The sequence below is a fragment of the Novosphingobium sp. genome, from assembly GCF_965228995.1.
GTDB lineage: Bacteria > Pseudomonadota > Alphaproteobacteria > Sphingomonadales > Sphingomonadaceae > Novosphingobium.
The window spans coordinates 3,367,925-3,479,714 of the sequence record NZ_OZ245852.1 but is presented as its reverse complement, the minus strand read 5'-3'; the positions used below and the strand labels follow the sequence as shown (position 1 = coordinate 3,479,714).

The following is a 111,790-nucleotide window of genomic DNA, read 5'->3' as shown; positions in this document are numbered from 1 at the left end:
GTGGAGCGGATTGAGCGCCCAGAGGATCTCCGGCGCCTGCAGGATCCCGGTCACCCCCAGCACGGCGATGGTGAGGAAATAGATCACCATGACCGGCCCGAACAGCTTGCCCACTGCGGCCGTCCCGCGCGACTGGATCGCGAAGAGGCCGAACAGGATCGCAATCGAGATCGGCAACACGAATTGCTCGAAGCCGGGGTGGACGACTGTCAGCCCCTCGACCGCCGAAAGCACGGAAACCGCCGGCGTGATGATCGCATCGCCGAAGAACAGCGCTGTCGCGGTCAGCCCGAGCATGACCATCACGTACGTCCAGCGCGTATCGGACATGCAGCGGCTCACCAGCGCGAGCAGGGCGAGGCTGCCGCCTTCGCCCTTGTTGTCCGCGCGCAGGATCATGAACACGTACTTCACCGTCACGATCAGGATCATCGTCCAGAACACGAGGCTGAGCACGCCGAAGATGTGCGTCTGGTCCACCTTCAGCGGATGGTGACCGATGAAGCTTTCCTTCAGCGAATAGAGCGGCGAGGTGCCGATATCGCCGAACACGACGCCGATCGCGCCGATGGAGAGGGCTGCGATGCCTTCTGAATGCGGGCCCTCGGAATGTGGGCCCTCGGACTGGTGATCATGGCAAGCATCGCTGCTCCCGGCGGATGGCTCCACCTCCGGCTGCGGGCTGGTTGCGGGCGTCGCGGCGGCTGCCGCATCGACGTCGCTGGATTCGGGGCTGGATTCGGGGCTCTCACCCTGAGTCGCGTTGCTGTCCATCGCCGCGCCGCTACTCCTCCCGGTTTGCACTTGCGAGAACTATTTTCCGGGCACCGGCCACGCCGCGCCTATGGCTTGGGAGGCGCGGCCGCAGCCTGGTCCGCCGGAGAGGCGGCCGGGGCGACCAACTGGTCGGCCGGGACGATCACGATGGACGGTGCCATGCGTGCTCCCGCCGGATCGCGCACCGGCCGGGCGGCCGCGCGCTCGGTAATCGCCTCCGCATCCAGATCGCCAAGAATCGGCGTCATCACTGGTATATCGCCGCTGTGCCGAACCCTGCCGAGATGGCGATCCGCATCATAGCGCGCGCCATCGGGCATCAGCCAGCTTTGCTCAAGTGCGCCCGCCGCAGCCAGCACGCGCGCCTTCGCGATATAGGCATTGGCAACCGCCGTGTTCGAATTGCTCCGTGCCACGAGCAGTTCGCGCGCGAGGTCCAGCACGTCGAGCGTGGTGATAAGGCCCGCGCGCTGCTGCAGGACCGCGCCTTCATAGGCCTTGCGCGCCGAATCCTCGGCATCCCGGTAGCTCGCGATGCCGGCCTGCTGCGCCTGCCAGTCGTTCCACGATGCAGCGAGGCTCGCCCGGCTCTCACGCAGTGAGGAATCGAGGAGGCGCCAGTCCGCATCGTTTGCCGCCGCCGCCTCGCTGAGCCGCGCGCGGCGCAGACCGCTTTCGAAGATTGGCCCGGAGATGATGAACTGCCCGCGCACATCTCGCTGCCGCAGATCATCGTTGTAGGCGCTCTGCGAGCCGTAAGTGGCGCTACCCTGGAAATCGATGCGCGGCAGAAGATCGGCCTTGGCGGCGGCGAGGCTCGAGCGCGAAACCTTCTCGCGCGCTTGCGCCGCGAGGATCACCGGGCTGTGCGTTTCGGCGAAAGCGTAGGCTTCCTCAAGCTGGCGCACCGGCAGCTGGAGCGGGTTGGGCGGGACGAGCTCGCCCGCCGGCATGCCGACCATGCGCAGGAAGCTCGCTTCGCTCGAGGCGGCATCGCGCTGCGCCGCGTAGACCTGCGCCTGCCCGAGCGCGACCCGGGTGGAGATCTGCTGGACGTCTGTCGCGGTCACTTCGCGCACCGCGAGCCGCGCTTTGTTGTCTTTCAGCTGGCGCTCCAGCGCGGCAAGGTTGTCCTTGGCGATGATCACCGCCGCCCGGTCGCGCAGCACGCCGATATAGGCTGTGATCGCATCGAGCAGCGCTTGCTGTTCGGTCGAGCGCAAGACCTGCCGCTGAAAGTCCAGCTGGGCGCGCGAGTTGCGCTCCTGCGAAGCATTGCGGCCGAAGGTGAACAGCGGCTGGGTGAGGATGGCGGAGGCCGTCGTGCTCCAGCCGGACAAGGCGATCGCGGGACCAAGCCGCTGCTGGAACCTGTCATACTGCCATTGCGCGGCGAGGCTGTAGTCGAGCTTGGGACCATAATTGGCCCGCGCCTGCACCACGCGGTAGTCGTAGCTCTTCACCGTTGCCCGCTGGGCCAGCAGCGCCGGCGAAGTCCAGTAGGCAAGCCGCAGCGCCTCGGTCAGCGAGGTAACCGGCGCCCCGCTGGCCGCGCGTTCGGCGACGTCGGCAGGGGTTTCCGCCGGCAGTTCGGGGCGAACCGCAATGCGATCGGCCTCGGGCACGGTGCTGTCTGTGGTATCGTCCGCCGCATCGCCTCTGATATCGCCACGATCGCGGCCGCTGTCAGGATCATCGGCGCCATAGCTGCCCCCCGGCGCGCCGGTATCGGGCGGCCCCTGCATGGGGGGCGTGGGCGCGGGCATGTTCTGCGCAAAGGCAGGGGCAATCACGGCGCAGGCCGCACAGGCAGCCAGCAGCGCGCTTCGCAAGGGAAGGGGAGCGATCACCGTCTTGCCGCTCAGTTGTCGCGGAAGGCGCGCATGAACTGGTCCATGAACGGCTTCGTGACGTAGGAGAGCATCGAACGGTTGCCCGTTTCGATATAGACTTCTGCCGGCATGCCGCTGCGCAGTGCAAGGCCTTCCTTCTTCACTGCGGCCTGATCGACTTCAATCCGCACCATGTAATAGGCCTGCCGGGATTCGGGGTTTTCGGTGCGGTCGGTCGCCACATATGTGACTTTGCCGAGGATCTCGGGCGTGGTCGGCCGGTTGAACGATGTGAAGCGGACTCGCGCGGTCTGGCCCTTCAGCGTCTGGTCGATGTCATTCGGGCTGATCATCGCTTCCACCACGAAGGTATCGCGATCGGGCACGATTTCCATGATCGGTTCAGCCGGACGCACCACATCGCCGATCGCGGCAAAGGCGATCTTCTCGATCACCCCGGTATAAGGCGCGCGGATCTCGCTGCGGTCCTGCTGGTCAGACGCGGCCACGCTGCGCAGTTGCTGCTGGTTGAGCGCGGTATTGACCTGCGCGAGATCCGTGCCGGCCTGCACGCGCCGCGTCTGGCCAAGCTGGATCGATTGCTCCTGCGCTTCGGTGATCTTGGCGCGCGCCTGCGCGATCTGGGCCTGAAGCGAGCCGACATTGCCGTCGAGATCGACCGCGGTGCGTTCCAGCTGGTTCAGGCGGTTGATCGTGACGAGCTGCTTGTCCCACAAATCCTTCACGCCTTGCCGCTCGGGCTCGATGAGCTTGCGCTGCTGCTTGAGCGCGGCGATCTGCGATTCCAGCCCGCGGATTTCCTCATTATATTGTTGGACGCGCGCGGCGAGCTGTGCGCGCAGGCCCGCTTCCTCGGTCTGGCGGATCGCGAAGAGGCGGGATTCGTCCGCCATCGCCTTGGCCGCGCTGGGGCTCTTCGAATTGGTGAGTTCGGGCGGGAACAGCAACTTGCCCGAACCGAGCCGTTCCGCTTCGAGCCGCGCCTTCTGCGCCAGCAGCTGTTCGACCGTGAGGTTGGAATAGATCGCATCGGCGCCCGTCACCCGGTCGTCGAGCCGCATGAGCAGTTGCCCCTGCGTCACGTGCTCACCGTTATGCACATAGATCGCCTTGATCACGCCGCCGGTGGGGTGAGCAATGCGCTTTACGCGCGATTCGACGCCGACCGCGCCGCTGCCGATCACCGCGCCGCCCATCGGGATCAGCGCGGCGAGCAGGAACAGCACGATGAGCAGCGCGCCGACCGTCATCAGCAAGCGCCGCAGCAGTACTGGCGCCTGCGCCTTGTCGGCCCCCTCCTCGCCGAACACCGGCAAAAGCTGGCGTGCGGGATCGGGAATGGTGGCGGGCATGTTCATGCGGTGGCCTCCTTCGCCGGGCTGCTGCCCTGGGCAGAACCTTGGGCCGAGCCCGGCGGTGAGCCCTGCGGTACCTGGCTGGGGGCGTTCTGGGCCTGCATGCGCTGCATCACGTCATCGCGCGGGCCGAAATCGGTCATCCGCCCGGCATTGATCACGGCAAGGTGCGTCGCGGGGCCGAGCGTGGCGGGGCGGTGGGTGATCATGATCACGATCCCGCCGCGTGCGCGCATGCCGGCGATGGCATTGGCCAGCGCCGCATCACCGGCCGCATCAAGGTTGGAATTGGCCTCGTCGAGCACGAGGAGGAACGGATCGCCATACAGCGCGCGGGCAAGGCCAACTCGCTGGCGCTGGCCGGCGGACAATTCCACTGCCCCAGCCGAGACCAGCGTTTCATACCCATCGGGGAGCGCAAGGATGACTTCGTGCATGCCCGCAGCCCTGGCTGCCGCCATAATGCCCTCGGACGTCGCTTCAGGATCGAAGCGCGCGATGTTCTGGCCGATCGTACCGTCAACGAGGTCGACCGTCTGCGGGACGTAGCCGAAATAGCTGCCCAGTGTTTCCGGATCCCATTGGTCGAGCGTTGCTCCGTCGAGCCGGACTTCGCCGCGGTTGGGCTTCCAGATGCCAAGGATCGCGCGCACCAGCGTGGTCTTGCCTGCAGCGCTGGGGCCGATCACTGCCAACACCTGCCCCGGCGCCAACGTGAAGGAGATACCCGACAGCGTAAAGCGCTGCGTACCTGGCGGTGCCACCCAGATATCGCGCACCGAAAGCTCGGCCGAGGGCCGATCAAGCGTGACGCCGCGAGTGGCGGGCTTGCGGAACGTGGTGACCGCCTGCGCGATCCTGCCCCAACCGGTGCGGGCCGCGATGAGGCCTTTCCAGTTGGCAATCGCCTGATCGACCGGCGCAAGAGCGCGGCCCGAAAGCACCGAGGACGCGAGAATCACGCCGCCGCTGGCCTTGCCATCAATCACCAGCAGTGCGCCGACTGTGAGGATCAGCGATTGCAGCAGCATGCGGAACGCTTTGCTAGCCCCGCCAAGCCGCGAGACGGTGCGCGAGAGGTAGGACTGCGCTTCGATAAAGCCGGTTTCCCAGCTTGCCGTGCGGGCCACGAGCCGCTCCTGCATGCCCATGGCGAGCGCGCTTTCGGCAAAGCGGATTTCCGAAAGCGCGGCGGCGGAGCGACGTCCGGTGATGGTCGAAAGCTCCCGCGATCCGGCTTGCGTGCGGCGGTTCGAGATGATCGCAATGCCGGCCATGCTGATCACGCCGGCCAGCGCCGTCACGCCCAGCCACCAGTGCAGGGCGAACAAGACAATCATGAACGTGATCACCCACGGAAGGTCGATCAGCGCGACCGGGCCCTGGCCAGCTAGAAAAGTGTGAATGGAATCAAGGTCTCGCGTGAACTGCAGGCCGTCGCCTTTGTCAGCGCCAGCGCGCAAAGGGCGCGTAACGGTGGCGTAGTGGACAGCTTCGAACAAGTCGTCGTGAACGCCATTGGCAATACCAAGCAGTGCTTCGTTCCGAATTGCCTCGAACACCGATTGGAACGCGTAGACCAGCAGCAGCATGCCGAACAGACCGACCAGCGTCGGCACACTGCGGCTCGGCAAAACCGAGTCATAAACCAGCAGCATGTAGGCAGAACCGGCAAATACCAGCACATTGAGCATGACGCTGGCAATTGCGACCAGAATCAGGCCGCTGCGATAGCGCGCCGCGAAAAGCCGCATGAATTGACGGTCTACGTTCATACTTCCCCTGTCACCCGGCGGCTAACCCATCGGAACCCCACCAGCAAGCGCACTTGCATCCTCATTGGCACCGGACTCGACCAATGCATTACTGCCGTGCGGTCTGGCAAAGGCCGATTGTAACGTAGTTGTCCCTCATCCGGTTCGGAAAATCGCAGTTTTTGACGCCGGATCATAGGTCCGTGACTGCCCGCAGAACATTGTTCAAGCTGACAAGAAACGCCATTAACCCATTGTTAGTAATAGCAAATGGTTAAGCTTTGCAGACAGGCTGCGCCAGCGCTCAGCCCTCGACAGATGGATGAAGGCGGCGGCGCGGAGCTAGCCTGAGCGCGTCGGAAATCTCGATGATCACCGCGACAGCGTGCGCTTCTTCCCCCGTCAGCCCCGCAAAATCGGGGAGGAAGGCCCGCGCTGCCTGAATGAGATTGCCCGGGCTTCGCTCCAGTTCGGAGCGGTACTCGGCAAGCGTGGCGCAACCGTCGATAGCCGCCCAGTCGATTCCGCCCGGCCCCGGCCGCTGGTGAAATGCCCAGAGCGCCTGCACCGCGCGCTCGGCCGCCGTGCGTGCCTGCTCGCCCGCGCCATCGGGCGAGGCGCGCAATTTGAGGTTCTGGCGATAGCGGCGCTGCCGCTCGGCGTTGGAGAGGGCCATACCGGCGGTTTGGCCGCGCACAGCATGCCGCGCAATCCGCAAGACTTGTTACGTAACACTGCCTATCGGGCGGCATTTCATTTTTGCGAAGAATGGATTGACCTTGGTCAATTCGCTGGCGCTCCGGCACCGCTAGATACGAGGATAGCGAGGTTTTCCAACCATCCAGTGAGAGATGCGGCCATGTCATCTTCGTCTGAAACAGGTTCCGATCCGCGAGCCCTGCGCCGCTCCATTCCGGGAACTGCCCTGTTCGACGGCGAACTGGCGGAACGCGGCTTTGCCCTCAACGCGATGTGCTATTCCTTCAACGATGCCGGGAACCGTTCGGCCTTCGTGGCGGGCGAGGACGACTATTGCCGCAAGTATGGCCTGACGCCGGAGCAGCGCGCCGCAGTTGCTGCGCGCGATGTGCCAGCAATGCTCGCGGCCGGCGGCAATGTTTACTACCTCGCCAAGCTTGCCGGCATCTTCGGGCTCAATGTGCAGGATCTCGGCGCACTGCAGACCGGGCGCAGCGTGGCCGAATTCAAGGCGATGCTCGTTGCGGCGCGCGCCGGGGTCGATCCCGCGCTCGGCGGGCTGCATCTCGGCCCACGGGCCCGTCAGGCGGAGACAGCATGATGGCACAAGTTGTCGGAGGATATTTCACCAGCCACGTTCCGGCCATCGGCGGGGCGATCCAGCGCGGAGATCAGGAGGCCGAATACTGGAAGCCCTTTTTCGACGGGCTTCCGCCAGTGCGCCAGTGGCTCGCCGATGTCGCCCCTGATGTCGCAGTCGTGTTTTACAACGACCACGGGCTCAATTTCTTCCTCGATGCCATGCCCACGTTCGCGGTCGGCGCGGCCGCGCGGTACGATAATGCCGACGAGGGCTGGGGCCTGCCGGTCTACAAGAGCTTCACGGGGCACCCGAACCTCTCGTGGCACCTGATCGAGGCGCTGGTCGAGGCCGAATTCGACATCACGACCTGCCAGAAAATGATGGTCGATCACGCGCTCTCGATCCCCTTCGAGCTGGCTTGGCCCGATGCCGGGGCGTGGCCGGTCAAGCTTGTGCCCATCGCGATCAATACCGTGCAGTTTCCGCTGCCATCACCACGCCGATGCTTCGCACTCGGGCGCGCAGTCGGGCAGGCGCTGCGCAGCTGGAAAGGCGATGAACGCATCCTGGTGATGGGCACCGGCGGCCTTTCGCACCAGCTCGAAGGCGCGCGCGCCGGGTTCATGAACCCGGAGTACGACCGGTTCTGCCTCGATCATCTGGCGGAGAACCCCGCTGCGCTGACCGTGCATTCTGCGGAGGAAGTGGCCGAGCTGGCCGGCACGCAAGGGGTGGAAATCCTCAACTGGATCGCCGCGCGCGGCGCGTTGGGCGATGCACCGCAGGCTCTGGTCATGCGCAACTATCACGTGCCGATCAGCAACACCGCTGCCGCTACCGTGGTGCTCGAGCCGGCCTGAAAATCGGCCAGGCGGTCAGCGCGGCGGGCCTATTCGCCGGGATCGTTGACCGCGAGCAGGGCGAGTTCGGTGCGGTTCTCGATCCCCAGCTTCTGGTACATGGCGTGGAGGTAGACCTTCACCGTGCCTTCGCCGATGCCCAGTTCGCTGCCGATATCGCGGTTGCGCATGCCGCGCGCGACGAGCCGCGCGATCCGCCGCTCGCGCTGGTTGAGCCGTTCGAGCGGGCCGCCGGTATCGGCGCTGAGCGAAAGATCGAGCGCGCGCTGGAGCAGCGCGGAATCAATGGCCTTCCCGCCTGCGTGGACTTTCTCGAGCACTTCGACGAGGCCGCCCTCGGCGCCGTCCTTGTAGACGATGCCCTCAACCCCGGCGCGCATCACTGCGAGCAGCTGGCGATCATTGATCCCCGCCGTCAGCAGCACCACTGCGCGCTTGTCCCCCCGCGAACGCAGGGCTTCCAGCGCCTGGACGCCGTTCATGCCCGGCATGTTGATATCGAGCAGGACGATCGCGGGATCATGCGTGGCGATCGCCGCCAGCGTCTCCTCGCCGCTGGCGGTAGCGGCAACCACCTGAAACGGGCTTCCCCGCAGCACGGCTTCGACGCCAGCGCGAATGAACCCGTGATCATCGGCAACAAGAATCGGAATCATCAGGCAATCCTATTGGGCAGGGCTATATCGAGCGTGGCACCGGGATGGTTATGCCAGATTGAAAGGGTTCCGCCCAGTGCCTCTACCCGTTCACTGATAGAGCGCGGGCGGGGCAGCGCGCAGTCGGCCGGGAAGCCTTCGCCGTCATCGGTGATGCGCAGCTGCAGGCCTGGCCCGCCGGTGCCGATCGAGACCATCACTTCGCGGCACGCGCCGTGACGGGCGGCGTTGGCCACGGCCTCGCGCAGCACCTGGCGCAGTTCGTGGGCAAGGCTGATCGAGACCGGCATGGGCCGCACCTGCGCGTCGAGCTTGACCGCGATTTGCCAGTGCTGGCTCATTTCGCCGAGCAGTGTCTCGAGTTCCTCCACGAGGTCGGTGCGGCGATCGCCTTCCTCACCTCGCCGCAAGCGCTGGATCATCGCGCGCAGCTCGCCCTGCTCGCGCCGAAGCGCGGTCTTGAGATCGTTGATCTCCGGAGTGGGATCATGGCCGTCCCGCACCCAGCGCGAGAGCGCCTCGAGCCGGAACAGGGTGCCGGCAAGGAACTGCGCGACGCTGTCATGCAGATCGCGCGCGAGCGCATCGCGCAGCGCCGCAGCGGATGCGGCCTGGGCGAGTTCGGCCAGATCCTCTCGGTCGAGTTCGGTGCTGAGATGGCGCCCGATCATCTCGACCAACGAAAGATCGTCCACGCACATATCGGGAATACCCCAGATCAGCAGCTGTCCGGGGCCGGCCGCCGTATCGAAAGTCACGATCATCGCTTCATCGACCCCGCACCGCGCGGCAAGCGGCGCGTTGACGGGGCCGGGGAGGGCGAGCGGGTAGGAACTGGGGCGGCTGATGATGCGGCGCCCGCGCACGCGGTCGATCAGGGCGGCGCGGTCGGGCTCGCCGAAGCTGCCTTCCAGAACTTCAGGCCCGAGCCGGTCGACGATCACTGCATAGCCCGAATCGCGCAGCAGCTCCGTCCACGGCTCCTCGCCGTGCGGCACGGCGATGGCCGCTCCGCGCGCCTGGAGCGCGACCCGGGCAAAGGTGAGGGTATCGACGAGAATGGCATTGCGCCGCTCGCCCGGCGTTCCCGGAGTACGCGGCATCGGCGCCGAGCGCGGACCGCGCTGTTCGCCGCTCAGCCACACCATCATCATCGACAGCACGCCGAGGTACATCAGCCGCCGCCCGTAGCGGTAGAGATCGATTGGCAGGTCGGACAAGAACAGGCCGCTGCCGATCACCAGGTTCAGCGCCACCAGCGCCAACGATGTCCACGCAACTGCGAACCAGCCCCAGCGCAAAGTGGCGCTGATCAGGAGAAACGCGGTGAGCGACATGAACGGACTGTTGAAATCTGCTTTGCCAGCTTCGGAGAAATAGACCGCCAGAACAAACGCCAGCGTGTCGATCCCGTGGACCCACGGGGCGAGGCGGAATTCCCACCACCAGCTACGCCAGGCGATCACGATCATCACCCCGGCGCCGGCAAGGTAGGCCGAAAGCAGGAGGTAGATCGTGACGCCCTCTTTCCGCGGAGCCGAGGGATCAATCAGGAGCGCAAGGAGAAAGACAAGTGCCATCGCGGCCCGGCTGGTCGCCAGAACCTTTCCGGTTCGCCGTGCGAACAACCGCGACCTCATTACGTCCTTTCTCCGCGGTTAATAAGAGTTTTAACCGATGTTAGGGGAAACTATGATTTTTCGGACCCTGCCGCAATGTCGGGTCAGCCTTTATGCCATGGATATCTGATTCAGTGATCGAGTTGATCTTGCGGCCAAGAGATTATTCCTTCACTTTTACCACCTTAATGGCGCTTTCGGGATCGCAATAAAAAACATGAGCAAGCCGGACCATATTGTCGTGTCGCCGCTCCCCCGGGGTGCGGAGGACCCGGACCAACCCCCGCCTGACCAAAGCCGGGCGCAAAGCGATGCGGTGAATTTTACCCCGCAACGCCCTTCGCCGGCCAGCCAGGCCACCCTGCTTTCCCTCACCGAAAAGCAGCGCGCGGTGCTGGACCTCCTGATCGAGCACAAGACCTCAAAGGAAATATCGCGCATTCTTGGCATTTCCCACCACACCGTCGACCAACGGATAATGCTGGCCCGCGCCAAACTGGGTGTTGCGACGCGGAGCGAGGTCGCCCAAGCATACCGCCGTCTCATCTCAGATATAGCCACAGCTGCATCCATATACGAACAATCCGTATATCGTTTTTCCGACGTCGCGCAGCCGCTTGATGCCTCGCATGAACGGGTTCGGGAAAACGCGACGGTCTGGAACCAAAGCCCGCCGAGCCGCCATGAAGCACTGCCAAAGGTTGTGTCTCAGAGGGGCGAGGTAGTGGCCGAGCCCTACCACCGTGTCCTCCCGGAGATGTTCGACGGGCCTTACGGCACGTATATCCGGCTCGGAACCATTGCGGTTTTCGCCATGTTCCTGATCCTGATCGTGATGGGTGGTCTCGCGATGTTTGCGCAGCTTTCGCAGATCATCGCGCACTGAGCTTGCACGAACCTCTCCGCACACTTGGATTGATCGGATCCCCGGGGGGCTCCAAGCAAGGAGAGACAGTGATGACTGCGTCTGCAACCAAGACCACGTCCGAGATGCCGCTTGCGGTGGCTCAACTGCGGATTGCCCGCGATCTGCATCAGGCCGAGGCCGCACTTGACGAAGCACTCGTGCGCCAGGCGCAGCTTCTCACGACCATGGTTGGCGCCCGCCGCGATACCGGCGTTGCGCCCTTTCTCGGGCAGGAGGCCCTGATGCGTCTCGTCAAGAGCCAGCAGGCCATGCTCGATGCCGGCGGCGAACTCGCCCGTGTCCATGGCCGTCTCAGCATGATCGCGGCTGAAACCTGCGGCGGCAACGACAAGTGCCCGCCAGCAGCGCTGCTCGAAAGTGCCCAACTCGTCGATGCTGCGGTCGTTGCCCGGGTGGCGTAATGCCCGCCCGGCTGGCTCTCCCTGGATCCTGATGTGCGATGGACTGGCTCTGGATTCTCCGTTTGGCGCTGGTCGCCACTGTGTTGTTCGCGGCCCGCAAGGGCGATGAACCCGAACAACTGGTGGCGGCGGTGCTCCTCTCCACATTCGTTCTGGATGTGGGTAATCACATGCTGTTCGGCGATCCGGCCTGGTACATGGTCAACCCGGGACACCTGGTAATCGATGTCTGGGCCTTCCTTACCCTCCTCTGGGTGGCGCTCTATGCCAATCGCGGCTGGCCGCTGTGGGTTTCTGCCTCACAGGTCCTCGTTGTGCTCGGTCATATCGCCAAGCTCTGGGAAGTGGACATGGTCCGCCGAGCCTATTGGACAATGACGCAAATGCCTTTTCTCTTCCAGATTGTCGTGCTGGCAATCGGCACCGGGGCGCATGTCGCGCGCCAGCGCCGCATCGGCCGCTATCATTCGTGGCGCATTGCATGATGGTGCGTACTGTCCGCCGCCATGAGCGGGGCCGCCGCCGCGCCGCCTTGCGCCGTGCCACCCCTGCCGCCCTCGTCGATGCCGCCGCGGCCAAGGAGGAGTTTGGCGCAGGCCAGCGCCCGGCCGTGCGCGACATCACGAATTCGCTCGCTCCTGCCCTGCAGGAGGCTTCGGCGCGGATTACGCCCGAAGCTCTGCTCGCCTTTGCCCGCGAGACTTACGCGATCCGCCGCCGCCGTGATCGGCACTTGCCGGGTGACCTGTTCGGAGAGCCGACCTGGGACATCCTGCTCGATCTCTATGTCGCGACGCGCGAGAACCGGTCCGTGCCCACCACCAGCGCCTGTATCGGGGCCAACGTCCCGCCGACCACGGCGCTGCGCTGGCTGCGCATCCTTGAGGCACGTGAATTGGTCGAACGAGAGGAAGATGACCGCGACGGACGCCGCACGTTCGTGCGTCTCTCGGCGCGGGGTCTTGCCGCCATGGACGATTACCTCCATGTCGCGCTCGCTACAGTCGAGCACGGCGTCGGATCGATCATGCGCCGGTCCGCGCCGGTTGCAGAGGCAGCCGAATAGCCCCCGGCTCCGGCCCGCCGGCGGCTTGATGCTTGACCGGCGGGCGGATCCGGCATAAGGGCGCCTCGTCCCGAATGGCTATCGGCCAATCGGTTCAACAGAGCTGAACATTGCCGGTGCGCGGCAAGTGGGGCCTCGAAGGCAGTTTTGCTGCCATTCGCGGGTCCCTCTTGTGTTTTGGTCCAGCCTCCCGAATCGGGAGCGATGGTCCACTCCTTGCCGCTAGCCGTCAAAGTAACCCGGTGGCGACTTGCCCCGGGTGGAGTGTTTTCGGCTCATGCAGCGCTCCGGTGCAAGGTCATTCGGCCTTGCCCGCCGCTGGATGAGATTTCCCGCAAACCTTCACCTGGTTCCTGCCGCGCCCGCAACCAAGGTGAAGAGTCCTTCATGCCCACTATCAACCAGCTGGTCCGCAAGGGCCGCGAACCGCAGAAGACCAAGTCCAAGGTCCCTGCGATGGAGCAGAATCCGCAGAAGCGCGGCGTCTGCACCCGCGTCTACACGACGACCCCGAAGAAGCCGAACTCGGCGCTGCGCAAGGTGGCCAAGATCCGCCTGACCAACAGCCGCGAAGTGATTTCGTACATCCCGGGCGAAGGCCACAACCTGCAGGAGCACTCGGTTGTGCTCATCCGCGGCGGCCGTGTGCGCGACCTTCCGGGCGTGCGCTACCACGTGCTGCGCGGCGTTCTCGATACCCAGGGTGTCAAGGACCGCAAGCAGTCGCGTTCGAAGTACGGCGCCAAGCGTCCGAAGTAAGTTTCATCTGGGATCGGAGCTGCAAGGCGGGCCCGGCCGGGCCCGCCGCGCTTCGAAGGAGTACGAAATATGTCTCGTCGTCGTCGTCCGGAAAAGCGGGAGATCCTGCCGGATCCGAAGTTCAACGATCAGATCCTGTCGAAGTTCATGAACAACCTCATGCTCGATGGGAAAAAGTCGGTCGCGGAAAGCATCGTTTACGGTGCCATGGAAACCATGCAGACCCGCGCAAAGGCGGATCCGCTGCAGCTGTTCCATGATGCGCTCAACAACGTGAAGCCGCAGATCGAAGTCCGCAGCCGCCGCGTCGGTGGTGCGACCTATCAGGTCCCCGTCGAAGTGCGTGCCGAGCGTGCACAGGCTCTCGCGATCCGCTGGCTGATCACCGCTGCGCGCAACCGCAGCGAGACCACCATGTCGGCGCGCCTTTCGGCCGAGCTGCTTGATGCGGCCAACAACCGCGGCAACGCGGTCAAGAAGCGTGAAGACACCCACCGCATGGCCGACGCCAACCGCGCCTTCAGCCACTATCGCTGGTAATCCGGCGCTGGTAATCTGGCACTGGTAATCTGGCGCTAATAACCCGGCACTAGTAAGGCGCACTGCCCAAGAGGGCCGCCGATTGGTCACAAACTGATCAGGCGGCCGTCTTGAAACGGTCACGCTAAAAGCACTATGGGGCGGGCCGCAACCTTACGGCCCATCCCGAACCCAAGGAACCTCCCATGGCCCGCAGCCATCCGCTCGAGCGCTATCGCAACTTCGGTATCATGGCGCACATCGACGCCGGCAAGACCACGACGACCGAGCGTATCCTCTATTACACCGGCAAGTCCTACAAGATCGGCGAAGTCCACGACGGCGCCGCAACGATGGACTGGATGGAGCAGGAGCAGGAGCGCGGCATCACGATCACGTCGGCCGCGACGACCTGCTTCTGGAACGACCACCGCCTGAACATCATCGACACACCCGGCCACGTCGACTTCACGATTGAAGTCGAGCGTTCGCTGCGCGTGCTCGACGGCGCGGTTGCCGCGTTCGACGGCGTTGCCGGCGTTGAGCCGCAGTCGGAAACCGTGTGGCGCCAGGCTGACAAGTATGGTGTGCCGCGCATGTGCTTCATCAACAAGCTCGACCGCACCGGCGCGAACTTCAAGTACTGCGTGCAGACGATCATCGATCGCCTCGGCGCGAAGCCGGCTGTGCTGTATCTCCCGATCGGTGCGGAAAGCGATTTCCGGGGCTTGGTCGACCTCGTCGAGCAGCGCGCGATCATCTGGAAGGACGAGAGCCTCGGCGCCGAGTTCTCCTACGAGGAAATCCCGGCTGACCTTGCTGACGAGGCTGCCGAGTACCGCAACACGCTGATCGAACTCGCTGTCGAGCAGGACGACGACGCAATGGAAGCCTACCTCGATGGCAACGAGCCCGACGTGGCGACTCTCAAGGCGCTGATCCGCAAGGGCACGCTCAACCAGTCTTTCGTGCCCGTGCTGTGCGGCTCGGCGTTCAAGAACAAGGGCGTGCAGCCCCTGCTCGACGCGGTTGTCGACTACCTGCCGAGCCCGCTCGACATCGAAGACGTGCAGGGCATCAACCCTGACACCGACGAGCCCGACAGCCGTGCCACTGCAGACGACGCTCCGTTCTCGGCGCTTGCGTTCAAGATCATGAACGATCCCTTCGTCGGTTCGCTGACCTTCACCCGCATCTATTCGGGCACGCTGACCAAGGGCAGCTACCTGAATTCGGTGAAGAACAAGAAGGAGAAGGTCGGCCGCATGCTGCTGATGCACTCCAACAACCGCGAAGACATCGATGTGGCCTATGCGGGTGACATCGTCGCGCTGGCCGGTCTCAAGGAGACCACCACCGGTGATACGCTGTGCTCGGAACGGCAGCCGATCATTCTCGAACGGATGGAATTCCCAGAGCCGGTGATCGAGCTTTCGGTGGAGCCAAAGACCAAGGCCGACCAGGAGAAGATGGGCATCGCGCTCAATCGTCTCTCGGCCGAAGATCCCAGCTTCCGCGTCTCGACCGATCACGAATCCGGCCAGACCATCATCAAGGGCATGGGCGAACTCCACCTCGAGATCCTGGTCGACCGCATGAAGCGCGAGTTCAAGGTCGAAGCCAACGTCGGTGCGCCGCAGGTGGCTTACCGTGAATACCTCGGCAAGCCGGTGGACATCGACTACACCCACAAGAAGCAGTCGGGCGGCACTGGCCAGTTCGGCCGCGTCAAGGTGAAGGTCACGCCGGGCGAGCGCGGTTCGGGCTTTGTCTTCAAGGACGAGATCAAGGGCGGTAACATTCCGAAGGAATATATCCCCGCGATTGAGAAGGGCTTCCGCGAAACCGCTTTGACCGGCTCGCTGATCGGCTTCCCGATCATCGACTTCGAAGTTCTGCTCTACGACGGCGCCTACCACGACGTCGACTCGTCGGCACTGGCTTTCGAAATCTGTGCCCGTGCTGCGATGCGCGAAGTGGCCCAGAAGTCGGGGATCAAGCTGCTCGAACCGATCATGAAGGTCGAGGTGATCACGCCTGAGGAATACCTCGGTGACGTGATCGGCGACATCAATTCGCGGCGTGGTCAGATTCAGGGCACCGACAGCCGGGGCAATGCCCAGGCGGTTGTCGCCATGGTTCCGCTCGCGAACATGTTCGGCTACGTGAACCAGCTTCGCTCGTTCACGCAGGGCCGTGCGAACTACTCGATGTTCTTCGATCACTACGACGAGGTTCCGGCGAACGTCGCGACCGAGATCAAGGCGAAGATGGCGTAAGCCCTTTTCCCGGCAATTCGCCACTCGGGCGAATTCCGGGTGATGGCAGGCTTGCATAAGCAAGCGGATCAATCTAGGGGCGGCGCCTGATTCAGCGGGCGCCGTCTCGAACCCGCAGTATCTGCAATTTTTTAGAGAAGAAGGTTTGAGCAATGGCCAAGGCTAAGTTTGAGCGGACCAAGCCGCACTGCAACATCGGCACCATCGGTCACGTCGACCATGGCAAGACCACCCTGACGGCGGCGATCACGAAGGTCCTCGCCGAAACCGGCGGCGCGACGTTCACCGACTACGCGAACATCGACAAGGCTCCGGAAGAGCGCGAGCGCGGCATCACCATCTCGACCGCACACGTCGAGTACGAGACCGCCAACCGCCACTACGCGCACGTCGATTGCCCGGGTCACGCTGACTACGTGAAGAACATGATCACCGGTGCCGCCCAGATGGACGGCGCGATCCTGGTCGTGAACTCGGCTGACGGCCCGATGCCGCAGACCCGCGAGCACATCCTGCTTGCGCGTCAGGTCGGCGTTCCCGCTCTGGTCGTGTACATGAACAAGGTCGACCAGGTTGACGACGAGGAAATCCTCGAGCTCGTCGAACTGGAAATGCGCGAGCTGCTGAGCTCGTACGGCTTCGAAGGCGATGACATCCCGTTCGTCAAGGGTTCGGCTCTCGCCGCGCTCGAAGGCCGCGACGATGCGATCGGCCGCGATTCGATCAACGCCCTGATGGCTGCCGTTGACTCGTGGATCCCGCAGCCCCCGCGTCCGACCGACAAGCCGTTCCTGATGCCGGTGGAAGACGTGTTCTCGATCTCGGGTCGCGGCACCGTCGTGACCGGCCGTGTCGAGACCGGCATCGTCAAGGTTGGTGAGGAAGTCGAGATCGTCGGCCTCAAGAACACCCAGAAGACCGTCGTCACCGGCGTCGAGATGTTCCGCAAGCTGCTCGATCAGGGCGAAGCTGGCGACAACATCGGCGCGCTGGTTCGCGGCGTGAAGCGTGAAGACGTCGAGCGCGGCCAGGTGCTGTGCAAGCCCGGTTCGGTCACGCCGCACACCGAGTTCACGGCTGAGGTCTACGTGCTGTCGAAGGATGAAGGTGGCCGTCACACGCCGTTCTTCGCCAACTACCGCCCGCAGTTCTACTTCCGCACCACCGACGTGACCGGCGAAGTTATCCTCCCCGAGGGTACCGAGATGGTCATGCCCGGCGACAACCTGTCGCTGTCGGTCAAGCTGATCGCGCCGATCGCGATGGATCCGGGTCTGCGCTTCGCAATTCGCGAAGGTGGCCGTACCGTCGGTTCGGGGGTTGTCAGCACGATCACGAAGTAATATAGGCCGCGCTCCGGCGGGGGATTCGCTCCCCCGCCGGCCGGTTTTTACGGATCAGCGGCCCGCTTTCTCCTCGCTTCATCAGCTGGGGCAGGGTGAGAGGGCGGAGCGGCTGGTCTTTTTGTTTTAGCTCTTTCGCATCGGTAAACGGACATGGACGCCCAGAATATCCGCATTCGCCTCAAAGCCTTCGATCACCGCGTGCTCGATCAGGCCACTGGCGAGATCGCTGACACCGCTCGCCGCACCGGCGCGCTGATCCGGGGCCCCATTCCGTTGCCGACGCGCATCGAGAAGTTCTGCGTCAACCGCGGTCCGCACGTCGACAAGAAGTCGCGCGAGCAGTTCGAGGTTCGCACCTACAAGCGGCTGCTCGATATCGTGCAGCCCAACGCCGCTACCGTGGACGCGCTCATGAAGCTCGACCTCGCTGCTGGCGTCAACGTCGAGATCAAGCTGGCTTAAGCCAGCTGACCCTGCCCCCGCGAAAGCGGGGGTCGCGTAAGAATTCGGTCCCGCTTCGGCGGGGCACCAGAGTTTAAGAGGCGACTGAGCCTCTCGGACAATGGGATACCTCCGGCGCCGGCCCAAATGGGCCACAGTCGGGCAAGCGTCCCCCGTTCGCTCCTGCCGCACCGGCGGGGGCACTCAGCCCGGACGGGGCGCGTTTCACATACGGGCTGAACACGCCTCGCGGGGATGGTCCTCGCAAGGCCTCTGTAAGGAGTATGGTCATGCGCACCGGCGTGATCGTTAAAAAGCTCGGGATGACCCGAGTGTTCCAGGACGACGGACGGCACGTGCCGGTTACCGTTCTGGCGCTTGAAAATTGCCAGGTGGTCTCGGTCCGCACCGAAGAGCGCGACGGTTACGTCGCTGTTCAGCTCGGTGCTGGTCAGGCCAAGCAGAAGAACGTCGCCAAGCCGCAGCGCGAGCACTTCGCCAAGGCTGAAGTCGAACTGAAGATGGAAGTCGCCGAGTTCCGCGTCGCTGACGACGCGCTGCTCGAAGTCGGCTCGACCATCGCTGCCTCGCACTTTGTGCCCGGCCAGTATGTCGACATCACCGGTCACACGCAGGGCAAGGGCTTCGCCGGCGCCATGAAGCGTTGGGGCTTCGGCGGTATGCGCGCCACCCACGGTGTGTCGATCTCGCACCGTGCCCACGGTTCGACGGGTAACCGCCAGGATCCGGGCCGCGTTTTCAAGAACAAGAAGATGGCCGGCCACATGGGCGACCGTCAGCGCACCCAGCAGAACCTCGAAGTCGTCCGCACGGATGATGAGCGCGGCCTGATCTTCGTCAAGGGCTCGGTGCCCGGCTCGAAGAACGGCTGGCTGCTCATGCGCGACGCGGTCAAGATCGACCGCCACGCCGAGGCTCCCTATCCGGCCGGCCTCAAGCAGGCTGCCAACAGCAACGACACCACGGCGGCTGCCGATACGCCTGCGGAAGACACCGCTGCGGTCGAGACCGCCGTCGATGGTCAGGAGGGCTAAGTCGTGAAGGTTCAGGTCCTCAATCTCGATGGCACCGCAGCCGGCGAAGCCGAGCTCTCGGATGCCGTGTTCGGTGTGGCGCCCCGCGCCGACATCCTCCACCGCATCGTCACCTGGCAGCTCGAAAAGCGCCGTGGCACCGCCCGCGGAGCGCGTGAGCGTTCGGACGTGGCGCGCACCGGCAAGAAGCTCGGCAACCAGAAGGGTGGCGGCGGGGCTCGTCACGGCGATCGCGCGGCTCCGATCTTCATCGGCGGCGGCAAGGCTCACGGTCCGCGTGTCCGTGACTTCAATCCTTCGCTCAACAAGAAGATCCGCGCGCTCGGTCTGAAGATGGCGCTCTCGACCAAGGCTCAGTCCGAAGGTCGCGGTCTCGTCGTGGTCGACACGCTCGACACCGATGGCAAGACCGCCACGCTGGCCGCGACGCTCGCCAAGGCGGGCTTCGGCAAGAAGGTCCTCGTGATCGACGGCGAAGCGGTGAACGACAACTTCGCCCGCGCCGCGCGCAACATCATCGGGATCAACGTGCTCCCGGCGGTCGGCGCGAACGTCTACGACATCCTGAAGCATGATACGCTGGTGCTGACGCGCGCAGCGGTCGAAAAGCTGGAGGCGCGTTTCGCCCTCCCGGGAGGGGCTGAATAATGGCTAAGGACGCAATCGACACGCGTCACTACGACGTGATTGTGGCTCCCCACATCACCGAGAAGTCGACGCTGCTCAGCGAGCACAACGCCGTTGTGTTCAAGGTCGCCGACAAGGCCACCAAGCCGCAGATCAAGGCGGCCGTGGAAGCCCTGTTCGGCGTCAAGGTCACCAAGGTGAACACCTTGAACCAGGACGGCAAGACCAAGCGCTGGAAGGGCAAGCCCTACAAGCGTTCGGACTTCAAGAAGGCTGTCGTCACGCTGGCTGCTGGCCAGTCGATCGACGTCACCAGCGGTATCTGAGGCGCATAGACCATGGCACTCAAGAACTATAACCCGACCAGCCCCGCCCGGCGCGGCCTGATCCTCGTCGACAAGTCGTCGCTGTGGAAGGGCAAGCCCGTCAAGGCGCTGACCGAGGGCAAGAGCAAGACCGGCGGCCGCAACAACAAGGGCCACGTGACCAGCCGCGGTATCGCGGGCGGCCACAAGCAGCGCTACCGGTTCATCGATTTCAAGCGCCGCAAGTGGGACATGCCCGCGACCGTCGAGCGCCTGGAGTACGATCCCAACCGCACCGCGTTCATCGCTCTCGTCAAGTACGAGGACGGCGAGCAGACCTACATCATCGCGCCGCAGCGTCTCGCCGTTGGTGACACCATCGTCGCCGGTGAGAAGACCGACGTGAAGCCGGGCAACGCGATGTTGCTCAGCCAGATGCCGGTCGGCACGATCATCCACAACGTGGAGATGAAGCCGGGCAAGGGCGGTCAGATCGCCCGTTCGGCAGGCACCTATGTCCAGCTCGTCGGTCGTGACCGCGGCATGGTCATCGTTCGTCTGAACTCGGGCGAGCAGCGCTACCTGCGCGGCGATTGCATGGGCACGGTTGGCGCGGTCTCGAACCCCGACAACTCGAACCAGAACCTTGCCAAGGCCGGTCGCGGCCGCTGGCTCGGCCGTCGTCCGCTCACCCGCGGTGTCGCCAAGAACCCGGTCGATCACCCGCACGGTGGTGGTGAAGGCCGCACCTCGGGTGGCCGTCATCCGGTCACGCCGTGGGGCAAGCCGACCAAGGGCGCCCGTACCCGTCACAACAAGCAGACGGACAAGATGATCATCCGTTCGCGTCACGCGAAGAAGAAGAGGTAACACCCCATGGCACGTTCCGTCTGGAAGGGACCCTTCGTCGACCTGCACCTCCTGAAGAAGGCCGAAGTGGCCCAGGACGTCGGTTCGCGTGCAGGTCCGATCAAGACCTGGTCGCGGCGTTCGACCATTTTGCCGCAGTTCGTTGGCCTGACGTTCAACGTCTACAACGGGCACAAGTTCATCCCCGTCTCCGTCAACGAGGAGATGGTCGGCCACAAGCTCGGCGAGTTCGCGCCCACGCGCACGTTCCCGGGCCACGCCGCTGACAAGAAGGGCAAGCGCTGATGGGCAAGCCTAAATCCCCGCGCCGCGTTGCTGATAACGAAGCGCTTTCGGTGGGCACGCAGATCCGCGGCTCGGCCCAGAAGCTCAACCTCGTTGCCGGCCTCATTCGCGGCAAGCGCGCCGAAGACGCCATGAACATCCTCGCCTTCTCCAAGAAGGCGATGGCGGTTGATGCGCGCAAGGTGCTCGCCTCGGCGATCGCCAATGCCGAGAACAACCACAACCTCGATGTCGACGCACTCGTCGTCGCCGAGGCTTCGGTCGGCAAGTCGATCACGATGAAGCGCTTCCACACCCGTGGTCGCGGCAAGTCCACCCGCATTCTCAAGCCCATCTCGCGTCTGCGGATCGTGGTGCGTGAGGCTGCGGCCAACGGTGAGGAGGCCTGATCATGGGTCACAAGTCGAACCCCATCGGTCTGCGCCTGCAGATCAACCGCACCTGGGACAGCCGCTGGTACGCGGAAGGCCGCAACTACCAGAACCTGCTTCGTGAAGACCTTGCCATGCGCAAGTTCATCATGGAGCACCTGCCGCAGGCCGCCATCTCGAAGGTGGTGATCGAGCGTCCGGCCAAGCTGTGCCGCGTTTCGATCTATGCTGCCCGTCCGGGTGTCATCATCGGCAAGAAGGGTGCGGATATTGAAAAGCTGCGCAGCCAGCTTGCCAAGATGACCGCGAGCGATGTGAAGCTCAACATCGTCGAGATCCGCAAGCCGGAAATCGATTCCAAGCTCGTTGCCCAGGGCATTGCCGACCAGCTCGTTCGCCGCGTGGCTTTCCGCCGCGCGATGAAGCGCGCGGTGCAGTCGGCGCTCCGTCTCGGAGCCGAAGGCATCAAGATCACCTGCGGTGGCCGTCTTGGCGGTGCTGAAATCGCCCGCGTCGAGTGGTACCGCGAAGGCCGCGTGCCGCTCCACACGCTGCGCGCGAACATCGATTATGCCGAAGCTGTGGCGCACACCGCCTACGGCGTGATCGGCATCAAGACCTGGATCTTCAAGGGCGAAATCCTTGGTCACGATCCCATGGCGCAGGACCGGCTGATGATGGAGGCTCAAACCTCCGGCGTCCGTCCGGCTCGCTAAGGTAGAGTAAGCACCATGTTGCAACCTAAAAAGACCAAGTTCCGCAAGGCCTTCAAGGGCCGGATCAAGGGCGACGCCAAGGGTGGCACGGACCTCAACTTCGGTTCGTACGGCCTCAAGGCGCTCGAGCCCGAGCGCATCACGGCGCGCCAGATCGAAGCGGCTCGCCGTGCGATCACCCGCCACATCAAGCGCCAGGGTCGTCTTTGGATCCGCGTGTTCCCGGATGTGCCGGTGACCAAGAAGCCCGCCGAAGTCCGTCAGGGCAAGGGCAAGGGCGCGATTGAATACTGGGCAGCCCGGATCAAGCCCGGCCGCATCCTGTTCGAGCTCGACGGCGTTGCCGGCCCTCTCGCGGCCGAAGCCTTCAGCCGCGCTGCGATGAAGCTGCCGATCAAGACCAAGGTCGTTGCCCGCCTCGGCGACACCTCGCATCTCGGAGGCGAATGATGGCCAATTTTGAAGACATGCGCGTCAAGTCCGACGATCAGCTTCAGGCTGACCTCGTCGAGCTGAAGCGCGAGCAGTTCAACCTGCGTTTCCAGGCGGCAACCAACCAGCTCGAACGGCCTGCCCGCATCCGCGAAGTCCGTCGCGACATCGCCCGCATCAAGACGCTGCAGACCGAGCGCAGCTCGGCCGCCCCAGTAAATTCTGGCAAGGCGTAAGGAACCAACTATGCCCAAGCGTATCCTGATCGGGACGATCGTCTCCGACAAGACCGACAAGACCGTGGTGGTCAAGGTCGAGCGCAAGGTGAAGCACCCGCTCTACGGGAAGATCATCCGCCGCTCGAAGAAGTACCACGCCCATGACGAGACCAACTCGTTCAAGGCTGGCGAGACCGTGCGCATCGAAGAGACTGCGCCGATTTCGAAGCTGAAGACGTGGAAGGTCGTTGACCGCGTGCAGGCCGGCAAGGCTGCTGCGATCGAAGCCGACGTCTAAGGCATCATTTTTTGGAACTGCCGGACTGGTTCCGGCAAGCCAGTGAGAAGGAACCGGATCAATGATCCAGATGCAGTCCAATCTCGAAGTCGCTGACAACAGCGGCGCGAAGCGCGTCCAGTGCATCAAGGTGCTGGGCGGGTCGAAGCGTCGTTTTGCCAGCGTCGGCGACGTGATCGTCGTGTCGATCAAGGAAGCTCAGCCGCGTGCCCGCGTCAAGAAGGGCGACGTGCACCGTGCGGTGATCGTGCGTACCCGCAAGGACGTGCGCCGCGCCGATGGCAGCGTGATCCGCTTCGACACCAATGCCGCCGTGCTCGTCGGCAAGAACGAAGAGCCCATCGGCACGCGTATCTTTGGCCCCGTGGTGCGTGAACTGCGCGCCCGCGGCTTCATGAAGATCATCAGCCTTGCGCCGGAGGTGCTGTGATGGGTGCCGCTAAGATCAAGAAGGGCGATTCTGTTGTCGTCCGTTCGGGCAAGGACAAGGGCCGCACCGGCACGGTGCTGCAAGTCATGCCCAAGGAAGACAAGGTTGTGGTCGCCGGCGTGAACATCGCTGCGCGTCACCGCAAGCCCACCCAGGAAAACCCGCAGGGCGGCATCGACCGCCGCGAGGCTCCGATGCACATCTCGAAGGTGGGCATTGCCGGCGCTGACGGCAAGCCGACCCGCGTGCGCTTCGAAACGAAGGACGGCAAGAAGGTCCGCGTGGCCGTCAAGTCCGGGGAGACGATCGATGGCTGATAAATACGTGCCCCGCATGAAGGCGAAGTATCACGCCGAAGTGGTCGCCGCGATGCAGGCCAAGTTTGGCTATGGCAACCCGATGGAGGTCCCCTCGATCACCAAGATCACGCTCAACATGGGTGTGGGCGAGGCGAGCCAGGACAAGAAGAAGGTCACCACCGCAGCTGCCGAGATGGAACTCATCGCGGGCCAGAAGCCGGTGATCACCAAGGCGAAGAAGTCGATCGCGCAGTTCAAGCTGCGTGAGGGCATGCCGATCGGTTGCAAGGTTACCCTGCGCCGCGAACGCATGTACGAATTCCTCGACCGTCTCATCACCATCGCGATGCCCCGCATCCGCGACTTCCGGGGCCTCAACCCCAAGTCGTTCGACGGCCGCGGCAACTACGCGATGGGTCTTAAGGAGCAGATCATCTTCCCGGAGATCAGCTACGACCAGATCGAGAAGGTGCGCGGGATGGATATCATCGTCACCACCACCGCCAAGACCGACGAGGAAGCGCGCGAGCTGCTCCGTCTCTTCGGTTTCCCGTTCCCGCGCGAAGCTGCTGAAGAGCAGCAGGCCGCCTGAGGATGTCCCGGCTCGAGCCAACTGGCTCGCCAAGGTTTTGAAGAAGAGAGCTTAAGTCCATGGCGAAACTGAGTTCCATCAACAAGAATGAGCGTCGCAAGAAGCTCGTTCAGAAGTACGCGGCGAAGTATGCTGCGCTGAAGGCCGTTGCTGGCGACGAGAAGCTCGACGAGACCGAGCGCCTTATCGCTCGCCTCAAGATGGCCGAGCTGCCGCGCAACGCGAACCCGACCCGCGTTCGCAACCGCTGCAACACCACCGGTCGTCCGCGCGGCTACTACCGCAAGTTCGGCCTCTGCCGCATCGAACTGCGCGATCTCGCCAACAAGGGGATGATCCCCGGCGTGACCAAGTCGAGCTGGTAAGGATCACGAAATGGCATTGACCGATCCCCTGGGTGATATGCTCACCCGCATCCGCAACGGCCAGCAGGCGAAGAAGGACTCGGTCCTTTCGCCCGCTTCCAAGCTGCGTCTCCACGTGCTCGAGGTTCTCCAGCGCGAGGGCTACATCCGCGGTTTCACGGAGGACGCCACCGGCGCCCACCCGCAGCTGCGCATCGAGCTGAAGTATTTCGAGGGCCAGCCGGCGATCAAGCACGTGGCCCGCGTCTCGAAGCCGGGCCGCCGCGTCTACTCGGGTTCCAAGGAACTCCCGGTTGTGCGCAACGGCCTTGGCATCACCATCGTCTCGACGCCGAAGGGCGTGCTTTCGGATGCCGAAGCGCGCGCTGCGAACGTCGGCGGCGAAGTGCTGGCGGAGGTGTTCTGATGAGCCGCATCGGCAAGAAGCCGGTGACGATCCCCAGCGGCGTCACCGCGGATATCGCGAACGGCGTGATCACCGTGAAGGGCCCCAAGGGCACTCTCACTCTGAGCATGCGTGAAGAGATCAGCTACACGGTCGATGGCAATGCGATCATCGTGAAGCCGGCAAACGACACCAAGGCCGCTCGGGCGTTCTGGGGCATGCAGCGCACGCTCGTGGACAACCTCGTGACCGGCGTGACCGAGGGCTATACCAAGACCCTCAACATCACCGGCGTCGGTTACCGCGCAACGGCTCAGGGCACCAACCTGAAGCTGCAGCTCGGCTACAGCCACGATGTCGATTTCGCGGTGCCGGAAGGTATCGAGATCAAGACCCCTGACAACACCACGGTGCTGATCTCGGGTATCGACAAACAGAAGGTTGGCCAGGTGGCCGCCGAGATCCGCCGCTGGCGCAAGCCCGAACCCTACAAGGGCAAGGGTATCAAGTACGCCGGCGAGTTCATCTTCCGCAAGGAAGGGAAGAAGAAGTAATGGCCAAGCTCTCGCTCTTCGATCGCCGCCGTCAGCGCGTCCGTACCGCGCTCAAGGCTCGTTCCGGTGGCCGTCCGCGGCTGTCGGTGCACCGCTCCGGCCGTCACATCTACGCGCAGATCATCGACGATGCCGCGGGCAAGACGCTCGCTGCCGCCTCCAGCCTCATCAAGGGCCAGAAGGCGCTCGGTGCCACGGTTGATGCCGCCGCGCAGGTGGGCAAGGACATTGCCGAACGCGCCAAGGCTGCCGGCATCACCACCGTCATGTTCGATCGCGGCGGCTTCCTGTTCCACGGCCGCGTCAAGGCGCTGGCCGACGCTGCCCGCGAAAACGGGCTGGAGTTCTAAGATGGCTGATGAAACCAACCTGGATGTGGCACCTGTCGCCGACGTCGCTGCCGAAGCCCCCCGTGAGGGTCGTGGTGGTCGCGGCGATCGTGGCCCCGGCCGTGGCCGTGGCGGCAATGACCGCGGCGGTGAGCGTGGTGGCCGTGGCCGCCGCGATGACCGTGGTGGTCGTGGCAACCGTGACGAGGATGGCGGCGAGGAGCTCATCGAGAAGCTTGTCCACATCAACCGCGTGTCCAAGACCGTGAAGGGCGGCAAGCGCTTCGGTTTCGCCGCGCTCGTCGTGGTGGGCGATGGCAAGGGCCGTGTCGGCTTCGGCCATGGCAAGGCTCGCGAAGTGCCAGAAGCGATCACCAAGGCGACCGCTTCGGCCAAGAAGACCATGGTCCGCATTCCGCTCAAGGAAGGCCGCACCCTGCACCACGACGGCAAGGGCCGTTTTGGCGCCGGCAAGGTCAACCTCCGCTCGGCGCCCGCCGGTACCGGCATCATCGCTGGTGGTCCGATGCGCGCCGTGTTCGAGAGCCTTGGCGTTGCCGACGTGGTGACCAAGTCGGTCGGTACCTCGAACCCCTACAACATGATCCGCGCGACGTTCGACGCGCTCACCGATCAGACCAGCCCCAAGTCGGTTGCGCAGCGTCGTGGCAAGAAGATTGCCGACCTGCTCGGTCGTGGCGGTGCTGCTCCGGTTGAGGCCGAGGCGGAAGCCGCGGCCATCGTGGAGTAATCAGACATGGCAAAGATCAAGATCAAGCAGATCGGTTCGCCGATCCGTCGCCCGGAAAGCCAGAAGCAGATCCTCATCGGTCTGGGCCTGGGCAAGATGAACCGCGTGGTTGAGGTGGAAGACACCGCCGAAGTCCGCGGCGCGCTTGCCAAGCTCCCGCACATGGTGGCCGTGATCGGCTGACATTCGATCCTGTCCGATATGGATGGGTCATAATCGTGAAACGAGGCCCCGGCAGAGATGCCGGGGCCTTTTTCGTTGCCGTGTTGCAACAGTAATTAATCATACCATAAGGTAATTACAAATCTGCCAATATGGACCTTTTGTCCATATCGTTCGTAGTAATCCTGTCGCCTTCAACTGCTCTGAGCGGCTATGTGCGGAGGTAGACGATTCCCCCAGCGCGCCATCCCGGTGGCGGCCTGGCGGGGCCTTTCTCCGCGCCGGATCAATCGATCCCCTATCGGAGAACATGAAATGCGCTTTCACCCAATTCTTCTTGCGGCTGCCAGCCCGATCGCGATCGGCATGACCGCGGTTTGCTCGCCGGCCCTGGCTCAGTCGACTGGTTCGGTCGATTTCGAAAAGGAGATCGTGGTGACCGGCACGCGCGGGGTCCAGCAAGTGGCCGGCGTGTCCGCGCCCGATACGCCCAAGGCGAAGGCCGTTCTGACGCAGGAGACCATCCAGCGCCAGAATCCGGGCCAGACGATCCTGGATACGATCAACCTCATTCCGGGCGTCAGCTTCCAGAACAATGATGCCTATGGTTCGGCCGGCGGTACGCTGAGCATCCGCGGATTCGACGCGAGCCGCATCAGCCTCACGTTCGACGGCGTCCCGCTCAACGATTCGGGCAACTACGCGATCTATTCGAACCAGCAGCTCGATCCGGAGATCATCTCGGAGGTCAACGTCAACCTCGGCACCACCGATGTTGACAGCCCTACCGCGTCGGCCGTCGGCGGCACGATCAACTACCGCAGCAAGACCCCCGATCATGAAGCCGGCCTGCTCTTTTCGGGCTCGGTGGGTGATTTCAATTTCCGCCGCGGCTTCGCCAAGATCGAGACCGGTGATCTCACCAAGAGCGGAACCCGCGCGTGGTTCTCTGCCAGCACCGCCCGGAACGACAATCCGTTCAACAACTACGGCAAGGTCAACAAGCAGCAGTACAACGCGAAGGTCTACCAGCCACTCGCCGGCGACGATTTCATCTCGATCGCCGCGCACTACAACCAGAACCGCAACAACTTCTTCGGCTCGCTCCCGCTGCGCAACGATCCCAGCCGCACCGTCGGTTCGGGTTCGGGCAACCGGTTCCCGGGCAATTCCGATGAGCGTGGCTATACGGTCAACGTTCCCTGCACGGTCGCCCTCGGGGTTACGGGCGTGGCGGACACGACGAATTCCTGCGGCACCGAGTTCGATCGTCGCTACAACCCGTCGAACACCGGCAACGTGCGCATTTCCTCGCGCTTCACGCTGGCTGATCACCTCGTGCTGACGGTTGATCCGAGCTACCAGTGGGTCAAGGCCAACGGCGGCGGCACGGTCACCGGCAATGAAGGCACCAAGACCATCGGCACCACCGCCTACACCGGCTTCATCGGCGGCAAGTACTACTTCGGCACCGATCTCAACGGCGATGGTGACAAGCTCGACGCGGTCAGCTTGCTCGCGCCCAGCCACACCCAGACGCGGCGCTTCGGCCTCATCGCCAGCCTCAAGTGGGATATCAATCCCGAGAACAGCGTGCGTATCGCCTACACTTATGACGGCGCGCGCCACCGCCAGACCGGCGAAGTGGGCACTCTGGAGTTCGATGGCGAGCCGACCGACGTGTTCCCCATCAACAAGCCGCTGATCGCATCGAACGACGTTCCCGTCGAAAAGCGCGACCGTCTTTCCTACGCGATCCTCCACCAGGTTGCGGGCGAATATCGCGGCGAGTTCTTCGGCGGCAACCTCGTGATCAATGCCGGCCTGCGCGCTCCGTTCTTCAAGCGCAACCTGACGAACTACTGCTTCGCAACCTCGGCCAGCGGCAACGTCGATTGCTTCGGTCAGGACGCCACGCTCAATGCGGCCTATGCTGCCGCCAATCCCTATTCCTACAACAGCACCACCAACAAGATCACCGGCTTTGCGCAGCCGCAGCAGCGGATCTTCAATTTCAACAAGGTGCTGCCCAACGTGGGCTTCGTCTACCGCGTCGGCGGCGGGTTCAGCCTCTTCGCCAACTACGCCAAGGGCCTCTCGGTTCCGGGCACCGACAGCCTCTACAACGCTTTCGTTTTCCCGCTCGGCACCGCGCAGGCGCAGCCCAAGCCTGAAACCACGGACAACTTCGATGGCGGCGTCCGCTATCGCACCGGCAAGGTGCAGGGCGAAATTTCAGGCTTCTACAACCAGTTCCACGATCGTCTGGCGAGCGCCTACGATCCCGAACTCGATACCACCGTCTACCGCAACCTCGGCAACGTGCGGAAGTACGGCTTCGACGGCTACGTCTCCTACCAGCCGATCCCCGCGATCAGCCTCTATGCCTTCGCCAGCGCGCTCAAGTCGGAAATCCAGAACGATGTGCAGGTCAACGCGACCACTTTCGCGGCGACCACTGGCAAGCGCGAATCCGGCATCCCGACCTATTCCTACGGCGGTTCGGTGCGCGGTTCGGTCGGGCCGTTCGATCTTGGCGTGACGGCCAAGCGCACCGGCCCGCGCTACTACAACGACGAGAATCTCCCCGTCGTTTCGGGCACGACCGAAGTCTACCCCGCGCAGATCCCTGCCTACACGCTCGTCAATCTCGATGCGCGGGTCAACCTCAAGGGCATCGGCCGCGGCAGCTACATCCAGCTCAACGTCTACAACCTGTTCGACGAGTTCTACGTCGGCGGCATTGGTGGCACGCTGCTGCATACCGCCACCTACTTCGCCCAGATCGGCGCCCCGCGCACGGTCAGCGGCACGCTTGTGCTCGGGTTCTGAGCAGGAAGCACGTTGATCAGTACCGGCCCGGACCTGAGCGCCACGCTCAGTCCGGATCGTTTACCCGGTAGCGCAAGGTCGCTTCGGAATTGCCAGGCACGTTGGTCGTCCAGGTCGGGCGGCCGAACTTGCGGGTAAGCTGCGAGGAAGGCCGCTCCAGCTTCTCCCCGTCGCTGAGACGGAGGCTGCCCTCGAATGTGACCGGCCAGGGATTGGCATTGCTGACTTTCGCCTCATAGTCGGTCCAGTTCTTGCCGGAACCGGTTTCCCTCACCGCGACATGGACTTGGGGGGAGAGGCCCAGCGTCACTTCGACATCCTCGTCCACCGCATAGTCGCGCATGCCGCCCTGGCCGACCAGCAGCAGGTCCGCGCCATTCGGCTCGAACACCGCGACCGGCCCGCCCGGCAGCGCGACACCCAGGCCCTCCTCCCTGCGGTTGCGCGCGCGCAGCTTGATCGCAGCGTTGGTATCGAGATCCGGTGTGAGATCGGCAGTGTGCCAGGTCTTGAATTTCACGCCCTTGAGCTCGTGCATCGCCACTTGCTTCTGCGCATTGGCGGCGACCGTGGTCGGGATCGGCACGCGGTAGAGCTTGAGATCGCCAAGCCCTTCCTCGGTAACTTTGACCGGCGCAGCCTGCGGCGTATCTGCCCGCCGCTTCGCCGTCACGAGGATGTCCGCCGCCTCCATCATCATGGCCGGTGCCGGTACTGCTATAGGTGGCGGCGGCACCACCATCGGCGCGGGCACTTGCGGGCGCAGGTAGCAATGGAGCACCAGCTCGCCGTCCTGCGCTTCGCGGTCCTCGCGCGCATCTTCGCGGTCCAGTTTGCCGCCGACCACCGCTGTACTGGCATCGACAAAGCTGGTGGGGTCACTGCTCGCCAGCGTTACCCATGCTATCATGTCTGCCTTGCCGGTCGCCGGGTTCAACTGCACGACATAGTTTGTCTGCCAGTCAAAGCCCCAGGCAAGGTACGAAAGGTGGATCGTCGCACGCTGCGGCGCCGCGCTTTCGGTGCGCACGGAAAGCGTCGGCCGCGCGCTCAGCCTCTCGGGCATCTCGGTATAGATGAGCGCATCGGAAATCCCGCGCCCGCAATCGGCTATCTCGAAGCCCGCCTTCGTCTGCAAGATTGCAGCGCCGTCGGGGGCGGAGCGGATCACCGCGCGCTCTTCGGTTACCGCGGCCTTGCCGTCCTTGCCGCGCTGGCGGCGCAGGATCACCGGGCGGCCAAAGGCGCGGGCATAGAGATTGCGCGCCGAAAGCAGATCGGCATCGAGGTTCTTTTCGCGCACGCCCGAAGGCAGGCCGGTCACCAGCGCGGATTCGGGCAGGATGCCGCCTGCCACGCCTTCGAAGCGGATCGTCGCGGCGCCTGCCGGAATCTCGACATTGCGTGTCTCGGTGATCAGAGCATAGCCTTCGAGCCAGCCCAAGTTCATCGCAGTATCGGCATCACGTTCGGGCGCGCGGTAGATGGTGACGCCCACCGTATCCGGTCCGGCAGAGAGCACGGTTGGCTCCCCCGCCGCCGCCGCAACGGGCGCGGCAAGCGCCATGGCCAGAGCCGCCAGAGGAAGCGCGCGCCGCACTGATGCTGCGCTCAATACCGCGTGTCGAACTGGACGGTGAGGGTCGTCTCGCCGTTCGCCGGCACGTCGAGCGTCCACGCCCGCTCATCGAGTGTGCGCTGGGTCCCCTTGACCGTTTCCGAAGGCACCCGCGTGTCGCTCCACCAGTTGTCGAGCCCGGCCTGCACCAGCTCCACTTTCACCGGGGAGGGCCGCGCATTGGTGACCTTGTAGGCCATCGTCGTGCGCCAGTAGACCTTTTGCCGTTCCACCGTCACGTCATCGGTCTTGCCGTTCACGGTCACGCGCCAGCGCCCCGTCCTCTCCCATTCGTCCGCGGTGATCTTTTCGCGGTTCTGCACCGTGGGCTGCACTTTCACGTCGAACGCCTCGCCCGTCTTGAGCGAGAGCGTCGATCCCATCGGTGTATGGTCGATCGATTTCTCGCCGATGAACTGGGGAGCCCCGCGCGCATCGCGCATGTAGACGCGCACCGTTCCTGCCGGCAGCGCATCGCCCACGCCGCTGCCTTTCGCGGTCGAAAGCTTGAGCACCGTCGCAAAGCTCTGGGCCTCGGCCGATGCACCCAGCCAGTCGTTGCGGAAGTAGTACCCCTTGCTCGCGGGAGCGCCCGCCACATCGAGGAAGCTCACCTGCTTCTGCTGCGCATTGGCCACTGTCGTGCGCCCGGCGAGGGGATAGACATAAAAGTCGCCCAGCCGTTCGCGGTTGGCGCTCTGCGTGCCGGGCACGAAGTCGATCTGGCGCTGGATCGGCCGACGTCCGCCGCCGTACTGGTTGTTGTCCTGCCCCGGCTGCCCCGCCACCAGCAACACGCGGGCATCCGGAAAGCTGGTGCCGGTGCTGTTCGTCAGCGTGATCCAGCCCTGCAGATCCATTTTCCCCTGCGCTTCGTCGAACAGCGCGACGTAGTCGGCCTTCCAGCCGAAGCCGGAGGAGAGATAGTTCAGCGTCACCGGGCGCGGCCCTGCGCTGGCCGCATTGAGCGTGATCGAAAGCGTGGGCCGGGCGCGCAGGCTTGGCGGCAGGCCGGAAAACAGGATCCGCGCGCCATAGCTCTCGAGCACCTCGATCCGGTCTCCGATCCGCACGATCGTCCCGCCGTTGTTAGCCAGCACGGTCGCCTGCTCGCGCGTCTCCGCGCCAGTGGCCGGATTGGTGCGCACGATCGTCACCGTCTGCCCGACGGCCTTGTCGAGCAGCTTCTCGGGCGAGAGGAGATCATAATCGAAGTTCTGCTCGACAATCCCGGCGTCCCCGCTGCTCAGCGTTACCGTTTCCGGCCTAATCATCGCCGAGACATCGGGAAATTCCTGCCGGTTCGTCCCCCTCTGCAGCGTGATCTGCCGCTTGTCCTGCACCAGCGCGAGATCGTTGTTGTAGATGGTGAGCGAAACGTCGCCCTGCGCGGAGCCGGTTGGGGCCATGCTTTGCGCGGCGAGCGGGGCAGGGGCCAACGCGGCAAGGCCAAGCCACACGGTGCGGGCGCGCTTCATCCTTGCCATATCGATCCTCTCGCTTTGCCGGGCCTGTCGGACAGCCCCGGCTCGAACTCTACGGAAGCAAGGCCCCCCAGGGAAGCGCATGCGCACGCCACTGTGCGCACAACCTTCGTGATCGCGCCTTGCCGTTCCCTGAACCGGTGGATGTTCCACCAAAGCGGAGGCAGTTCACTCGCCCGGTCGCTGACCTGCGGTTGACTCCTTCCTCGCCGCTCTGTCGAATGGCCGAGCCAAAAAGGGGGACGGGCAATGGATCGCAGACGCGCACTCATCTGGACAGGAGCATCGCTGCTGGCGGCGAGCACGTCGGTGCGGGCTCTGGCCGAAGTCCCCGCAGGCTCATCGCCGGTGGAGCCGACAAAGCCTGTGGGCACGCTCACCGAGCCTGAAATCGACAGCCTGGCGGAGGCTTTCCGCGCCCGGTTCGATGTCCCGGGCCTGGCCGTCACCGTTGTTCGCCCTGGCATGCCGGCCTTCGCCAAGGGCTATGGCCAGCGCAGGCTCGACCGGGCGGGCGCGGTGGACGAACACACGCTGTTTGCCGTCGCCTCCAATTCCAAGGCCTTTACTACCGCGCTGCTGGCCATGCTGGTCGATGCGGGTAAACTGCAATGGGATGCGCCAGTACAGCGCTATCTGCCGGAATTCGAGCTGCATGATCCGGTCGTCACACGCATGTTCACGGTGCGCGATCTGCTCATCCACAACAGCGGATTGCCGCTCGGGGCAGGCGACCTCATGTTCTTCCCCATGTCGAGCCACACGCTCGGCGATATCCTGCACGGGCTGCGCTATCTGAAGCCATCGACCGGCTTTCGCACCACCTTTGCCTACGACAACCTGCTCTATCTCGTGGCAGGGATGATCGTGACGCGGTTGACCGGGCTCAGTTGGGCGGACGCGGTAACCACGCGCATTCTGAAGCCGCTGGGCATGGCGGAAAGTGTGGCGGCGATCTCACGCGTGCAGGGCGAGAATGTGGCCGGTCGCCACGCGCGGCTAGGGCCGCCGGTGCGCGGAATGGGTCCGATGAAGACGGTCGCCGCCGACGAGCAGGACAAGATCGGCGCGGCGGGCGGGCTCAATACCAGCGCGCACGATGCGGCCAAGTGGCTGGCGGTGCAGCTCGCCAAGGGAAAGCTGCCCGATGGTTCGCGCTTGTGGAGCGAGGCGCAGGCCGACGAGATGTGGAAGCCGCGCACAATCGTTTCCAGCGGCAAGGGCCCCGACCCGGAGGCGCCGACCCGGCCAGTCATCAGCGCCTATGCGCTGGGCTGGGGCGTTGGCCAGTATCACGATCAGCGGCTGCTCTCGCACATGGGTGGCCTCCAGGGGCAGATCACCCAGCATGCCTTGCTGCCGGAACTGGGCTGCGGCCTTGCGGTCTACAGCAATGTCGAGGACAACTATGCTTCGGTGGGTTTGCGCAATGCACTGCTCGACAGGTTGATCGGCGCACCTGCAGCCGACTGGTTGGCCTTGGCCAGCAAACGGCGGGAGACCACCGAGCAAGATGCACTAAAGGACTGGAAGGGCGGCGGGCCGATCAAGCCCGAAGGCGCGCCCAGCCTGCCGCTGTCCGCCTATGCCGGGCGCTACCGCGATCCGTGGTATGGCGATATCGTGGTGCGCGAGGCGGGCGGCGCGCTCGCCATCGATTTCGTGCCGACGCCCGAATTCAAGGGGGCGCTCGAGGTCTGGGGGAAAGATGCCTTCCGCACGCGCTTTGCAAACACCGAGACCGAAGATGCAGTGGTCCATTTCGCTGTCGCAGCTGGCCGCGTCACCACGGTGACGATGAAGGCGCTCTCGCCGCTCGCCGATTTCAGCTTCGACTTTCACGATCTCAATTTCGTCCCCGTGCAAGGTGGCACGGGGGCCACAAAGCAGCGCCGCAAGCGCATTGCCCCGGCGGCCGCAGCGCGCAGGGGGTGACATTGCCGCCTGCTTCGCCTAAGGGCCGCGCTCCCATCAGCGCGACTCAAAGCGAAAGCGAGTGCTCCACATGACCAAGCTTAACGAACTCTCCGACAATTATGGCGCCCGCAAGGGCCGCATGCGCGTGGGCCGCGGCATCGGCTCGGGCAAGGGCAAGACCGCCGGTCGCGGCCAGAAGGGCGCCAAGGCGCGCTCGGGCGTGTCGGTCAACGGGTTCGAAGGCGGCCAGATGCCGCTTCACATGCGCATCCCGAAGCGCGGCTTCAACAACATCTTCGCCAAGGACTACGCCGAAGTGAATCTCGGCATGATCCAAAAGGCGATCGATGCAGGCAAGCTCAGCGCCGATGGCGTGATCGACCATGCCGCGCTCAAGGCCGCCGGTCTTGCACGCGGCGGCAAGGATGGCGTGCGCCTCCTCGCCAAGGGTGAGCTCACCACCAAGGCCAGCTTCCACGTCGAAGGCGTCAGCAAGGGCGCCCGCGCTGCGGTCGAAGCGCTTGGCGGCGCGGTGACCCTGCCCGAGGCAGCCCCCAGCGAGCACGAGAAGAAGACGGTTCGCCGCGAAGCCAACAAGGTGGCGAAGGCCGCCAAGTAAGGCATTCAGCGCATGCGGGGGCCGGGGGAACCTGGCCCCCGTTTGCGTTTCGGCGGTCCCGCGCCGATAAATCGCTGAACGGGGGTTCGACATTGCCGAACCCTCCCTATATGGGCTAGCCACATAGGCACTGCGACATCGCTCGCAGTCAGCCCAGCAGCAAGGCTTGAAACCCGAACATGGCATCCCGCGCCGATAACATCGCCAGCACGCTCAATCTGGCCAATTTCTCGAAGGCGACCGAACTCAAGTCGCGCATCTGGTTCACGGTGGGCGCGCTTGTCGTGTTCCGCTTCATGAGCTTCGTGCCGCTGCCGGGCGTCAATCCGATGATCCTGGCCGAGCTTTACAAGCGCACGCAGGGCGGCATCCTTGATGTGTTCAACGCCTTCTCGGGCGGCTCGCTCCAGCGCATGAGCCTGATCGCACTCGGCGTGATGCCCTACATCACCGCCTCGATCGTGGTGCAGCTGGGCTCCTCGCTTCATCCCGCGCTCGCCGCGCTGAAGAAGGAAGGCGAAAGCGGGCGCAAGAAGCTCAACCAGTATACTCGCTATGGCGCCGTGTTCCTCACCGCGATCCAGGGCTGGTTCCTCGCCGTAGGGCTTGAGGCGTTCAGCGCTTCGAGCGGCCTGCAGGCGGTGGTCGATCCCGGCTACGTGTTCCGCATCGGCGCGGTGATCAGCCTTATCGGCGGCACCATGTTCCTGCTGTGGCTGGGCGAACAGATCACCAGCCGCGGCATCGGCAACGGCACCTCGCTGATCATCATGGCCGGCATTGTCGCCCAGATGCCAACCTTCTTCGGCAACATGTTCGAGCAAGGCCGCACCGGCGCGCTCAGCCCGTTCCTGATCGCTGCGGTCATGGCGCTGCTGGTGGTTGTCGTGATCGGTATCTGCTTCTTCGAGCGTGCCACGCGCCGCCTGCTGATCCAGTATCCCAAACGCGTTACCCAGCGCGGGATGATGGCAGCAGACCGCAGCCACCTGCCGCTCAAGCTCAACACCGCAGGCGTGATCCCGCCGATCTTTGCCAGCTCGCTGCTGCTGCTGCCGCTGACGATCACGCAGTTCGCCGGCCGCTCGGTTTCGCCCGATAGCACGATGGGCCACATCATCGTCGGGCTGAACCAGTACCTCGGCCATGGCAAGCCCGTGTACATGGTGCTCTATGCGCTCGGGATCCTGTTCTTCAGCTTCTTCTACACCGCGATCGTGTTCAATCCGGAAGAGACGGCGGACAACCTCAAGCGCAATGGCGGGTTCATCCCCGGCATCCGTCCGGGCAAGAACACCGAGAAGTATCTCGATTATGTGCTGACCCGCATCACCGTGCTGGGCGCTGCCTACATCACCATTGTCTGTGTTGTGCCCGAGGCGATCATGGCCGAAACCGGCATGGGCTCGCTGTTCTTCGGCGGCACCAGCCTGCTCATCGTGGTCAACGTGACGGTGGATACCATCACCCAGATCCAGTCGCATCTGCTGGCGCACCAGTATGGCGACCTCATCAAGAAGGCCAAGCTGAAAGGCCGTATGCGCTGAGCCGGTCACCCGGGGGTCGGGTGGCGAGGCTGGAAACCGGCGAACGGTAAAGAGGGGATTGCAGGCGTGAATATCATCCTGTTGGGGCCGCCGGGCGCGGGCAAGGGAACCCAGGCGCAGCGGCTCGTCGAGCGGCACGGCATGAAGCAGCTCTCGACCGGCGACATGCTGCGCGCCGCAGTCAAGGCGGGCACACCTGTCGGCCTCAAGGCCAAGGCTGTGATGGAAGCGGGCGAGCTGGTCTCGGACGAGATCGTCTCCGCTCTTATCGGCGATGAGCTCGATGCCATGCCCGCGGGGCAGGGCGCCATTTTCGATGGCTATCCGCGCACCGCGCCGCAGGCCGAATCGCTCGATGCCATCCTCGCCTCGCGCGGCCGCGCGCTCGATCACGTGATCGAGCTCGAAGTCGACGAGGACGCCTTGGTCGAGCGGATCACTGGCCGCTACACCTGCGCCAATTGCGGCAAGGGCTATCACGACACGTTCGAGAAGCCAGCCGTCGAAGGCACCTGCGACAAGTGCGGCTGCCACGAATTCAAGCGCCGTCCGGACGACAACGAGGAAACCGTGCGCACGCGCATGGCCGAGTACCGCGCGAAGACCGCGCCCATCCTCCCCATCTACGAAGCACGCGGCATTGTCAGCCGCGTCGACGGAATGGCGGATATGGACGCCGTGACAGGTGCTATCGAGGCCATTCTCGTATAAACACCTACGCCGGGGCACCTATCCGGGTGCAGAGGCGGGGGTTCTGATCATGCGAGACAACGGGCGTTGGCTATGGGGCGCGGGCCTCATCTTGGCACCGCTTGCCCTCGCTGTCCCGGTTGCGCATGCCGAGGTCATCACTCGCAGCGAGACGGGCTTCGTGGTGCGCCTTGCCAGCGAAGTGACCGCGCCGCCGGCCGAGGCGTGGAAAACCATCCTCACGCCCGCGCAGTGGTGGCAGAGCCAACACACTTTTTCCGGCGACGCCGCCAACCTCAGCCTCGATCCCCAGGTCGGCGGCTGCTTCTGCGAAGTCCTGCCGCGTCCCGATGGCGCGCCTGCCTCGCAAAAGCCCGGCGGCGTGCAGCACATGCGCGTCGTCTATATCGAGCCGCCGCGCGCAATGCGCCTCGTCGGCGCGCTCGGGCCGCTGCAGAGCGAAGCGCTTGCCGCGACGATGACGATCACGGTCAAGCCTACCGAGAAGGGATCGCGGATCCTGTTCGAATATGTCGTCGGCGGCTTCATGCGCTACAAGGTGGACGAGATCGCGCCGGCGGTGGACCGCATGCTGACAGCGCAGCTCGCCAGCCTTTCCAGCAAGCTCGGCCCGGTTGCCGAACCCGCTGCCGCGCCGCCCGCCCCAAAGACTGCCGCTGCGCCGGAAGGCGATGCAGCGGCCGCCGAAGGGCAAGCGAAGCCGGTCGTCCCGCTCAAGGGTGCCGAGAGCTTCAGCCTTCCGCCTGCTGGCGGCAAGCCCGGGCAGAAGGCTGCAGCAAAGCCAGAGACTAAGACCGAACCCAAGCCGGACAAGCCCGTCAAGGCTGCTGCTGCACCCACCCCCCCGGCCGCGAAGGCCTCCGGCAAGGTTGCCGCCAAGCCTGCGTCCGCCGCGCCCGCAAAGGCACCGGCCAAAGCGCCCGCAAAACCGGGAGCCAAGCCTGCTGCCAAGCCATCGCCCAAGGCGCCTGATCCCGAATCCGACGCCCACCGCGATGCCAATGCGGCGTTCGATGCAGCACTCGGCGCCGCCCCCGCGCCCTGATCGCCGCGATCGCCCGGCCTGTGCGCAGGCGCACTGACGTCCGTAACAAAACCGGGTAGAACCCCGAACAGGACAAGCGCGACTCGCCGGGCACGACCTGGCGGGCGAACTGTCCTGATGCGGGTCGCACGCTAAGTCCCGAAGCCGAACAACGGCTTTGCTCTAGGGGGAGAATGCTGTGGCCGTTTCCGATCACGTCGACCTGCCGACCTTCATGGAAGGTGTCAAAAAGCGCAATCCGTATCAGCCTGAATTCGTTCAGGCGGTGCAGGAGGTTGCCGAAGACATCTTCGATTTCATGGCAGACAAGGAGCAGTATCACTCGCAACAGATCCTGCGCCGCATTGCCGAGCCTGACCGCGTCGTGTCCTTCCGCGTCTGCTGGGAAGACGATGCCGGCAACATCCGCGTCCAGCGCGGCTGGCGCGTCCAGAACAACAATGCGATCGGCCCCTACAAGGGCGGCATCCGTTTCCATCCCAGCGTCACCGAAAGCGTGCTCAAGTTCCTCGCCTTCGAGCAGACCTTCAAGAATGCGCTCACGGGCCTGCCCATGGGCGGCGGCAAGGGTGGTTCCAACTTCAATCCCAAGGGCAAAAGCGTGCGCGAGATCATGCGCTTCTGCCAGTCGTTCATGACCGAACTTTACCGCCACATCGGCGCCGACGTCGATGTTCCGGCGGGCGATATCGGCGTGGGCGGGCGCGAGATCGGCTACATGTTCGGCCAGTACAAGCGCATCACCAACCAGTTCACCGGCGTGCTCACCGGCAAGGGCCTCGAATGGGGCGGTTCGCTGATCCGCACCGAGGCGACGGGCTACGGCGCGGTCTACTTCCTCGTCAACATGCTGGCGACGAAGGGCGAGGATCTCGTCGGCAAGACTGCTGTCATCTCGGGCTCGGGCAATGTTGCCACACACGCGGCGGAGAAGATCGTCCAACTGGGCGGCAAGGTCCTCACCCTCTCGGATTCGGGGGGCTACATCCACGATCCGGACGGCATCGACCAGGCCAAGATCAACTGGGTGAAGGACCTCAAGAACGTCCGCCGCGGCCGCATTGAGGAATACGTGACCGCGTTCCCCAAGGCGAGCTTCGTCAAGGGCAAGACCCCGTGGGGCGTTCCCTGCGATGTCGCGCTGCCGTGCGCCACGCAGAACGAACTGCTGGGCGAGGATGCCAGGCTGCTCGTCACCAACGGCTGCAAGGCCGTGGCGGAAGGCGCCAACATGCCCACCGATCTTGATGGCGTGCACATCTTCAAGGCCGCGAAGATCCTCTACGCGCCGGGCAAGGCGAGCAACGCTGGCGGCGTCGCGGTTTCGGGCCTCGAAATGAGCCAGAACTCCGAACGCCGCTCGTGGAAGGAGGAGGAACTCCAGCAGATGCTCAAGGACATCATGCTCGGCATCCACCAGTCCTGCCTCGAATATGGCGATCAGGGCGGCGGCTATACCGATTACGTCAAGGGCGCGAACATCGCCGGCTTCAAGAAAGTGGCCGATGCGATGCTGGCCTTCGGGGTGGTGTGATCCGAACGGGGGAGGGGAACGCTGCCCGCGCTCTCCTCCTCACCCATTACGCCTTCGCCAGGTTACGCTGCCGCACCAGCAGCGCAAAGCTTGCTGATCCCGCCATTGCCGGGATCAGCAGTGCCACGCCCATGTGATAGCTCCCCGTCCTGTCGGCGAGCACGCCCCACAGGATCGGGCCGAAAAACGCACCACCTTGCGAGATCGTGTTGGCCATCGCGAGGCCCCCGGCGCGGTCGGCGGCGGGGATGAGGCGGCTGACCATGGCCAGCGGCAGCATCCCTGCGACCTGCGCGGCAGCGATGAACACGAGAAAGCCCGCGATCGAGCTCTCGCTGGTTCCCCCCAGCCAAAGCAGCATGAGGCCCACCGCAGCCAGCACGACCAGTCCCACATAGGCCATCAGCGTTCGGCCCACCGTCTGCCCCGCCACCGAGCCGACGAGCAGCAGCCCCAGCGCGATGGCGACGCCGCCGACCGAAACGATCCGCCCCACGCCGGCCACATCGAGCCCTGTATCGTGCGCCAGCAGCCTGGGTGCGGAAAACATGATCGCGTTGATCGCGATGAAGTTGCAGGCATTGGCCATTCCCAGCAGCAGCACATAGGGATTGGTGAGCGCGCGCAGCAGATTGTGCGAAACCTCGCCCATCACGGCAGCTTCCCTGGCCAGCGCGCCCTTCAGCCAGGCGCGTTCCGCGTCGCTCAGCCAGCGCGCGGTTTCGGGCCGATCGGGCAGGGCGAGCACCAGCACGAGCGCCAGCACCAAAGAGGGCAGCCCTTCCATGATCAGCAGCCACTGCCATCCCTGCAACCCCCAATGCCCGTCCATCGCCAGCAGCGGCGCGGCGAGCGAGCCCATCACGACGAACGACAGTGGCAGCGCGATATAAAACCGGCTGATCGCCCAGGCGCGGTGCTCGCCGGGAAACCAGCTTGAAAGGTAGAGGATCACGCCCGGGTAAAAGCCTGCTTCCGCCACGCCCAGGGCAAAGCGCATCGCGTAGAACTGCATGGGGCTATGCACGAAGGCGGTGAGGATCGAGATTACGCCCCAGGTCAACATGATCCGCGCCAGCCAGACTCGCGCCCCGAACCGCGCCAGGAGCAGGTTGGACGGCACCTCGAGCAGCGAATAGCCGACGAAGAACGCCGAAGCGCCGATGCCGTAGATCGTTTCGCTGAAACCAAGGTCGGCGTTCATCGTTGCGGCGGCAAAGCTGATGTTTGACCGGTCAACCAGCGCGACGAAATAGCTCAGCAGAATCAGCGGCAGCGTGCGCAAGGCAATCTTGCGGATCAGCGCCCGCTCGTTCAACCCAGCCGTCATTCGCAATTGCCCCCATTCGCCCGCCGGTCACGCTAGCAGGGCAGAGCCAAACGACAAGCGCACCGGCCAGAGGGAATGGTCCAATCTGGCGGACTCCTTTGACCTTGAGGCGCCGATACGGTATGATCCTCAAATCAACATCCGCGGCCGTGCCCCTCAGGCGCGAGGGCCACGCTTTCGTGCGTCTTAATGGTTGACGGTTAATTCGAATCGTCCTAAGCGCGCCATTCACTCGATACGACAAGGGTAATAGCGTCGGTTGGGAATCCTTATTTTTCAGGGTTCCTTCTGGCGAAGCTGCTTTCGTGCAACCGAGTGAACCGCGATGAGATGGGGTCTGGCCCGGCGCTTTCAGCGCTGCCGTCATCACCCTGTGGAGCATGGAGAAACAAGTGGCTCGTATTGCCGGGGTCAATATCCCCACCAACAAGCGCGTGATCATTGCGCTGACCTACATTCACGGAATTGGTGCGCACAAGGCCAAGCTGATCGCCGACAAGCTCGGCATTGATCACGCTCGCCGCGTGCAGGATCTGTCGGACGCCGAAGTGCTCCAGATCCGTGAAGCGATCGACGCGGATCACACCGTGGAAGGCGATCTTCGCCGCGAAACCGCGATGAACATCAAGCGCCTGATGGACCTGGCCTGCTACCGCGGCCTGCGTCACCGCAAGGGTCTGCCCGTTCGCGGTCAGCGCACCCACACCAACGCCCGCACCCGCAAGGGCAAGGCCAAGGCGATCGCCGGCAAGAAGAAGTAAGGCGGCTTCCTAAGCCCCGACTTCGCAGCAACTTATTTCGACAGGATTTCAGAAAATGGCTCGCGAACCTCAGCGTATCAAGCGGCGGGAGCGCAAGAACATCACCAGTGGTGTCGCGCACGTCAATGCCAGCTTCAACAACACCATGATCACCATCACCGACGCGCAGGGCAACGCCATCTCGTGGTCGTCCGCGGGCATGATGGGCTTCAAGGGCAGCCGTAAGTCGACGCCTTATGCCGCGCAGGTCGCGGCTGACGACGCGGGCAAGAAGGCCGCCGAGCACGGCGTCCGCACCCTCGAAGTCGAAGTGAAGGGTCCCGGTTCGGGCCGCGAAAGCGCGCTGCGCGCGCTTCAGGCGGTTGGCTTCACGATCACCGCGATCCGCGACGTGACGCCGATCCCGCACAACGGCGTTCGCCCATCGAAGCGTCGCCGCGTCTGATCCTGCCTCTGGCGGGGACAAGCGCGGGGCGCGTCCTGCGTTTCACGCCCGCCCACTATTCTGACCGGTGGCGGCTTCATGGCCGATCGCCTGTCTCCTCCGATAACCCTAGGGGAATTCCATGACTGTCAACATCAAGAACTGGCAGGAACTGAAGAAGCCCAACTCCCTCGAGATCAAGCCTGGCAACGACCCGAAGCGCCGTGCGACTTTCGTCGCCGAGCCGCTTGAGCGTGGCTTCGGTCTCACCCTCGGCAACGCACTGCGCCGCGTGCTGTTGTCCTCGCTGCAGGGCGCGGCCGTCACCTCGATCAAGATCGAGAACGTGCTGCATGAATTCTCCTCGCTCGCCGGCGTGCGTGAGGACGTGACCGACATCGTGCTCAACGTGAAGCAGATCGCGCTGCGCATGCAGGGCGAAGGCCCGAAGCGCCTGCAGCTCTCGGCCACCGGCCCGGGCGAAGTCAAGGCGGGCGACATCGCGGTGAGCGGTGACATCGAGGTCATGAACAAGGACCTCGTGATCTGCAACCTCGACGAAGGCGCGACCTTCAACATGGAACTGACCGCCGACACCGGCAAGGGCTACGTCCCCGCCGTGTCGAACCGTCCTGTCGATGCGCCGATCGGGCTGATCCCGGTCGATTCGCTCTACTCGCCGGTCCGTCAGGTCTCGTACAAGATCGACAACGCCCGCATCGGCCAGGAGCTTGACTACGACAAGCTCAACCTGATGGTCGAGACCGATGGCACCGTCACGCCGGAAGACGCGGTCGCTTATGCCGCGCGCATCCTGCAGGACCAGCTCTCGCTCTTCGTGCACTTCGACGACCAGCTGCCCACCGGCCACGTGCCGGCGATGGGTGGCGGCATGGCCGTCCACACGCCCGAGGAAAGCGACGCGAACCAGCTCAACCGCTACCTGCTCAAGAAGGTGGACGAACTGGAGCTGTCGGTCCGCTCGGCCAACTGCCTCAAGAACGACAACATCATCTACATCGGCGATCTCGTGCAGAAGACCGAAGCGGAGATGCTGCGCACGCCGAACTTCGGCCGCAAGTCGCTCAACGAAATCAAGGAAGTGCTCTCCTCGATGGGTCTGCGCCTCGGCATGGACATCCCCGGCTGGCCGCCGGAGAATATCGAAGAGATGGCCAAGAAGCTCGAGCAGGAACTGCTCGGCTGAACCGGATAGGGGGCGCTTCTGCAAAGAAGCGCCCCAACGGGTTCTTGGCGGCAACCCCAACAGCCGCCTGGTACGGGCTACCTGATACGGGCCCCTAACGAACGGAGAAGACCGATGCGTCACAAGCTGGGCCAGCGCAAGCTGGGTCGTACATCCTCGCACCGCCGCGCGCTGATGCGCAACATGGCGGCTGCGCTCATCAAGCACGAGCAGATCACCACCACGCTGCCCAAGGCACGTGAGCTGCGCCCCTACATCGAAAAGCTGATCACGCTGGGCAAGCATGGTGGCCTTTCGAACCGCCGCCTTGCGCACGCCCGCCTGCTGGACGACGCGCAGCTTGCCAAGCTCTTCACCACGCTGGCCGAGCGCTATGCCGGTCGCGCCGGTGGCTACACCCGCATCATCAAGGCCGGTTACCGCGCCTCGGACGCTGCTCCGATGGCCGTGATCGAGCTGGTCGACCGTGACACCGGCGCAAAGGGCCTCGATTCCGGCCCGGTGCTGACCGCGGACGAAGACGAATACGAAGCGGCCTGAGGCTGCCGGATCCCGCAAGGGACTAACTGGGGCGGTGCCGCAAGGCGCCGCCCTTTTCATTTGGGCGTTCCACACGCTCGTTCGTCATCCGCGCGAAGGCGGGAATCCTGAGCCGCACCGCACAACGCCAACCGGCTCGGCAGAACGCCCCTAAATCCCTGCCAATCCCTTGCGCTCCGCTAAGCGCAATTTCGCTCTCGCCCACGCCCCCCGGTGGTGCTAACCTGTTCCCAGAAAAGCATGAAAATCGCGGGAAGGATCAAAAGGGCGGTTCTGGTTCTGGCACTCCTGTTGCCGGCGCCGGGGGCCATAGCCCGTGAGGAGGCCGAGGCGCTGGCTGCGCCGGTTCGCGGCCCCTCCACCTATACCGGCAGCGATGGCGTGCAGCCCTCCGCCACCGAGCGCAGCCCGGAGCGCGCCTGGGACAAGGCCGGCATCACCGCTTTCTCGGCTCCGCGCTATCCGCCGACGCGCCGCGATTCGCTGATCGAGCACCAGTTCGGCGAGGATCTTGCCGATCCCTATCGCTGGCTAGAGGCAGATGTGCGCTCGAGCCCCGAAGTGGCGGCCTGGGTCGCGCAGCAGAACGCCGCGAGTTCGGCCTATCTCGCCCAGCTTCCGGGCCGTGACGCGCTGCGCGAGAAGATCCGCAGCCTTTTCGCCTACGAACGCTTCAGCCTGCCGCGCAAGGCGGGCACTCGCTATTTCTACACGCGCAACAGCGGTCTCCAGAACCAGGCCGTGCTGCAAGTGCGCGAAGGCCTCGATGGCGAGGGCCGCGTGCTCGTCGATCCCAACACGTGGGACAAGGCGGCCGGTGGAGGCCTGCGCACGCTCGACGCCTGGGTTCCCTCGCCGGATGGCCATCTGCTCGCGCTCACCCAGCAGCGCGATGGCAGCGATTGGCGCACGGTCCGCGTTGTCGATGTGAACACGGGCAAGCTGCTCGAGGACCGGCTCGAATGGGCGAACGACACCGGGATCGGCTGGGTCGGCGATGCCGGCTTCCTCTACGCGCGCTATCCAGAGCCGCCAGCGGGTGAGACTTACAGCGCGCCGGTGTTCGACAAGGCGATCTGGTTTCACCGCGTCGGCACGCCGCAAAGCGCCGATGTGCGGGTCTTCGCCACGCCCGCGCATCGCGATTGGAACCACCGCGTCTCGGTTTCGTCCGATGGCCGCTGGGCGGTGGTCATTTCCTCCGCCAGCACGCTCCCGCGCCGCACGGTGCAGGTCATCCCGCTCCCGCGCGGCAAATTCGCCAATGCGGCGCAAGACTGGACCGCGCTTGCCGTCGCGCCCGAGATGACTGATGACTGGAAGTTCGTCGAAGGCGTCGGCGATCACTTGTGGTTCATCACCAATGCCGGTGCGCCGCACTACCGCCTCGTCCGTGTCGATCTCGATCGGAGCGGGAAGGGCGGCTTCACGGTGAACACCGTGATCGGCGAGGCGGCCGATACGCTCGATGCCGGGCGCATCGTCGGCGATCGGATGATCCTGTCCTATCTCCAGCAAGGCGCGAGCTATGCGGTCGTCACCGATCTCAAAGGGCGTCCGAAGCGGGCGATCACGGTGGGCGCAATCGGCGCGGCGAGCGGCTTCGGCGGCCGTCCCGGCGATCCGGAGACGTTCTACCAGTTCTCCAGCTTCAACCAGCCGCCCGCGATCTTCCGGCTCGATACGCGTACCGGCACCGCCACGCCGTTCGCCGTCCCGCAACTGCCGTTCGATCCGGCCGACTACATCGTCGAGCAGCGCAGCTTCCCCTCGAAGGACGGGACGAAAGTGCCGATGTACGTCGTGCGCAAGCGCAGCCTTGCCGCTTCGGGCCGTGCTGCGCCAACGCTGCTCTATGGCTACGGCGGCTTCGACGTGGCGCTCACTCCCGGCTATTCGGCGGTGCGCATGGCCTGGCTCGAGGCCGGCGGTGTCTTTGCGCTGGCCAATATCCGGGGCGGCGGCGAGTTTGGCCGCGCGTGGTACGATGCCGGCCGCCTTGCCAACAAGCAGAACAGCTTCGACGATTTTATCGCGGCAGGCGAATACCTCATCAACCAGGGCATCGCGGCAAAGGGCGGACTGGCCATTCAGGGCGGCTCCAACGGCGGCATGCTCGTCGCTGCGGTCATCAACCAGCGCCCCGATCTCTTCGCAGCCGCCAATCCTGATGTCGGCGTGATGGACATGCTGCGGTTTGACCGGTTTACGTCCGGCCGCTTCTGGGTCGATGACTACGGCAGCCCCTCGCGCGAGGCGGACTGGCGGGTGCTGCGTGCCTATTCGCCCTATCACAACATCCGCGCCCGCGCCGATTACCCCGCGATCCTTGTCACCACCGCCGATACCGATGATCGCGTCGTGCCCGCGCACAGCTTCAAGTACGTTGCCGCGCTGCAGGCAGCCGATCTCGGCGCCCGCCCGCATCTGCTGCGGGTCGAGGCGCAGGCCGGCCACGGCTCCGGCAAGCCGGTCGACAAGGTCATCGCCAGCGGAGCGGACGTACTCGCCTTCCTTGCCAAATGGACGGGCCTGCCGATCGAATAGATCGCTGTTTTCGCACGGCGCGCCCTTGCAGCCGCTCGCCGGGGCCACTATCCCTCGCAAGTGAAGCAGCCTGCCGCCAAGGCCGGTATGAGCCATAGGAAAGACCTGACATGACTACGTTCGAGGACCGCGAACGCGCCGAAGAGGCCAAGTTTGCCCATGATGAGGAAACCCTTTTCCGCATCCAGGCTCGCCGCAACAAGCTTCTCGGCCACTGGGCAGCAGTCCGCATGGGCCTCGATGCTGCCGAGACGGAGGCTTATGCCCGCTCGGTCGTCCAGGCCGAGTTCGAGGAAGCGGGCGATGAGGATGTCGTGCGCAAGCTGCTCGGCGACCTGACCCTCGCCAAAGTCGATGTGGACGAGGCCGAGATCCGCGCCGCGCTCGCCGAACATGCGATCGAGGCACGCCGCCAGATCACGGGCGAAGCCTGATGCCGATGCCCGCAGCCGAGATCGAAGCGCTGATCCGCGCCGCGATTCCCGATGCAGACGTCACGATCACCGATCTTGCCGGCGATGGCGATCACTATGCCGCCCATGTTGTAGCACCCTCGTTTGCCGGTCTCAGCCGCGTAGCACGGCACAAGGCCGTCTATGGTGCGCTGGGTGAGCGCATGGGCGGTGTGCTCCACGCCTTGCAAGTGACCACCGGCGTCCCCACCTGAACGTCAAGCCAGTTCGCGCTGCTACCTGCCACGAAAGACCCGGAAGAGCCCATGTCTACCAACGAACGCATCGCTGAAATCGTCGGCACCAACGACGTCGTCCTGTTCATGAAGGGCACCCCGCTGTTTCCGCAGTGCGGATTCTCGAGCAAGGCGATCGCCATCCTCGATCACCTCGGCGTGGAATATGCCTCGGTCGATGTGCTGCAGGACATGGAAATCCGCCAGGGCATCAAGTCCTTCTCCGATTGGCCGACGATCCCGCAGCTCTACGTGAAGGGCGAATTCGTCGGTGGTTCGGACATCATGATGGAAATGTATCAGGCGGGTGAGCTTCACCAGCTCATGGTTGACGCAAAGGTCGTTCAGGCCTGATTCGCCTCGCCTGATCCCTTCTTCCTGACGCAAACAAAAACGCGGCTCCGCCACAAGCGGGGCCGCGTTTTGCGTTTCAGGAGCCGGATGAGGAGAGGGGGGCCGTCCGGCCCCGCGCGCGGGTGGGGGGTGGAGCCGCGCGCGGGGCTTGTCAGGCGGTGGGGCCTGGAGAGGCGGAACCGGGAGACCGGGGGGAACGGTTCCGCCTCTGGGAAGACATTCTCAGGACAACAGGTACTATGCAGGGGGCGTGCCAAACACGAAAATGTCCCAAAAAATCGATGATCCTGCCGCAAGGGCACCGTATCGCAGGCAGAGGGATGTAAAGTCTGCCGACAGGGGCCTGTCACTTTGGAGAAGAAGCCCGGCAAAGGCAGGCCGTAGCGCTTGGCAAGTACCGTTACCCTGTAGCATGGTCTGCCAATGGACGAACTCGACGATATGGGCGAACACGCGGACGCTGCCCCCGCTACCCCGGCCGCCACGCTTGTGGTGTTCCGTCACGCACCCGCCACCGGGCCGGCCAGCGGCCCGCCAGAGATCTTGATGGTCGAACGTTCGGGCAGCCTTGCCTTCGCGGGCGGGGCCACGGTGTTCCCCGGCGGCAAGGTCGATCCCGCCGATCACGAACTCGCCGAAGCGTTCATGGCCCGCAGCGGCCTCGCGCTCGATCCCGCTGATGCCGCCGGGCGGATCACTGCCGTGCGCGAAACGCTGGAGGAAACCGGGCTTGCGGTCGGTCTCGTCGGCGCAGTCGATGCGGAACGTGCTGCCGCCGCCCGCCGCCTGCTGCTCGATACCGGGCGGCTTGCCGATGTGCTCGAAGCCTTCGACTGGGAGCTTGATTTCGATGCACTCGTGCCGTTCGCCCGGTGGTGGCCACGGCACCGCAACATGCGCGTGTTCGATACCCGGTTCTATCTCGCGAACCTCGGCACCGGCGCGGTGGAAGTCACTGCCGATACGACCGAGAATCGCCACTTGTTCTGGGCCAGCGCTGCCGAAGCGCTGCGCCTTGCCGATGAGAAGTCGATCAAGATCATCTTCCCCACCCGCCGAAATCTCGAACGACTGGCGCAGTTCAGCCATTTCGATGCCGCGCGGGAACACGCGCTGGCCACGCCGATCGTCACCGTCACCCCGCGGATCGAACTGCGCGATGGCGAGCGCTGGCTCGTGATTCCCTCCGATGCGGGCTACCCGGTCGATGGCGAACTGCTCTCGCAGGCAGACCGCGCCTAGACTGCTCCGAGATGGAGGCGATTGTGCAGTGCGGCAAATTTTTCGTTGCGGTGCATATACTTAAGTAAAACTACATAGATTCGCACAAGCCTCGCTTCACCCCGCGCCGCTAGTCTGGCGCGCGGAGGTACTTCATGCCCGCTGCCCAGCCGCGCCCCGAAAGCGCCGTTTCCGCCACCCCGGCGGTGCCGCCCGGCGCCGCACCGGGAGCCCGTCCTGCGCCCGCGTCCGCTTCGGCGGCAGCCAGACTTGCCGATGAACTGGCGGTTCCTGCGCCTTCGCCCGTGCACCAACTCCAGGCCGAACTGGCTCAACTGACCGCTCCGCCAGACCCGGACGCAGAGCAGCTTTACCCCGGCTGGTTCCGCCTTGCCTTCCCGCTGGTCAGCTCTGCGCTGCTCTGGGCGGCGATCCTGTGGGGTGCCAGCCACCTCCTCTGAAGGCCTTCACGTCAAGCACTTTGCGGCCTCCTTATCCAACCGTCCCGGGGGCATCCTCGCCTGACCGGCGCCGCGCCGCACTGCATCAAGACGTCACTGCCGCCTAATTTCTGGCGTGCGGGCCTCGAAGGAGACCTGAGCAGTGAACAGCCTCATGCCAGCCCAGGCGAAAACCTGGGCACCCGAATCTGCCATATCCGCGTTCGCTCCCGCTACGCGTCCTGCACCACCTGCGCGCGTGCTCGTGGCGGTGCCACTCCCGGCGCATCCGCCACTGCCGCCGCGCCTGGCTGCGCCGCCTACGCGCCATGCGAGCGCTATCCGCGCGCTCGATATCGTCGTTGCGGCAACCGCGCTCACGTTGCTTGTGCCGGTGCTGCTCGCCGTGGCGCTGGCGATCAAGCTGCTTGATCCCGGCCCGCTCCTGTTCGCCCACAAGCGGCTGGGGCAGGGCGGTCAGTCGTTCCGCTGCCTCAAGTTCCGTTCGATGACGGTTGATGCCGATGTGCGCCTCGCTCGCCTGCTGGAGAGCGATCCCGCCGCGCGGGCTGAATGGGCCGAAGCCCAGAAGCTGCGCTGCGATCCGCGCATCACGCCCATCGGCCGCTTCCTGCGCCGAAGCTGCCTTGATGAGCTGCCACAACTCGTCAACGTCCTGCGCGGAGAAATGAGCCTCGTCGGCCCCCGGCCCATCGTTGCGGCGGAAGCAGCGCGCTATGGCCGCCACTTCCCGGTCTATTGCAGCCTCAAGCCCGGCATCACCGGGCTATGGCAGGTCAAGCGGCAGGACCAGACGAGCTACCGCCGCCGCGTCGCGTTCGATCTGGCTTATGCCCGCTCGCGCTCGTTCGCGCTCAACCTTGTCATCCTCGTGCTCACCATTCCCTCGGTGCTGCGCGGGCAGGGCGCTTGCTGAGCCACTTGCGCGATTCCCCCTGAAGCCTTGCCCGCCGGTTCGCTTGCAGCGCTCCGGCGGGCATTTTCATGGATCTCGCCCAGCGTGCGGCCCAACACGGATTCCAGCACGAGCGCAGCCTGATCGCGCCAGGTCCAGTGCGCGGCATGGAGGCGGCTTTTCGCGGCGAGCGGCGCCGGATCGGCCAGCACGCGCCGCACCGCCCCCACCATATCCTCCACATCGTGCGGATCGCAGTAGACCGCGGCCGATCCGCAGCGTTCGGTCATCGCGGGAATGGCCGAAACCACCACCGGACAGCCGAAGTGCATCGCCTCGATCGGCGGCAGCGGGCTCGCTTCATAGAACGAGGGGAACAGCAGGCACCCCGCATCGCGGTAGAGCCGCCCCAGCGCGTCAAGCTCGGTCACCGGCCCGGTAAAGCGGACCAGATGCGCGACGTCGGCGGGGATTTCCCCGGCGATCGGCGAGAGAATGTCACTGCCGCCGCCCACAATCAGCGTCCGCACCCCGTCCTCGCGCGCCAGCCGCACCGCGACGGCAAGCACGCCGTGGATATTCTTGCGGCGGGACAGCGACCCGACAAAGAGCATGTAGCCCGGCGCAGGTGCCTCGCCGCCCGCCTGCGTGCCGCGGGGTTCCGCTACGCTCGCGCTCCAACCGCCGTTCTGTGCCACGTGGATGCGTCCGCGCGCCTCGGGCCGCAGCGCTGCAAGCATCGCCTTTTCCCGTTCTGAAACGGTGAGGATGGTCTTCGCCCGGCGCAGCAGCGAGGGCAGCATGAAGCGGTGCCCCAGCCGGTAATGCAGTCGGTAGGCCCCGGGGAACTGGCGGTAAGAGAGATCGTGGATCATCACTGTCACGCCTTGCCGCGCGTGCAGCGAGGCAAACGGCGCGGTATTGCCAAGGCACAGCAGGTGCCCGCCGCGTATCCGGCCCGGCAGCACCAGCTGTTCCCAGGCGTGTCCGCCCAGATGCTTGCCGACCAGACCGCTCCACCGGCTCGCCGCGCGCTCTACCGCAGTCGCGCGCAGCGCCAGATCATCAAGCTGCGCTTCGGGTTCGCACACCAGCCGTAGCGATACCGGGAGGGCCTCCTCCGCCACAAGCCGGTCAAGCGCGCGGGTCAATTCGCGCGCGACGCGCTGCACGCCCGTTACCGGTTGCATCAGAAAACGACCGTTGATGACGATTTCGGAGTGGCTCGAAATTGGCTGGTTCATGCGCACGCGCCCGTTGTCCTGCTGTGGATATGCCGCCTGTTCTATCCCGCGCGCGGGCCTTGCGCGCCCGCTAACGGGTCGGGTTCGGAGACAACCTTAGTGGGCGGGGCGGGGTGCGGCGGATAAACCGGTGTGGCCACTCGGGAAAGAGCGGCGAAAGCGTCGGGGGCACTGGTCCATGCTGCGTATCCATATCGTCATTGCCACCGTCGGTCGGCCCGCCTTGCTGCGCGAAACGGTCGATCTCATCGCACGGCAAACGCGGCGGCACGATGGCGTGCTGATCGTCGCCCCCGCACGGGAAGATTTCGGAACTGCGGGTGAAAGCGTCGTCCGTCCCGAAATCGTGCTTTCACCCAAAGGTCTGTGCCGCCAGCGCAACCGCGCGCTCGATGTGCTGCAGGGCCGGGCCGATGTTGTCCTGTTTCTCGACGATGATTTCGTCATGGCGCCAGACTATTGCGCCGCCATAGAAATGCTGTTTGCCTCCGATCCGGGGATAGCTGGAATTACCGGCAATCTTGTCGCGGATGGCGTGCGCCACGGCGGCTTCACCGCTGATGAGGCGCTGGCGCTGATTGACCGCGATGCGCCGATGCTCGATCCGGCAGTCATCCCGCGTGAGGCGCTTTATGGCTGCAACATGGCGCTGCGCATGGCGCACATGCGCGGCCTGCGCTTTGATGAAGCGTTGCCGCTCTATGGCTGGCAGGAGGATATCGATCTCACCATGCAGCTTGCCCGGCGCGGGCGGCTGATCTCCAGTGGCCTTGTCACCGGCGTCCATCTCGGCGTGCGCGGTGGGCGCACATCGGGGCGGCGGCTCGGCTATTCGCAAGTTGCCAACATCGTTTACTTGCTGCGCAAGGGCACGATCCCGCGATGGCTCGCCAAGCGTCTGTTCTGGCGCAACCTCGCGGCAAACCTGGTGCGCGCGCCGTTCCCCGAACCGCATATCGATCGCGCCGGCCGCCTCGCCGGAAACCTGCGCGCCCTCGCGGACCTCGCGCTCGGGCGGATCGATCCGCGCAAGATTGAGCGAATGTGAGGGGCATGCGCCGCGTTGTCTTCAACGGCAAGTTCCGGGCTGGAGGGCTGAACGGCGTCCACCGCGTCGCCGCGCGTCTGATCGCCGAAGTGGATGATCTTCTCGCGACCGCGCCTGCGCCCGATGATCCGCCTTGCGCGCTAATCGTGCCCAAGGGCTGCGCCGAAGGGCTGCGCCTCGCCGCGATCCAGCTGATCGAGGATGATCACCCCGCCTCGCAAGGCTGGGAACAGCTGCGTCTGCCCCGGCTCGCGGCGGGCGGGCTTCTCGTCAATCTTGCCAATCTCGCGCCTGTCGCACACCGCCCCAAGCTGACGATGCTGCATGATGCCCAGTTCCTCCGGGCGGACAGCTCCTACCCTTGGCGACAGCGCCTTGGCTACCGCCTGCTCACTCCGCTCATGGCCCGTTCCAGCGCGCGGGTTCTCACCGTCTCGGCCTTTTCGGCGGACGAACTTGCGCGCGGCGGCGTCACTGGCGCGGCGAGGGCGCAGGTGCTCCACAACGGCGCCGACCATATCCTCGAAGTTGCACCTGATCCCGCCGCCCTCGCCCGGCTTGGCCTCGCCCCCCGCAGCTACGCGCTGATGTTCGGCAGCCCGAAGTCCTACAAGAACTGCGCCGTGGTCTTCGCCGCCTTTGCGGATGGCGCGCTCGCCCCCTTGCGCCTTGTCGTCGTCGGGCCTCCGCGCGCCGCACTCGAAGCGGCTGGCCTTGTCCCGCCGCCAGATGCTGTCTTCGCCGGTCTTTGTGACGATGCTGTCCTGCGCGCCCTTTATGAAGGGGCAGCGGCCCTGCTGTTCCCCTCACGCACCGAAGGCTTCGGCCTTCCCCCGGTAGAGGCAATGCTCTGCGGCTGCCCGGTCATCGCCGCCCCCTGCGGCGCGGTCCCCGAAGTTTGCGGCGATGCCGCGCTCTACGCTGATCCTGACGATCCCGCCGCCTGGCGCGCAGCGCTCACCCATCTCCCACGTGAGACGCTCGTCACCGCCGGCCGGAAGCACGCCGCGCGCTACACCTGGGCGCGCGCGGGCCGCGATCTGCTCGCCGCCCTGCGCGATCTGGCCTGCACGTCGTGAAAGCGCGGATCGCCCGCTTCGCCCGCGCCGGGGGCGGCACCGCGGTCATCGCCATGGCCGCGCGGGTCAGCGGCCAATTTGCCATGGTCGCGGTCACGCTCGTCGCCACTCGCCACCTCGCCCCCGCCGATTTCGGGGTTTTCGCCATCGCCGGCGCGCTGGTCATGCTCGCGCGGACGATGCTCTATACGGGCCCGTTCGAATATCTGCTCAAGCTTCCCTGCGAGGCATCGCAGCCGCAAGGCGCGGGCGCCTGTCTTGCCGCTACGGTGGTCGTCGCGCTGGGCTGGATCGCGCTGCTCACCGCGCTCGGGCTCGCCGCGCCCTTCGTGTTCCGCGGCGGCGGCGTTGCGCCCGTAATCCTCGCGCTCGCCCCCTCGGTCCTGCTCGGCGCGCTGGCGGCCTTTGCGGAATCGCTCATGCTCCGCAGCGGAGCCGTCCGCCGCTACTACGCGATCACCGTTCTTGCCGAACTTGGCGCCGGCCTTGTCGCGATCGCCCTGCTGGTGGCGGGTTGGGGGCTCTGGGCGCTCGTCCTGCAGATCTACGCGCGCACCTTGCTGATGGCGCTGGCCCTTGGCGCGCTTGGCCCGCCGCTCGCCCTTGCCGCGCCGCCGCGCGCGCTTGTGGCCACGGTGCTGCGCTGGTCGGCCAGCCGCTTCGGCTCGGTCCTTGTCAGCTTCCTCGCCAACTACAGCGGCGATCTCGTGCTTGGCATGGCCTTCTCCCCCGCCGCCTCCGGGCTTTACCGCGCGGCCAACCGCATGGTCACCGCGCTGGCAGACATGTTCGTCCAGCCCGCCGGCATGCTCGCGCTCACCACGCTCGCCGCCGACCGCGCCCGGGGGGAGGGGGAGGGCCGCCCCGGCGCATGGCCCCGCCTCGCGGCGCTGTTCGCCGTGCTCGGCTGGCCCGCGCTGGCGCTGCTGGCGCTTTTCGCGCACCGCGTGGTTCCTCTCGCGCTGGGTCCGGCCTGGGCTGCGGCGTCCCCCGTTGTCGCGGTGTTCTGCATCGCGCGCATGGCCGCGCTGGTTACGGCGGTTGCCACGGCAGAACTGATCGTGACGGACCGGCAGGGCAGGGTGCTCGGCATTCAAACCCTCGCTGCCGCGTCCACCGCCGGGCTCACCGTGCTTGCCGCCCCCTATGGCGCATTCGGCGCTGCACTTGTCGCTACGCTCGTCGCCGTGCTCGCCGCTGCGGTGCTGGCGCTTACTGCACTGGAACGCCGGGATCGTCCCGCACTTGCCGAAGCCGCCCGCCTCGTCATCTTTCCGCTCGTCGGAGCGTTCGGCGCTGGCCTTGCGGCAGACCACGCGTTTGGCACTTCGGCTCCGGTTGTCGCGCTCGCTTTGCCGCTGGCCTGTGCCGCTGCCGGCTGGTTGCTCGCCGCCTGGCCGGTCATCCCCGCGCTGCGCCGTGCCGCCGCCTTGCTCGCGGAAAGCCCGCGGCCGGCCTGACCGCAAATCCTGCTTGCCCTTGTCGCCACCGCGTGGAACCTTCGCACCTGCAAAAAGGGGACCGCCACCGATGAAGCGCATCACATTCGCCGCAGCCCTGCTGCTCGCCGCCATGCCCTGCGCTGCCATCGCGGCTGAGCCAACAGCCCCCGCGCTTGTCGCCCCCGCTTTCGCTGTGCCCACCAGCGCCGAAGGCCCTGGTTTCGTGCTCAGGCCGCTTGGCCCTGATCTCGTGAAGATCGATTTCGTAGCCTACATGTCCTCGGTCGAGCATCTCCAGCAGACTTTCACACGCAGCACGGAATGGCCCCACGCTGGCATCAGCGATGCTGACGCCCTGCTTGATATGCAGGCTGAGGCGGGCCGCTTCGCGCGCCGCGAAAGCTTCGCCTATTCGGTCCTCACGCCTGACGGCAAGCGCGAGCGCGGTTGCATCTACGTCGCGCCGAGCCCGGTTGCCGGATACGATGCGGTCGTGCGCATATGGGTCACCAAGGCCGAATACGACGCGGGCTTCGACAAGGCGCTCGAAGCCTGGGCCCATACGTGGATCGCTGCCAAGTGGCCGTTCAAGAACGTCGCCTGGCCCGGCCGCGATATCCCGTGGGCAACCTGGGATGCGCTGACCGCGAAGAAGGGCGCCTAGCCGCGCTCGCGCCGCGGCGGAGCAAACTGCCGCGCCAGCGCATGATAGAGCTTTTGCGGGCAGACCATGCCGCTCACCTGATCCGCAATCAGCGCGGTCGCGAACAGGGGCAGGATCATGGAGCGGTCTGCGGTCATTTCCGAAACGATGATCACCGCCGTAAGCGGAGCGCGGACCACGCCCGCGAAATAGCCGATCAGCCCCAGCAGCACGATCGCCCCGGCTTCGTCACGCGGGAAAACCACCGCCAGCAACTGGCCGAGGCCCGCCCCCACGGAGAGCGTCGGGGCAAAGATGCCGCCGGGCGCGCCGCTGATCGCCGTTGCCAGCGTGGCGACAAAGCGAGCGGGGCCAAACAGCAAGGGATAGGCCTCGCCCCCCAACAGGCGGCGGGTCGCGTCATAGCCGGTGCCCCAGGTCAGTCCGCCGGTCGCGATGCCGATGACCGCCACCGCAAGGCCGCACGCAAAGGCCCAGCCGACCGGCCGCGCGCGGATCGCGACGAAGAGCCTGCGTCTTGACCAGCTCATCGCGATCAGAACCTTGGAAAAGAGGCCGCCGCACACTCCGCCGAACACGCCTGCCAGCGGCGCTGCGATCAGCATCGCGCGCAGCGGCAGTTGCTGCGACATCGCGCCGAAATAGACATAATCGCCCGCCACGCCGAGGCTGATGAGGCCCGAGACCATCACCGTCACCATGACCAGCGCGGCCACGCGTTGTTCGAAGGCCGAAGCGAGCTCCTCGATGGCGAAGGCGACGCCGGCCAGCGGCGTATTGAAGGCCGCCGCCACACCCGCTGCACCGCCTGCGATCACCACGCCTGAGGTTACCGGTACCCGCATCCAGCGGTGCACCCCCGCCATGATCGCGGCGCTGATCTGCACAGTCGGCCCTTCGCGGCCCGCTGGCGCGCCGGCCAGCAGCATCACCAGCGTGAAGACAAACTTCGCCGCCGCCACAGGTAGGGCAATCAGCCGCACCGACGAAGCCGCCTCCGGTGCCCGGCCCGCTGCCATGACTTGCGGAATGCCTGAACCCTTCGCTTCTGGCCACTGCGCCCGGGTCAGCCCCACCACCCCGGCAAACGTCAGCGGGGTCACGATCAGGGGCGACCACCACACCGCGCCCACCAGCAGGTGAAATGCCCGCTGCACCTGCTCACCTGCGGCTGCAAACGCGATGGCCACGAGGCTCAGCAACGTGGCGCCCAGCAGCGCAGCCATCCGGGTACGTGCGCGCGGTCCAGTCACCGGGTGCAGAAATCGATCAAGCTTTCGCGGTCTCATCCCCCGCGCCATGGCGGGATCATCACGAATTGCAAGGATTTCACGTCCGAAAGGTAAGTCCTGACCCTAGAGCTCAACCAGTACCGTATCGATTTCGGTCTTCACCTCGCTCATCAGCTTGTGCACCGGGCACTTCTTCGCCGCCGCCAGCAGCGCATCACGCTCCTCGCGCGATAGGTCGCCGGTGAGCATCAGAGCGGTGCGCAGGCGGTAGACGCCGCTGCGTTCGTCCGTATCGTCACGCGTCACCACCACTTCGATATCCTCCAGCGCCATGCCCTTGCGCTGGGCCAGCCACAGCACGGTCAGCGCCTTGCACGCCCCCAGTGCCGCGTCGTAGATTTCATGCGGATCAGGCCCCTCATTGTCCGCACCCGCCGCCGGCGTCATGTCGGTCACGAACTCATGCCCGCGCACGGTAATCCGGTGCGGGGTGCCTGATATATCGATGCGAGTAACCGTGATCATGATGCCTCCTGCCGGATCGCTGCCGGGGCCAATCGAGCACCGGGCCGAGCGCGGGTCAAGCCGGGCCCTGCTGTCCCGAAATGGGAGCAAGTTGACACAGTTGACACTGTCCTGAGGAATAATTGCAATCGATCAGTAGCGCAGTTTTGATCGACTGGGGCGATCAAGAGGCGGCGAGTGAGTTCCTTCAACGCGTTCATTTGGCTTGATCCGGAGAAGCTGGCGTGGACGCGCAATGTCGCAGCTTCTGGCGATGTAGGAAAGCGCGGGCGGGAGGCTGACCTAGCCCGCCCTGGCGGCGCCGAAGCGGAACAGCGCCTGCACGTCCGGTTCGGCAAAGCGGTGCAGTTCGAAGCGGTAGGAATGCTGATCAGGGAACTGGCCATAGCCGCGCCCGTTACCCGACCAATCGAAGTAGAGCTCAAACGAGCGGCCGACATCGCAGACGATCAGGAATGGCGGCCACGGGTGATTGCCGGGCAGGTTTACCGCATATCGCTTGGCCTGCGCCAAGGCATCGCGCATGAACTTGTCGTACCGCGCGCCGGACGGCGAAGCGGGCGCGGTTTCAGCAATATCGAACAACTGGGCCTGTTGGCGATTGGCCTCGGGCAGCTTTGATTGCTTCGCTTCAAGGATGAAGCAGCCGCGCTTGTAGACGTCGATCGCCCCCGTGTTGCCACCTGCGCCGTAGCCGGGGACAGGGCCTTCGAACTGCTAGGTGCCAAGCACGCCGCTGGCCGCTGGTTCGGGAACCGGCAGATCAAGCGCGCCGCACATGTCATTGATGAACTGCGCGTAGTTGGCGCGTTCCGCGCCGCCTTTGACCCCAAGCCATTTGGTAATGAATGCCGTTACTTCCATGAGATGCCGTGGCTCCCCATGGGGGAATGACTAGCGTGCGGGCCTCGCAAGGCAAGGCCGGAGTTTACGGCGAGGAACGCCCGCAGCAAGGTTGGGGGGATGCAAGGGCGATGGCCCTTGCCCGCCGGAGGCTCCTTTGGCGGATGCTGCGGGGTGATTGAAGGCGGTTACCCCTCCGACCCGCCTGCGGCGGGCCACCTCCCCATTTGTGCTTTGCAAAAATGGGGAGGGCAAGCAGCGCTTGCCGCCGGTCACGCCAGTTCGAGCGCGCTGTCGAGCACGAGGGGACCGGGCAGGACGAAGCCGCGCGGGGTTGGCGTGCTGGTGAGCAGGAAGGGCGCGGGCGCGGCGTTGGCGGTGATGGGGGCTCTGCCGAGCGGGATGGGTGCAGGCGCGGCGCGCGATGCCAGCTGCTGTCGGCGCAGGCCTAGTGCGGCGCCGGCCATCATGGCAAAGTCCGTCCCCGGATCGCAGGTGGGCGATGCGATCGATGCCATGGCCAGCCCCATGAGCATCGCCCAGCTGCAGGCCGCCGCTGTCGAGAGTGCCTTGTCCGGCACTGGCGTCCAGGTCGATTGGCGCAGCGGGCTGAACGCGGTGAGGATATGGGCCATCAGCGTTATTGCGCCGATCACGCCGGTGCAGCCGAGCACGGCCGTCGCCAGGCTCGAGGAGCGGAAACTGCCGGGGCCGATGCCGATGCCGCCGCTCGTCACGAAGGCTTCGATCCCCTGCCACGCCCAGAAACGGCGTTGCACAGCGGACAGTGTCTCGCTCTTTTCGACCGTCATGTGGCGGATCATGTCAGCAAAGGCATCGGCAAAGCTGGGCTGCCAGATCATCACCGCGCAGCCGGCGGCCACCAGCGTGACGAGCGCTCCGGCGATCCACAAGGCCCGGTCTGCCGGGAGCGCGCCGGGGAACAGCAGCGAACGGATGGCGATGACCACGGCATATGTCGGCAGGCCCGCATAGGCGGTGCTCGACGTGCTGAGCGCCAGTGCGGCGCCCAGCAGGGCTGCTGCCGGACCCGTCCAGCGCGGATCGATCCGCCTGAGCCAGCATTCGAAGGAAAACACGAAGAGCAACAGGCCGTAGTTCGCGAAGGTCGACGCTTCGGGCAGCAGGCCCGTCATCCGCACGAAGCCCATGTAGGATTGGTCCAGCTGCGCGTAGGCGGCGTTGCGGAACACCGAGAGGATCACCTCAGCAGGGGTGCCCCGGATGACCACCGAAGCGAAGCCGGTGAGTGCATGGGTCATCCCGACCACCGCCAGGGTGCGCACCAGCACCGCGCGCCCGCGCTCCCGTCCGCAGGCGACGAAGCTGGCGATGCCGGCGAGCATGGTGCCCAGGAGGTAGACCGCGGTCGTCAGGTTCTGCGGGGTGAACACCAGCGGCCGCACCGCGTAGACATACGCGAAAGTGGAGACATAGCGCGCTTCGACGCGGCCGCGCAGGGGCGTCACCTCAATCTGCCCCGCAAACAGCCGCGGCGCGATGAAGGCGATGGCGACGCCGTAGACCACGAAGGCGATCAGCCAGCCATTGGCCCGCAGCGCACGGCCCACCGCGGCCATTTGCCCGGCGCCCGGCACCAGCAGGCGCATGGCGACGAACACCAGCGCGAACTGCACCGGCGGGATCGAGGAATTGCCCAGCACCGGGAGCAGGATTGCCGCGGACCCGCCGAACATCGCCGATACGAGCGCGAAGGCAAACATCGCCTCAACCGATCCCGCAACGAACAGGCCAAGCCCGATCAGCACTTGCGCCGCGCCGATGAAAGTCAGTTCCATGGCCGCGCCTTTCCTGCCGCCTGATGCCGAAGTGCGATGGTCATGGCCGCACGAACCCTTCTCCCGCGCGCACCGGCTTGACGAACACGGCGGGATTGCCCCGCCACACTTCGCGCGGCGGGACATCGGAAAACACCACCGAGCCGGCTGCGATCACCGCGTGATCACCGATGCTGACCCCGGGCAGCACGGTCACCCCGCGGCCCAGCCAGACATTCCGGCCCAGCTTCACCGGCGCGACGCGCACGCCCTGGCCTTCGTGCACCGGATGGTGGTTCGTATCGGCCAGCACGCAGCGCGGGCCGATGCGGCAATGATCGCCGATGCGCACCCAATGATGGCAGACGATCTCGACCCCGGCGTTGAGAAAGGCGCGCGCGCCGATCTCCAGCAGGGCGCCAGGCCCTACCTCAACCGCGACGGGCGCGCCATGGCAGCTCCAGTTGACGCCATCCGCAATGCTGATGCGCCCGCGCCCTTCGATGCGCGGCAGCCCGCTATGGACGAAGAAGCGCTTGCCCGGCCGTCCGCCGCGCAGGCGCAGGCGCAGCACGGTGAGCAGGGTGCGCAGGCGGTTGAGCGGCTGGAGCTTCATGCCAGCGCCTCCAGCACGCCTGCATCGAAGCGTTCGGGCGCGAAATCGCGGGCGCGGGATGTGGCCTCCGCCGGGTCGAAATGCGGCAGCCATTGCTCCAGTTCGCGTACGGCTTCGACCAGCGCTTCGGTGGTCTGCTGGGCAAAGAACAGGCCGGTGCGCCCCTCCACCACGCTGTCGCGCACGCCGCCGCGGCCATAGGCCACCACCGGGCGGCCCGAGGCCATGACTTCGACCGGCACGATCCCGAAGTCTTCCTCAGCGGTGAACACCAGCGCGCGGCAGCGGGCATAGGCGCGGCGCAACGCGTTGAAGTCGAGCCGCGGGATCATCCGGATCGTCGGCCCTGCGCGCTTCTTCAGCATGGCCGCCTGCGGCCCGTCTCCCACCACCGTCAGCGGCAGGCCGAGCGCATTGAACGCGTCAATCGCAAGGTCCGCGCGCTTGTAGGGCACGAGCTGGCCGACCCAGAGATAGCCCGGCTCCACTTCGTCCGACGGCGCAAACAAAGCAGGATCTACCGGCGGGTGCACTACGGCGGCCTCGCGCCGCCAGGCCTTGGCAATGCGCTCGCGGATGAAGGTCGAGTTGGCTAGCACGCGGTCGACCCGCGCTGCGGAATTCGTGTCCCACTGGCGCAGCCCGTGGCACAGCAGCGGCATGACCGCGCGCCGCAGCCAGCCGGCTTCAGCGCGGTAATCGTGGTAGTGATCCCACAAGTACCGCATCGGCGAATGGACGTAGCACATGTGCAGCGCATCGGGCGCGGGGATGACGCCCTTGGCCGGGCCGCTTTCACTCGAGATCACAAGATCATAGCCGCGCAGATCGAGCTCTTCGAGCGCCATCGGCATGAGCGGCAGATAGGCCTGATAGTGCTTCCGCGCGCCCGGCAGGTTCTGGATGAAGCTGGTGCGGACCGTACGCTCCCGGATCGCGGCGGACATTGCCGAGGGATCGTAGACATGCGTGAAGATATCAGCCTGGGGGAACAGCTGCAGCAGCCGTTCGAGCACGCGCTCCCCGCCGCGCATCGTCACCAGCCAGTAGTGGATGATCGCGACCCGCTTGAACCGTGCGCGCGGATCGGCCGGGAGTGCGGCGCCGGGGTGGATGAGCCTCGGCCGCAGTGCCGCATCCGCGCGCGGCGCGGGCAGGGTCAGCCCGGCGGGCGCGGCGGCGGAGATCACCTTAGAAGCGCCGTGGGCGGGATCTGCTGCGCCTTGCAGGAGGAACGGGAGCAGCGGAGCGCCTTCGCTGCTTGCGAGGGGGGCCGGGTGCACGGGTCCGAGCCCGGGTGAGGGTGCCGCCGCCTCAGGCATAGTAGCGCTTGTACGAATGGTAGAACGCATCGTCGCCATAGCCGAACCGGGCCTGCTTGCGCATGTCGACGCGGGTCAGCGCGACACCTGCCAGCTGCACCCTGTCATCGGGCAGCAATCGCAAGGCGGAACGCAGCGCCGCCTCGGGCGTCTTGCGCCAGCGCACCACAAAGACCGAGGCATCGGCCTTGCGCAGCATCAGCCGCGCGTCTGCAATCGGCAGCACCGGCGCGGTATCGATGATGATCGCATCGAACATCTCGCGCGCGGTTGCCAGCATGCGGTCCATCTCGTCGCCGGTGAGCAGTTCGGGCGCCTTGTCACTGCCTTCGGTGAGGGGAAGGATGTTGAGGCCCGTTGCCGGGTCCACTACCAGTGCGGCTTCCAGCGGCGCGTTGCCGCACAGCACGTCCATCAGCCCGGGCCGCCCGGCATCGCCGCGCAGAAACCGGCTGACGCCCTGCCGCCGCAAGTCTCCATCAATCAGCAGCACGCGGTCGCCCGAGAGCGCCATCGATCGCGCGAGACAGATCGACGTTGTCGTCTTGCCTTCATCTGGCAGCGCGGAGGTCAGCGCGATGATCCGCGCCTGCGCGGTGTTCATCGCGATCGAAGCGCGCAGCGAGCGGAAGCTTTCGGCAAAGGCCGAGCGCGGATCCTCGAGCAGCGCCGCCATTGGCACTTTCTCCTCACCCCGCCAGACCGAGCCCAGCGTGGGGATCGAGCCAAGATAGCGCACTCCCAGCCGCTGCTCGATGTCATCGCCCGTTGTCAGCCCGCTGAAGGACATTTCCGCTGCAAAGGCACCCGCGACGCCCAGCCCGAGCCCGAGCGCGACCGACAGCACCAGGTTGAGCACGACATTGGGGCTCGTCGGCCGCAGCGGAACCGAGGCGGGGTGCAGCAGATCGGCATCGGCCTGCTCGGTCCCCTCGCGCGCGGTGAGTTCCTTGAAGCGGTTGAGGTAGCTTTCATAAAGCGCGTTCGACGTTTCGGCGCGCTTTTCGAGATCCTGCAGCCCGACCATCGCAGCGTTGTTCTGCTCCAGCGTGCCGCGCGATTGCTGAAGCGATCCGGTGAGCGAGGCCAGCCGCTGCTGCGAGACGCGCGCGCGTGCTTCAAGGCTGGAAATCACCCGCTGTGTCTCGTCGGCGATGCGCGCGTCGATCGCGCCGAGCGCAGCCTTTGCGCGCAGCACATCGGGGTGCCGCGGGCCATAGCGCGCGGTGAGCGAGGCAAGGTCCGTCGATGCCGTGGCCTGCTGTGCGCGCAGCGAGCCGATCGCGGGCGAGGCGGCGACTTCGCCCACGCCGCCCGCGCTGGTGCCCAGCGCCAATTGACGCCGCGCTGCATCGAGCCGCGCGCCGTCCTCGCTCGCTTCGGCCCGCGCAGTGGTCACGGCCTGATTGTAGCTCGAGATTTCCTGCTCGGTCAGCGTACCCATCGTGGTCGAGAGCAGGTTGTTGGCGATGCGGTAGCGCTGCACTGCCGCCGTATCGGCCAGGGCCTGCTGGCGCAGCTGCTCCAGCCGCTCGGCGATCGTCGTCGTTGTCGCCTTTGCGGTCTGCCGCTTCGCCTCCAGCGCGCCGGCGGTATATTGCTGCGCAAAGGTGTTGGCCACCCGTGTCGCCAGCGCAGGATCCGTATCCTCGAACGTGATCGCGATGCCGTACGTCGAGCCGATGCGAGTGGCCACCACGCCCTTGCGCAGCCAGGCCAGCGCTGCAGCCTGCCCGCCCGCCGCGCTCTTCACGAAGCGTTCCTGACGGGCAAGGCCGAGGCTTTCTGCCACGGCGGCGAGATTGGCTTCCGAGGTGACCACCGCGACTTGCGTATCGACAAAGCCCTCGCTCGGGATCGCGGCTTGCTGCGGGCCGTCGCTCGCGCTGGTCGGCGCGACGGTCTGCAGCCGGCTGTTGAGCGTTACCTCGGCGCGCGCTGTATAGGTGCGCGGCTGGAGCGCGGTGAGCACCAGCCCCCCGCCGAGCACGGCCAGAAAGACCGCCAGGAATACACCCAGGCGGCGGCGGAACACTGCGAAGAGCAGCCTCAGGTCCACCCGGTCCGCTGCCGGGGGAGGAACTCGTGGCTCGAATGCGAGCGCGGATGCCATTCCGGGCACGCCCCCGGCATTGCGGTAGAGGCCGACTGCGGTGTTCACCCCTGTTCTCCTTGGTCGAAGAGCCCGCCGCCGGCCAAAAATGCCAGTGGGGAACCCATTTGGTACATAGTGCCGGATCAGGGAGCGAGACTCCCCTCACGGCATGGTGCAAGACTAGGCAAGGGGCCGCGGCGAGGAAGGCGAAGCGTATCCGCTGCGGAGCAAACCGGCGGCAATATCAGCACCGGCAAGCATGGCAGGATCGCTGCGCGCCTTCGCGGGCGCAGTCCGAAGCTTCGTACGGTCCTGCATCCCGCATCGGTGGATCGGGAGCAAATCCGGGTGAATGCTTAAGGATTTATGCACCATATGCCGCGGGCCGCCACTCGGCCGATAGTGTGCGGGCAAGGTCTGCCAGCGGTCGAACCGGATGCACCGCGGGCTTTGCCGGAACACCTCCAACTCGGAGGATTCGGCGTGGGCCGGGGTGATTGCGCTTTGCCGGGCGCTGCATAGACTTGGGAGCATCAGTCAGAACGACGCAGAAGCATTGGAGATTTCGCATGGATAGCAAGCACGATGGCGGCCGGCTCGCGGGGCGCCGCAGGGCGCTCGCCCTGGCCGGCGCGGTGGTCGTGGCGGGGTCGCTCCTGCTCGCGGGCTGTGCCGGGGCCGGCGCGCCGCCGATCTCGTCCGCCGATGTGGCGGCAGGCCTCGAAAGCTACCACCTCGGTGCTGGCGACCGCGTGCGCGTCACCGTGTTCAACGAACCCTCGCTTACGGGTGAATACAACATCACGCCCGGCGGTGCGCTGGCGTTCCCGCTGATTGGTGTGGTTTCAGCCGGAGGGCGCACGATCGATGCCGTGCAGCAGGAACTGACGGGAAAGCTCGCCGAAGGTTATGTCAATGATCCGCGGGTGAGCGTGGAAGTGCTCAACTACCGGCCGTTCTATATTCTTGGCGAAGTTAACCGGCCTGGTGAATATTCCTACGCCTCGGGGATGACGGTGGAGCAGGCCATCGCGCGCGCCGGCGGCTTCACCTATCGCGCCAACGAAAAGACGGTGTTCCTCCGCCGCCAGACGGGCACAGGCGAAAGCGCGGTGCCGCTGCGCAGCGCGCAAGTGGCGGTGCTCCCCGGTGACACGATCCGCATTGGCGAGCGGTATTTCTAGGCCGTCGCTTTCCCGCCCGCGCGGACCAGCGCGTGGGGGGGGGGCAGCAAGCGCACGGCTCCCAGCGTCAATATGAGGCGAGGAACGGCGCCTGCGGGATTGCCAGCGTGAGCGCAAAGATCCCCAGCGTCCTATTGGCGCGCGGGGTCATGCAGCGGGATCGTGCGCTACGCTGCCGGTGAAGGCGGCTTCGTCCCGCACGGCGCCCAGCACGATCTCCGCTGTTTCCGGGTCGCTGGCCCGCGCGATCATCACCGCGCCAGCTGCCATCGCAAAAGCACGCGCAGCCCGCGCATCGCGGTCCGCCTCGGGACCATCGAGATGCGCGGCGAGCGTTCCGATCATCGCGCGAACGCCGCGCCCGAATTCGGCCTGTACCGCCCCGGTGCTCCGCAGCACGTCGTTCGAAAGTGCTGCAACCGGGCAGCCGCCGGCCACGTCCTGCACCCGCTCCGGCGCGGTGTAGCTGCGCAAGAAGCCTTCGAGCGCGCGCTGCGGCGGCAATTCGGACAGGCCTTGATCAAGCACGCCGAGCATTTCCTCAAAAGCGCGGCCCAGCGCGGCGACGAGCAGGTCCTCCTTCGAATCGAAATGCCGATAAAAGCCGCCATGTGTGCGGTTCGCGGCCTGCATCACATCGCCCACGCTCGTTCCTTCGATCCCGCGATCGCGAAACTGGCGTGCGGCAGCTGCCACAATGGCTTGATGTGTCTCGGCTTTTGCTTCGCGGGATTGGCGCATCGAATTTTCTCCGTGAGCCACCTTGCCAATTAAGCTTATAGGTGTCATCTAAAAATTAGGATGATGATGGTCATCTTAATTCTGGAGGTTCGTATCATGGCACATTCGGCACCTGCATTCGCCGCCCCGTCCACTCGCGCTCCCGCTTTCCCGGGCTTTAAGCGCCTGCTCACTCGTATCGGTGCCTTCCTCGAAGCGCTCGATGGGGATCACTTCGCCGCGCCGGAAGTGCGCATCCAGCGCCTCGAACAGCGCGTTGCCCAGCTCGAGAGCGCGGCTGCGCGGCGGGAGGGCTGAGCCATCGCCGCGCCTGAGCGTCTGGCGGCCCACGCCGTTCCTCTCTGATCCAACCCCAAGCACCAAGGATATCACCATGTCTGCAAACCTCATTCCAGCCAGTCCGGATACCGCGCCGGATCGCCGCCGCCGCTTTCTTGACAACCGCATCCTGCCGCCGGTGCTCGGCGCTGCCAATGGGCTCGCGATGGTTGCCGCCGCCGGCGCGCTACCGGCAGCGCCGCTGCCTTTGCTGGTGCGGATCGGCGGCTTCGCACTGGCCTTCGGCCTCGCCGGCCGGTTCGGCATACCGGCGATTGCGGCCTTTTCCGCTGCGCGCACCACGATCAATCCGGTCCAGATCAACAGGGCCAGCACGCTCGTGACCACCGGCGTCTTCGCGCGTTCGCGCAATCCGATGTATGTCGGGCTGACTGGGCTGGTCGCCGCGCTTGCTTTCGCGCTGGGCAATGCCTGGCTGCTCGCTGCGCCGCTGCTCTATGCAGCCTATTTGGGCCGCTACCAGATCCAGCCTGAAGAGCGCGCCATGGCCGCCCGGTTCGGCGCGGATTATGCCGCCTATCGCCAAAGGGTACGCCGCTGGTTGTGAAACGCGGGGCGCTGTTGCACTCTCGCTTGCGCCGGGGAACCGCCCGGCGGGGAGAGCGCAAGATCATGGACCGTTTCCGCATCGGCCACGTCACCGTCCACCGCATCGAGGAATGGCAGGGCACGTTTGCGCCGCCGTCCTACTTGTTCAACGGCTTCACGCCGGAAGGCTGGGACCCGCATGCGGAGGAATTCGCCCCCGAATACTTCGATCCGGATAGCGGCCTGCTCTATGCCTTTTTGCAAAGCTGGGTACTTGATACCGGCACGCAGCGCATCCTCTTCGATACCGGTGCGGGCAACGACAAGGATCGCCCGAATATCCCGATCTTCAGCAATTTGCAGACCGATTTTCTGGGGAATCTCGCCCGGGCGGGGTTTCAGCCCGAGGATATCGACGTCGTCGTCTGCTCGCATATCCATATCGACCACGTCGGCTGGAATACGCGGCTTGTCGAAGGCCGGTGGGAGCCGACATTCCGCAACGCCCGCTATGTCCTCCCGCTGGCCGACCGCGCCTACTGGGATCCGGATGACGCCGCCGCCGGACCCGCGGGCGTGGGCGCGTCCGTCAACGCCGGGATGTACGAGGACAGCGTCGCGCCGATCGTGGCCGCGGGCCGCGCCGAATGGGCCGAGCCGGGGTTTGAGGTTGCAGAGGGCCTCACGCTCCATGCCTGCCCCGGCCACACGCCGGGCAGCATGATGCTCGAGGTTGCGGGCAAGGACGATAGCGCGCTGTTCGTCGGCGATGTCGTCCACCACCCGGCACAGATCTATCGCCCCGAATGGAACAGCGTTTTCTGCGAGGCCCCCGATCAGGCGCGCGAGACGCGGCGCCGCGTGCTCGACATGGCGGCGGACCGCGCCGCGCTGCTGGTGCCCGCGCACTTCGGAGGCAGCCATGTGGCAAGGGTCCTGCGCGAAGGGACGGGGTTCCGCCCGGTGCTCGGTGCGGCGGGAATGAACAGCTGAAAGCTCGAGGCGGTTTCGCGGCGCTTGTTTTATTGCTGGCTTGGTTATATAACTAATCTGCTATGCAAGACCCGCTCAGCCGTTCCTTTGCCGCGCTTGCCGATCCAACGCGCCGTGCGATCCTCGCGCGGCTCGCGCTGGGGGAGGCGAGTGTGGGGGAACTGGCGCAGCCGTTCGGGATCAGCCAGCCTGCCATCTCGCGCCATCTCAAGGTGCTGGAAAGCGCCGGCCTGATCGAAACGCGCGTCGCCGCCCAATCGCGTCTGCGCCGCCTCAAGCCAGGTGCGATCGCTGAGGTACAAGCCGCGCTCGCTGGGCTCGCCGCCATGTGGAGCGACCGCTTCGATCGCCTCGATGCCTGGCTTCACGCCGAAGCCGATTGCCCGAAGGAACCCCGCGATGGCTGACACGTTCGAGATCACGCGCGTCTTTGCCGCCCCGCGCGCCCGCGTCTGGCAGGCGTGGACCGAGCCGGATCAGATGGCGCAGTGGTTCGGACCCAAGGGCAGCCGCACGCATGTCCTCCACTTCGATCTGCGGCCGGGCGGGTTCCTCCACACCCGCATGGAAGGCCCGGATGGCAGCGCGATGTGGGGGAGGAACAACTACGTCGAAGTCGATCCGCCAAGCCGCCTCGTCTGGGTGCAGGGCTTTTCCAACGCGGAGGGCGATATCGTGCCCGCGCCGTTTCCGATGCCGTGGCCGCTGCATATGCGCACCACCGTCGATTTTGCCGACGAAGGCGAGGGCACCCGCGTGACCCTCACGTGGCAGCCAGTCGACGCGACCGGGGAGCAGTGGGCTTCGTTCCGGCAGATGCTGGAATCGATGCACGGCGGCTGGACCGGCAGCTTCGATCAGCTTGATACGTTTCTGGCGCGCTGAGCAGTTATTCAGTCCTGCCAGTTCAGCCCGGCAGCCATCTGCGCAATTGCATCGTGCAGCACGTCGGGCAGCGCCGGGTCCTTGAGATCGACCCCTGAGTACCAGCGGATCTTGCGGCGGCGCAGGGCAAGGTAGGTCACCCCCGCCGTCAGGAGCGCAGCGAACGCACGAAGCTGCGCCGGATCGCGGGCGTCGTCGAACAGCTCGGCCATGATTCTGAGGCCCAGCTCCTCGCGGGCTTCCTCCATGATCGCGGTCAGTTCGTTGCGTTCGACCAGCTCCCAGACCATCAGTTCGAGCACCACCGGACGGCCGAGCAATGCGCGCAGATTGTTCGTCACGATGTGTGCGGCGCGTTCGGGCAAGCGCATGGCGCGCACCGCTTCGCGCGGCAGGCCGCCGCACATGTCTTCGAACGAGGGGAAGAAATCCGGCGCGAAGGCGATTGCCCGGACGAGCCCGGGGACATTCTCGAAATACCGGTAAATCAGCATCTTATCGACGCCGGCCTGCCGCCCGATGGCGCTTGGCGTCAGGCTCGCGAAGCCGCGTTCGACGAGGAGTTCCTCAACCGCCCGGCGCAGCCGCGCCTCGGTTTCGGCGCGGTTGCGAAGGGCCGGAGACGGCTTTGCGGCAACGGGCATTCTGCACATCCTGCGTAAGTCTCTTGACAGAGACAAAGTGATCAGCGATATCTCTCGCCAGAGACTAAAGGTGGAAATCTCCGTCATGTCAACGCCGATCCGGCGCCAGCGCATCGTGCTGGCGTCAACCATTGCGCTCGCCTGCGCCAGCTGGATCCTGCTCAACGCGGCGATCATCGCGTTGTCCCGCGGCTTTCTGCCGTTCGATCGGCCCGCGCTGATGCGCATGCCGTTCGCGTGGCAGATCGCCATGCCCTCGCTTGGCCTGATCGAGCAGCTGGCGCTGATGGGCCTTGTCGCGGCCTTGTGCCGAGGCAGATCGGTTGCGCCGCGCGAGGCGCTGATCCCCGAACGCGCCACCGCGCTGCGCGAAGCGGGTGCGGTGCTCGCTTATGCCATGCTCGCGCAAGGGCTGGGCTGGTGGCTGGCGCCGCTGCTGGGCAGCCGGCCGTTCAGTTTCCACCTCGCAGGTACGCTGGTCGGTTGCAGCGTTCCGCCCACCCCGCACGAGGCGCTGGTGTGGGCTGCCTACAACGGCGTGGTCTATGCCGTGCTGCCGGGGCTGTGGTTCGTCCGGCGCTATGGAGCGGCCGGCCTGTGGCTGCGCTTCGATGCCGGCGGGCGTGACCTGCGCGTGCTGGTGAGCGTGCTCATGGTCGAGGCCGCCGTGCAGATCGCCGCGATGCCCGCGATCCTCCAGACGCCGCCCGCGCTCTGGCTGAAGGCCGGGCCGGTCGCGCTGGTTCTCTACGGCGTCGGCACCGTGCTGCCGACCATGATCACGGTCTATGCCATTCTGGTTCCGCGCTATTGGCGGATTACCGGATCGCGCGCCGCGGCGACGATCCTGGGCGGGCTGACCTATGCCGCCCTGCATCTGATCGAAGGCTGGTCCAACTTTGATAGCCCGCGCGATGCGGTGTTGTCGCTGCTCTTCGTTATGCTCTCTTACACCGGGCCGGGCATGTTCAAGAGCTACGTCACGCTGCGGACCGGCAATGCCTGGGTCCACGCGCTCGGATACCATGCGGTAGCGCCGCACGTGCTGTTCGACACCCCGCTCGTGGCGCGGATCTTCGCCATCAGCTGACCCCGCGCCCGCGCTCAATTCCCTGCTTCCGATTGCCCGCAGCGGCCACCCGGCTGCCGCCTCCTCGTGCCTGAAAGGATCATCACGTGACCAATACCAACCATGCCAATACCCTTTCGCGCTTCCTCCTCACGGTAGCGGCGCTCTGCATGAGCCCGGGACTGGCCCGCGCCGAAGCGGCCAACGGAAAGGACGCTTCAGCGAATCTGCGGTTCGAGGCCGGTGCGGCCATGCTTGCCGTGCCGCTCTATCCCGGCGCGGATGCCATGCGCACGCTTGCGCTGCCTGATATCAGCATAACGGTGGGGGACAGGGTGTTTGCCTCTTTGGCGACAGGGATCGGTGCTGCGCTTATCGATCGCCGTGGGCTCACGCTCGGGGTGGTGGCGCGTCCTGACTTCGGGCGCCGGCAGCGCGATGTAGACCGGACCTATCCGGGGCTTCCGGCCATCGCCGCGACGGCGGAACTGGGTTGGTTTGCGGCCGTGCGGATCGGCAGTGTGCTAACCTGGCGCGGCGAGGTGCGCCGCGCTGTCAGCGGTCATGGGGGTACGGTGGCCGATCTCTCGCTGACTTTTGCGCACCCGCTGGGCAAGCGGCTGATCCTTGCTGTCACGCCTGAAGTCCGGATTGCCGATGCGCGGTTCATGCGGGCCTATTTCGGCACGGATCGGGCGGCTTTTGCCGAGACCGGATTGCAGGCCTATCGTCCCAATGGCGGGCTTGAACGGGTGGGGCTGGGGATCAGTGCGGTCCGACCGCTGGCCAAGCGCCTCGTGCTGACGGCTTCGCTCCAGTATGATCGCCTCGTGGGCGGCGCAGCGCGGTCTCCCATCGTGCGCGGCCCCCACGGCTCGCCAGATCAGGCGGTGGGGCTGATTGGCCTGCGCTATCGGTTCCGGTAGGACGGGCAGGAGGGGCGCAAGTTGGTCAGCCCCAGTCCGTGAGCAGGCGAGCGAGCGCTGCGTCCTTGGGCAGGCAGCGGGCCGGATTGGAACGGGGGAGGGCGGCGCAATCCCACCATGCACCTTCCGCGCCGGTTCGCCGATCGCGCAGATAGACGAAGCCGGGGCCCTGACCGGGTGCGGCGCCGAGCAATTCGCCCACCACCGCGCAGCGCTCCCGTTCAGCACAGGCGGCGAGGGCGCGCATGGCGTAGGTGCCGGGAAAGGCTGACGGATCAAGCATCAGCACGATGCGTCCGCCGGGTGCCGCTCCGGCCGCTGGCGGGGCGGCAAGCGCCGTGCCGCGCGCTCCGGGTTGCGGCGGGGCGTCTGCCTCGTCAACGGGGAGGTAGGCCAGCGGCTGGCCAGTGCCGGGGGCATCCCCCGCTTGTCCAGCCGGTGCCGCTTCCCCTCCGCCGTGCGCCGGGGATAGCGCGGCCATCGCCGCGATGCGCGGTTCATCGCCGCTTGCACCCGCGCGCAGGACGCCGGGCGAGCCCCACTCACCCGGCCAGCAATAGAACAGGTGCAGCCCGATTTGCGCCAGCTTCACCAGCCCGCTGCGCCAGACCGGCACGACATAGTCCGCGTGATAATGCGTCGCGAGCCCAACGCGCGGATCGACCGCGCCCGCCAGTGCCGCCCCCGCCACGGCGCGCGCACGCGCCCATGCCGCCGGACCGGGATGGCGTGATCCCATCGATCCATCGCAGGTGAAGCTGAACTGGCAGCCGGTCGTGCGTTCGGAGCCCTGGAATACCACGCCGCAGACGCTGGCGGGGAAGGCGGGATGCCGCGCGCGGTTGAGCACGACTTGCGCCACGGCCCGCATCCCGGAGGGATCATCGCCCGCTTCGTACCATGCGGCGGCGGCGAGGCAATCGAGCGCGCGGGCCCGCGCGAAGGCATCAGCCGTGCCCAGCCGGAAGCCGGGGGCAGGCGCGCGGGGCGGCTCGATCGGCAGGGCGGCATTGGCCGCGCGCGCGGTTTCCGGAAGGTATGGCAGCAGGGCGGCAGGATCGGGCAGCGGCGGCGGAAAGGCGAGGCGGACCTGAGGGCCAGCAGGCGGCGGGGCGAGCAGCGCGAGCGCTGCGCCAAGGCCAGCCAGAAAGACCAGCGCGAGCGCCATCCGCAAGGCCAGCAGGCGCGGCTGTGCCGTCCATTCGGGGCAGGTCAGCGCAAGGTCTGCGCCAGCCGGTACCGGGTGCGGCAATGTGGCCATCGCTTGCCTAGAGCCGCCAGCGCAGCGCGGCCGCCACGCGGTTCTTGTCATAGGCGCGGCCCGGATCGACCGCGCCCGTATTGCGCCCGAGGCTGTGTGTGTAATCGCCCGCGATCTCGAAATGCCGGCTGAGCCGCCAGCTTACGCCGAACGTGCCGGTGAAGTAACGCTCCTGCCGCCTGGCCGCGCCGTCCGGCACCTGGAAATCGGCCACGACATAGCGCAGCGCTGGCCGCAGGATCAGCGTCCGGAGCAATTCGTGCTCGGCCGAAAGCGCAACTTCATGCTGCTGGATCCCTGCTATCCCGGCGATTGGCGAACGCTGGAACGTGCGCCCGCCCGAGAGCCGCACCGTGGTCAGCCGCGTCGGGCTCCATCTGAGCTGTGCGTTGTAGGCAAGGCCGCTGATGCGGGGGAAAATCGGCGCGGTAAAATCCTGCCGCACCCAGCCCACCCCGATTTCACCCTGAAGCAACCGGTTGAGCCCGAAGGCGAGGCCCGTCAGCACGGTAACGCCGTGCGAATTGCGGCTAGGCCCGATGGGCGGGGACAGGTAGCGATTGCGGTTCCAGCCGAGGCTGGCGAAAGCGGCGACGCCCGGCCCGATCCCGACTGCAGCGCGCAGCGATCCCGAAAGCGCCTCATAATCGCGGGGCGAGAGATCGATGACCGTGCCGCCAAGCGCGCGGTTCTCATAGCGATAGCGTTCATAGCGCCCGGCCAGCGTGATCCGGGCGCGCGCGAAGCTCTGTTCGAGTTCGCCCCCGCCCGACAGCACCGTGTAGGCAATCGGCGCCGCGCCGAACAGCGAATCGCCGGTGGTTCCGCGTGCCTCGATCCGCCGCGCCGTGCCCAGGTCTCCCGAAAGGCGCGTATCGGCCGCAATATCGAGCCGCCCGTCAAGCGTGGCGGCGTAACTCTCGATATTCTCGGTCGTGCGCCTGGCATAGCGCTTGATCGCCCCCTCCGCCGAGATCCCCAGCGCATGGCGCGACCACTGCGACTGCACCGTGATCGCGGGCTGGAACGCCGCGGCGAAATCACCGCGCTTCGCATCGCCGCGCGCGTAGACATTGTCGGTGGCATCTGCCTCGATCCCGAAGCTGGGCGAGATCAGCAACGCACCGACCCGCGCACCCACCGTTTCAACCTCCGGCCGCGAGCGGGCCCCCACCGTATCACGCTCCATCCGCGTATCGACGGTGGTTTCCCCATGCGCCTCTGCAAAGGGGGTGATCAGGCCGAGCAGGCACACCGAAAGTGCGCGCGGGTGCGCGATGAGGGCATTGCGCCCGCGCGATTGCCGCAGCTGTTTTCTGGCCATCGCCCGATTCCCGATCCTGCGCCGTTTCCGCCTCACGCCCAGCGGGCTACCATTCTTTCCCACCCCACGATCGCGCAATTAGACCCGTATCTGAGCAATCTCCCTTAGGGGACCGGCCCGGCGGAGCCTTGGATCGGCCTTTTTTAGCTGGGCCGGATGCGGAGTTCGTCGTTGGCGCCGGGTTAACCAATGGGCGAAAGCGTTCGTTGAACAACGCGGGCGCATTCCCCTGTTCATGGACGCCCTGCTTGCCCGCATCACGCCCGGCCATGTCACCCGGTTTGCCCGTATCGGCGCGCTGCTGATCGCGTTTATGCTGACGTCAGGCTATGTGACCGACCGGCTCACGCTGGAGCTGGCGGGTGTCGGCTCGTTCTTCCTCGCCGTGGTCACCTTGCTCGCTTTGCCGAGCCAGCGCAGTTCCGAATTGCTTGGCGCATTGGCGATCTGGCTGACGTATGCCGAGTTCATGGCCGCCATCCACAGCGGACATTTCGACCTCTGGCGCTGGGCGGTGGTGCTGGCGACGCTCAGCCTCGTGATCGTGCCGATCAAGGTGCAGCATTTGCGCCAGCTGGCCCGCAGCAATCCCTACCAGCCGCTGGGCAAGCTCGATCGCCGCGCGTGGTCCGCTGGCGGAGTGGCTGCCGCGCCCGTGCGCTATGCGCCCGCCGCGATCAGCTTCGATCCGGATGGAGATCTGGCGGCCACCGGCGCCTGAAGCGCCGCCAGCCGCGCGGCATAGTGCGCGAGCAGCTGGTCGATCCATTCTGCAGGTGAAAGCGCAAGGTGGCGCGTTGCGGTGAAGGCCGCGCGGCTCATCGCCTCGACCCGCGCATCATCCTTGGCGAGACCGGCCAGCACGGCGGCAAACCGGGCCGTGTCGCGCGGATCGACCGCGACGCCTGCGCCCGCCGCCACCAGATCGGCGGCAAGGAGAGCGCTGGGCGGCAGGACGACCGGGAGGCCCGCCAGCGCGGCTTCCATTGCGACGAGGCCATAAGGCTCCGGATAGCGGCTTGGCATCACCAGCACCCGCGCCGAAGCGGCCAGTGCGCCGATGGCGGCGGGGGGCAGTCGCCCGGCGAAGAGCGCCTCGGGATATTCGGCGGCGAGCCGGGCGCGATCTGCCCCGTCGCCCACCAGACGGATCGGCATGCCGGCGCGGCGCGCGGCGGCGAGCGCCAGATCGGCGCCTTTGGTCGCCTCGATCCGGCCGACGAACAGCACTTCCCGATTGCGCTCCGCCGTGATCCGCATCTCGCTGAAGGGCGTGACGGGATTGGGCAGCGGATGGATCGCTTCTGGCGGAATCCCCGCGCGTGCCAGCAGCGGGCGCATGGCGGCGTGGATGGCCAGCACCGGCGGCGAGCTTTGCGGCCGGTAGGCGAAGCGCTGCACGGCATGGCGGGCCACGCGCCACGCCTTGTGCGCATGGCCGCGCCGGTCGCACGCCTCTGCAAGGCAGGCGCGCGAGAGCGCTGTGTGCGGGCAGGGCACTCCGGTGGCGAAGTTGGTGAACGCGCCGTTGGGGCAGGCGAGGAAGAAGTCATGCGCCGAAATGACCAGCCGCCCGCGCACCGGGGCTAGCGCGGCAAACACCGAAGGCGAGAGGATCTGCGACCAGCCATGGAGGTGGTAGACCGTGCCCGGCGTATCGTTTTCGGCAATCCATTTGCGCACCATCCGCGCCGCCGCGCGGTTCCACAGGCCATCGAGCAGACCGCCGGCCCGCCCAAGCAGCCGCGCCTGACCCAGCCCCGTCACCGCAATCCCCGCCTCGGCCAGCGCCGGATCGGGGACATCGCCCGCCAGCATGGCCACGTGGTACCCCCGCTCGGCAAAGCGGCGCGCGGAACTGACCGCCAGCGCGCTCGCGCCGCCCATCGGGTGCGAGAGATCGTTGATCACCACGATGCGGCCCAGCGCGTGGCTCATGCTGCTGCCTTTGCCGGCTGCATGGCGCGGGCGAGGGCCGCCGCCATGTGCGCGATATCGCTACGCGTGCCGGCGATGAGATCGTCCAGTGCGGCGCGGTCCACGCCTTCGGCGGCGGCTTGCCGCGCGAGCGCGGTGAGCGCCGGGCCGCCCAGCGAGGCCGTATCGGCAATGAAAGCCCCGCGCCCGGCGAGCGCGAAGAAGCTGTCAAGCTTGACGTCCCAGCGCAGGCCGATCGTGGGGATCGCGAAGGAGTGCGCGGCGATGCAGGCGTGCATGCGGTGCGCCACGATCAGCTGGCAGCTGGCGATAAAGCGGATCATCTCGGCAGGATTGGCGAAGGGATTGGTCATCGTCACCGGCCCCTTGGCGGCGAGGATCCATGCCGGACCCATCGCGGCGAGATAATCGCGGTCCTCCGGGCTGCCATTGGTGAACAGCGCGACGCGAAAGCCCGCATCGACAAGTGCCCGCGCGGCCCCGCCGTACCAGGCATCGAGCGCGGCGCGCGCATCGGCGGTATTGGCATGCCCCGGCCCGGCGGCGTGGTAGCGCAGCGCCATCGGCGCGGTTATGCACAGGCCCGCCAGCGGCGCATCGAAGGGCAGCGGCGGGCGGGGGAAATGGCAGCTTGCCAGCAGCCCCGGATCGCCGCTCAGCGCTGCCGGGCGCACGCCTTGCGGCACCAGCAGATCGCGCCACGCGGCCTGGCTGCGCGCATCGCGCACCGCCGCATAGGCCAGCTTCGCCGCGCCGAGCGCGCGGCCGAACAAGCGGCGCCCGGCCTCTGACCACTGCCGGTTTGCCCCCACGGCATAGACCGCGACCGGCAGCCGCAGCCGCGCTGCCTGATCCAATGCGCCTGCGATCTTCATCGGAAAGTTGAGATCGGCATCGGTGAGCAGATTGCCCCCGCCCAGCACCACCGCATCGCACCCCGCGAGCCGCGCACGCACATGCCGGCCCAGCCGCAATCGCACCAGCGCGGTAAGCGCAATGCGCGTCGCCAGCTGGCGGAACGTGGCCGGCAGCGCTTCGAGCACCCCGATCAGCGCGGCGCGGCGGCTGGGTGCAATGGCGGGGTAGGCGCAGCGCCCGGCAAGATCGATCGAGAACACCTGCGTCCCCGGCGCGATAGTCTGGAAGGTGCGCGCGAGTTCCGCCTCGAGGCATTCGGACAGCAGTCCGTCACCCAGATTGGGGCTGTATTTCACATTGAGCAGCGCGATCCGGCGCGCGGGATGATGGCTGGCTGCAGGGTTCATGCCGCAGCGGTGTCACGCCTGCCCGCCGCCTCGCAAGCAAGGATAGACCCGGAATCGAGCTTCCCGCCTCAAACCACCTCGCGCAACATGTCCCTGAGGCTGCTTGCCGCGATGAGGTCGTCCTGCCCGCTCGCCACGATCAGCCCGATCCGGCGGCGATAGTCATAGCCCTGCAAGGGCACCGCCACCGTACCCGGCCCGGCGAGCGAGACGGGCCCCGTCGTCACCCCGGCGCCGGCCGCCACCAGCGCAAGGCAGCGGTCCTCGTTGGCGCTGCGCAAGGCAAAGTGCGGCCGCACGCCGCGCGCGGTGAAGAAGCGGCTGGTTTCGGCCAGGATCTCGCAGGAGCGGCGCGCGATCATCGTCTCGCCCGCGAGTTCCTCGGGCAGCAGCAGGTCACGCCCGGCAAAGCGGTGGGCGGCGGAGAGGATCATCGCATAGCCTTCCTCAAGCAGCACATCCGCGCCGGTTTCCGCGCCGTGGAGCGTGGTCAGCACGGCATCGAGACGGTGCTCGGCCAGCCGCCGCCTGAGCTCGGCATCCGGCGCTTCGGTGAGCGTCAGCCGCGCCCGGGCGCCGTCACCTTCGGCAAACCGCGCGGCAATTGCCGCCACCATCCGCGTGGCGAGCGAGGGGATGACCCCCAGCCGCAGCGGCGGAGCCGGGGTGGGGGCGGCGAACACGCCGCGCTCGGCAAGGCCAAACTCGCGCTCGATGGCACGGGCGTGGATCAGCAGGCGGTTGCCCGCCTCGGTCAGCCGCAGCGCGCGCCGCTCCCGCAGGATCACCGGCGCGCCCAGCGTGCGCTCCAGCTCTGCAATCCCGGCGGAGAGCGTGGGCTGCGAGACGTGCAGCTGGTTGGCCGCCGCGGTGAACGAGCCTGTATCGACGAGGGCCAGGAACTGGCGCAGATGGCGGCGGTTCAGCATAGCTTTTTTCTATACTAGCCCTCGCGAAAATTCAATTTTTCCTAAGCTTGCGAATCTCCTACGCTGGGGCAGGGATAGAGGAGACCGAGAGAACCATGCGCGCCACGCCCGAGCTTGATTTCGCCCTGCCCGAAAGCGCCCTGATGATCCGCGAGGCGGCGGGCCGTTTCGCCGACGACAAGATTGCCCCGCTCGCCGCGAAGGTCGATGCGCAGGATTGGTTTCCGCGCGAACTGTGGCCCGCGATGGGTGAGCTTGGCCTGCACGGCATCACGGTGGAAGAGGAATGGGGCGGCCTTGGCCTCGGCTATCTCGACCATGTCATCGCGGTGGAGGAAGTCAGCCGCGCTTCGGCGTCGGTCGGCCTCAGCTATGGTGCGCACTCCAACCTCTGCGTCAACCAGATCCGCCGCTGGGGGAATGACGAGCAGAAGGCCAGGTATCTGCCCAAGCTGATTTCCGGCGAGCATCTGGGCAGCCTCGCGATGTCCGAAGCGGGTGCGGGCTCGGACGTTGTCTCGATGAAGCTGCGCGCCGATGGGGTGCAGGGCGGGTTCGTGCTCAACGGAACCAAGTTCTGGATCACCAACGCGGCTTATGCCGATACGCTGGTGGTCTATGCCAAGACCGCGCCGGAATCGGGCAGCCGCGGCATCACCGCGTTCCTGATCGAGAAGGACATGCCCGGCTTCTCCATCGGCCAGAAGATCGACAAGATGGGCATGCGCGGCTCGCCCACGGCCGAACTGGTGTTCAACGATTGCTTCGTGCCGGAGGAGAATGTTATGGGCCCGCTCCACGGCGGTGTCGGCGTGCTGATGAGCGGCCTCGATTACGAACGCGTGGTGCTGGCGGGCATCTCGCTCGGGATCATGCAGGCCTGCCTCGACACGGTCATCCCCTATGTTCGGGAGCGCAAGCAGTTCGGCAAGCCGATCGGCGCGTTCCAGCTGATGCAGGGCAAAGTGGCGGACATGTACGTCGCGCTACAATCGGCGCGGGCCTATACCTACGCTGTCGCACGGGCTGCAGACGCCGGGCACACCACGCGCTTCGATGCGGCGGGCGTGATCCTGATGTCGAGCGAAAACGCGTTCCGCACGGCGGGCGAGGCAGTGCAGGCGCTGGGCGGCGCGGGCTATACCAAGGACTGGCCGGTGGAGCGCTATCTGCGCGATGCCAAGCTGCTCGATATCGGCGCGGGGACGAACGAGATCCGGCGCATGCTGATCGGGCGCGAACTGATCGGGGCGGCGTGATGGGTGCGAACCATACCCCTCCGTCAGCCGCTTCGCGTCTGCCACCTCCCCATTTGCGCCCCCAAGAAAATGGGGCGAAAATGGGGAGGATCAGGTCCTCCCTGTTTTGCCCTGAGCTTGTCGAAGGGCCAAACGGGGAGGTGGCAGCCCGCAGGGCTGACGGAGGGGTATCTGGCGCAAGGGACCAAGCCGCATGACCGCCCCCGTCCTCCCCACCAATCTCGACCTTTCGAGCCCCGAAGCGCAGGCGCGCGCCGCGCACAACCGCGCGCTGGCGGAGGAGCTGCGTGCCCGGGTGGCCAAGGCCGCGCTGGGGGGCGATGAGAAGTCCCGCGCGCGGCATGTTGCGCGCGGCAAACTGCTGCCGCGTGATCGGGTGGAGCGGCTGCTCGATCCGGGCTCGCCGTTCCTCGAACTCGGCCAGCTGGCGGCAAACGGCATGTACGGCGACGAAGTGCCCGGCGCAGGCATCATCACCGGGATCGGCCGCGTTTCGGGTCGGCAGTGCATGATCTTCGCCAACGACGCGACGGTGAAGGGCGGCACCTACTTCCCGATGACGGTGAAGAAGCACATCCGCGCGCAGGAAGTGGCCGCCGCGAACCGCCTGCCCTGCATCTACCTCGTCGACAGCGGCGGCGCGAACCTGCCCAACCAGGCCGAAGTCTTCCCGGATCGCGACCACTTCGGGCGGTTCTTCTACAATCAGGCGCAGATGAGCGCGCAGGGCATTCCGCAGGTCGCCAGCGTGATGGGCAGCTGCACCGCAGGCGGCGCCTATGTGCCCGCGATGAGCGACGAAAGCGTGATCGTGCGCGAGCAGGGGACGATCTTCCTTGCGGGTCCGCCGCTGGTGAAGGCGGCGACGGGCGAGGAAATCAGCGCCGAAGCGCTCGGCGGCGGGGACCTCCATGCACGCAAGTCCGGCGTGGTCGATCATCTGGCGGATAATGACGAGCACGCGCTGACGATTGTGCGCGATATCGTCAGCCACCTCGGGACAAAAATGGGGACTGTCCCTATTTTTCCGGCACCGCGCCCGCCCAAATACGATGCGGAAGAGCTTTACAGCATCGTCCCCGAAGACGTCCGCGCGCCTTACGACGTTCACGAAGTGATCGCGCGGATCGTCGATGGCAGCGAGTTCCACGAGTTCAAGGCGCTCTACGGCGCCACGCTGGTTTGCGGCTTCGCGCATATCTGGGGCATGCCGGTGGCGATTCTGGCCAACAATGGCGTCCTGTTCAGCGAAAGCGCGCAGAAAGGCGCGCATTTCATCGAGCTCGCCTGCCAACGCCGCATTCCGCTGCTGTTCCTGCAGAACATCTCGGGCTTCATGGTCGGCGGCAAGTATGAGGCCGAAGGCATTGCCAAACATGGCGCCAAGCTGGTGACGGCAGTCGCCACCGCGCAGGTGCCCAAGCTGACGGTGCTGATCGGCGGCAGCTTCGGCGCTGGCAACTATGGCATGTGCGGGCGGGCCTACGATCCGCGCTTCCTGTTCACCTGGCCCAACGCGCGCATCAGCGTGATGGGCGGCGAACAGGCGGCCTCGGTGCTGGCAACGGTCCACCGCGACGCGGACAAGTGGACGCCGGAGGAAGCCGAAGCGTTCAAGGCCCCGATCCGCCAGAAATACGAGGACGAGGGCAACCCCTATTACGCCACCGCCCGGCTGTGGGATGATGGCGTGATCGATCCCGTCCAGACGCGCGACGTCCTCGGCCTTGCGCTGGGCGTCTGTCTCGAAGCCCCGATCCCGGAGGCGCCCCGGTTCGGGGTGTTCAGGATGTGATGCCCATGCTCAGCCTGCTTCCCGCCCTTGCCCTTGCGTCCGGCCCGCTCCCGCCGCTCGAGCGCCTCCCGGCTCCCGATTTCGGCGACAAGGAAGTGGCCGCCGCTGTCGATGCGGTATTTGCCGCACTGGAGAACGGCGATGGTCCCGCGCTGCTTCAGGTGGTCTATCCGCAGGGCCGCGTCACCGCGCGCGGCACTTTGCGCAGCGGGTTTACCGGGCTGCGCAGCCAGAGCTTTGCTGAATATGCCGCCGCGATGAAACTGGGCTCGGGCTTTCATGAGCAGATCAACGACATGGTGATCGAGCGCGACGGCGATATCGCGATGCTGTGGGCGCCGTTCACCGTCTCGATCGATGGCAAAGTGGTCAGCTGCGGCACCGATCACTTCGATTTCGTCCGCGAAAACGGCCAGTGGAAGGTGATGAACCTGACCTTCTCCTCGCGTACGGAAGGGTGCGGCGCATGATCCGGTCCCTCCTCATCGCCAATCGCGGCGAGATTGCCTGCCGCATTATCCGCACGGCGCGCGCGATGGGCATTCGCACCGTTGCGGTCTATTCGGATGCCGACGCCAAGGCGCTGCATGTGCGGCAGGCGGATGAGGCGGTGCATATCGGCCCGAGCCCGGCGCGCGAGAGCTATCTGGTGGGCGAGAAGATCATCGCCGCCGCCAAGGCGACCGGCGCGGAGGCGATCCATCCGGGTTACGGCTTCCTCTCGGAGAACGCGGAATTTGCGCAGGCGGTGATCGATGCGGGGCTGATCTGGGTGGGGCCCAAGCCTGCCAGCATCACCGCGATGGGCCTCAAGGATGCGGCCAAGCAACTGATGGCCGCGGCGGGCGTGCCCGTAACGCCGGGCTATATGGGCGAAAATCAGGAGCCCGCCTTCCTCGCCGAGCGCGCTGCCGAAATCGGCTACCCGGTGCTGATCAAGGCCGTCGCGGGCGGCGGCGGCAAGGGGATGCGCAAGGTGGAGGCAGCGGCGGACTTTGCCGACGCGCTCGCCTCGTGCCAACGCGAGGCCTTGGCCTCTTTCGGCAACGCGCATGTGCTGATCGAGAAGTATATCCAGCGCCCGCGCCATATCGAGGTGCAGGTTTTCGGCGATACCCACGGCAACGTGGTGCACTTGTTCGAGCGCGACTGCTCGCTCCAGCGCCGCCACCAGAAAGTGATCGAGGAAGCCCCCGCGCCGGGTATGGACGAAGCAACCCGCGAGGCGCTTTGCGCGGCGGCGGTCTCGGCGGCGAAAGCGGTCGATTATGTCGGCGCGGGGACGATCGAATTCATTGCCGATGCTTCTGAGGGCCTGCGGGCGGACCGCATCTGGTTCATGGAAATGAACACGCGGCTGCAGGTGGAACATCCGGTGACGGAGATGATCACCGGGGTTGATCTGGTCGAATGGCAACTGCGCGTGGCGAGCGGGGAGCCGCTGCCGAGGAGGCAGGATCAACTGCGGATCAACGGACATGCTATCGAGGCGCGGCTCTATGCGGAGGACCCGACCAAGGGCTCGCTGCCCAGCATCGGCAAGCTGGAGTACTTCCGCCTGCCCGAGAAGCTCGAGCCCTATGAGTACCGGGGAACCGACAACTGCTGGCACTGGAAGGAGCATGATGCCCGTTTGCGCATCGATACCGGCTATGAAGAAGGCGATGAAATCTCGCCATTCTATGATCCTATGGCCGCCAAGCTGATTGCCCATGCGCCGGATCGATTGAATGCAACGCTAGGACTCATGAATGCGGCGAGCGACGTTCGCTGCTGGCCTGTCAAAACCAATGCGTCGATGCTGCATGGCCTGCTTGTAGAACCGGATTTCTACAAGGCGCGGCTATCCACCGCCTTTATCGAAGAGCACCCGAATGCGGTGTACGAAGATGAAGGGCCGGGCCAGTACGCACTGACCCGAGCGGCTGAAATGCTTGTTTCGTCCGCTGTGCCATCGCGGCTGCAAGGTTTCCGTCTTAACGCCCGGCGCGAAAGCCGTGTTTACCTCGATGCCGATGGAAAGCCTGTCGAAGGCGATGTGGCTTACGAGCTTCCCGAGATGCACGACATCTACTTTCCATCAGAGCGAGTGGGCGATGTCGTCTACGCGTCTGGGGCAGGCCGTACCCGTCGCATTACCGTCCGCGAAACCCGTGGCGCAAACACCCATCACGCCGGAGACGGCGCCATCCTCGCCCCCATGCCCGGCAAGGTCATCGCGGTCGAAGTTGCGGCAGGCGACACCGTTACCAAAGGCCAGAAGCTGCTCGTCCTTGAAGCCATGAAGATGGAGCATGCGCTCACCGCGCCGTTCGATGGGACGGTGGCGGAGCTGACCGTGGCGGTAGGCTCGCAAGTCTCGGTGGAAGCCTTGCTGGTGCGGGTGGAGAAGGCGGAATAACGCAATTCCGTTCGTGTCGAGCGAAGTCGAGACACATGGCGCGGTGTCTCGACTTCGCTCGACACGAACGGAGTATTGATCAGTACGTTCACCCCAACTCCGTCCATGCTGAGCTTGTCGAAGCACTGTCCTTGTTCTTCGGGCTGGGCGCTAGGCGGCAAGAACAAGTACGGCCCTTCGACAAGCTCAGGGTGGACGGGTTTGGGGGCATGGCAGGAGGATCAAATGGCAGGCCGCTACTTCGATGAATGGCAGGTGGGCGACACCATCGCGCACGAAATCCGCCGCACGGTGACCGAGACGGACAACCTGCTTTTCTCGGTCATGACGCACAACCCGCAGCCTCTGCATATCGATGCCGAAGCCGCGCGCGCCAGCGAGTTCGGCCAGATCCTCGTCAACGGGACCTTCACGTTCGCGCTGATGGTGGGGCTGTCGGTCGGCGATACCACTGTCGGCACGCTCATCGCCAATCTGGGCTACGACAAGCTGGTGATGCCCAAACCGGTGTTCCTCGGTGATACCCTGCGCGCGACCAGCGAGGTGGTGGAACTGCGCGCCAGCAAATCCCGCCCCGATTCGGGAATCGTGACCTTCGCGCACGAGGCTCTGAACCAGCGTGACGAAGTTGTCTGCCGGTGCTTGCGGATGGCGCTGTTGCAAAAAAAGGCCCGCTGAGTCCTACCCCCACCTCCGCTCACCCTGAGCTTGTCGAAGGGTGCTCACGCAACCGCTGGGTACAGTGCTTCGACAAGCTCAGCACGAGCGGGGGAGGGGGTATGGTTCCCTAGCTCGTCGCGAAGAGCAGGCGGCCCGGGCCCAGCTGTTCGAGCACTTGCGTGATCACGCGCGGGTTCACTGCGAAGCAGCCCTGGCTGCGGCCGATGCGGCCTTGCACCGCGACCAGCGACTGATCGACGTAGCTTGCCGCGTGGATCACGATGCCGCGTTCCATCGCGCGGTCGTTCTCGGGATCGAGCCCGGTCAGCCGGCGCGAGCGGCCGTGCTTGCCGAAGTAGATTTCGCCGGTGACAAAGCTGCCGCGCGAGGAGGCGTCCGAGCCGAGCTGGTTCGAGAAGTGTTCGGCAATGCCGCGATTGGCCGGGTCGGATCCCTTGCCATGCGCGACCAGCAGCGGGGCCGAGACCGTGCCGCCCGCGAGATCGACGATGTGGAAGCGCGCCTCACGCGAGGGCTGGGAGAAATCGACGATGCCGATGCGGTCGCGCACCGCGATCACCGCGCTGTGCTGATCGAGCGCGGCGAGCGCGCGCGGCACAAGCGGAAGAATGCCCGAGCGGGCAATCGCGACGGGCTCACCCTGAATGACCGGAGTATCGGCATCCGGCACGGGGACAGTGCCCCAGAAAGTGCCGCCGGGAAGATCGACGTCCTGCGCATGCACCGCACCACGCGGTAGCGCGAGCGAAGCGGCGGTTCCGGCGATGGCGCCGATGAACTGGCGCCGCTTGATCATCATTGTCCCGGCAAATCCTGAATGCGGTTGCGATCCCCGATCCGACTAAGGCAGGCAATGGTTGCTGATCCAACCCCCAAGCCATTCGCCTTGCGACGAAGCGTGGCTGCAGCGCCACTGGCCGTTGCGGATGGTGTTTTTGCGCTTGATTCGCTGACTCGCGCAGGCACTTAACGTTATATAGCTATTAACACTTATCTATAGTTTCAAGATGAACCCAAGCTGACAAGGGGGCCATCTACGTAATATTTCATAGTATCAATATTCGCGTGGATTTCGTGCAACAGTCGCACCTGACTGGCGGATTCCCTCCAATTTTTGGTTACATCTTGCGTAAAAATGTCAAAAAACTGTCATGCAATCTGCCTAGAGGCGGCCTCAGACAAGACCTGATCCACTTACCTGAGGTTAATCATGACACTCGCTCATTCCCTTCGCACCGGCCTGCTGGCTGGCGCGGGCGTTCTTGCACTTGCTGCGAGCCCCGCCTTCGCTGCCGCTGATGCGCCTGCCACCGAAGCCGCGCCCGCACCCGCCGCCGGCCTGCCGGACAGTGTGCCGATCGAGGAAATCGTCGTCACCGCGACGAAGCGTGAAACCAACCTGCAGAAGACCCCGATCTCGATCTCGGTGATGAGCGCGGAAACCATCCGCGAGCGCCGGGTGCAGAGCCTGCTTGACCTCGCCGACGGCGGCGTGCCCAGCCTTCGCGTCGCGACGTTCGAGGCGCGCCAGTCGGCGCTCACCATCGGCATCCGCGGCATCGTTCCGCTCGACGCGAACCAGCCTGCCCGCGAACAGGGCGTTGGCATCTATATCGACGGCGTCTATCTGGGCCGCCAGCATGGCCTCAACACCGGCCTGTTCGATATCGAGCGCGTCGAAGTGCTCAAGGGTCCGCAGGGCACCCTGTTTGGCCGCAACACCGAAGGCGGTGCGCTCTCGCTCATCTCGAAGGCGCCTACCGGCGAGTTCGGCGGCAGCATTGACGGCAGCATTGGCAATATCGGATCGCGCAGCGCCGCGATCCACTTGAACCTGCCCGAAGTGAAGGGCTTTTCGGTCAAGCTCGATGGCGTCTACCAGCATCAGGATCCCATCACCAAGAACCCGCTGCAGGGCCAGGAAGGCTGGGGTCTGTACGATCGCAAGGGCTTCCGCGCTGCGGTCCGCTGGAGCCCTTTCGCGGGCCTCACCAACGATTTCACCTACGACGTCGCTCGCGACGAGAACACGCCGTTCTACAGCCAGCTGCTCAACTACAACCCCAACAACTGCCTGAGCGGCGGCTCGAACTCCGCGCCGCTGGCGATCCCCGCCGGCAGCACCTGCGTCACTCCGGGCACCGCCTTTGTCGGTACGCAGGGTTCGATCAAGTCACTGCTGCCGGGCGTCGAAGTGAACGGCGACACCCTGATGCGCACTGCCGACATCGGCGTTCCGCAGCGCCGCAGCTTTGACGAGACGCATGGCTTCACCAACGTCCTCAAGTGGAAGGTATCGCCGGAAGTCGAACTCCGCTCGATCACCGCGTGGCGCGGCGTTGACGTGCAGCAGTGGGACAACTCGGGCGGCGCGCACCGCGTGCCGGTCGTGAACTACACCCCGGCGTGCACCGTGAACGGCCCGTCGAGCTGCACCTTCAGCCGCTACAGCCTCGCCGACTTGCGCCAGCGCCAGTTCAGCCAGGAACTGCAGGCCGTCGGCACGATCGGCCCGGTCGATTACGTGGCCGGCCTCTACTACTTCACCGAAGCCGTGAGCGACACGGCCGCCACGCCGAACTCGATGCGCGTGATCTACAACACGCCCACGCAGGCCACGTACGTGCCCAACACGTTCTGCACGGCCGATACCCCCGAGTTCGTCGGCAAGGCTGTCAACGGTTGCTCGATCGACCGCGCCTCGCAGGTGCGTTCGAAGAGCTATGCGGTCTTTGGCCAGGCCACCTGGAATGCGTCCGAGAAGCTCCACATCACGGTCGGCGGCCGGTACACCTGGGACGAAAAGCAGGGCCAGCTGACCTATTCGCGCAACATCGACTACCGGACCAACCCGACGATCGCGGCGCAGAACGGCTACCAGCCGCTCGACAAGAAGTGGCGGCGTTTCAACCCGCTGGTGACCGTCGCTTACGACTTCAACAACGATCTCCACGGCTATGCCAAGTACGCAACCGGCTATCGCGCCGGCGGTGCCAGCTCGCGCACGTCCGACTACCGCGCGTTCAACCCGGAAGACGTCAAGAGCTATGAAATCGGCCTGAAGGCGGACCTGTTCAACCGCCATGCCCGCCTCAACCTGGCAGGCTATATCATGGACCGCACGGGCAGCCAGGTCGACCTTTCGACCATCCAGCCCACGGCGACCGGCAACTTCAACAACCTCGTGACGTTCAATGCCCCTGGCACCACCAAGATCCGCGGTGTGGAAGCAGACCTCACGGTCAAGCCGGTGAGCCGCCTGACCATGAACCTCTCCTACGCCTATACCTACACCGACGTTCCTCTGGTGCCGGTGACCTATACGCAGTTCAGCAGCACGGGCGCCCCGCTGAACAGCACGACGGTGCTGCAGAAGTTCTACATCGTCTACACCCCGCGCAATGCGGCGAGTGCATCGGTTGACTACGACCTGCCGGAGATCCTTGGCGGCGCCCGCCCCAAGCTGCACGTCGACGCCAACTACGCACAGGCGACGCAGACCTTCGACCAGTTCGCAACGAAGGCTGACCCGAGCTTCATCGTCAACGCCCGCCTGTCGCTGCTCGACATCGGGCTTGGCGGCGGTGCCAACAAGCTCAACATCGGCCTGTGGAGCCGCAACCTGCTCAACCACCAGTACGTCTACCGCCGCGATCCGTCGAACAGCCTCCCCGCTGTTCAGACCAGCGGCCCGGCCGGCACGAACGTGGTCGTGATCGGCAACAACGGCAACGTGCTGGGTGATTACGGCAACTTCAACATGCCGCGCACCTTCGGTTTCGACGCCTCGATCAAGTTCTGATCGCAGCGTAAACCGCACGCAGCAAGACGGCGGCAGGAGCGATCCGGCCGCCGTTTTCGTTTGTGGGGGTGATGCGCCGGGCTCAGCGCTTGTCGAGGCCGATCCGGCCCGAGCCGAAGGCCGCTACCTGCAGCAGGCCGCCCGCCATGGCGAGGTTCTTCAGAAAGTGGATGAACTGGTTCTGGTCTGAAAAGTGCGCGTGAAAGGCGAGCGCGGCGACAACGCTGAAGCCCGCGAGAACGAGCGCCACGAACCGCGTGCGAAAGCCCGCGATCAGGGCAAGACCGCCGCCGACCTCGATCAGCGCCGCAGCGATCAGCGCAGCGGGCGCGAAGGGCAGGCCGGCGCTGGCGATATAGCCGATGGTGGCTTCGGGATTGGCGATCTTGCCGATACCGCTGAGCACGAAGATGGTGGCGATCAGCACGCGGCCGATGGCGGCGAGGGCGTGGCCCGTGGCGGGAGCGGGAAGTGAAGCGGCGGGGGCGGTTGCGTTCCGGGTGGTCATGGCGTGATCCTTTGCATGTCATGCCGGGCGAGGAGCGTCCGGTCCTGTTGCAAACGGAATAGGCCTGTCCGAACCTCCGGAAAATCCGGATAAGTTCAATCCAATCGTTCGATCATCTTGAAAAGTGGGCCGTGCGCTTAGGCCGCGCGGCGCGGTCTCGGCTTGCTGCGGTTGTCGCGAACAAGGCGCTCATAGCTGGCGAACAGCTCGGCAAAGTGATCGTCCATCACGCGCGGGCTGGGGATTTCGGCGCGCGGGCCGTCGATCCCGCTTTCGCGCGCGATGCAGTATTCGACGATGGTTTCGGCGGCTGCGGCGGCATTGGCGGATTCGTAGATCCAGCCTGCCGATGCGCGGGCCTGATCCGCTGCGCCGCCTTCATCCGGCGCGATCAGCGGCAGGCCGCTCGCGCGGGCCTCTGCTGCCACCATGCAGAACGTTTCGGCCTCGCAGCCATGAACCAGTGCGTCCGCGCTCGCCATCACGCGCGCGAGTTCGGCGCGGTCGGTGATCGGGGCGAGGATGCGGATATGCGGATTGCCCGCAATGCGCCGCTCGATCGCCTTGTGATCACGGCCTTGCCCGGCGAGCACCAGACCCACCGGCCGCCGCGTACCCGCCGCCGTCACCGCATCGACCAGCATCGGCCAGCGCTTTTCCGGCGCAAAGCGGCCCACGCCGATCAGCAGCGTCGCGTCCTCGGGCAGCTCACACAGCTCGAGCAGCCCCTTGCGCAGGCGTTCGTCGCGGTGCGCGGGGGAGAACACGCCGGGATCGACGCCCATCGGATTGGTGACGACGCCCGTGAGGCCGCCGTTGGTCAGCCGGTCGGACAGACCCTGGCTCGCGCTCACGATCATGTCGAACTGCGTGTCGAGCCTGCGCAAGTGCCGCCAGTAGCGGTCGAACGCCTTGTCGATCACCGGGCGCGGCGCGACGCCGTCAAACCAGCGGTAGGCATAGGCCGAAAGCGGATCGGCATGCATGATCAGCGCGCGCGGGGCAGTGCCGCGCCATTCGCCGACCAGGCTCGCGCTGCGCCAGGGCGAGGACGCCTCGACCATGTCCGGCGCTTCGCGGTCGAGCGCTTCGTACAGCGCAGGCGCGTCGCTGAAATAGCGGTAGTTGAAATCGAGCGGGAACACCGTGCTCTTGAGCCAGACGATGCGCGCGTTCGGCCCGCGCTCCTCGACGCGGTCTTCCTCACCAGGGGCGATGACCACAACCTCGTGGCCCATCGCGGCGCCCGCCTTCAGCTTGCGATCGACATACGTGCGCACGCCGCCACCCTTGGGTGCGTAGAAGGCACAGACATCTACGAGCTTCATGGGACAAGCCTCATGGGAAACCTCTAGGATCGTTTGAGCGGTCCGAACGAGAACAGGCCGGTACGGTAATTCATGACAATACGCAATGTGGTCAGACCGCCACCCGCATTGACCGCTACGGTGCTCGCTTTCGGCTTCGACCAGCCTAGCTTCGGGTTCGCCGAGAAGCCGATGCCATCGTGGCTGAGGCTGAACTTGCGGTCGGCATTGCGGTCGTGCAGCACGGTCACGGCATAAGTGCCGGGGCCAGGCAGGCGGATGCACACGCGCGGCACGGGCTCGGCCGGGACGGGCACTTCCACGCGGCGGAAGGTCCGCCCCGCCATGACCAGCACGTTATCATCGGCGAGGAAATCGGCGTCGTTCGCCGGATAGACCTCAATCTTCACGCGGCCGGCGCGGTCTTTCAGGCCCATGAGATCGACAAGGAACGCGGGCCCGGTTTCACCTGGCCGGCACTGGCCCTCGGCCTTGCCAAGATCAGGAGTCGACGGGATCGGCCCTGCCGCGCAGAGCAGCGTAAGTGCCGCACCAAGAAAAACAAATCGTTTCAAGCATTCTTCTCCTTCTGCACCAGATCAAGCAGCATCAAACCAATGAACAGCACCACATGCGTTGCCACGATCAGGAGCGATATCATGGCAATCATGTCGCTTGTCTGAACCTGACTGCCGACCAGCAAAGTCGAGATTCCGGCAAACGCGATGTCTTTATTGGGAATGAGCGGCAGGCGGGACAGAAGAAGCCGAACGGTTGCAAAGAGGAGCCAAGAACCGATACCCACGCCGGGCAGGATCAGGTGCCAGGCGAGGGCGGAAAGGCCGGTATTGGCGACGATACGGAGGGTATGGACGACGAACACGAAACCAAGATCCGCCTTGGGCAGGCTGAGCAGCCCGTTGCGGAAGAACATGATCACCAGGCTGGTGACGAGCACGACGCCGATCGAAGTCGCCAGCACGTGCCCATCGGTGGTGCCCGCACCATCGAGCCCGAGCTTGCTGATGATCGGCCAGGTGAAGATCAGCAGCAGCACTGTCATGATATTGCCGGCCAGCGCCGAAAGGATCGCGACGTCTTTCACCGCGCCGAACGGCGAGCCTTCCATCTTCACATGGCGGCGCGCCCAATCGTAGAAATAGACTTCGCCGACATAGCCCAGCAGCAATTCGTTGCCGATGAGCTTCTTGAGCAGCGGGAAAATGCCCGAGACCGGAATGCCCCACAGCTTGCGGAAGATCACCCAGTCCGCCACCGGGCCTGCGAAATAGCTCGCCGCCAGCACCAGCCAGATGAGCGGCGAGGTTGGCACGATCGACCAGACCTGACTCCAGTCGATCTTGCGCAGCTGCCACAGCACGGCCGCCAGAATGGCGAGCGAGATGACCGGACCTACCCAGCCGCTCCACTTGCGCAGCGAACTCTCGATCGGCGCGGTGGAAGGCAGCACGGTTGGCAGCACTGTCGCCAGTTCAGGAGACAGCGTCTCGGCCAGCGTATCGGTTGGAACCATCGGGGAGATATCCTTCGAGGAGCCCGCCTCGCCATCGGGGTTAAGCACGGGCGAGGCCCTCCATCAGCGCGAGATAGCGATGCGAAGCTATCTCTACGGTGAACCGGCGTGATTGATCCCGTGCAACGGTTTCGTCAAATTTCAACTTGGCAATGTCCTGCATCGCCTGCGCCAGCGCCGCCGCATCGCCGACCGGCACGAGCAGGCCGAAACGCCCGCCGCCCAGCATGTCGTCCATGCTCACGCTGCACCGTGTCGAGACTACGGGCAGACCTGCTGCCAGCGCTTCTGCAACTACGGCAGGAACGCCTTCATATTCCGAGGAAAGTACCAGTGCATCGGCGCCGGCGAGTTCGGCATCGAGCGGGCTGACATGACCTGGCATGCGCACCTTGTCGCCAAGGCCGAGACGCGCGATCTGCGCCTCCAGCGCGCGGCGCGCCGAGCCCTCGCCAATGATGGCCAAACGGTCATCCGGCCCGGCCATGCGCGAAAAGGCATCGATCAGCAGACCGAAATTTTTCTGCGCGGCAAGCCTCCCGATAGCAAGGAAGCGCCTTCCGGGCCCACGCGGCGCGGCTTTGGCAGTGTCTCGTGCAGCGGTCAGGCGCTGGATATCGGCTTCGGCGAGCGAGGGATCGTCGATCACCGCGATCCGCGCCTCATCCGCGCGCATCAGGGTGCCGATCTCCTCGCGCATCGGCGGTGCCATGCCGACCAGCCGCGTGAGCATCCGCCCCTGAATGCGCAGCCACAGCCGGTAGAACGGCCGCGCCGGGGCCGGGAGATCGCTGCGGGTCAGGTCATTGCTGATCTTGGCGACGACCGGCGGGCAGGCCTTGCCCAGCAGCAGCCGCATCGCCACCGCGACCACGGTATAGGAATTGCCTGCGCAGAACAGCACATCGGGCCGGATCCGCCGGATCGCGCGCGGCAGGTGGATGATCATCCACAGCGTTTCCCAGTGCGCGCTGGGGATCCGCTCGCTGCCGAGCACCTCCGGCTCCAGCCCGGGCCACTCGCGCTTCATCGCGCCTGCCGTGCGGCCCATGACTAGCCGTGAATCCTGCCCTTGCGCCCGCCACGCCGCATGCAGCCTCAGTGCGACGCGCTCTACTCCGCCCGGCTCGAAGCTGTGCAGGAACGTCAGGATGCGCAGCGGCCGCCTTGCCTCCGCCGCCGTGCGCAGCACTTCGGGCGCGAGCGCGTTCATGCGCCCCCACCCAGCGCAGCATAGCGCGAAGGCTCATGCGTGCGCACAAAGCGCGCCAGCGTGCGGTCGATGCTCTCAAGCAGCGCGGGCACTGTCGTATCGCCCGGATGCACCGCGACACGGATCGTGCGGGTGAAGGGGAGGGCGGCCCGGCCCAGTGCGGCGGCAAGCAGCGAGCTGGCGATGCGCGCCTTGCTGCGGCTTGCCCAGGTGATCACCGGGCCGTTTGCCAGCACTTCGCCGCTGGCGGGCCGCCAGACTTTCATGTGGTCTTCAGCAAGCGCAAAACCCAGCTCGCGCATCGCCGCATGTGCGCCTTCGCCGTAGAGCCACGCCGGCGCGATGAAGCCCGCGACCGGGCGGCCGATCACGTCTTCCACCAGCGCGCGCCCATCGCGCATGCGGGCCAAGGCCTCGGCCTGCGGGAGGTTGAGGAATTCGCCCTCGCCCGCGGTCATGTGCTTGCCCTTGATCGCGGCCAGCCCTTCGGTCGCCGGCGTTTCGTCCTTGTGGCTCCAGCCGTGGAGGAACATCTCGATCCCCTGATCGGCCCAATCGCGCAGGCGGCGGCCAAATGCGGCATTGCCCGCCAGCGGCGCCGCGCGCCAGTGATCGGGGATGACCAGCATGGCAAACCGCGCCTCGCCCACGTGGCGCGCCAGCCGCTCGGCCAGCATGTCCACTTCGCGCTCGAACCGCGGCGATACATCGTGGATCGAAACGAGCAGCCGCCGTCCTGTTGCGGATGAAGGGTGGGCGGGCGTGCTCATGCGCGCGCCGGTACCATCACATGCTGCACCGCCGCAAGACGCACGTGCTGCGCGTGGTAAGGCGCAAGCTCGGGGCGGCAGAGTGACATGGCGGCAATGGTCTCCGGCGCGGACCCCATGCGGCGCTGCCTTCCGGGGCGCAGATGGCAATCGGCAGCATCATCTGCAAGCAGGGGTGCGGCCAAACTATGGCGGAACTGCACTCGCGGGCATTTGTGCGCCAAGCTGTCGCACGATCGCGACAAGCGCCATTTCCGCCCTGCTCCTTCGCCCCGGCGAATTCCTCGCGCACCTCGTCGCGAGCCTATTGTCTACAAATAATGTTGAGTTAATCTCGGGGCTGTCGGGACGTGTACCGAGTCGACCGGCCATTTCCTCTACGGAGACGTATTATGGCCAACAATCTCAACGCTTTGAACGATAATGCCCAGCCTGTCATTCTCACCGTGCCGGGCCTTGGCAACAGCGGCCCCGGCCACTGGCAAACGACGTGGGAAGCGCGCCTGCCGCGCTGCCGCCGCGTCGATCTGGGGCTGTGGGAAGATCCGCATCGCAACACCTGGGTCAACAAGCTCAACCTTGCCATCCAGCGCGCCGAAGGGCCGGTAGTGCTCGCCGCGCACAGCCTCGGCTGCCTCGCGGTCGCTTGGTGGGCGGAGTATGAGCAGCCCGGAAGCGCATGGGGCCTTGGCCCCGTCGATGGCGGCAAAGTCATCGGTGCGCTGCTCGTCGCCCCGCCGGATGTCGAGGACCGCCCGCTCGATCGGCGGCTGACCCGCTTCGCGCCGGTGCCGGAAAGCGCGCTGCCGTTTCCCTCGGTGCTCGTCGCCAGCCGCAATGATCCCTACCTGACGATGGCGCAGGCGCGCAGCCTTGCCCGCCGCTGGGGCGCGCGCCTCGCCGATGCGGGGGAAGCGGGGCACATCAATGCCGCGTCGGAACTGGGCGACTGGGCTTTTGGCCGCCTGCTGCTCAACACGCTGCTGCCGCAGCCGCTCCCTGTCGTGCAGGAAACGCTGCGCGGCGAGCCGTCTGTTCGCGAGGAATTCGATCCGGCGCGCATCTGGCAACGCGCCTGATCAATTTTCGGGCCCCTATCCCTCCCAGGGCCCGGCATAAGGGGCGGCGCGATCGATCCCCAATCCCGTCGATCGCGCCGCCTCGCTCCTTTCCTGCCAAACGAAGCCCTGCGTCGCCGGATCTTCCCAGCGCGGGGCATCCATCGCCGCTCCATCGAGCGCGCGCCAATCACCGCCTTCGGGAAACTGCGCCAGGTCCCGCGCCGCACGCCACGCTGCCAGCGCGGCGACATGGTCTTCCAGCGCGCGGTCACGGGCTTCCCAGTCGATCCACGTCACCGCGTTGTCCTGCGCATAGGCATTGTTGTTGCCCTGCTGGCTGCGGCCGAACTCGTCGCCAGCCGTCAGCATGATCGTGCCGGTCGAAACGAACAGCGTGCCGAGCATCGCCCGCGCCAACGCGGCGCGGCGCGCGGTCACCGCAGGATCATCGCTCGGCCCTTCCGCGCCATTGTTCCAGCTGAAGTTTTCCCCGTGCCCATCGCGATTGTCCTCGCCATTGGCGTGGTTGTGGCGATGTTCGTAGGCCAGCGTATCGGCAAGGGTGAAGCCATCGTGCGCGGCAAGGTAGCTCACCGAGCGGCAGTCCGGCCCAAAGATGTCCGATGACCCGGCAAGCCGCGTCGCCAGCACGCCCACGCCCGCATCGCCCCGCCAGAACCGGCGCACATCGTCGCGGTAGCGGTCGTTCCATTCGAGCCAGTGCGCCGGAAAGCGCCCGAGCTGATAGCCGCCCGGGCCGATATCCCAGGGTTCGGCAATCATCACCCGATCCGCCAGCCACGTGTCGGCGGCGATCTCGGCAAAGATCGGCGCATCCGCCGCAAAGCCAGGCCCGCGCGCCATCACCGTCGCCAGATCGAACCTGAACCCGTCCACCCCGCAATGCTTCACGAAGTGGCGCAAGCTCTCGATCACGAGCGCGCGCACGGCCGGATTGGCGAAATCGAGCGTGTTGCCGCAGCCCGTATCGTTGATCAGGCTGCCGTCCGGTGCGTGGGCATAGGCCGCGTTGTCGAGCCCGCGAAAGCTCAGCACCGGGCCCAGAATGTCGCTTTCGCCGGTATGGTTGAACACGAGATCGAGGATCACCCCGATCCCCCGCGCGTGGAGCGCTGCCACCGTCTCGCGCAGTTCCGCCACGCCGCCCGGGCACAGCCGCGGATCGAGCGCCATTGGCACCACCGGATTGTAGCCCCAGGCATTGCTGAGCCCCAACGGCGGCAGATGCCGCTCGTCGATCCACGCGGTGATCGGCATCAGCTCCACTGCGCTGACATGCAGCTTTTCGAGATGTGCCAGCACTGCCGGGTGCGCGAGCGCCGCCACGGTGCCGCGCTGTGCTTCCGGCACATCCGGGTGCAGCATGGTGAGCCCGCGCACGTTGGCTTCGTAGATCAATCCGCCGCGCTTGAAGACCGGCGGCTGCAGGGGCACTTCTGCCAGCGCCCCCGGCATGATCGCACGCGGCACCAGCGCTGCAGTATCCACGTCGTACGCCGCAAGCGCCGGACTATACTGGAACGCCCTGTCCAGCTCGACTGCGCGGGGATCGACCAATAGCTTGGCCGGATCGAACCACAGCCCCCGCTCAGGCGCCCATTCGCCCACTGCGCGCAGGCCGTAGCGCGTGCCGGGGGGAGGGGCCGCTAGCGCCCAGTCCTCACCCTGCCGCGCCATCGGCACGCGGGTCTCGGTCTCTCCGTCGAACAGGCAAAGCATGACCGCCTCGGCGCGCGGCGCGCGCACCGCCAAAATGCTCATACGTGCAAGGTCATGTGATCACGTCGGGCGCCGTCCGGCCGGTGCGTGCGGCGATCCCGACAATCGCCTCGGCCGCCGCAATCAGATCGCCGAGCATCGCATCGGTATCGGCATCGAGCGTGCCGCCTGCAGGCTCGTAGCGCTCCAGGTAAAGCCGCAAGGTTGCGCCTTCGGTGCCAGTGCCTGACAGCCTGAGCACGATGCGCGAGCCGCCCTCGAACAGCACGCGCAAACCCTGGTTGGCGCTGTGCGAGCCATCGACCGGATCATCGTAGGCAAAGCTGTCCGCCGCCGCGACCGTGAGCGCGCCAAAGGCCTTGCCCGGCAGCGCGGCGAACGAGGCCTCCAGCGCCGCCATCAGCGCCTCAGCCACATCCTTGGGCAGCGCCTCATAATCATGCCGTGCGTAGTAATTCCGGCCGAACCGCGCCCAGTGCTGGCGGGCAATCGCCTCCACGCTCTCGCCCCGCACCGCAAGGATGTTGAGCCAGAGCAGCACCGCCCACAGCCCGTCCTTCTCGCGCACATGGTCCGAACCGGTGCCCGCGCTTTCCTCGCCGCAGATCGTCGCCTTTCCGGCATCGAGCAGGGTGCCGAAGAACTTCCACCCCGTCGGCGTCTCGAACGCCGGAATGCCCAGCGCCTCGGCCACGCGGTCCGCCGCCGCGCTGGTCGGCATCGAGCGGGCAATCCCGGAGAGGCCCTTGGCATAGCCCGGCGCGAGGTGCGCATTGGCGGCCAGCATCGCGAGGCTGTCAGACGGGGTGATGAAGATGCCCTTGCCCACGATCAGGTTGCGGTCTCCGTCGCCATCCGAAGCCGCGCCGAACGCGGGCGCATCGGCTGAAAACATCAGGTCGAACAGCACTTTGGCATGCACGCGGTTGGGATCGGGATGGTGCCCGCCGAAGTCCTCGAGCGGGACGCCATTGTGGACCGTGCCCGGGCGGAAGCCCAGCCGCTTCTCCAGCACTTCAACCGCGTAGGGGCCCGTGACGGCATGCATCGCATCGAACGCCATGGTCAGGTCATTGGCCACCGCTGCGCGGATCGCGGGGAAATCAAACAGCGTTTCCATCAGATCCGCCCAGTCGGCCACGCTGTCGATCACCACGACCGTCATCCCCGCCACCGTCTGCACGCCCAGCGTATCGAGATCGACATCCGCCGCTTCCACCGTCAGCCAGCGGTCGATCACCTTGGTCCGCGCGAAGATCGCGTCGGTGATCGCCTCGGGCGCGGGGCCGCCATTGCCGATGTTGTACTTGATGCCGAAGTCTTCGTCCGGCCCGCCGGGGTTGTGGCTTGCGGACAGGATCAGCCCGCCGCTGGCGCCATATTTGCGGATCACGTGGCTGGCGGCTGGCGTCGAAAGAATGCCGCCTTGCCCCACCAGCACCCGGCCGTAGCCGTTGGCGGCGGCAATGCGGATCGCCGCCTGAATGACCGTGCGGTTATGATAGCGCCCGTCGCCGCCGATCACGAGCGTCGAACCCGGCGCGGGCGAGACGGCATCGAACACCGACTGGATGAAGTTCTCGGCGTAGTTGGGCTGCGCGAACACGCGGACCTTCTTGCGCAGGCCGGAGGTGCCGGGCTTCTGGTCGGAGAAGGGCGAAGAAGGAATCGTCTGGATCATGGCACTACCGTAAGGCTCTTGTAGAGGTCGGCATAGGCAAGACCGCTGCCTGCCCAGGAGAAATCCGCACCCATCCCCGCGCGCTGCAGGCTGCGCCATGCGGCGGGATCGCGGAACAGCTGCACGGTGCGGGTGAGGGCATCGGCGAGGGTCTGATAGCGCACCCCGTCAAACTGCACGCCCGTCGCCACGCTGGCCTGCCGCGCGGCAAGGTTGGCGTCGATCACCGTATCGGCGAGGCCGCCGGTGCGGCTCACCACCGGCACGCAGCCATAGGCGAGGCCGTAGAGCTGCGTCAGTCCGCAAGGCTCGAACCGGCTCGGCACAAGGATCGCGTCGCCCCCCGCCAGCATGCGGTGCGAAAGCGCTTCGTCATAGCCGATGCGCACGCCAATCCGCCCCGGATGGCGCGCGGCAGCGGCGTGGAAGCCGCTTTCCAGCGCCGCATCGCCCGATCCCAGCAGCGCCAGCCGCCCGCCGATGCCGACAAGGTGGTCCGCCGCTTCGAGCAGCACGTCCATGCCTTTCTGCCAGGTCAGGCGGCTGATCACGATGAACAGGGGGCCGTCGCCCCTTTCAAGCCCGAACTCGGCTTCCAGCGCCCGCGCGTTCGCGGCCCGTTTGCCCAGCGCCTTCGCTGTGTAAGCTGACTTCAGCGCCGGATCGCTCGCCGGGTTCCATACCGCCGGGTCGATCCCGTTGACGATCCCGCTGACATCGCCTTCCCGGGCGCGGATCAGGCCTTCCAGCCCCATGCCGAAGCCGGGTTCGCGGATCTCGCGCGCGTATGTCGGGCTCACCGTGGTGATCCGGCTGGCAGACGCGAGGCCCGCCTTGAGAAAGCTGATTCCGCCGTGATACTCGATCCCGTCGATTGCCATGGCCTGCGGCGGCAGGCCCAGCGCCGGGAACAGGTCCGCGCCGTAGTGACCCTGAAAAGCCATGTTGTGGATCGTGATGACGGAGGGCACCTGTGGCCCTGCCGGTGCAAACCGCTGGTAGGCCAGCGTCATCCCCGCCTGCCAATCATGCGCGTGGACGAGATCGAAGGAGAGGCCCTTCACTATGCCCCCCGCCACATCCGCCGCCGCGCGGCCGAAGGCGGCGAAGCGCTTCCAGTTGTCCGCCCAGTCGCGCCCGGTGGCATCGCCGTAGGGCCCGCCCTCGCGCGCGAAGAGCCCGGGCGCATCGAGCACGAGCAGCGGATGCCCCTCACCGCTACCGACCCCGAACTTGCCCGCCAACAGCCGCGCCGGTTCGCCCAGCAGGCTCTCCCACTTGTGCAGCACTTTGGGCTTCTTGCCGAGCGCTGCAGTCACCGCCGGATAGCCCGGCAGCAAGGTCGTCAGCGCCACACCGTGCGGGGCGAGCGCCTCGGGCAGCGCGCCCACCACGTCGGCAAGGCCGCCGGTCTTGACCAGCGGCACCGCCTCGGAGGCGACGGAGAGGACGCGAAGGCTCACGCCAGCCGCTCGATCATCGCCCTGTTGATCAGGCACACGCCGTTATCGGTGCGGCGGAAGCGCTTGGCATCGAGGATCGGGTCTTCACCCACCACGAGGCCCTCGGGAATGCGCACGCCGGAATCGAGGATGACGCGCTTCAGCCGCGCCCCGCGCCCGATGTTGCAATAGGGCAGGATAACGCCTTCATCGACGCTCGAGAACGAGCCCATCTTCACGCCGGTGAACAGCAGCGAACGCCGCGCGATCGCGCCCGAGACGATGCAGTCCTGCGAGATCAGCGAAGAAATCGCCATGCCGCGCCGCCCCTCGATATCGTGGACGAACTTGGCCGGTGCGGCCACGACCTGGTCCGTCCAGATCGGCCAGTCGCGGTCATACATGTTGAGCCGGGGGACCACGTCGGTCAGATCGAGGTTGGCCTCGAAATAGGCGTCCACCGTGCCGACATCGCGCCAGTATTCGCCGATCTCCTCGGCCGCGCGGATGCAGCTGTCGGTGAAGCGGTGCGCCACGGCCTTGCCGTTCTTGACGATGTCGGGGATGATGTCCTTGCCGAAATCGCGGCTGGAGTTCGGGTCGGCCGCATCGCGGCGCAGGGCTTCGAACAGGAACTTCGTCTCGAACACATAGATGCCCATCGAGGCGAGCGAGTGTTCCGGATCGCCCGGGATCGCCGGGGGATCTTCCGGCTTCTCGACGAAATCGGTGATCACCGCCTTGTCGTCCACCGCCATCACGCCGAAGCCCTTGGCTTCCTCACGCTTCACCACAAGGCAGCCGATCGTCACGTCCGCGCCGGTCGCGACGTGCTGCTGCAGCATCAGCTCGTAGTCCATCTTGTAGATGTGATCGCCCGCCAGGATAACCATGTACTTGGGCGCGTGGCTCGCGATGATGTCGAGGTTCTGGTAGACCGCGTCGGCCGTGCCTTCATACCAGGCATGCTCGGAAATGCGCTGCGAGGCGGGGAGGATGTCGAAGCTCTCGTTGCGCTCGGGCCGCATGAAGTTCCACGCGCGCTGCATGTGGCGGATCAGCGAGTGCGCCTTGTACTGCGTCGCCACGCCGATGCGGCGGATGCCCGAATTGATCGCGTTGGACAGCGCGAAATCGATGATCCGGCTGACCCCGCCGAAATAGACCGCCGGCTTGGCGCGGTTGTCGGTCAGTTCACACAGGCGGCTGCCGCGTCCGCCTGCCAGAACATAGGCCATGGCATCGCGTGCCAGCGGCTGTGCGTAAGTATCTCTCATAGCCACACTCCCCCGTTGCTACCGTTTTCTCGTTACCCTTCGAACACGAACATCATCGTCGCCAGCGGCGGCAGCACGACCATCGCCGCACCGTCTTGCGCTGTCACGCCGCCGAGATTGCCCTGGCCCGATCCGCCGTAGATACCGGCATCGCTGTTGAGCGCCTCGCGCCAGCGCCCGTCTTGCGGGAAGGGCAGGCGGTAGTGCCCATGAAGCGTCGGCGTCATGTTGCTGACGACGACCACTGTCGGCACGCCCGGCGCCCGCCTCGCCCAGGCGAAGACCGAAGCGGCGGCATCGTCCACCACCAGCCATTCAAACCCTTCGCCCTCGCAATCGCGCTGATGGAGCGCGGGCAGCGTGCGGTAGGCGTGGTTGAGGTCCTTCACCCAGCGCTGCACTCCGGCATGCTCGGGAATGTCGAGCTGCTCCCAATCGAGCCCGCGCGCCTCGCTCCATTCTCGCCCTTGGGCAAACTCCTGCCCCATGAACAGCAGCTTCTTGCCCGGATAGCCCCACATCAGCCCGTAATAGGCGCGCAAGTTTGCAAATTTCTGCCAGGCATCCACGCCGCTCATCTTGCCCAGCAGCGAGCCCTTGCCGTGGACCACTTCGTCATGGCTCAGCGGCAGCACGAAGTTCTCGCTGAAGGCATACATCAGCCCGAAGGTGATCTCGTCGTGGTGATAGCGCCGGTGCACCGCATCGCGTGCCATGTAGGCCAGCGTGTCGTGCATGAAGCCCATGTTCCACTTGAACCCGAAGCCCAGCCCCCCGCGCGGCGGACCGGCGGCATCGGTGGGGAACGTCACCCCCGGCCAGCTCGTCGATTCCTCGGCAACGGTGAGGAAGCCCGCGTGGCTTGCGTAAACCGCGCGGTTCATCGCCTGAAGGAAGCCCACCGCTTCCCAGTTCTCGCGCCCGCCTTCCGCGTTGGGGATCCACTCGCCGTCCTTGCGGCTGTAATCGCGGTAGAGCATCGAGGCGACCGCATCGACGCGCAGACCATCGACATGGTAGCGCTCGGCCCAGAACAGCGCATTGTTGACGAGGAAGCTGGAAACCTCGCGCCGCCCGAAATTGTAGATCGCGGTCTGCCAATCGGGATGGAAGCCGAGGCGCGGATCGGCATGCTCATAGAGGTACGTGCCATCGAAGCGCGAAAGGCCATGCGCATCGACCGGGAAATGCGCCGGCACCCAATCGATCAACACGCACACGCCCGCGCGGTGCGCCCCGTCGACGAAGCGGGCGAAGCCCTCAGGCTCGCCAAAGCGGGCAGACGGCGCGAACAGCCCGGTGGTCTGATAGCCCCAGCTCGGATCGAAGGGATGCTCGGAGACGGGCAGGAACTCGATATGGGTGAAGCCCATCTCGACGACATAGGGGATCAGCCGGTCGGCCAGCTCATCCCAAGAGTAGAACTCGCGCCCGTCGCCCGGCTTCTGCCATGATCCGGGGTGCACTTCGTAGATCGAGATCGGCACCCGGCGCGGATCGGTCGCGGCCCAGTGCGCGCGGTGGTCCGCATCGCCCCACGCGTGGACATCGGGCGCGTCGATCACGCTTGCCGTCGCGGGCCGGAGTTCGGAGCGGAACGCGAAGGGATCGGCCTTCAGCGGCTGCAACGCGCCGCCCGGGCCGACCACGCGGTACTTGTAGGCGCGCCCTGGCTCGATATCGGGCAGGAACACTTCCCACACGCCGATATCAGCGCGGCGGCGCATCGGATGGCGGCGCCCGTCCCAATCGTTGAAATCGCCGACCACCGAAACCAGCTCGGCATTGGGCGCCCAGACTGCGAAGTGCACGCCCCGCGCGCCTTCATGCTCGATCACATGCGCGCCCAGCTTGTCGAACAGCCTGAGGTGCGTGCCCTCGTTGATCAGGAAATCATCGAGCGGCCCCAGCACTGGCCCGAACGAATAGGCATCGGTGAGCCACCATTCGTGCGCGCCCCCTGCTGACTGGGCCGTGCAGCGGTATTTCACCGGCTGGCGCGGGCCCTTGACCACACCCTCGAACAGCCCGCGCTCGTCGATCCGCGTCAGCGTGCCCAGAAATGTTTCGTCGGGCACCTCGCCCGCCAGAGAGTGCGCTTCCGCCGTCTCCGCCCCCGGCAGCACGGCGCGGGCAAAAGCGCCGCCCGGCCCCTCGTGAATCCCCAGCAAAGCGAAGGGATCGGCATGGGTCCCGTTCAGCAGGGCCTCGAGCGCGGCGGGGGAGGGCTTCATGAGGTGGTCCCGACTCCCCAGATCTCGCGGGCATATTCGCCAATCGTGCGGTCGGACGAGAACCAGCCGACATTGGCGATGTTGCGGATCGCCTTGGCGCGCCACCCGGCCTGGTCTTCCCACATCCGGTCCACCTTGCGCTGCGCCGCGTGGTAGCCGTCGAAATCGGCCGCGACCATGAACCAGTCGTGCTCGTAGATGCCGCCCATGAGCCCGGCATAGCGCGTCGGGTCATCCGGCGAAAACACGCCCGTCGCGATGGCAGAGATCGCCTGCTGCAATTCGCGGCTGCTTTCGATCACGGCGCGGGGATTGTAGCCGCCTGCGCGCTTTTCGGCGACTTCGTCTGCCGTCAGCCCGAAGATCACGATGTTATCATCGCCCACCCGGTCCTTGATCTCGACATTCGCGCCGTCGAGCGTGCCGATGGTGAGCGCGCCGTTCATGGCGAACTTCATGTTGCCGGTGCCCGAAGCTTCCATCCCTGCGGTGCTGATCTGCTCCGATAGGTCCGCCGCCGGAATGATCCGCTCGGCCTTCGAAACATTGTAGTCCGGCATGAACACGACCTTGAGCAGCCCGCCAACCGAAGGATCGGCATTCACGCGCCGCGCGATGTCGCTCGCCAGTTTGATGATCAGCTTGGCGTTGTGATAGCTCGAAGCTGCCTTGCCGCCGAAGATCTTGACACGCGGCACCCAGTCGCGCTCCGGATGGCTCCTGATCTGGTCATAGAGCGCGACCGTCTCGACCAGATTGAGCAGCTGGCGCTTGTATTCGTGGATGCGCTTGATCTGCACATCGAACAGCGCATCGGGATCGAGCCTGAGGCCCATCGTCTGGCGCACATAGGCCGCGAGCGCGACCTTGTTGGCCCGCTTCACTTCGGCGATCCGCTCACCCAGCGCGGCATCATCCGCCAGCGCGTTGAGGTCCGCGAGGCGTTCGGCATCGTCGAGAAACGCCGGGCCGATCGCATCGGTGATCACGCTGACGAGGCCGGGATTGCATTGCTGCAGCCAGCGCCGCGGGGTCACCCCGTTGGTCTTGTTGTTGATCTTCTGCGGGTAAAGCGCGTGGAGATCCGAAAAGACGGTGCTCTTCATCAGTTCGGTATGAAGCGCCGCCACCCCGTTCACGCTGTGCGCGCCCACAAACGCAAGGTTTGCCATGCGCACGCGCCGCTCGCCCGCTTCGTCGATCAGGCTGATGGCCGAAATCGCGCGGTCGTCAGCCCCGGCCTTGCGCGCCTCACGCAGCACGCGGCTGTTGATCGCATAGATGATCTGCATGTGGCGCGGCAGCAGCCGTTCGAACAGGGGGAGGGGCCAGCTCTCTAGCGCCTCGGGCAGCAGCGTGTGGTTGGTGTAGCCGACGGTCCGCCGCGTCACGTCCCACGCCTCGTTGAAATCGAGCCCGTGGACATCGACCAGGAGCCGCATGATCTCCGCCACCGCCACGGCCGGGTGCGTATCGTTCAGCTGGATCGCCGCCTTGTCCGGCAGGCTGGCGATATCACCGTGCGTCTGCACATGGCGGCGCACGATGTCCTGGATCGAGGCGGAGGTGAAGAAATATTCCTGCCGCAGCCGCAGTTCCTGCCCGGCAGGGCTCGAGTCTGCCGGATAGAGCACGCGAACCAGCGTCTCGGCGCGCACTTCCTCGGCCAGCGCGCCGGCAAAATCGCCCGCGTTGAAGGCATCGAGCCGGATCGGATCGAGCGCGCTCGCGGTCCACAGCCGCAGCGTGTTCACCCGCTTGCCGCGCCAGCCGACCACCGGGGTATCGACCGCGGACGCCTCGACCTGCTCGGCCGGGATCCATTCGACGCGGTCGCCCTTGTCCACCACTTCTCCGCCGAAGCCGATGCGGTACGCGCTCTCGCGCCGGTCGAACTCCCAAGGGTTGCCGTGGCTCAGCCAGGTTTCCGGCAATTCCACCTGCCAGCCATCGTCGAGCCGCTGGCGGAACATGCCGTTCACATAGCGGATGCCATAGCCGTAAGCAGGGATATCGAGGCTGGCGAGGCTTTCCATGAAGCAGGCCGCGAGCCGCCCGAGGCCGCCATTGCCCAGCGCCGCATCGGGCTCCAGATCCTCGATCACCGAGAGATCGAAGCCATAGGAGCGCAGCGCTTTTTCCATCTCGCGCGTCAGCCCCATGTTGGAGAGCGCATCGCGCAGCAGCCGGCCGATCAGGAATTCGAGGCTGAGGTAATAGACCCGCTTGCCCGAAGCCTCATAGGTGCGGTGGGTCGAATCCATCCACTGGTCGATCACCTTGTCACGCAGGGCGAGAACGGTGGCGGTAAACCAGTCGTGCGGGGTGGCGGAATGGACGTCCTTGCCCACGCGGTGGCGCAGCACGTCGAGAATATGGGCCTGCATGTCGCCTGTGCCAGCACGCGGTGCGCTGGCAGCAGACTGTTCACTCTGGTCGAGGCGCACGGATCGTCACTCCCCCTGGTCGGACGCGGCAAGGCACGGGCTTCTGCGGCGGCCCTCGCCCTGGCGTCCCAATGGTGTCCGGCCTCTCCCGGTTGCTTGTCTCGCAGACTAGGCGAGGGATGCATCCGGCCGCAAGCCACCACGCACTGCGTAAGAGACCGAACCGGGACAGGAGTCCAAAGGAATACGTTTGCAATCGTTCGCAGGCGGCGCCGGAGCGGGCAACGGCACGAAGGCCGCCGATCCTTGCGGGGTCTGGACGCCGCGCACGCGTTGCGGCATCGCGTCGTCCCGGGAGAATAGCCGCAGATGAGCCAGACAACGACAATGCACGTCCTCGAAGTCCAGGCCCTTGCGCCCGATCTCGCCGGTGTCGCGCTGGCGCAGCGGCCCGTGCCGCAACCGGGAGCGGAACAGGCGCTGGTGCGGATCGAGGCCGCCGCGCTCGGCTTTCCCGACCTGCTGATGACCGAAGGGCTCTATCAGGCGAAGCCCCCGCTGCCCTTCGTGCCGGGCATGGAAGCGGCGGGCGAAGTCGTCGCGGCGGGTGAGGGCAGCCGCTGGCAGGTGGGCGCCAAGGTGATCGTCGCAACGCTCACCGGCGCAGTGGTGCAATATGGCGCCTATGCCGATGCCGCGCTGCTTCCGCTGCCTCAGGGCATGTCCTTTGCCGAAGGCGCATCGCTGCGCGCGGCCTATATCACCGCCTATACCGCAATAGCGCGCATCGGCCGCGCCGAGCCGGGCGAGACGCTGGTGGTCCACGGTGCGGGGGGCGGCGTGGGGCTGGCCGCCGTCGATCTCGGCAAGGCGCTCGGGCTCAAGGTCATCGCGGTCGCCTCCACCGCCGGGAAGCGCGAGGCGATCCAGCGCCTCTATGCTCCCGATCATGTGCTGGCCGGCCCCACCGGCCTGCGCGAGCAGATCCTCGAACTCACCGGCGGGCGCGGCGCGGACTTGGTCTATGATCCCGTCGGTGGCGATGTGTTCGACGAAGCCTGCCGCTACACCGCGTTCGGTGGCCGCCTCCTCGTCGTCGGCTTTGCCGGTGGACGCATCGCCGAAGTGCGCACCAACATTCCGCTGATCAAGGGCTTCTCGGTCGTCGGCGTGCGCGCGGGCGAATATGGGCGGCGGTTTCCTGAACGCGGCGCTGCGGACATGGCGGCGATCCTGAAGCTGGCGGAGGAGGGGCGCATTCGCCCGCACGTTCACTGCGCCGTGCCGCTCGCCGATTGGCGCGAGGCCTACCTCGCCATGCGCGAACGCCGCGTGATCGGGCGGACGGTGATCCTGCCGCAGGAGTGAGAGGAAAAGCCCTCTCCCCTTCAGGGGAGAGGGTTGGGAGAGGGGAACACGCGCACCGCCGTGCCCCTCTCAACTTCGGCTAGGCAGCAAGCTGCCAAGCCTTCGTATCTCTCCCCTGAAGGGGAGAGAGCATTTGTGCGCTGCTACTTGCTGCTGGCGAAACTCGCATTTGCAGTTCGTCCGGCCACGCCAATGGAAGAAACGAGAACAAACATCAGCACAGCTTGGCCGAAAGCCGCGTCTTGACGATCTTTCGCCAGCCTTTGCCCTGCGGCAATCGAAGCTTGATACTCCCTGCTATCGTGGTCAGGGCCTCCATCCCAGGCCGCCGTCCATTCCGTTTCCGAAAAAGGCCGAGCTTGGTGATGGTAAGTCAGGCCTGATAGCAAGGCTGCCATTGCGAAAAGGGTGGGCCAGTACCGCTTCATGGCAAGTTATTCGCAAATCTGTTTGAGGTCAGCAAGGGCAGGGCAGGTGATGATGAAGGCCCCCGAAACCAGACCAAAAAAAGGGGCCACCCGTTGCCGGATGGCCCTTTGAAAGTTTGGGAGAGGATGCCTGAAAGGCGTGTTCTAAGTGCGCTCCACCCCGAGTCTTCGCAAGTGCGAAACGCGGGGTAGTAGTTGCGATAAATGCAATCAAAGCGCCCAAATTGGCTGATTCATGCGATTTCAGGAGGTGAATTTTGCATTATTATCAATTGCTGCATTCGTATGCAGTGGTCGCTCGCAGGGTTTAAGCCATCCATCCTGTCCTTTGGTGCAGGTTTTTGGTTTGTTACGATTGAAACGGCCTGCCGGGCGTTTTTTGCCCCTCGCGCCCTGCCTGCCGAGGCCCGACATTGCGCCGACTCGGGAAGTGTTATATAGCATAACCAACCAAACCGGATTCATCCGACATGCTTACCCGAGAGGACACGCCGTGACCGACCAGACCCCGATCGCCCCGAAGCCGGAACGCGCCGAGGAGGACACCATTGCCTTCTGCGTCGAAGATGGCATCGCCTGGGTGGCCTTCAACCGGCCGGAGAAGCGCAATTGCATGAGCCCCAAGCTCAACCGCCGCATGAAGGCCGTGCTTGAGGAACTGGAATTCCGCGACGACGTGCGCGTGCTCGTGCTGACCGGCGAGGGCGAAGCCTGGACCGCGGGCATGGACCTCAAGGAATACTTCCGCGAAACCGAAGCTCTGGGCCTCGGCGCGATCCGCAAGTCACAGCGCGAAAGCTACGGCTGGTTCGAGCGCCTGCGCTGGTACGAGAAGCCCACGATCGCGATGATCAACGGCTGGTGCTTCGGCGGCGGCTATGGCCCGCTGTTCGGCTGCGACATCGCGATTGCCAGCGAGGACGCGCAGTTCGGCCTCTCCGAAATCAACTGGGGCATCCTCCCCGGCGGCGGCGCGTCCAAGGTCGCGCAGGAGCTGATGCCCTTCCGCAAGGCCATGTACCACGCGATGATGGGTGAGAACCTGACCGGCAAGCAGGCCGAGGAGCAGGGGCTCGTGACCGAAGCCGTGCCCGCCGAAAAGCTGCGCGAGCGCGTGCTGGAAATCGCCAACGCGCTCAAGAAGAAGGACAGTCACTCGCTCCGCGCGACCAAGTGGACGATGCGCCGGATGGTCGACATGACCTACGACAACGCGCTCGACTACCAGATCCGCGCGCAGGAAGCCCTCCACAGCTTCGGCGGCGCCGCTGCGCGAAAGGAAGCTACCCGCCAGTTCCTCGACGAGAAGAGCTTCAAGCCGGGTCTGGAAACGTTCGACGTGACCAAGGTCAAGGGCTGAGCCAGCCCACCCCACGCCCCGCACTCCTTTGCCATGCTCCGGTAGAGCGGGAGGGGAGAACAGTGCACAGCGCCTGGGCCCCTCCCGCCTGCGGGAGGGGCTTGGGGAAGGCCAGCGCCGCCGCCTCTGCCCGATCGGCGCAACAAAACATCTTGCGCCGCCCCGCAGACATGGCCAGCAAGGCTCCACATCAGGAGTTTCTGCGTATCATGCCCCCTATCCGTATCGCCGTCCTTGCTGCCCTTGCGTTTGCCCCGCTTCCCGCGCTCGCTGCGCCTGCCCGTCCGGCCCCCGGCCACCCCGCTGCCGAAGCGCAGGCGCTTGATCTTGGCCAACGCATCATGGCGATGCGTTCGGTGCGCGGACCCGGCAACGAAACCCCCAAGGTTGCCGCCGCGCTCCGCGATGCGCTCGTTGCAGGCGGTTTCGCCGCGAGCGATGTCGAGGTCGTGCCAGTCGATGATACCGCCTATCTCGTCGCGAAGTGGCAAGGGGGCGATCCCAAGCTCAAGCCCATGATCCTCTCCGGCCACATGGACGTGGTGGAGGCCAGACGCGCCGATTGGCAGCGCGATCCCTTCACGCCGGTGATCGAGGACGGCTACCTCTATGGCCGCGGCGCCACCGACATGAAGATCGACGTCGCGCTGATGGTGTCCTCGCTGATCGAATTGAAGCGGCAGGGCTACAAGCCCCGCCGCACGGTCATTCTCGCGCTTTCGGGTGACGAGGAAACGCTGATGAAAACGGGCCAGATGCTGGCAGAGCGCTTCGCCGGCGCGGAATTGGTACTCAACGCCGATTTCGATCTCAACGGCCAGCTCGACGAGCAGACCGGCAAGCCGCTGATGTTCGACTGGCAAGGCGCGGAAAAGAGCTACGCCGATTTCGAGCTCGAGGTCACCAACCCGGGCGGGCACAGTTCCAAGCCCAATGCCGAAAATGCCATCGTCCAGCTATCGCAGGCTCTGGTGCATATCGGTGCCTATCGTTTCAAGCCTGAGCTCAACGATCTGACCCGCGCCTATTTCGAAACCTCCGCCCCGCTGCAGTCCGATCCTGCGCTCGGTGCTTCGATGCTCGCCTTCGCCAAGGACCCTTCCGATCCTGCCGCTAGCGCCGCACTGCGCAAGGTGCCGGTGCTTTACGGTATGATGGGGACCACCTGCATTCCCACCACGATCGTCGGGGGCCACGCGGTGAACGCGCAGCCGCAGCGCGTGACGGCGGTGGTCAATTGCCGCATCTTCCCCGGTCATTCCAACGCCGAGATCATGGCGGAACTGAAGTCGGTCGCCGATGTCCCGCAGATGACCATCCGCGACATGACCGAGGGCGCCATCGCCACCGAAGCCTCGCCGCTACGGCCCGATGTGAAGAGCGCCATCGAGCGGTCGATCCGCAAGGTCTATCCCGGCATCCCGGTGATCCCGGCGATGAGCCTCGGGGCAAGTGACAACATGTGGTACCGGCACAAGGGCGTGCCCAGCTACGTGGTCAGCCCGTTGTTCGTGAAGGCCAGCGATTATCACAGCCACGGCCTGAACGAGAAGGTGCCACTGGCCAACATTCCGCCGGCGATTACCTACTACACCTCGCTCATCACTGACCTGACGAAGTAAGCGTATCGAGGAAGCGGCGCGCGATATCGCCCGCTTCCTCCGCGCTGAAGCAGCCGGGCGAGAGGCACAGCTCCAGCCATAGCCCGTCAACCAGCGCCGATACCGCGATGGCGTCGCGGCGCTGGCGCTCTGCCGGGACCCCGCAGGCCCCCAGCAGGGCTTCCAATCTTGCGCGGGACCCTGAGTATTGCTCGTCATGCTGGGCGGCTATCGCGGGCCGCGCGGTGACGAGGCTCCAGAACGCGATCCAGGTGGCCAGCAGTTGCGGATCGGCAATCGCGGGGGCAAAGCTGGCCGTCACAAAGGCATCGAGCCTTGCGCGCGGCTCTGGTCCGGCGGCGTCCACCGCATGGTCGATCGCTTCGTTCACCCGCGCTTCGACGTGTTCATAGGTTGCCGCGACAAGCGCTTCGATTCCGCTGAAATAGTGGCCAACCAGACCCGGCGAGACTCCCGCCTCCACCGCGATGGCCCGGACGCTTGCACCAGCCGCACCGAGGCGCGCCAGCACCCGCGCGCAGGCCTCGATCAGCGCCAGCCGCCGCGCATCGGGCTCGATGCGCCGGAAGGCTGGCTGGTGAGAGGCGGAGGGCGGTTTCATCTTGCACATCCTAATCGTTGTTGTACGATCGTCCAACAAGCTTTTTGACCCGGAGATTCGGCATGGGCCGCCAGTCTGCCATCGCTGCCCTGGCCGCGAGTGATCACGATCCCGATGCCGATTGGAGCCTTCCCGGCTGGCTCTACACCGATCCCGAATATCACGCGCTCGAAATGGAGCGCGTGATCCGCCCCTCGTGGCAGATCGTCTGCCACGTGAGCGATATCGCCAAGCCGGGTGACTGGCGCACGCTGGACTACATTGGCGAAAGCGTGATCGTGGTGCGCGGCGATGATATGGAAGTGCGCGCCTTCACCAATGTCTGCCGCCACCGGGCGATGCGGCTGGTCGAAGGCGCTGCGGGCTGCGCAAAGAAGCTCGTCTGCCCTTATCACGCGTGGGTCTACGAAACCGACGGCCGCCTCACCGGTGTGCCGATGAAGGGCGATTATCCCGCGCTCAAGCTGGAGGAAAACGGCCTCGCGCCCGTGACCCTCGAAGTGTGGCACGGCCTTGTTTTCGTATGCCTCAAGCCCGGAGTTTTTCCCACGGTCGCCGAGATGATGGCGCCTTACGAGGCCGAAGTCGCGCCCTACCGGATCGCGGATATGCGCACGATCAGCGATGTCGGCGTCCGTCCGCGCAACGTGAACTGGAAGAACGTCGGCGACAATTATTCGGACAACCTGCACATTCCGGTGGCGCACGAC

Annotated in this window: 113 protein-coding genes (2 of these 113 cut by a window edge); 72 read left to right on the top strand and 41 right to left on the bottom strand. The window is 65.7% G+C overall.

Translation table 11 applies throughout. The features are described 5' to 3' along the window. The 5 genes from ACO056_RS15910 to ACO056_RS15890 form a co-directional block, all read right to left on the bottom strand. A protein-coding gene (locus ACO056_RS15910; protein WP_421848455.1) for a potassium transporter Kup crosses the window boundary here: on the bottom strand, positions 1–774 show its 5' portion. The gene continues 1,260 nt to the left of window position 1, outside the view; the window shows 774 of its 2,034 coding nt (coding positions 1–774); it begins with the start codon at positions 772–774; the stop codon falls past the left edge of the window. Between the two features lie 68 nt (positions 775–842). Continuing rightward, positions 843–2,627, bottom strand: coding sequence for a TolC family protein (locus ACO056_RS15905; protein ID WP_421848453.1), 1,785 nt, complete (start codon positions 2,625–2,627; stop codon positions 843–845). An 11-nt stretch (positions 2,628–2,638) separates the two neighbouring features. Continuing rightward, the gene (locus ACO056_RS15900) at positions 2,639–3,988 is read right to left on the bottom strand and encodes an HlyD family type I secretion periplasmic adaptor subunit (RefSeq protein WP_421848451.1); all 1,350 of its coding nucleotides are present in this window, start codon (positions 3,986–3,988) and stop codon (positions 2,639–2,641) included. Continuing rightward, positions 3,985–5,760, bottom strand: a complete 1,776-nt coding sequence (locus ACO056_RS15895) for a type I secretion system permease/ATPase (protein ID WP_421848449.1) — start codon at positions 5,758–5,760, stop codon at positions 3,985–3,987. The genes ACO056_RS15900 and ACO056_RS15895 overlap by 4 nt, the downstream gene beginning before the upstream one ends. Before the next feature lie 283 nt (positions 5,761–6,043). Continuing rightward, positions 6,044–6,415, bottom strand: coding sequence for a hypothetical protein (locus tag ACO056_RS15890; protein ID WP_421848447.1), 372 nt, complete (start codon positions 6,413–6,415; stop codon positions 6,044–6,046). Between the two features lie 183 nt (positions 6,416–6,598). Here ACO056_RS15890 and ACO056_RS15885 point away from each other — a divergent pair, with 183 nt between their 5' ends. Then, positions 6,599–7,039: a protocatechuate 4,5-dioxygenase subunit alpha gene (locus ACO056_RS15885; protein WP_421848445.1), complete on the top strand. Its 441-nt coding sequence runs from the start codon at positions 6,599–6,601 to the stop codon at positions 7,037–7,039. After that, positions 7,036–7,881: a class III extradiol dioxygenase family protein gene (locus tag ACO056_RS15880; RefSeq protein ID WP_421848443.1), complete on the top strand. Its 846-nt coding sequence runs from the start codon at positions 7,036–7,038 to the stop codon at positions 7,879–7,881. The genes ACO056_RS15885 and ACO056_RS15880 overlap by 4 nt, the downstream gene beginning before the upstream one ends. Before the next feature lie 29 nt (positions 7,882–7,910). On the opposite strand, the gene ACO056_RS15875 is transcribed toward ACO056_RS15880, so the two are convergent. Both ACO056_RS15875 and ACO056_RS15870 read right to left on the bottom strand, forming a co-directional pair. Further along, complete coding sequence (locus ACO056_RS15875) at positions 7,911–8,537, bottom strand: response regulator (protein ID WP_421848441.1); 627 nt, start codon at positions 8,535–8,537, stop codon at positions 7,911–7,913. After that, positions 8,537–10,117 carry a sensor histidine kinase gene (locus tag ACO056_RS15870; RefSeq protein WP_421848440.1) on the bottom strand — a complete coding sequence of 527 codons (1,581 nt, stop codon included), beginning with the start codon at positions 10,115–10,117 and terminating at the stop codon, positions 8,537–8,539. The genes ACO056_RS15875 and ACO056_RS15870 overlap by 1 nt, the downstream gene beginning before the upstream one ends. 256 nt (positions 10,118–10,373) lie before the next feature. On the opposite strand from ACO056_RS15870, the gene ACO056_RS15865 reads away from it, so the two are divergent. The 29 genes from ACO056_RS15865 (at position 10,374) to ACO056_RS15725 (ending at position 29,771) form a co-directional block, all read left to right on the top strand. After that, the gene (locus ACO056_RS15865; protein WP_421848438.1) at positions 10,374–11,042 is read left to right on the top strand and encodes a helix-turn-helix domain-containing protein; all 669 of its coding nucleotides are present in this window, start codon (positions 10,374–10,376) and stop codon (positions 11,040–11,042) included. A 71-nt stretch (positions 11,043–11,113) separates the two neighbouring features. Next, complete coding sequence (locus ACO056_RS15860) at positions 11,114–11,485, top strand: hypothetical protein (protein ID WP_421848436.1); 372 nt, start codon at positions 11,114–11,116, stop codon at positions 11,483–11,485. A 62-nt stretch (positions 11,486–11,547) separates the two neighbouring features. Further along, on the top strand, positions 11,548–11,970 hold the full coding sequence (locus ACO056_RS15855; RefSeq protein WP_421848434.1) for a hypothetical protein: 423 nt from the start codon (positions 11,548–11,550) through the stop codon (positions 11,968–11,970). Next, positions 11,967–12,551, top strand: coding sequence for a winged helix DNA-binding protein (locus tag ACO056_RS15850; protein WP_421848432.1), 585 nt, complete (start codon positions 11,967–11,969; stop codon positions 12,549–12,551). Before ACO056_RS15855 ends, ACO056_RS15850 begins: the two co-directional genes overlap by 4 nt. Positions 12,552–12,938: 387 nt before the next feature. Then, a complete protein-coding gene (gene rpsL, locus ACO056_RS15845) occupies positions 12,939–13,310 on the top strand; it encodes a 30S ribosomal protein S12 (RefSeq protein ID WP_054121067.1) in 372 nt (123 codons plus the stop codon). A gap of 69 nt (positions 13,311–13,379) precedes the next feature. Beyond that, positions 13,380–13,850: a 30S ribosomal protein S7 gene (gene rpsG, locus ACO056_RS15840; RefSeq protein ID WP_292948313.1), complete on the top strand. Its 471-nt coding sequence runs from the start codon at positions 13,380–13,382 to the stop codon at positions 13,848–13,850. A gap of 185 nt (positions 13,851–14,035) precedes the next feature. Continuing rightward, the gene (gene fusA / locus ACO056_RS15835; protein ID WP_421848430.1) at positions 14,036–16,108 is read left to right on the top strand and encodes an elongation factor G; all 2,073 of its coding nucleotides are present in this window, start codon (positions 14,036–14,038) and stop codon (positions 16,106–16,108) included. A gap of 152 nt (positions 16,109–16,260) precedes the next feature. Continuing rightward, positions 16,261–17,451, top strand: coding sequence for an elongation factor Tu (gene tuf, locus ACO056_RS15830; RefSeq protein ID WP_421839144.1), 1,191 nt, complete (start codon positions 16,261–16,263; stop codon positions 17,449–17,451). Between the two features lie 153 nt (positions 17,452–17,604). Then, a complete protein-coding gene (gene rpsJ / locus ACO056_RS15825; RefSeq protein WP_028639306.1) occupies positions 17,605–17,916 on the top strand; it encodes a 30S ribosomal protein S10 in 312 nt (103 codons plus the stop codon). Positions 17,917–18,185: 269 nt separating this feature from the next. Further along, positions 18,186–18,950 carry a 50S ribosomal protein L3 gene (rplC, locus tag ACO056_RS15820; RefSeq protein ID WP_421848428.1) on the top strand — a complete coding sequence of 255 codons (765 nt, stop codon included), beginning with the start codon at positions 18,186–18,188 and terminating at the stop codon, positions 18,948–18,950. 3 nt (positions 18,951–18,953) lie between these two features. After that, positions 18,954–19,598: a 50S ribosomal protein L4 gene (gene rplD / locus ACO056_RS15815; protein WP_421848426.1), complete on the top strand. Its 645-nt coding sequence runs from the start codon at positions 18,954–18,956 to the stop codon at positions 19,596–19,598. After that, on the top strand, positions 19,598–19,903 hold the full coding sequence (locus ACO056_RS15810; RefSeq protein WP_067913278.1) for a 50S ribosomal protein L23: 306 nt from the start codon (positions 19,598–19,600) through the stop codon (positions 19,901–19,903). Before rplD ends, ACO056_RS15810 begins: the two co-directional genes overlap by 1 nt. Positions 19,904–19,915: 12 nt before the next feature. Beyond that, positions 19,916–20,752, top strand: a complete 837-nt coding sequence (gene rplB / locus ACO056_RS15805; RefSeq protein WP_421848423.1) for a 50S ribosomal protein L2 — start codon at positions 19,916–19,918, stop codon at positions 20,750–20,752. 6 nt (positions 20,753–20,758) lie between these two features. Next, a complete protein-coding gene (gene rpsS / locus ACO056_RS15800) occupies positions 20,759–21,037 on the top strand; it encodes a 30S ribosomal protein S19 (protein WP_067913284.1) in 279 nt (92 codons plus the stop codon). Next, on the top strand, positions 21,037–21,426 hold the full coding sequence (rplV, locus tag ACO056_RS15795) for a 50S ribosomal protein L22 (RefSeq protein ID WP_067913287.1): 390 nt from the start codon (positions 21,037–21,039) through the stop codon (positions 21,424–21,426). The genes rpsS and rplV overlap by 1 nt, the downstream gene beginning before the upstream one ends. A 2-nt stretch (positions 21,427–21,428) precedes the next feature. Further along, the gene (gene rpsC, locus ACO056_RS15790; protein ID WP_067913290.1) at positions 21,429–22,124 is read left to right on the top strand and encodes a 30S ribosomal protein S3; all 696 of its coding nucleotides are present in this window, start codon (positions 21,429–21,431) and stop codon (positions 22,122–22,124) included. Between the two features lie 15 nt (positions 22,125–22,139). Further along, positions 22,140–22,574, top strand: a complete 435-nt coding sequence (gene rplP, locus ACO056_RS15785) for a 50S ribosomal protein L16 (RefSeq protein WP_421848422.1) — start codon at positions 22,140–22,142, stop codon at positions 22,572–22,574. Then, positions 22,574–22,792: a 50S ribosomal protein L29 gene (gene rpmC, locus ACO056_RS15780; RefSeq protein WP_421848420.1), complete on the top strand. Its 219-nt coding sequence runs from the start codon at positions 22,574–22,576 to the stop codon at positions 22,790–22,792. The genes rplP and rpmC overlap by 1 nt, the downstream gene beginning before the upstream one ends. 10 nt (positions 22,793–22,802) lie before the next feature. Then, a complete protein-coding gene (gene rpsQ / locus ACO056_RS15775) occupies positions 22,803–23,072 on the top strand; it encodes a 30S ribosomal protein S17 (protein WP_072379290.1) in 270 nt (89 codons plus the stop codon). Between the two features lie 61 nt (positions 23,073–23,133). After that, positions 23,134–23,502 (top strand): 50S ribosomal protein L14, encoded by a 369-nt coding sequence (gene rplN / locus ACO056_RS15770; protein ID WP_054121079.1) that lies wholly within the window; start codon positions 23,134–23,136, stop codon positions 23,500–23,502. Beyond that, positions 23,502–23,819 carry a 50S ribosomal protein L24 gene (gene rplX / locus ACO056_RS15765; protein WP_421848418.1) on the top strand — a complete coding sequence of 106 codons (318 nt, stop codon included), beginning with the start codon at positions 23,502–23,504 and terminating at the stop codon, positions 23,817–23,819. The genes rplN and rplX overlap by 1 nt, the downstream gene beginning before the upstream one ends. Beyond that, positions 23,812–24,393 (top strand): 50S ribosomal protein L5, encoded by a 582-nt coding sequence (gene rplE / locus ACO056_RS15760; RefSeq protein WP_421848416.1) that lies wholly within the window; start codon positions 23,812–23,814, stop codon positions 24,391–24,393. Before rplX ends, rplE begins: the two co-directional genes overlap by 8 nt. A 59-nt stretch (positions 24,394–24,452) precedes the next feature. Further along, entirely contained in the window at positions 24,453–24,758 is a 306-nt protein-coding gene (gene rpsN / locus ACO056_RS15755) for a 30S ribosomal protein S14 (RefSeq protein ID WP_421848414.1), read from the top strand. 10 nt (positions 24,759–24,768) lie between these two features. Beyond that, positions 24,769–25,164, top strand: coding sequence for a 30S ribosomal protein S8 (rpsH, locus tag ACO056_RS15750; RefSeq protein ID WP_067913314.1), 396 nt, complete (start codon positions 24,769–24,771; stop codon positions 25,162–25,164). Then, positions 25,164–25,697, top strand: a complete 534-nt coding sequence (gene rplF / locus ACO056_RS15745) for a 50S ribosomal protein L6 (RefSeq protein ID WP_421848412.1) — start codon at positions 25,164–25,166, stop codon at positions 25,695–25,697. Before rpsH ends, rplF begins: the two co-directional genes overlap by 1 nt. After that, a complete protein-coding gene (gene rplR / locus ACO056_RS15740) occupies positions 25,697–26,047 on the top strand; it encodes a 50S ribosomal protein L18 (protein ID WP_421848410.1) in 351 nt (116 codons plus the stop codon). Before rplF ends, rplR begins: the two co-directional genes overlap by 1 nt. A 1-nt stretch (position 26,048) precedes the next feature. Continuing rightward, entirely contained in the window at positions 26,049–26,777 is a 729-nt protein-coding gene (gene rpsE, locus ACO056_RS15735) for a 30S ribosomal protein S5 (protein WP_421848408.1), read from the top strand. Between the two features lie 6 nt (positions 26,778–26,783). Then, complete coding sequence (gene rpmD / locus ACO056_RS15730) at positions 26,784–26,960, top strand: 50S ribosomal protein L30 (protein ID WP_421848406.1); 177 nt, start codon at positions 26,784–26,786, stop codon at positions 26,958–26,960. 294 nt (positions 26,961–27,254) lie between these two features. Then, positions 27,255–29,771, top strand: a complete 2,517-nt coding sequence (locus tag ACO056_RS15725) for a TonB-dependent receptor (RefSeq protein ID WP_421848404.1) — start codon at positions 27,255–27,257, stop codon at positions 29,769–29,771. Positions 29,772–29,817: 46 nt separating this feature from the next. Here ACO056_RS15725 and ACO056_RS15720 read toward each other — a convergent pair whose 3' ends face one another. Then, positions 29,818–31,386, bottom strand: a complete 1,569-nt coding sequence (locus ACO056_RS15720) for a DUF4139 domain-containing protein (RefSeq protein ID WP_421848402.1) — start codon at positions 31,384–31,386, stop codon at positions 29,818–29,820. Then, on the bottom strand, positions 31,383–32,867 hold the full coding sequence (locus ACO056_RS15715) for a DUF4139 domain-containing protein (protein WP_421855542.1): 1,485 nt from the start codon (positions 32,865–32,867) through the stop codon (positions 31,383–31,385). Before ACO056_RS15715 ends, ACO056_RS15720 begins: the two co-directional genes overlap by 4 nt. 255 nt (positions 32,868–33,122) lie before the next feature. On the opposite strand from ACO056_RS15715, the gene ACO056_RS15710 reads away from it, so the two are divergent. The 6 genes from ACO056_RS15710 (at position 33,123) to gdhA (ending at position 40,246) form a co-directional block, all read left to right on the top strand. After that, entirely contained in the window at positions 33,123–34,808 is a 1,686-nt protein-coding gene (locus tag ACO056_RS15710; protein WP_421848400.1) for a serine hydrolase, read from the top strand. Between the two features lie 70 nt (positions 34,809–34,878). Then, the gene (rplO, locus tag ACO056_RS15705) at positions 34,879–35,409 is read left to right on the top strand and encodes a 50S ribosomal protein L15 (RefSeq protein ID WP_421848398.1); all 531 of its coding nucleotides are present in this window, start codon (positions 34,879–34,881) and stop codon (positions 35,407–35,409) included. A gap of 179 nt (positions 35,410–35,588) precedes the next feature. Next, entirely contained in the window at positions 35,589–36,956 is a 1,368-nt protein-coding gene (secY, locus tag ACO056_RS15700; protein WP_421848396.1) for a preprotein translocase subunit SecY, read from the top strand. Positions 36,957–37,022: 66 nt separating this feature from the next. Next, positions 37,023–37,667, top strand: a complete 645-nt coding sequence (locus ACO056_RS15695) for an adenylate kinase (RefSeq protein WP_421848394.1) — start codon at positions 37,023–37,025, stop codon at positions 37,665–37,667. Between the two features lie 91 nt (positions 37,668–37,758). Continuing rightward, on the top strand, positions 37,759–38,712 hold the full coding sequence (locus tag ACO056_RS15690; RefSeq protein ID WP_421848392.1) for an SRPBCC family protein: 954 nt from the start codon (positions 37,759–37,761) through the stop codon (positions 38,710–38,712). A 178-nt stretch (positions 38,713–38,890) separates the two neighbouring features. Beyond that, entirely contained in the window at positions 38,891–40,246 is a 1,356-nt protein-coding gene (gene gdhA, locus ACO056_RS15685; RefSeq protein WP_421848390.1) for an NADP-specific glutamate dehydrogenase, read from the top strand. A 46-nt stretch (positions 40,247–40,292) separates the two neighbouring features. On the opposite strand, the gene ACO056_RS15680 is transcribed toward gdhA, so the two are convergent. Then, on the bottom strand, positions 40,293–41,576 hold the full coding sequence (locus tag ACO056_RS15680; protein ID WP_421848388.1) for an MFS transporter: 1,284 nt from the start codon (positions 41,574–41,576) through the stop codon (positions 40,293–40,295). A gap of 392 nt (positions 41,577–41,968) precedes the next feature. Here ACO056_RS15680 and rpsM point away from each other — a divergent pair, with 392 nt between their 5' ends. From rpsM to ACO056_RS15625, 11 genes are all read left to right on the top strand, one after another. Then, a complete protein-coding gene (rpsM, locus tag ACO056_RS15675; protein WP_421848386.1) occupies positions 41,969–42,337 on the top strand; it encodes a 30S ribosomal protein S13 in 369 nt (122 codons plus the stop codon). Between the two features lie 55 nt (positions 42,338–42,392). Further along, entirely contained in the window at positions 42,393–42,782 is a 390-nt protein-coding gene (rpsK, locus tag ACO056_RS15670) for a 30S ribosomal protein S11 (protein ID WP_008065643.1), read from the top strand. Positions 42,783–42,903: 121 nt separating this feature from the next. Next, positions 42,904–43,968 (top strand): DNA-directed RNA polymerase subunit alpha, encoded by a 1,065-nt coding sequence (locus ACO056_RS15665; protein ID WP_421848384.1) that lies wholly within the window; start codon positions 42,904–42,906, stop codon positions 43,966–43,968. 114 nt (positions 43,969–44,082) lie between these two features. Next, positions 44,083–44,508, top strand: coding sequence for a 50S ribosomal protein L17 (rplQ, locus tag ACO056_RS15660; protein WP_421848382.1), 426 nt, complete (start codon positions 44,083–44,085; stop codon positions 44,506–44,508). A gap of 240 nt (positions 44,509–44,748) precedes the next feature. Continuing rightward, positions 44,749–47,055 carry a prolyl oligopeptidase family serine peptidase gene (locus ACO056_RS15655; protein WP_421848380.1) on the top strand — a complete coding sequence of 769 codons (2,307 nt, stop codon included), beginning with the start codon at positions 44,749–44,751 and terminating at the stop codon, positions 47,053–47,055. 110 nt (positions 47,056–47,165) lie between these two features. Beyond that, positions 47,166–47,489: a DUF1476 domain-containing protein gene (locus ACO056_RS15650; RefSeq protein WP_421848378.1), complete on the top strand. Its 324-nt coding sequence runs from the start codon at positions 47,166–47,168 to the stop codon at positions 47,487–47,489. After that, positions 47,489–47,722: a BolA/IbaG family iron-sulfur metabolism protein gene (locus tag ACO056_RS15645; protein ID WP_421848376.1), complete on the top strand. Its 234-nt coding sequence runs from the start codon at positions 47,489–47,491 to the stop codon at positions 47,720–47,722. The genes ACO056_RS15650 and ACO056_RS15645 overlap by 1 nt, the downstream gene beginning before the upstream one ends. Before the next feature lie 51 nt (positions 47,723–47,773). After that, positions 47,774–48,097: a Grx4 family monothiol glutaredoxin gene (grxD, locus tag ACO056_RS15640; RefSeq protein WP_421848374.1), complete on the top strand. Its 324-nt coding sequence runs from the start codon at positions 47,774–47,776 to the stop codon at positions 48,095–48,097. Between the two features lie 423 nt (positions 48,098–48,520). Next, positions 48,521–49,339: an NUDIX hydrolase gene (locus ACO056_RS15635; RefSeq protein ID WP_421848372.1), complete on the top strand. Its 819-nt coding sequence runs from the start codon at positions 48,521–48,523 to the stop codon at positions 49,337–49,339. A 134-nt stretch (positions 49,340–49,473) separates the two neighbouring features. After that, complete coding sequence (locus tag ACO056_RS15630; protein WP_421848370.1) at positions 49,474–49,779, top strand: hypothetical protein; 306 nt, start codon at positions 49,474–49,476, stop codon at positions 49,777–49,779. 142 nt (positions 49,780–49,921) lie between these two features. After that, a complete protein-coding gene (locus ACO056_RS15625; RefSeq protein ID WP_421848368.1) occupies positions 49,922–50,695 on the top strand; it encodes a sugar transferase in 774 nt (257 codons plus the stop codon). Here ACO056_RS15625 and ACO056_RS15620 read toward each other — a convergent pair. After that, entirely contained in the window at positions 50,608–51,918 is a 1,311-nt protein-coding gene (locus tag ACO056_RS15620) for a glycosyltransferase family 4 protein (protein ID WP_421848366.1), read from the bottom strand. The genes ACO056_RS15625 and ACO056_RS15620 overlap by 88 nt on opposite strands. A gap of 178 nt (positions 51,919–52,096) precedes the next feature. Between ACO056_RS15620 and ACO056_RS15615 the strand changes: the two genes are divergently transcribed. The 4 genes from ACO056_RS15615 (at position 52,097) to ACO056_RS15600 (ending at position 56,151) form a co-directional block, all read left to right on the top strand. After that, positions 52,097–52,966 carry a glycosyltransferase family 2 protein gene (locus tag ACO056_RS15615; RefSeq protein WP_421848364.1) on the top strand — a complete coding sequence of 290 codons (870 nt, stop codon included), beginning with the start codon at positions 52,097–52,099 and terminating at the stop codon, positions 52,964–52,966. A gap of 5 nt (positions 52,967–52,971) precedes the next feature. Continuing rightward, positions 52,972–54,045: a glycosyltransferase family 4 protein gene (locus ACO056_RS15610; protein ID WP_421848362.1), complete on the top strand. Its 1,074-nt coding sequence runs from the start codon at positions 52,972–52,974 to the stop codon at positions 54,043–54,045. Then, positions 54,042–55,505 (top strand): oligosaccharide flippase family protein, encoded by a 1,464-nt coding sequence (locus tag ACO056_RS15605; protein WP_421848360.1) that lies wholly within the window; start codon positions 54,042–54,044, stop codon positions 55,503–55,505. Before ACO056_RS15610 ends, ACO056_RS15605 begins: the two co-directional genes overlap by 4 nt. 70 nt (positions 55,506–55,575) lie before the next feature. Beyond that, positions 55,576–56,151: a twin-arginine translocation pathway signal protein gene (locus tag ACO056_RS15600; RefSeq protein ID WP_421848358.1), complete on the top strand. Its 576-nt coding sequence runs from the start codon at positions 55,576–55,578 to the stop codon at positions 56,149–56,151. On the opposite strand, the gene ACO056_RS15595 is transcribed toward ACO056_RS15600, so the two are convergent. From ACO056_RS15595 to ACO056_RS15560, 8 genes are all read right to left on the bottom strand, one after another. Further along, positions 56,148–57,377 carry a chloride channel protein gene (locus tag ACO056_RS15595; protein ID WP_421848356.1) on the bottom strand — a complete coding sequence of 410 codons (1,230 nt, stop codon included), beginning with the start codon at positions 57,375–57,377 and terminating at the stop codon, positions 56,148–56,150. The two genes, ACO056_RS15600 and ACO056_RS15595, sit on opposite strands and share 4 nt — an antisense overlap. Before the next feature lie 129 nt (positions 57,378–57,506). After that, positions 57,507–57,908 carry an OsmC family protein gene (locus tag ACO056_RS15590; protein ID WP_421848354.1) on the bottom strand — a complete coding sequence of 134 codons (402 nt, stop codon included), beginning with the start codon at positions 57,906–57,908 and terminating at the stop codon, positions 57,507–57,509. Positions 57,909–58,190: 282 nt separating this feature from the next. Beyond that, a complete protein-coding gene (locus ACO056_RS15585) occupies positions 58,191–58,574 on the bottom strand; it encodes a type IIL restriction-modification enzyme MmeI (RefSeq protein WP_421855539.1) in 384 nt (127 codons plus the stop codon). 51 nt (positions 58,575–58,625) lie between these two features. Continuing rightward, positions 58,626–58,772: a hypothetical protein gene (locus tag ACO056_RS15580; protein WP_421848352.1), complete on the bottom strand. Its 147-nt coding sequence runs from the start codon at positions 58,770–58,772 to the stop codon at positions 58,626–58,628. Positions 58,773–59,023: 251 nt separating this feature from the next. Then, entirely contained in the window at positions 59,024–60,571 is a 1,548-nt protein-coding gene (locus ACO056_RS15575; RefSeq protein WP_421848350.1) for a hypothetical protein, read from the bottom strand. A 40-nt stretch (positions 60,572–60,611) separates the two neighbouring features. After that, positions 60,612–61,166 carry an acyltransferase gene (locus tag ACO056_RS15570; protein WP_421848348.1) on the bottom strand — a complete coding sequence of 185 codons (555 nt, stop codon included), beginning with the start codon at positions 61,164–61,166 and terminating at the stop codon, positions 60,612–60,614. Beyond that, positions 61,163–62,200 carry a glycosyltransferase gene (locus ACO056_RS15565; RefSeq protein ID WP_421855536.1) on the bottom strand — a complete coding sequence of 346 codons (1,038 nt, stop codon included), beginning with the start codon at positions 62,198–62,200 and terminating at the stop codon, positions 61,163–61,165. The genes ACO056_RS15570 and ACO056_RS15565 overlap by 4 nt, the downstream gene beginning before the upstream one ends. Positions 62,201–62,480: 280 nt before the next feature. Beyond that, entirely contained in the window at positions 62,481–64,649 is a 2,169-nt protein-coding gene (locus ACO056_RS15560) for a GumC family protein (RefSeq protein ID WP_421848346.1), read from the bottom strand. Between the two features lie 503 nt (positions 64,650–65,152). Between ACO056_RS15560 and ACO056_RS15555 the strand changes: the two genes are divergently transcribed. Then, positions 65,153–65,767: a polysaccharide biosynthesis/export family protein gene (locus tag ACO056_RS15555; RefSeq protein WP_421848344.1), complete on the top strand. Its 615-nt coding sequence runs from the start codon at positions 65,153–65,155 to the stop codon at positions 65,765–65,767. A 147-nt stretch (positions 65,768–65,914) separates the two neighbouring features. Here ACO056_RS15555 and ACO056_RS15550 read toward each other — a convergent pair whose 3' ends face one another. Continuing rightward, positions 65,915–66,508: a TetR/AcrR family transcriptional regulator gene (locus ACO056_RS15550; RefSeq protein ID WP_421848342.1), complete on the bottom strand. Its 594-nt coding sequence runs from the start codon at positions 66,506–66,508 to the stop codon at positions 65,915–65,917. 96 nt (positions 66,509–66,604) lie between these two features. Here ACO056_RS15550 and ACO056_RS15545 point away from each other — a divergent pair, with 96 nt between their 5' ends. The 5 genes from ACO056_RS15545 (at position 66,605) to ACO056_RS15525 (ending at position 69,253) form a co-directional block, all read left to right on the top strand. After that, the gene (locus tag ACO056_RS15545; protein ID WP_421848340.1) at positions 66,605–66,805 is read left to right on the top strand and encodes a hypothetical protein; all 201 of its coding nucleotides are present in this window, start codon (positions 66,605–66,607) and stop codon (positions 66,803–66,805) included. 76 nt (positions 66,806–66,881) lie between these two features. Beyond that, positions 66,882–67,394, top strand: a complete 513-nt coding sequence (locus ACO056_RS15540) for a methyltransferase family protein (RefSeq protein WP_421848338.1) — start codon at positions 66,882–66,884, stop codon at positions 67,392–67,394. A gap of 65 nt (positions 67,395–67,459) precedes the next feature. Further along, on the top strand, positions 67,460–68,368 hold the full coding sequence (locus ACO056_RS15535; protein WP_421848336.1) for an MBL fold metallo-hydrolase: 909 nt from the start codon (positions 67,460–67,462) through the stop codon (positions 68,366–68,368). 62 nt (positions 68,369–68,430) lie between these two features. Beyond that, positions 68,431–68,775, top strand: coding sequence for an ArsR/SmtB family transcription factor (locus ACO056_RS15530; RefSeq protein WP_421848334.1), 345 nt, complete (start codon positions 68,431–68,433; stop codon positions 68,773–68,775). Beyond that, complete coding sequence (locus tag ACO056_RS15525; RefSeq protein ID WP_421848332.1) at positions 68,768–69,253, top strand: SRPBCC family protein; 486 nt, start codon at positions 68,768–68,770, stop codon at positions 69,251–69,253. The genes ACO056_RS15530 and ACO056_RS15525 overlap by 8 nt, the downstream gene beginning before the upstream one ends. A gap of 8 nt (positions 69,254–69,261) precedes the next feature. On the opposite strand, the gene ACO056_RS15520 is transcribed toward ACO056_RS15525, so the two are convergent. After that, complete coding sequence (locus ACO056_RS15520) at positions 69,262–69,897, bottom strand: TetR/AcrR family transcriptional regulator (protein WP_421848330.1); 636 nt, start codon at positions 69,895–69,897, stop codon at positions 69,262–69,264. An 85-nt stretch (positions 69,898–69,982) separates the two neighbouring features. On the opposite strand from ACO056_RS15520, the gene ACO056_RS15515 reads away from it, so the two are divergent. Then, positions 69,983–70,987 carry a hypothetical protein gene (locus tag ACO056_RS15515; protein WP_421855610.1) on the top strand — a complete coding sequence of 335 codons (1,005 nt, stop codon included), beginning with the start codon at positions 69,983–69,985 and terminating at the stop codon, positions 70,985–70,987. 86 nt (positions 70,988–71,073) lie between these two features. Then, positions 71,074–71,892 carry a MipA/OmpV family protein gene (locus tag ACO056_RS15510; RefSeq protein ID WP_421848328.1) on the top strand — a complete coding sequence of 273 codons (819 nt, stop codon included), beginning with the start codon at positions 71,074–71,076 and terminating at the stop codon, positions 71,890–71,892. Positions 71,893–71,917: 25 nt separating this feature from the next. Here ACO056_RS15510 and ACO056_RS15505 read toward each other — a convergent pair whose 3' ends face one another. Both ACO056_RS15505 and ACO056_RS15500 read right to left on the bottom strand, forming a co-directional pair. Beyond that, the gene (locus ACO056_RS15505) at positions 71,918–73,153 is read right to left on the bottom strand and encodes a cell wall hydrolase (RefSeq protein WP_421848326.1); all 1,236 of its coding nucleotides are present in this window, start codon (positions 73,151–73,153) and stop codon (positions 71,918–71,920) included. A 7-nt stretch (positions 73,154–73,160) separates the two neighbouring features. Continuing rightward, a complete protein-coding gene (locus ACO056_RS15500) occupies positions 73,161–74,477 on the bottom strand; it encodes an outer membrane beta-barrel protein (protein WP_421848324.1) in 1,317 nt (438 codons plus the stop codon). Between the two features lie 235 nt (positions 74,478–74,712). Between ACO056_RS15500 and ACO056_RS15495 the strand changes: the two genes are divergently transcribed. Beyond that, complete coding sequence (locus tag ACO056_RS15495; RefSeq protein WP_421848322.1) at positions 74,713–75,198, top strand: hypothetical protein; 486 nt, start codon at positions 74,713–74,715, stop codon at positions 75,196–75,198. On the opposite strand, the gene ACO056_RS15490 is transcribed toward ACO056_RS15495, so the two are convergent. The 3 genes from ACO056_RS15490 to ACO056_RS15480 form a co-directional block, all read right to left on the bottom strand. Next, positions 75,138–76,415 (bottom strand): glycosyltransferase family 4 protein, encoded by a 1,278-nt coding sequence (locus ACO056_RS15490; protein ID WP_421848320.1) that lies wholly within the window; start codon positions 76,413–76,415, stop codon positions 75,138–75,140. The two genes, ACO056_RS15495 and ACO056_RS15490, sit on opposite strands and share 61 nt — an antisense overlap. Continuing rightward, entirely contained in the window at positions 76,412–77,680 is a 1,269-nt protein-coding gene (locus ACO056_RS15485) for a polysaccharide pyruvyl transferase family protein (protein ID WP_421848318.1), read from the bottom strand. Before ACO056_RS15485 ends, ACO056_RS15490 begins: the two co-directional genes overlap by 4 nt. Positions 77,681–77,748: 68 nt before the next feature. Continuing rightward, positions 77,749–78,609, bottom strand: coding sequence for a LysR family transcriptional regulator (locus ACO056_RS15480; RefSeq protein ID WP_421848316.1), 861 nt, complete (start codon positions 78,607–78,609; stop codon positions 77,749–77,751). 95 nt (positions 78,610–78,704) lie between these two features. Here ACO056_RS15480 and ACO056_RS15475 point away from each other — a divergent pair, with 95 nt between their 5' ends. From ACO056_RS15475 to ACO056_RS15455, 5 genes are all read left to right on the top strand, one after another. After that, positions 78,705–79,868, top strand: a complete 1,164-nt coding sequence (locus ACO056_RS15475) for an isovaleryl-CoA dehydrogenase (RefSeq protein WP_421848314.1) — start codon at positions 78,705–78,707, stop codon at positions 79,866–79,868. Positions 79,869–80,061: 193 nt separating this feature from the next. After that, on the top strand, positions 80,062–81,663 hold the full coding sequence (locus ACO056_RS15470; RefSeq protein ID WP_421848312.1) for a carboxyl transferase domain-containing protein: 1,602 nt from the start codon (positions 80,062–80,064) through the stop codon (positions 81,661–81,663). Positions 81,664–81,668: 5 nt separating this feature from the next. Then, positions 81,669–82,133: a hypothetical protein gene (locus ACO056_RS15465; RefSeq protein ID WP_421848310.1), complete on the top strand. Its 465-nt coding sequence runs from the start codon at positions 81,669–81,671 to the stop codon at positions 82,131–82,133. Further along, positions 82,130–84,064, top strand: coding sequence for an acetyl/propionyl/methylcrotonyl-CoA carboxylase subunit alpha (locus ACO056_RS15460; RefSeq protein WP_421848308.1), 1,935 nt, complete (start codon positions 82,130–82,132; stop codon positions 84,062–84,064). The genes ACO056_RS15465 and ACO056_RS15460 overlap by 4 nt, the downstream gene beginning before the upstream one ends. A 225-nt stretch (positions 84,065–84,289) precedes the next feature. Further along, the gene (locus ACO056_RS15455; RefSeq protein WP_421848306.1) at positions 84,290–84,742 is read left to right on the top strand and encodes a MaoC family dehydratase; all 453 of its coding nucleotides are present in this window, start codon (positions 84,290–84,292) and stop codon (positions 84,740–84,742) included. A 109-nt stretch (positions 84,743–84,851) separates the two neighbouring features. Here ACO056_RS15455 and ACO056_RS15450 read toward each other — a convergent pair whose 3' ends face one another. Continuing rightward, positions 84,852–85,544 carry a murein L,D-transpeptidase catalytic domain family protein gene (locus ACO056_RS15450; protein WP_421848304.1) on the bottom strand — a complete coding sequence of 231 codons (693 nt, stop codon included), beginning with the start codon at positions 85,542–85,544 and terminating at the stop codon, positions 84,852–84,854. 411 nt (positions 85,545–85,955) lie between these two features. Between ACO056_RS15450 and ACO056_RS15445 the strand changes: the two genes are divergently transcribed. Beyond that, a complete protein-coding gene (locus tag ACO056_RS15445) occupies positions 85,956–88,547 on the top strand; it encodes a TonB-dependent receptor (RefSeq protein ID WP_421848302.1) in 2,592 nt (863 codons plus the stop codon). A gap of 82 nt (positions 88,548–88,629) precedes the next feature. Here the strand turns inward: ACO056_RS15445 and ACO056_RS15440 are convergent, their stop codons facing one another. From ACO056_RS15440 to ACO056_RS15415, 6 genes are all read right to left on the bottom strand, one after another. Beyond that, positions 88,630–89,055 carry a DoxX family protein gene (locus ACO056_RS15440; RefSeq protein WP_421848300.1) on the bottom strand — a complete coding sequence of 142 codons (426 nt, stop codon included), beginning with the start codon at positions 89,053–89,055 and terminating at the stop codon, positions 88,630–88,632. Positions 89,056–89,192: 137 nt separating this feature from the next. Continuing rightward, a complete protein-coding gene (locus ACO056_RS15435; RefSeq protein ID WP_421848298.1) occupies positions 89,193–90,383 on the bottom strand; it encodes a glycosyltransferase in 1,191 nt (396 codons plus the stop codon). Positions 90,384–90,406: 23 nt separating this feature from the next. Next, a complete protein-coding gene (locus ACO056_RS15430) occupies positions 90,407–90,937 on the bottom strand; it encodes a DUF2141 domain-containing protein (protein ID WP_421848296.1) in 531 nt (176 codons plus the stop codon). Continuing rightward, positions 90,934–91,944 carry a hypothetical protein gene (locus ACO056_RS15425; RefSeq protein WP_421848294.1) on the bottom strand — a complete coding sequence of 337 codons (1,011 nt, stop codon included), beginning with the start codon at positions 91,942–91,944 and terminating at the stop codon, positions 90,934–90,936. The genes ACO056_RS15430 and ACO056_RS15425 overlap by 4 nt, the downstream gene beginning before the upstream one ends. After that, on the bottom strand, positions 91,937–93,109 hold the full coding sequence (locus ACO056_RS15420; protein WP_421848292.1) for a glycosyltransferase: 1,173 nt from the start codon (positions 93,107–93,109) through the stop codon (positions 91,937–91,939). Before ACO056_RS15420 ends, ACO056_RS15425 begins: the two co-directional genes overlap by 8 nt. Beyond that, the gene (locus tag ACO056_RS15415; RefSeq protein ID WP_421848290.1) at positions 93,106–93,879 is read right to left on the bottom strand and encodes a DUF2334 domain-containing protein; all 774 of its coding nucleotides are present in this window, start codon (positions 93,877–93,879) and stop codon (positions 93,106–93,108) included. Before ACO056_RS15415 ends, ACO056_RS15420 begins: the two co-directional genes overlap by 4 nt. A gap of 392 nt (positions 93,880–94,271) precedes the next feature. On the opposite strand from ACO056_RS15415, the gene ACO056_RS15410 reads away from it, so the two are divergent. Further along, the gene (locus ACO056_RS15410; RefSeq protein ID WP_421848288.1) at positions 94,272–94,958 is read left to right on the top strand and encodes an RBBP9/YdeN family alpha/beta hydrolase; all 687 of its coding nucleotides are present in this window, start codon (positions 94,272–94,274) and stop codon (positions 94,956–94,958) included. 15 nt (positions 94,959–94,973) lie between these two features. Here ACO056_RS15410 and glgX read toward each other — a convergent pair whose 3' ends face one another. From glgX to ACO056_RS15380, 6 genes are read right to left on the bottom strand one after another with little or no spacing between them, the layout of a single operon-like run. Then, on the bottom strand, positions 94,974–96,722 hold the full coding sequence (gene glgX / locus ACO056_RS15405; RefSeq protein WP_421848286.1) for a glycogen debranching protein GlgX: 1,749 nt from the start codon (positions 96,720–96,722) through the stop codon (positions 94,974–94,976). Positions 96,723–96,732: 10 nt separating this feature from the next. Then, positions 96,733–98,361: an alpha-D-glucose phosphate-specific phosphoglucomutase gene (locus ACO056_RS15400; protein ID WP_421848284.1), complete on the bottom strand. Its 1,629-nt coding sequence runs from the start codon at positions 98,359–98,361 to the stop codon at positions 96,733–96,735. Further along, positions 98,358–99,824 carry a glycogen synthase GlgA gene (gene glgA, locus ACO056_RS15395; RefSeq protein WP_421848282.1) on the bottom strand — a complete coding sequence of 489 codons (1,467 nt, stop codon included), beginning with the start codon at positions 99,822–99,824 and terminating at the stop codon, positions 98,358–98,360. Before glgA ends, ACO056_RS15400 begins: the two co-directional genes overlap by 4 nt. Further along, a complete protein-coding gene (glgC, locus tag ACO056_RS15390; RefSeq protein WP_421848280.1) occupies positions 99,821–101,080 on the bottom strand; it encodes a glucose-1-phosphate adenylyltransferase in 1,260 nt (419 codons plus the stop codon). The genes glgA and glgC overlap by 4 nt, the downstream gene beginning before the upstream one ends. Positions 101,081–101,112: 32 nt before the next feature. Then, on the bottom strand, positions 101,113–103,314 hold the full coding sequence (glgB, locus tag ACO056_RS15385) for a 1,4-alpha-glucan branching protein GlgB (protein ID WP_421848278.1): 2,202 nt from the start codon (positions 103,312–103,314) through the stop codon (positions 101,113–101,115). Then, a complete protein-coding gene (locus ACO056_RS15380) occupies positions 103,311–105,701 on the bottom strand; it encodes a glycogen/starch/alpha-glucan phosphorylase (protein WP_421848276.1) in 2,391 nt (796 codons plus the stop codon). The genes glgB and ACO056_RS15380 overlap by 4 nt, the downstream gene beginning before the upstream one ends. Positions 105,702–106,070: 369 nt before the next feature. Between ACO056_RS15380 and ACO056_RS15375 the strand changes: the two genes are divergently transcribed. Then, the gene (locus ACO056_RS15375) at positions 106,071–107,069 is read left to right on the top strand and encodes an NADPH:quinone oxidoreductase family protein (RefSeq protein WP_421848274.1); all 999 of its coding nucleotides are present in this window, start codon (positions 106,071–106,073) and stop codon (positions 107,067–107,069) included. A gap of 143 nt (positions 107,070–107,212) precedes the next feature. Here ACO056_RS15375 and ACO056_RS15370 read toward each other — a convergent pair whose 3' ends face one another. Next, positions 107,213–107,497, bottom strand: a complete 285-nt coding sequence (locus ACO056_RS15370) for a hypothetical protein (RefSeq protein ID WP_421848272.1) — start codon at positions 107,495–107,497, stop codon at positions 107,213–107,215. 493 nt (positions 107,498–107,990) lie between these two features. Between ACO056_RS15370 and ACO056_RS15365 the strand changes: the two genes are divergently transcribed. After that, the gene (locus ACO056_RS15365) at positions 107,991–108,857 is read left to right on the top strand and encodes a p-hydroxycinnamoyl CoA hydratase/lyase (RefSeq protein ID WP_421848270.1); all 867 of its coding nucleotides are present in this window, start codon (positions 107,991–107,993) and stop codon (positions 108,855–108,857) included. A 209-nt stretch (positions 108,858–109,066) separates the two neighbouring features. Continuing rightward, positions 109,067–110,479, top strand: a complete 1,413-nt coding sequence (locus ACO056_RS15360; protein WP_421848268.1) for a M20/M25/M40 family metallo-hydrolase — start codon at positions 109,067–109,069, stop codon at positions 110,477–110,479. Here the strand turns inward: ACO056_RS15360 and ACO056_RS15355 are convergent. Next, positions 110,460–111,080, bottom strand: coding sequence for a TetR family transcriptional regulator C-terminal domain-containing protein (locus ACO056_RS15355; RefSeq protein WP_421848266.1), 621 nt, complete (start codon positions 111,078–111,080; stop codon positions 110,460–110,462). The two genes, ACO056_RS15360 and ACO056_RS15355, sit on opposite strands and share 20 nt — an antisense overlap. A 62-nt stretch (positions 111,081–111,142) precedes the next feature. Between ACO056_RS15355 and ACO056_RS15350 the strand changes: the two genes are divergently transcribed. After that, positions 111,143–111,790 carry the 5' portion of an aromatic ring-hydroxylating oxygenase subunit alpha gene (locus tag ACO056_RS15350; RefSeq protein WP_421848264.1) on the top strand. The gene runs 531 nt beyond the window's last position, so only the first 648 of its 1,179 coding nucleotides appear in the window; its start codon is at positions 111,143–111,145; its stop codon lies off the right edge, out of view.

Bases quoted from the DNA above. Each gene is read 5' to 3' on its own strand.
- ACO056_RS15620 (WP_421848366.1), bottom strand. From the start codon at position 51,918: ATGAACCAGCCAATTTCGAGCCACTCCGAAATCGTCATCAACGGTCGT.
- rpsQ (WP_072379290.1), top strand. From the start codon at position 22,803: ATGCCCAAGCGTATCCTGATCGGGACGATCGTCTCCGACAAGACCGAC.
- ACO056_RS15890 (WP_421848447.1), bottom strand. From the start codon at position 6,415: ATGGCCCTCTCCAACGCCGAGCGGCAGCGCCGCTATCGCCAGAACCTC.
- ACO056_RS15860 (WP_421848436.1), top strand. From the start codon at position 11,114: ATGACTGCGTCTGCAACCAAGACCACGTCCGAGATGCCGCTTGCGGTG.
- rpsG (WP_292948313.1), top strand. From the start codon at position 13,380: ATGTCTCGTCGTCGTCGTCCGGAAAAGCGGGAGATCCTGCCGGATCCG.
- ACO056_RS15885 (WP_421848445.1), top strand. From the start codon at position 6,599: ATGTCATCTTCGTCTGAAACAGGTTCCGATCCGCGAGCCCTGCGCCGC.
- tuf (WP_421839144.1), top strand. From the start codon at position 16,261: ATGGCCAAGGCTAAGTTTGAGCGGACCAAGCCGCACTGCAACATCGGC.
- ACO056_RS15465 (WP_421848310.1), top strand. From the start codon at position 81,669: ATGCTCAGCCTGCTTCCCGCCCTTGCCCTTGCGTCCGGCCCGCTCCCG.
- glgC (WP_421848280.1), bottom strand. From the start codon at position 101,080: ATGAGAGATACTTACGCACAGCCGCTGGCACGCGATGCCATGGCCTAT.
- rpsE (WP_421848408.1), top strand. From the start codon at position 26,049: ATGGCTGATGAAACCAACCTGGATGTGGCACCTGTCGCCGACGTCGCT.
- ACO056_RS15875 (WP_421848441.1), bottom strand. From the start codon at position 8,537: ATGATTCCGATTCTTGTTGCCGATGATCACGGGTTCATTCGCGCTGGC.
- ACO056_RS15895 (WP_421848449.1), bottom strand. From the start codon at position 5,760: ATGAACGTAGACCGTCAATTCATGCGGCTTTTCGCGGCGCGCTATCGC.
- ACO056_RS15570 (WP_421848348.1), bottom strand. From the start codon at position 61,166: ATGAAGCTCCAGCCGCTCAACCGCCTGCGCACCCTGCTCACCGTGCTG.
- ACO056_RS15680 (WP_421848388.1), bottom strand. From the start codon at position 41,576: ATGACGGCTGGGTTGAACGAGCGGGCGCTGATCCGCAAGATTGCCTTG.
- rplV (WP_067913287.1), top strand. From the start codon at position 21,037: ATGGGCAAGCCTAAATCCCCGCGCCGCGTTGCTGATAACGAAGCGCTT.
- rpsN (WP_421848414.1), top strand. From the start codon at position 24,453: ATGGCGAAACTGAGTTCCATCAACAAGAATGAGCGTCGCAAGAAGCTC.
- ACO056_RS15470 (WP_421848312.1), top strand. From the start codon at position 80,062: ATGACCGCCCCCGTCCTCCCCACCAATCTCGACCTTTCGAGCCCCGAA.
- rplX (WP_421848418.1), top strand. From the start codon at position 23,502: ATGGGTGCCGCTAAGATCAAGAAGGGCGATTCTGTTGTCGTCCGTTCG.
- ACO056_RS15540 (WP_421848338.1), top strand. From the start codon at position 66,882: ATGTCTGCAAACCTCATTCCAGCCAGTCCGGATACCGCGCCGGATCGC.
- ACO056_RS15375 (WP_421848274.1), top strand. From the start codon at position 106,071: ATGAGCCAGACAACGACAATGCACGTCCTCGAAGTCCAGGCCCTTGCG.
- ACO056_RS15870 (WP_421848440.1), bottom strand. From the start codon at position 10,117: ATGGCACTTGTCTTTCTCCTTGCGCTCCTGATTGATCCCTCGGCTCCG.
- ACO056_RS15610 (WP_421848362.1), top strand. From the start codon at position 52,972: ATGCGCCGCGTTGTCTTCAACGGCAAGTTCCGGGCTGGAGGGCTGAAC.
- rplO (WP_421848398.1), top strand. From the start codon at position 34,879: ATGACCAAGCTTAACGAACTCTCCGACAATTATGGCGCCCGCAAGGGC.
- rplP (WP_421848422.1), top strand. From the start codon at position 22,140: ATGTTGCAACCTAAAAAGACCAAGTTCCGCAAGGCCTTCAAGGGCCGG.
- ACO056_RS15420 (WP_421848292.1), bottom strand. From the start codon at position 93,109: ATGAACGCGCTCGCGCCCGAAGTGCTGCGCACGGCGGCGGAGGCAAGG.
- ACO056_RS15355 (WP_421848266.1), bottom strand. From the start codon at position 111,080: ATGAAACCGCCCTCCGCCTCTCACCAGCCAGCCTTCCGGCGCATCGAG.
- rpsS (WP_067913284.1), top strand. From the start codon at position 20,759: ATGGCACGTTCCGTCTGGAAGGGACCCTTCGTCGACCTGCACCTCCTG.
- glgB (WP_421848278.1), bottom strand. From the start codon at position 103,314: ATGAAGCCCTCCCCCGCCGCGCTCGAGGCCCTGCTGAACGGGACCCAT.
- ACO056_RS15715 (WP_421855542.1), bottom strand. From the start codon at position 32,867: ATGAAGCGCGCCCGCACCGTGTGGCTTGGCCTTGCCGCGTTGGCCCCT.
- grxD (WP_421848374.1), top strand. From the start codon at position 47,774: ATGTCTACCAACGAACGCATCGCTGAAATCGTCGGCACCAACGACGTC.
- ACO056_RS15665 (WP_421848384.1), top strand. From the start codon at position 42,904: ATGACTGTCAACATCAAGAACTGGCAGGAACTGAAGAAGCCCAACTCC.
- rpsH (WP_067913314.1), top strand. From the start codon at position 24,769: ATGGCATTGACCGATCCCCTGGGTGATATGCTCACCCGCATCCGCAAC.
- ACO056_RS15400 (WP_421848284.1), bottom strand. From the start codon at position 98,361: ATGATCCAGACGATTCCTTCTTCGCCCTTCTCCGACCAGAAGCCCGGC.
- ACO056_RS15580 (WP_421848352.1), bottom strand. From the start codon at position 58,772: ATGGAAGTAACGGCATTCATTACCAAATGGCTTGGGGTCAAAGGCGGC.
- ACO056_RS15480 (WP_421848316.1), bottom strand. From the start codon at position 78,609: ATGCTGAACCGCCGCCATCTGCGCCAGTTCCTGGCCCTCGTCGATACA.
- ACO056_RS15590 (WP_421848354.1), bottom strand. From the start codon at position 57,908: ATGATCACGGTTACTCGCATCGATATATCAGGCACCCCGCACCGGATT.
- ACO056_RS15555 (WP_421848344.1), top strand. From the start codon at position 65,153: ATGGATAGCAAGCACGATGGCGGCCGGCTCGCGGGGCGCCGCAGGGCG.
- ACO056_RS15545 (WP_421848340.1), top strand. From the start codon at position 66,605: ATGGCACATTCGGCACCTGCATTCGCCGCCCCGTCCACTCGCGCTCCC.
- ACO056_RS15520 (WP_421848330.1), bottom strand. From the start codon at position 69,897: ATGCCCGTTGCCGCAAAGCCGTCTCCGGCCCTTCGCAACCGCGCCGAA.
- ACO056_RS15615 (WP_421848364.1), top strand. From the start codon at position 52,097: ATGCTGCGTATCCATATCGTCATTGCCACCGTCGGTCGGCCCGCCTTG.
- rplN (WP_054121079.1), top strand. From the start codon at position 23,134: ATGATCCAGATGCAGTCCAATCTCGAAGTCGCTGACAACAGCGGCGCG.
- ACO056_RS15495 (WP_421848322.1), top strand. From the start codon at position 74,713: ATGGACGCCCTGCTTGCCCGCATCACGCCCGGCCATGTCACCCGGTTT.
- rplC (WP_421848428.1), top strand. From the start codon at position 18,186: ATGCGCACCGGCGTGATCGTTAAAAAGCTCGGGATGACCCGAGTGTTC.
- ACO056_RS15380 (WP_421848276.1), bottom strand. From the start codon at position 105,701: ATGCAGGCCCATATTCTCGACGTGCTGCGCCACCGCGTGGGCAAGGAC.
- rpsL (WP_054121067.1), top strand. From the start codon at position 12,939: ATGCCCACTATCAACCAGCTGGTCCGCAAGGGCCGCGAACCGCAGAAG.
- ACO056_RS15485 (WP_421848318.1), bottom strand. From the start codon at position 77,680: ATGAACCCTGCAGCCAGCCATCATCCCGCGCGCCGGATCGCGCTGCTC.
- ACO056_RS15445 (WP_421848302.1), top strand. From the start codon at position 85,956: ATGACACTCGCTCATTCCCTTCGCACCGGCCTGCTGGCTGGCGCGGGC.
- rplQ (WP_421848382.1), top strand. From the start codon at position 44,083: ATGCGTCACAAGCTGGGCCAGCGCAAGCTGGGTCGTACATCCTCGCAC.
- ACO056_RS15650 (WP_421848378.1), top strand. From the start codon at position 47,166: ATGACTACGTTCGAGGACCGCGAACGCGCCGAAGAGGCCAAGTTTGCC.
- rpsC (WP_067913290.1), top strand. From the start codon at position 21,429: ATGGGTCACAAGTCGAACCCCATCGGTCTGCGCCTGCAGATCAACCGC.
- fusA (WP_421848430.1), top strand. From the start codon at position 14,036: ATGGCCCGCAGCCATCCGCTCGAGCGCTATCGCAACTTCGGTATCATG.
- rpsK (WP_008065643.1), top strand. From the start codon at position 42,393: ATGGCTCGCGAACCTCAGCGTATCAAGCGGCGGGAGCGCAAGAACATC.
- rplE (WP_421848416.1), top strand. From the start codon at position 23,812: ATGGCTGATAAATACGTGCCCCGCATGAAGGCGAAGTATCACGCCGAA.
- rplB (WP_421848423.1), top strand. From the start codon at position 19,916: ATGGCACTCAAGAACTATAACCCGACCAGCCCCGCCCGGCGCGGCCTG.
- ACO056_RS15490 (WP_421848320.1), bottom strand. From the start codon at position 76,415: ATGAGCCACGCGCTGGGCCGCATCGTGGTGATCAACGATCTCTCGCAC.
- ACO056_RS15435 (WP_421848298.1), bottom strand. From the start codon at position 90,383: ATGAAGCTCGTAGATGTCTGTGCCTTCTACGCACCCAAGGGTGGCGGC.
- ACO056_RS15900 (WP_421848451.1), bottom strand. From the start codon at position 3,988: ATGAACATGCCCGCCACCATTCCCGATCCCGCACGCCAGCTTTTGCCG.
- ACO056_RS15475 (WP_421848314.1), top strand. From the start codon at position 78,705: ATGCGCGCCACGCCCGAGCTTGATTTCGCCCTGCCCGAAAGCGCCCTG.
- ACO056_RS15565 (WP_421855536.1), bottom strand. From the start codon at position 62,200: ATGCGCGGCGGGGAGCGCGTGCTCGAACGGCTGCTGCAGCTGTTCCCC.
- ACO056_RS15370 (WP_421848272.1), bottom strand. From the start codon at position 107,497: ATGAAGCGGTACTGGCCCACCCTTTTCGCAATGGCAGCCTTGCTATCA.
- glgX (WP_421848286.1), bottom strand. From the start codon at position 96,722: ATGAGCATTTTGGCGGTGCGCGCGCCGCGCGCCGAGGCGGTCATGCTT.
- ACO056_RS15525 (WP_421848332.1), top strand. From the start codon at position 68,768: ATGGCTGACACGTTCGAGATCACGCGCGTCTTTGCCGCCCCGCGCGCC.
- ACO056_RS15500 (WP_421848324.1), bottom strand. From the start codon at position 74,477: ATGGCCAGAAAACAGCTGCGGCAATCGCGCGGGCGCAATGCCCTCATC.
- ACO056_RS15515 (WP_421855610.1), top strand. From the start codon at position 69,983: ATGTCAACGCCGATCCGGCGCCAGCGCATCGTGCTGGCGTCAACCATT.
- rpsJ (WP_028639306.1), top strand. From the start codon at position 17,605: ATGGACGCCCAGAATATCCGCATTCGCCTCAAAGCCTTCGATCACCGC.
- ACO056_RS15655 (WP_421848380.1), top strand. From the start codon at position 44,749: ATGAAAATCGCGGGAAGGATCAAAAGGGCGGTTCTGGTTCTGGCACTC.
- ACO056_RS15460 (WP_421848308.1), top strand. From the start codon at position 82,130: ATGATCCGGTCCCTCCTCATCGCCAATCGCGGCGAGATTGCCTGCCGC.
- rpmD (WP_421848406.1), top strand. From the start codon at position 26,784: ATGGCAAAGATCAAGATCAAGCAGATCGGTTCGCCGATCCGTCGCCCG.
- ACO056_RS15865 (WP_421848438.1), top strand. From the start codon at position 10,374: ATGAGCAAGCCGGACCATATTGTCGTGTCGCCGCTCCCCCGGGGTGCG.
- ACO056_RS15810 (WP_067913278.1), top strand. From the start codon at position 19,598: ATGGCTAAGGACGCAATCGACACGCGTCACTACGACGTGATTGTGGCT.
- rplR (WP_421848410.1), top strand. From the start codon at position 25,697: ATGGCCAAGCTCTCGCTCTTCGATCGCCGCCGTCAGCGCGTCCGTACC.
- ACO056_RS15630 (WP_421848370.1), top strand. From the start codon at position 49,474: ATGCCCGCTGCCCAGCCGCGCCCCGAAAGCGCCGTTTCCGCCACCCCG.
- ACO056_RS15440 (WP_421848300.1), bottom strand. From the start codon at position 89,055: ATGACCACCCGGAACGCAACCGCCCCCGCCGCTTCACTTCCCGCTCCC.
- ACO056_RS15635 (WP_421848372.1), top strand. From the start codon at position 48,521: ATGGACGAACTCGACGATATGGGCGAACACGCGGACGCTGCCCCCGCT.
- rpmC (WP_421848420.1), top strand. From the start codon at position 22,574: ATGGCCAATTTTGAAGACATGCGCGTCAAGTCCGACGATCAGCTTCAG.
- ACO056_RS15550 (WP_421848342.1), bottom strand. From the start codon at position 66,508: ATGCGCCAATCCCGCGAAGCAAAAGCCGAGACACATCAAGCCATTGTG.
- ACO056_RS15595 (WP_421848356.1), bottom strand. From the start codon at position 57,377: ATGGCTGCGCTGCTGGGCGCCACGTTGCTGAGCCTCGTGGCCATCGCG.
- ACO056_RS15415 (WP_421848290.1), bottom strand. From the start codon at position 93,879: ATGAGCACGCCCGCCCACCCTTCATCCGCAACAGGACGGCGGCTGCTC.
- ACO056_RS15880 (WP_421848443.1), top strand. From the start codon at position 7,036: ATGATGGCACAAGTTGTCGGAGGATATTTCACCAGCCACGTTCCGGCC.
- ACO056_RS15360 (WP_421848268.1), top strand. From the start codon at position 109,067: ATGCCCCCTATCCGTATCGCCGTCCTTGCTGCCCTTGCGTTTGCCCCG.
- ACO056_RS15530 (WP_421848334.1), top strand. From the start codon at position 68,431: ATGCAAGACCCGCTCAGCCGTTCCTTTGCCGCGCTTGCCGATCCAACG.
- ACO056_RS15710 (WP_421848400.1), top strand. From the start codon at position 33,123: ATGGATCGCAGACGCGCACTCATCTGGACAGGAGCATCGCTGCTGGCG.
- rplF (WP_421848412.1), top strand. From the start codon at position 25,164: ATGAGCCGCATCGGCAAGAAGCCGGTGACGATCCCCAGCGGCGTCACC.
- ACO056_RS15535 (WP_421848336.1), top strand. From the start codon at position 67,460: ATGGACCGTTTCCGCATCGGCCACGTCACCGTCCACCGCATCGAGGAA.
- ACO056_RS15645 (WP_421848376.1), top strand. From the start codon at position 47,489: ATGCCGATGCCCGCAGCCGAGATCGAAGCGCTGATCCGCGCCGCGATT.
- ACO056_RS15600 (WP_421848358.1), top strand. From the start codon at position 55,576: ATGAAGCGCATCACATTCGCCGCAGCCCTGCTGCTCGCCGCCATGCCC.
- ACO056_RS15850 (WP_421848432.1), top strand. From the start codon at position 11,967: ATGATGGTGCGTACTGTCCGCCGCCATGAGCGGGGCCGCCGCCGCGCC.
- ACO056_RS15725 (WP_421848404.1), top strand. From the start codon at position 27,255: ATGCGCTTTCACCCAATTCTTCTTGCGGCTGCCAGCCCGATCGCGATC.
- ACO056_RS15505 (WP_421848326.1), bottom strand. From the start codon at position 73,153: ATGGCCACATTGCCGCACCCGGTACCGGCTGGCGCAGACCTTGCGCTG.
- ACO056_RS15575 (WP_421848350.1), bottom strand. From the start codon at position 60,571: ATGGAACTGACTTTCATCGGCGCGGCGCAAGTGCTGATCGGGCTTGGC.
- ACO056_RS15450 (WP_421848304.1), bottom strand. From the start codon at position 85,544: ATGATGATCAAGCGGCGCCAGTTCATCGGCGCCATCGCCGGAACCGCC.
- secY (WP_421848396.1), top strand. From the start codon at position 35,589: ATGGCATCCCGCGCCGATAACATCGCCAGCACGCTCAATCTGGCCAAT.
- ACO056_RS15455 (WP_421848306.1), top strand. From the start codon at position 84,290: ATGGCAGGCCGCTACTTCGATGAATGGCAGGTGGGCGACACCATCGCG.
- ACO056_RS15410 (WP_421848288.1), top strand. From the start codon at position 94,272: ATGGCCAACAATCTCAACGCTTTGAACGATAATGCCCAGCCTGTCATT.